105 protein-coding genes, 1 tRNA gene and 1 pseudogene (2 of these 107 running past the window's edge) are annotated in these 115,343 nt (G+C 65.2%); 36 read left to right on the top strand and 71 right to left on the bottom strand.

Translation table 11 applies throughout. The features are described from left to right. On the top strand, positions 1-44 hold the final stretch of the coding sequence (locus CCK87_RS01365) for an FAD-dependent oxidoreductase (RefSeq protein WP_086459725.1). The gene continues 1,111 nt to the left of window position 1, outside the view; the window shows 44 of its 1,155 coding nt (coding positions 1,112-1,155); its start codon lies beyond the left edge, outside the window; the stop codon is at positions 42-44. Positions 45-47: 3 nt separating this feature from the next. Here the strand turns inward: CCK87_RS01365 and CCK87_RS01360 are convergent, their stop codons facing one another. Then, on the bottom strand, positions 48-992 hold the full coding sequence (locus tag CCK87_RS01360) for an NADP-dependent oxidoreductase (RefSeq protein WP_086459724.1): 945 nt from the start codon (positions 990-992) through the stop codon (positions 48-50). A gap of 172 nt (positions 993-1,164) precedes the next feature. On the opposite strand from CCK87_RS01360, the gene CCK87_RS01355 reads away from it, so the two are divergent. The 5 genes from CCK87_RS01355 (at position 1,165) to CCK87_RS01335 (ending at position 7,705) form a co-directional block, all read left to right on the top strand. After that, the gene (locus CCK87_RS01355; RefSeq protein WP_086459723.1) at positions 1,165-2,154 is read left to right on the top strand and encodes an ABC transporter permease; all 990 of its coding nucleotides are present in this window, start codon (positions 1,165-1,167) and stop codon (positions 2,152-2,154) included. Continuing rightward, entirely contained in the window at positions 2,151-3,113 is a 963-nt protein-coding gene (locus CCK87_RS01350) for an ABC transporter permease (RefSeq protein WP_086459722.1), read from the top strand. The genes CCK87_RS01355 and CCK87_RS01350 overlap by 4 nt, the downstream gene beginning before the upstream one ends. Beyond that, the gene (locus CCK87_RS01345) at positions 3,110-4,876 is read left to right on the top strand and encodes an ABC transporter ATP-binding protein (RefSeq protein ID WP_086459721.1); all 1,767 of its coding nucleotides are present in this window, start codon (positions 3,110-3,112) and stop codon (positions 4,874-4,876) included. Before CCK87_RS01350 ends, CCK87_RS01345 begins: the two co-directional genes overlap by 4 nt. A 45-nt stretch (positions 4,877-4,921) precedes the next feature. After that, the gene (locus CCK87_RS01340; RefSeq protein ID WP_086460314.1) at positions 4,922-6,547 is read left to right on the top strand and encodes an ABC transporter substrate-binding protein; all 1,626 of its coding nucleotides are present in this window, start codon (positions 4,922-4,924) and stop codon (positions 6,545-6,547) included. A gap of 93 nt (positions 6,548-6,640) precedes the next feature. After that, entirely contained in the window at positions 6,641-7,705 is a 1,065-nt protein-coding gene (locus CCK87_RS01335; protein ID WP_086459720.1) for a GNAT family N-acetyltransferase, read from the top strand. 92 nt (positions 7,706-7,797) lie between these two features. Here CCK87_RS01335 and CCK87_RS01330 read toward each other — a convergent pair whose 3' ends face one another. The 5 genes and pseudogenes from CCK87_RS01330 to CCK87_RS01315 all read right to left on the bottom strand — a co-directional run bounded on the left by CCK87_RS01330 (position 7,798) and on the right by CCK87_RS01315 (position 12,505). Next, the gene (locus tag CCK87_RS01330) at positions 7,798-8,826 is read right to left on the bottom strand and encodes an ABC transporter substrate-binding protein (protein ID WP_086459719.1); all 1,029 of its coding nucleotides are present in this window, start codon (positions 8,824-8,826) and stop codon (positions 7,798-7,800) included. Positions 8,827-8,899: 73 nt separating this feature from the next. Continuing rightward, positions 8,900-9,733, bottom strand: a complete 834-nt coding sequence (locus tag CCK87_RS01325; RefSeq protein WP_086459718.1) for an amino acid ABC transporter ATP-binding protein — start codon at positions 9,731-9,733, stop codon at positions 8,900-8,902. Next, positions 9,730-10,692 carry an amino acid ABC transporter permease gene (locus CCK87_RS18490; protein ID WP_249273715.1) on the bottom strand — a complete coding sequence of 321 codons (963 nt, stop codon included), beginning with the start codon at positions 10,690-10,692 and terminating at the stop codon, positions 9,730-9,732. Before CCK87_RS18490 ends, CCK87_RS01325 begins: the two co-directional genes overlap by 4 nt. Before the next feature lie 231 nt (positions 10,693-10,923). Then, positions 10,924-11,292, bottom strand: a pseudogene (locus CCK87_RS18485) (GNAT family N-acetyltransferase); the annotation flags it as partial. 52 nt (positions 11,293-11,344) lie between these two features. Then, complete coding sequence (locus CCK87_RS01315; protein WP_086459716.1) at positions 11,345-12,505, bottom strand: LLM class flavin-dependent oxidoreductase; 1,161 nt, start codon at positions 12,503-12,505, stop codon at positions 11,345-11,347. A 164-nt stretch (positions 12,506-12,669) separates the two neighbouring features. Here CCK87_RS01315 and CCK87_RS01310 point away from each other — a divergent pair, with 164 nt between their 5' ends. Beyond that, entirely contained in the window at positions 12,670-14,766 is a 2,097-nt protein-coding gene (locus tag CCK87_RS01310) for an FAD/NAD(P)-binding protein (RefSeq protein ID WP_086459715.1), read from the top strand. Positions 14,767-14,869: 103 nt separating this feature from the next. Here the strand turns inward: CCK87_RS01310 and CCK87_RS01305 are convergent, their stop codons facing one another. Genes CCK87_RS01305 through CCK87_RS01295 form a run of 3 tightly spaced genes read right to left on the bottom strand, consistent with a single transcriptional unit; the run spans position 14,870 to position 17,464 of the window. Next, positions 14,870-15,529, bottom strand: coding sequence for a methionine ABC transporter permease (locus CCK87_RS01305; protein WP_085482752.1), 660 nt, complete (start codon positions 15,527-15,529; stop codon positions 14,870-14,872). Beyond that, complete coding sequence (locus CCK87_RS01300) at positions 15,522-16,559, bottom strand: methionine ABC transporter ATP-binding protein (RefSeq protein WP_170927103.1); 1,038 nt, start codon at positions 16,557-16,559, stop codon at positions 15,522-15,524. Before CCK87_RS01300 ends, CCK87_RS01305 begins: the two co-directional genes overlap by 8 nt. 8 nt (positions 16,560-16,567) lie before the next feature. Then, on the bottom strand, positions 16,568-17,464 hold the full coding sequence (locus tag CCK87_RS01295; protein ID WP_086459713.1) for a MetQ/NlpA family ABC transporter substrate-binding protein: 897 nt from the start codon (positions 17,462-17,464) through the stop codon (positions 16,568-16,570). 166 nt (positions 17,465-17,630) lie between these two features. Between CCK87_RS01295 and CCK87_RS01290 the strand changes: the two genes are divergently transcribed. Further along, positions 17,631-19,415, top strand: coding sequence for a M1 family metallopeptidase (locus CCK87_RS01290; protein WP_212638174.1), 1,785 nt, complete (start codon positions 17,631-17,633; stop codon positions 19,413-19,415). An 8-nt stretch (positions 19,416-19,423) separates the two neighbouring features. Here CCK87_RS01290 and CCK87_RS01285 read toward each other — a convergent pair whose 3' ends face one another. The 7 genes from CCK87_RS01285 to CCK87_RS01255 form a co-directional block, all read right to left on the bottom strand. After that, the gene (locus CCK87_RS01285; protein ID WP_086459711.1) at positions 19,424-19,969 is read right to left on the bottom strand and encodes a hypothetical protein; all 546 of its coding nucleotides are present in this window, start codon (positions 19,967-19,969) and stop codon (positions 19,424-19,426) included. Between the two features lie 160 nt (positions 19,970-20,129). Beyond that, positions 20,130-21,653, bottom strand: coding sequence for a serine hydrolase domain-containing protein (locus CCK87_RS01280; RefSeq protein WP_086459710.1), 1,524 nt, complete (start codon positions 21,651-21,653; stop codon positions 20,130-20,132). A gap of 51 nt (positions 21,654-21,704) precedes the next feature. After that, on the bottom strand, positions 21,705-22,361 hold the full coding sequence (locus CCK87_RS01275) for a histidine phosphatase family protein (RefSeq protein ID WP_086459709.1): 657 nt from the start codon (positions 22,359-22,361) through the stop codon (positions 21,705-21,707). Between the two features lie 159 nt (positions 22,362-22,520). Further along, positions 22,521-23,498, bottom strand: coding sequence for an NAD-dependent epimerase/dehydratase family protein (locus CCK87_RS01270; protein ID WP_086459708.1), 978 nt, complete (start codon positions 23,496-23,498; stop codon positions 22,521-22,523). Continuing rightward, positions 23,495-26,200 carry an alpha/beta fold hydrolase gene (locus CCK87_RS01265; protein ID WP_086459707.1) on the bottom strand — a complete coding sequence of 902 codons (2,706 nt, stop codon included), beginning with the start codon at positions 26,198-26,200 and terminating at the stop codon, positions 23,495-23,497. The genes CCK87_RS01270 and CCK87_RS01265 overlap by 4 nt, the downstream gene beginning before the upstream one ends. A gap of 77 nt (positions 26,201-26,277) precedes the next feature. After that, positions 26,278-27,300, bottom strand: a complete 1,023-nt coding sequence (locus CCK87_RS01260) for a 3-oxoacyl-ACP synthase III (protein WP_086459706.1) — start codon at positions 27,298-27,300, stop codon at positions 26,278-26,280. A 189-nt stretch (positions 27,301-27,489) separates the two neighbouring features. Then, positions 27,490-28,350 carry an SDR family oxidoreductase gene (locus tag CCK87_RS01255; protein ID WP_086459705.1) on the bottom strand — a complete coding sequence of 287 codons (861 nt, stop codon included), beginning with the start codon at positions 28,348-28,350 and terminating at the stop codon, positions 27,490-27,492. Positions 28,351-28,437: 87 nt separating this feature from the next. Here CCK87_RS01255 and CCK87_RS01250 point away from each other — a divergent pair, with 87 nt between their 5' ends. After that, positions 28,438-28,830 (top strand): helix-turn-helix domain-containing protein, encoded by a 393-nt coding sequence (locus tag CCK87_RS01250; protein WP_086459704.1) that lies wholly within the window; start codon positions 28,438-28,440, stop codon positions 28,828-28,830. A gap of 120 nt (positions 28,831-28,950) precedes the next feature. Here the strand turns inward: CCK87_RS01250 and CCK87_RS01245 are convergent, their stop codons facing one another. Continuing rightward, complete coding sequence (locus CCK87_RS01245; protein ID WP_249273651.1) at positions 28,951-30,438, bottom strand: MFS transporter; 1,488 nt, start codon at positions 30,436-30,438, stop codon at positions 28,951-28,953. 228 nt (positions 30,439-30,666) lie between these two features. Here CCK87_RS01245 and CCK87_RS01240 point away from each other — a divergent pair, with 228 nt between their 5' ends. Next, positions 30,667-32,079, top strand: a complete 1,413-nt coding sequence (locus CCK87_RS01240; RefSeq protein WP_086459702.1) for an NAD(P)/FAD-dependent oxidoreductase — start codon at positions 30,667-30,669, stop codon at positions 32,077-32,079. Positions 32,080-32,084: 5 nt separating this feature from the next. Here CCK87_RS01240 and CCK87_RS01235 read toward each other — a convergent pair whose 3' ends face one another. After that, a complete protein-coding gene (locus CCK87_RS01235) occupies positions 32,085-32,930 on the bottom strand; it encodes a LuxR C-terminal-related transcriptional regulator (RefSeq protein WP_086459701.1) in 846 nt (281 codons plus the stop codon). A gap of 102 nt (positions 32,931-33,032) precedes the next feature. Between CCK87_RS01235 and hxlB the strand changes: the two genes are divergently transcribed. Both hxlB and hxlA read left to right on the top strand, forming a co-directional pair. Next, positions 33,033-33,626: a 6-phospho-3-hexuloisomerase gene (gene hxlB, locus CCK87_RS01230; protein WP_086459700.1), complete on the top strand. Its 594-nt coding sequence runs from the start codon at positions 33,033-33,035 to the stop codon at positions 33,624-33,626. Positions 33,627-33,679: 53 nt separating this feature from the next. Continuing rightward, positions 33,680-34,303, top strand: coding sequence for a 3-hexulose-6-phosphate synthase (gene hxlA / locus CCK87_RS01225; protein WP_086459699.1), 624 nt, complete (start codon positions 33,680-33,682; stop codon positions 34,301-34,303). A gap of 96 nt (positions 34,304-34,399) precedes the next feature. Here the strand turns inward: hxlA and CCK87_RS01220 are convergent, their stop codons facing one another. The 18 genes from CCK87_RS01220 to CCK87_RS01135 form a co-directional block, all read right to left on the bottom strand. Then, positions 34,400-34,843, bottom strand: a complete 444-nt coding sequence (locus tag CCK87_RS01220; RefSeq protein WP_249273650.1) for an SRPBCC family protein — start codon at positions 34,841-34,843, stop codon at positions 34,400-34,402. A gap of 9 nt (positions 34,844-34,852) precedes the next feature. Then, the gene (nrdF, locus tag CCK87_RS01215) at positions 34,853-35,827 is read right to left on the bottom strand and encodes a class 1b ribonucleoside-diphosphate reductase subunit beta (protein ID WP_055776053.1); all 975 of its coding nucleotides are present in this window, start codon (positions 35,825-35,827) and stop codon (positions 34,853-34,855) included. 54 nt (positions 35,828-35,881) lie between these two features. Continuing rightward, entirely contained in the window at positions 35,882-37,987 is a 2,106-nt protein-coding gene (gene nrdE / locus CCK87_RS01210; RefSeq protein WP_086459698.1) for a class 1b ribonucleoside-diphosphate reductase subunit alpha, read from the bottom strand. A 35-nt stretch (positions 37,988-38,022) separates the two neighbouring features. Further along, positions 38,023-38,433: a class Ib ribonucleoside-diphosphate reductase assembly flavoprotein NrdI gene (gene nrdI, locus CCK87_RS01205; RefSeq protein ID WP_086460312.1), complete on the bottom strand. Its 411-nt coding sequence runs from the start codon at positions 38,431-38,433 to the stop codon at positions 38,023-38,025. A gap of 43 nt (positions 38,434-38,476) precedes the next feature. Continuing rightward, entirely contained in the window at positions 38,477-38,710 is a 234-nt protein-coding gene (gene nrdH, locus CCK87_RS01200) for a glutaredoxin-like protein NrdH (RefSeq protein WP_044441583.1), read from the bottom strand. Positions 38,711-39,007: 297 nt separating this feature from the next. Continuing rightward, a complete protein-coding gene (locus CCK87_RS01195) occupies positions 39,008-40,423 on the bottom strand; it encodes an APC family permease (protein ID WP_249273649.1) in 1,416 nt (471 codons plus the stop codon). Positions 40,424-40,493: 70 nt separating this feature from the next. Continuing rightward, positions 40,494-41,522: a methionine synthase gene (locus tag CCK87_RS01190; RefSeq protein WP_086459697.1), complete on the bottom strand. Its 1,029-nt coding sequence runs from the start codon at positions 41,520-41,522 to the stop codon at positions 40,494-40,496. After that, positions 41,519-42,529, bottom strand: coding sequence for a putative oxygenase MesX (locus tag CCK87_RS01185; RefSeq protein WP_086459696.1), 1,011 nt, complete (start codon positions 42,527-42,529; stop codon positions 41,519-41,521). Before CCK87_RS01185 ends, CCK87_RS01190 begins: the two co-directional genes overlap by 4 nt. A 240-nt stretch (positions 42,530-42,769) precedes the next feature. Continuing rightward, positions 42,770-44,725 carry a prolyl oligopeptidase family serine peptidase gene (locus CCK87_RS01180; RefSeq protein WP_086459695.1) on the bottom strand — a complete coding sequence of 652 codons (1,956 nt, stop codon included), beginning with the start codon at positions 44,723-44,725 and terminating at the stop codon, positions 42,770-42,772. A gap of 9 nt (positions 44,726-44,734) precedes the next feature. Beyond that, positions 44,735-45,415, bottom strand: coding sequence for a VTT domain-containing protein (locus tag CCK87_RS01175; RefSeq protein ID WP_086459694.1), 681 nt, complete (start codon positions 45,413-45,415; stop codon positions 44,735-44,737). 116 nt (positions 45,416-45,531) lie between these two features. After that, entirely contained in the window at positions 45,532-46,701 is a 1,170-nt protein-coding gene (locus tag CCK87_RS01170; RefSeq protein ID WP_086459693.1) for a N(5)-(carboxyethyl)ornithine synthase, read from the bottom strand. 39 nt (positions 46,702-46,740) lie between these two features. Next, the gene (locus tag CCK87_RS01165; protein WP_086459692.1) at positions 46,741-46,980 is read right to left on the bottom strand and encodes a hypothetical protein; all 240 of its coding nucleotides are present in this window, start codon (positions 46,978-46,980) and stop codon (positions 46,741-46,743) included. A gap of 51 nt (positions 46,981-47,031) precedes the next feature. After that, the gene (locus tag CCK87_RS01160; protein ID WP_086459691.1) at positions 47,032-48,189 is read right to left on the bottom strand and encodes a cystathionine gamma-synthase; all 1,158 of its coding nucleotides are present in this window, start codon (positions 48,187-48,189) and stop codon (positions 47,032-47,034) included. A gap of 44 nt (positions 48,190-48,233) precedes the next feature. Beyond that, positions 48,234-49,598, bottom strand: a complete 1,365-nt coding sequence (locus CCK87_RS01155) for a cystathionine beta-synthase (protein WP_086459690.1) — start codon at positions 49,596-49,598, stop codon at positions 48,234-48,236. Positions 49,599-49,649: 51 nt separating this feature from the next. Continuing rightward, the gene (locus CCK87_RS01150) at positions 49,650-51,557 is read right to left on the bottom strand and encodes an ABC transporter ATP-binding protein (protein WP_086459689.1); all 1,908 of its coding nucleotides are present in this window, start codon (positions 51,555-51,557) and stop codon (positions 49,650-49,652) included. A 134-nt stretch (positions 51,558-51,691) separates the two neighbouring features. After that, positions 51,692-52,654 carry a carbohydrate ABC transporter permease gene (locus CCK87_RS01145; RefSeq protein ID WP_086459688.1) on the bottom strand — a complete coding sequence of 321 codons (963 nt, stop codon included), beginning with the start codon at positions 52,652-52,654 and terminating at the stop codon, positions 51,692-51,694. Then, entirely contained in the window at positions 52,651-53,994 is a 1,344-nt protein-coding gene (locus CCK87_RS01140; RefSeq protein WP_086459687.1) for a sugar ABC transporter permease, read from the bottom strand. Before CCK87_RS01140 ends, CCK87_RS01145 begins: the two co-directional genes overlap by 4 nt. Positions 53,995-54,160: 166 nt before the next feature. Next, entirely contained in the window at positions 54,161-55,486 is a 1,326-nt protein-coding gene (locus tag CCK87_RS01135) for an extracellular solute-binding protein (RefSeq protein WP_086459686.1), read from the bottom strand. 305 nt (positions 55,487-55,791) lie between these two features. Between CCK87_RS01135 and CCK87_RS01130 the strand changes: the two genes are divergently transcribed. Further along, positions 55,792-56,820 (top strand): LacI family DNA-binding transcriptional regulator, encoded by a 1,029-nt coding sequence (locus CCK87_RS01130; RefSeq protein WP_086459685.1) that lies wholly within the window; start codon positions 55,792-55,794, stop codon positions 56,818-56,820. 74 nt (positions 56,821-56,894) lie between these two features. Here CCK87_RS01130 and CCK87_RS01125 read toward each other — a convergent pair whose 3' ends face one another. From CCK87_RS01125 to rplJ, 3 genes are all read right to left on the bottom strand, one after another. After that, positions 56,895-57,572, bottom strand: a complete 678-nt coding sequence (locus CCK87_RS01125; protein ID WP_086459684.1) for a hypothetical protein — start codon at positions 57,570-57,572, stop codon at positions 56,895-56,897. A 122-nt stretch (positions 57,573-57,694) separates the two neighbouring features. Further along, the gene (gene rplL, locus CCK87_RS01120) at positions 57,695-58,078 is read right to left on the bottom strand and encodes a 50S ribosomal protein L7/L12 (protein WP_086459683.1); all 384 of its coding nucleotides are present in this window, start codon (positions 58,076-58,078) and stop codon (positions 57,695-57,697) included. 90 nt (positions 58,079-58,168) lie between these two features. Continuing rightward, positions 58,169-58,681 carry a 50S ribosomal protein L10 gene (gene rplJ, locus CCK87_RS01115; RefSeq protein ID WP_086459682.1) on the bottom strand — a complete coding sequence of 171 codons (513 nt, stop codon included), beginning with the start codon at positions 58,679-58,681 and terminating at the stop codon, positions 58,169-58,171. 324 nt (positions 58,682-59,005) lie between these two features. Here rplJ and CCK87_RS01110 point away from each other — a divergent pair, with 324 nt between their 5' ends. Then, complete coding sequence (locus CCK87_RS01110; RefSeq protein WP_086459681.1) at positions 59,006-59,428, top strand: DUF4190 domain-containing protein; 423 nt, start codon at positions 59,006-59,008, stop codon at positions 59,426-59,428. Between the two features lie 7 nt (positions 59,429-59,435). On the opposite strand, the gene CCK87_RS01105 is transcribed toward CCK87_RS01110, so the two are convergent. Continuing rightward, on the bottom strand, positions 59,436-60,344 hold the full coding sequence (locus CCK87_RS01105) for a PD40 domain-containing protein (RefSeq protein WP_170927101.1): 909 nt from the start codon (positions 60,342-60,344) through the stop codon (positions 59,436-59,438). 13 nt (positions 60,345-60,357) lie between these two features. Continuing rightward, positions 60,358-61,197: an NAD(P)-dependent oxidoreductase gene (locus CCK87_RS01100; RefSeq protein WP_086459680.1), complete on the bottom strand. Its 840-nt coding sequence runs from the start codon at positions 61,195-61,197 to the stop codon at positions 60,358-60,360. A 111-nt stretch (positions 61,198-61,308) separates the two neighbouring features. Between CCK87_RS01100 and CCK87_RS01095 the strand changes: the two genes are divergently transcribed. Beyond that, positions 61,309-61,923, top strand: a complete 615-nt coding sequence (locus CCK87_RS01095) for a YqaJ viral recombinase family protein (RefSeq protein WP_086459679.1) — start codon at positions 61,309-61,311, stop codon at positions 61,921-61,923. Here CCK87_RS01095 and CCK87_RS01090 read toward each other — a convergent pair. Beyond that, the gene (locus CCK87_RS01090) at positions 61,904-62,605 is read right to left on the bottom strand and encodes a DUF998 domain-containing protein (RefSeq protein ID WP_170927100.1); all 702 of its coding nucleotides are present in this window, start codon (positions 62,603-62,605) and stop codon (positions 61,904-61,906) included. The genes CCK87_RS01095 and CCK87_RS01090 overlap by 20 nt on opposite strands. 261 nt (positions 62,606-62,866) lie before the next feature. Between CCK87_RS01090 and CCK87_RS01085 the strand changes: the two genes are divergently transcribed. Continuing rightward, positions 62,867-63,817 (top strand): NADP-dependent oxidoreductase, encoded by a 951-nt coding sequence (locus CCK87_RS01085; protein WP_086460309.1) that lies wholly within the window; start codon positions 62,867-62,869, stop codon positions 63,815-63,817. Between the two features lie 54 nt (positions 63,818-63,871). After that, positions 63,872-65,311, top strand: a complete 1,440-nt coding sequence (locus CCK87_RS01080; protein WP_086459677.1) for an RNB domain-containing ribonuclease — start codon at positions 63,872-63,874, stop codon at positions 65,309-65,311. On the opposite strand, the gene CCK87_RS01075 is transcribed toward CCK87_RS01080, so the two are convergent. Beyond that, positions 65,308-65,949: a TetR/AcrR family transcriptional regulator gene (locus CCK87_RS01075; protein WP_249273648.1), complete on the bottom strand. Its 642-nt coding sequence runs from the start codon at positions 65,947-65,949 to the stop codon at positions 65,308-65,310. The genes CCK87_RS01080 and CCK87_RS01075 overlap by 4 nt on opposite strands. A gap of 76 nt (positions 65,950-66,025) precedes the next feature. Here CCK87_RS01075 and CCK87_RS01070 point away from each other — a divergent pair, with 76 nt between their 5' ends. Next, on the top strand, positions 66,026-67,456 hold the full coding sequence (locus CCK87_RS01070; RefSeq protein ID WP_086459675.1) for a DHA2 family efflux MFS transporter permease subunit: 1,431 nt from the start codon (positions 66,026-66,028) through the stop codon (positions 67,454-67,456). 16 nt (positions 67,457-67,472) lie between these two features. Here CCK87_RS01070 and CCK87_RS01065 read toward each other — a convergent pair whose 3' ends face one another. The 7 genes from CCK87_RS01065 to CCK87_RS01035 all read right to left on the bottom strand — a co-directional run bounded on the left by CCK87_RS01065 (position 67,473) and on the right by CCK87_RS01035 (position 72,432). Next, on the bottom strand, positions 67,473-68,003 hold the full coding sequence (locus tag CCK87_RS01065; protein ID WP_086460308.1) for a GNAT family N-acetyltransferase: 531 nt from the start codon (positions 68,001-68,003) through the stop codon (positions 67,473-67,475). Between the two features lie 172 nt (positions 68,004-68,175). Continuing rightward, entirely contained in the window at positions 68,176-69,129 is a 954-nt protein-coding gene (locus CCK87_RS01060; RefSeq protein WP_086459674.1) for a hypothetical protein, read from the bottom strand. Between the two features lie 247 nt (positions 69,130-69,376). Continuing rightward, positions 69,377-70,066 carry a 50S ribosomal protein L1 gene (gene rplA, locus CCK87_RS01055; protein WP_085482817.1) on the bottom strand — a complete coding sequence of 230 codons (690 nt, stop codon included), beginning with the start codon at positions 70,064-70,066 and terminating at the stop codon, positions 69,377-69,379. Between the two features lie 138 nt (positions 70,067-70,204). Further along, entirely contained in the window at positions 70,205-70,636 is a 432-nt protein-coding gene (rplK, locus tag CCK87_RS01050) for a 50S ribosomal protein L11 (RefSeq protein ID WP_055776148.1), read from the bottom strand. A 231-nt stretch (positions 70,637-70,867) separates the two neighbouring features. Further along, entirely contained in the window at positions 70,868-71,863 is a 996-nt protein-coding gene (nusG, locus tag CCK87_RS01045; protein WP_086459673.1) for a transcription termination/antitermination protein NusG, read from the bottom strand. 133 nt (positions 71,864-71,996) lie between these two features. Continuing rightward, entirely contained in the window at positions 71,997-72,269 is a 273-nt protein-coding gene (secE, locus tag CCK87_RS01040) for a preprotein translocase subunit SecE (RefSeq protein WP_086459672.1), read from the bottom strand. Between the two features lie 90 nt (positions 72,270-72,359). Further along, positions 72,360-72,432 (bottom strand) — tRNA-Trp (locus CCK87_RS01035). Between the two features lie 159 nt (positions 72,433-72,591). On the opposite strand from CCK87_RS01035, the gene CCK87_RS01030 reads away from it, so the two are divergent. The 4 genes from CCK87_RS01030 to CCK87_RS01015 all read left to right on the top strand — a co-directional run bounded on the left by CCK87_RS01030 (position 72,592) and on the right by CCK87_RS01015 (position 75,787). Further along, positions 72,592-73,212: a MarC family protein gene (locus CCK87_RS01030; RefSeq protein WP_140162736.1), complete on the top strand. Its 621-nt coding sequence runs from the start codon at positions 72,592-72,594 to the stop codon at positions 73,210-73,212. Positions 73,213-73,274: 62 nt separating this feature from the next. Then, positions 73,275-74,273, top strand: coding sequence for a dTDP-glucose 4,6-dehydratase (rfbB, locus tag CCK87_RS01025; RefSeq protein ID WP_086459670.1), 999 nt, complete (start codon positions 73,275-73,277; stop codon positions 74,271-74,273). Further along, positions 74,274-74,981: an HAD-IA family hydrolase gene (locus CCK87_RS01020; RefSeq protein WP_249273647.1), complete on the top strand. Its 708-nt coding sequence runs from the start codon at positions 74,274-74,276 to the stop codon at positions 74,979-74,981. It abuts the gene before it with no gap. Between the two features lie 47 nt (positions 74,982-75,028). Then, complete coding sequence (locus CCK87_RS01015; protein WP_086459669.1) at positions 75,029-75,787, top strand: HAD-IIB family hydrolase; 759 nt, start codon at positions 75,029-75,031, stop codon at positions 75,785-75,787. 266 nt (positions 75,788-76,053) lie between these two features. Here CCK87_RS01015 and CCK87_RS01010 read toward each other — a convergent pair whose 3' ends face one another. After that, complete coding sequence (locus CCK87_RS01010) at positions 76,054-76,758, bottom strand: glycosyltransferase family 2 protein (RefSeq protein WP_349289982.1); 705 nt, start codon at positions 76,756-76,758, stop codon at positions 76,054-76,056. 14 nt (positions 76,759-76,772) lie between these two features. Continuing rightward, the gene (locus tag CCK87_RS01005; RefSeq protein WP_086459667.1) at positions 76,773-77,921 is read right to left on the bottom strand and encodes a diacylglycerol kinase family protein; all 1,149 of its coding nucleotides are present in this window, start codon (positions 77,919-77,921) and stop codon (positions 76,773-76,775) included. A 123-nt stretch (positions 77,922-78,044) separates the two neighbouring features. On the opposite strand from CCK87_RS01005, the gene CCK87_RS01000 reads away from it, so the two are divergent. Further along, positions 78,045-79,247, top strand: coding sequence for a pyridoxal phosphate-dependent aminotransferase (locus CCK87_RS01000; protein WP_086459666.1), 1,203 nt, complete (start codon positions 78,045-78,047; stop codon positions 79,245-79,247). A gap of 105 nt (positions 79,248-79,352) precedes the next feature. Here the strand turns inward: CCK87_RS01000 and CCK87_RS00995 are convergent, their stop codons facing one another. After that, positions 79,353-79,703: a DoxX family protein gene (locus CCK87_RS00995; protein ID WP_086459665.1), complete on the bottom strand. Its 351-nt coding sequence runs from the start codon at positions 79,701-79,703 to the stop codon at positions 79,353-79,355. An 89-nt stretch (positions 79,704-79,792) separates the two neighbouring features. Next, a complete protein-coding gene (locus CCK87_RS00990; protein WP_086459664.1) occupies positions 79,793-80,071 on the bottom strand; it encodes a hypothetical protein in 279 nt (92 codons plus the stop codon). A gap of 198 nt (positions 80,072-80,269) precedes the next feature. Here CCK87_RS00990 and CCK87_RS00985 point away from each other — a divergent pair, with 198 nt between their 5' ends. Beyond that, on the top strand, positions 80,270-80,851 hold the full coding sequence (locus CCK87_RS00985) for a histidine phosphatase family protein (protein WP_086459663.1): 582 nt from the start codon (positions 80,270-80,272) through the stop codon (positions 80,849-80,851). A gap of 72 nt (positions 80,852-80,923) precedes the next feature. Here the strand turns inward: CCK87_RS00985 and CCK87_RS00980 are convergent, their stop codons facing one another. The 5 genes from CCK87_RS00980 to CCK87_RS00960 all read right to left on the bottom strand — a co-directional run bounded on the left by CCK87_RS00980 (position 80,924) and on the right by CCK87_RS00960 (position 87,776). Further along, positions 80,924-82,363, bottom strand: a complete 1,440-nt coding sequence (locus CCK87_RS00980; RefSeq protein ID WP_086459662.1) for a sugar ABC transporter ATP-binding protein — start codon at positions 82,361-82,363, stop codon at positions 80,924-80,926. Between the two features lie 50 nt (positions 82,364-82,413). After that, on the bottom strand, positions 82,414-83,655 hold the full coding sequence (gene mmsB / locus CCK87_RS00975) for a multiple monosaccharide ABC transporter permease (protein ID WP_086459661.1): 1,242 nt from the start codon (positions 83,653-83,655) through the stop codon (positions 82,414-82,416). A gap of 33 nt (positions 83,656-83,688) precedes the next feature. Beyond that, positions 83,689-85,236: a multiple monosaccharide ABC transporter ATP-binding protein gene (gene mmsA / locus CCK87_RS00970; protein ID WP_086459660.1), complete on the bottom strand. Its 1,548-nt coding sequence runs from the start codon at positions 85,234-85,236 to the stop codon at positions 83,689-83,691. A 131-nt stretch (positions 85,237-85,367) separates the two neighbouring features. Then, on the bottom strand, positions 85,368-86,489 hold the full coding sequence (gene chvE / locus CCK87_RS00965; RefSeq protein ID WP_086459659.1) for a multiple monosaccharide ABC transporter substrate-binding protein: 1,122 nt from the start codon (positions 86,487-86,489) through the stop codon (positions 85,368-85,370). Between the two features lie 303 nt (positions 86,490-86,792). Next, positions 86,793-87,776 carry a LacI family DNA-binding transcriptional regulator gene (locus CCK87_RS00960; RefSeq protein ID WP_086460306.1) on the bottom strand — a complete coding sequence of 328 codons (984 nt, stop codon included), beginning with the start codon at positions 87,774-87,776 and terminating at the stop codon, positions 86,793-86,795. Between the two features lie 346 nt (positions 87,777-88,122). Between CCK87_RS00960 and CCK87_RS00955 the strand changes: the two genes are divergently transcribed. Continuing rightward, positions 88,123-89,034, top strand: coding sequence for a type IV toxin-antitoxin system AbiEi family antitoxin domain-containing protein (locus CCK87_RS00955; protein ID WP_086459658.1), 912 nt, complete (start codon positions 88,123-88,125; stop codon positions 89,032-89,034). A gap of 74 nt (positions 89,035-89,108) precedes the next feature. Here CCK87_RS00955 and CCK87_RS00950 read toward each other — a convergent pair whose 3' ends face one another. The 3 genes from CCK87_RS00950 to CCK87_RS00940 form a co-directional block, all read right to left on the bottom strand. Further along, positions 89,109-90,206: an acyl-CoA desaturase gene (locus tag CCK87_RS00950; protein WP_249273646.1), complete on the bottom strand. Its 1,098-nt coding sequence runs from the start codon at positions 90,204-90,206 to the stop codon at positions 89,109-89,111. 155 nt (positions 90,207-90,361) lie between these two features. Beyond that, complete coding sequence (locus CCK87_RS00945; protein ID WP_086459656.1) at positions 90,362-90,796, bottom strand: VanZ family protein; 435 nt, start codon at positions 90,794-90,796, stop codon at positions 90,362-90,364. A gap of 63 nt (positions 90,797-90,859) precedes the next feature. Next, positions 90,860-92,248, bottom strand: coding sequence for a bifunctional dTDP-4-dehydrorhamnose 3,5-epimerase family protein/NAD(P)-dependent oxidoreductase (locus CCK87_RS00940; RefSeq protein ID WP_086459655.1), 1,389 nt, complete (start codon positions 92,246-92,248; stop codon positions 90,860-90,862). A gap of 167 nt (positions 92,249-92,415) precedes the next feature. On the opposite strand from CCK87_RS00940, the gene CCK87_RS00935 reads away from it, so the two are divergent. From CCK87_RS00935 to CCK87_RS00915, 5 genes are all read left to right on the top strand, one after another. Next, the gene (locus CCK87_RS00935; RefSeq protein WP_086459654.1) at positions 92,416-93,555 is read left to right on the top strand and encodes an SDR family oxidoreductase; all 1,140 of its coding nucleotides are present in this window, start codon (positions 92,416-92,418) and stop codon (positions 93,553-93,555) included. A gap of 132 nt (positions 93,556-93,687) precedes the next feature. Continuing rightward, positions 93,688-95,085, top strand: coding sequence for a guanine deaminase (gene guaD / locus CCK87_RS00930; protein ID WP_086459653.1), 1,398 nt, complete (start codon positions 93,688-93,690; stop codon positions 95,083-95,085). A gap of 2 nt (positions 95,086-95,087) precedes the next feature. Continuing rightward, positions 95,088-95,789 (top strand): antibiotic biosynthesis monooxygenase, encoded by a 702-nt coding sequence (locus tag CCK87_RS00925; protein WP_170927097.1) that lies wholly within the window; start codon positions 95,088-95,090, stop codon positions 95,787-95,789. A 70-nt stretch (positions 95,790-95,859) separates the two neighbouring features. Beyond that, positions 95,860-96,159 (top strand): hypothetical protein, encoded by a 300-nt coding sequence (locus CCK87_RS00920; RefSeq protein WP_086459651.1) that lies wholly within the window; start codon positions 95,860-95,862, stop codon positions 96,157-96,159. A gap of 88 nt (positions 96,160-96,247) precedes the next feature. Continuing rightward, positions 96,248-97,564, top strand: coding sequence for a UDP-glucose/GDP-mannose dehydrogenase family protein (locus CCK87_RS00915; RefSeq protein ID WP_086459650.1), 1,317 nt, complete (start codon positions 96,248-96,250; stop codon positions 97,562-97,564). Between the two features lie 548 nt (positions 97,565-98,112). On the opposite strand, the gene CCK87_RS00910 is transcribed toward CCK87_RS00915, so the two are convergent. The 3 genes from CCK87_RS00910 to CCK87_RS00900 form a co-directional block, all read right to left on the bottom strand. Further along, positions 98,113-98,637 carry an LPXTG cell wall anchor domain-containing protein gene (locus tag CCK87_RS00910; protein ID WP_086459649.1) on the bottom strand — a complete coding sequence of 175 codons (525 nt, stop codon included), beginning with the start codon at positions 98,635-98,637 and terminating at the stop codon, positions 98,113-98,115. 76 nt (positions 98,638-98,713) lie between these two features. Continuing rightward, the gene (locus CCK87_RS00905) at positions 98,714-100,552 is read right to left on the bottom strand and encodes a DUF4012 domain-containing protein (protein ID WP_170927096.1); all 1,839 of its coding nucleotides are present in this window, start codon (positions 100,550-100,552) and stop codon (positions 98,714-98,716) included. Continuing rightward, a complete protein-coding gene (locus CCK87_RS00900; RefSeq protein ID WP_086459647.1) occupies positions 100,545-101,522 on the bottom strand; it encodes a glycosyltransferase family 2 protein in 978 nt (325 codons plus the stop codon). Before CCK87_RS00900 ends, CCK87_RS00905 begins: the two co-directional genes overlap by 8 nt. A gap of 110 nt (positions 101,523-101,632) precedes the next feature. On the opposite strand from CCK87_RS00900, the gene CCK87_RS00895 reads away from it, so the two are divergent. The 6 genes from CCK87_RS00895 to CCK87_RS00870 all read left to right on the top strand — a co-directional run bounded on the left by CCK87_RS00895 (position 101,633) and on the right by CCK87_RS00870 (position 108,810). After that, complete coding sequence (locus tag CCK87_RS00895; protein ID WP_140162735.1) at positions 101,633-103,033, top strand: hypothetical protein; 1,401 nt, start codon at positions 101,633-101,635, stop codon at positions 103,031-103,033. A gap of 314 nt (positions 103,034-103,347) precedes the next feature. Further along, positions 103,348-104,238, top strand: a complete 891-nt coding sequence (locus CCK87_RS00890) for a glycosyltransferase (protein ID WP_249273714.1) — start codon at positions 103,348-103,350, stop codon at positions 104,236-104,238. After that, the gene (locus tag CCK87_RS00885; protein WP_086459644.1) at positions 104,235-105,398 is read left to right on the top strand and encodes a glycosyltransferase; all 1,164 of its coding nucleotides are present in this window, start codon (positions 104,235-104,237) and stop codon (positions 105,396-105,398) included. The genes CCK87_RS00890 and CCK87_RS00885 overlap by 4 nt, the downstream gene beginning before the upstream one ends. Positions 105,399-105,462: 64 nt before the next feature. Next, the gene (locus tag CCK87_RS00880) at positions 105,463-106,524 is read left to right on the top strand and encodes a glycosyltransferase family 4 protein (RefSeq protein WP_086459643.1); all 1,062 of its coding nucleotides are present in this window, start codon (positions 105,463-105,465) and stop codon (positions 106,522-106,524) included. Position 106,525: 1 nt separating this feature from the next. After that, positions 106,526-107,566 carry a glycosyltransferase gene (locus tag CCK87_RS00875; protein ID WP_170927094.1) on the top strand — a complete coding sequence of 347 codons (1,041 nt, stop codon included), beginning with the start codon at positions 106,526-106,528 and terminating at the stop codon, positions 107,564-107,566. Next, complete coding sequence (locus CCK87_RS00870) at positions 107,563-108,810, top strand: oligosaccharide flippase family protein (protein WP_086459641.1); 1,248 nt, start codon at positions 107,563-107,565, stop codon at positions 108,808-108,810. Before CCK87_RS00875 ends, CCK87_RS00870 begins: the two co-directional genes overlap by 4 nt. A gap of 41 nt (positions 108,811-108,851) precedes the next feature. Here the strand turns inward: CCK87_RS00870 and CCK87_RS00865 are convergent, their stop codons facing one another. The 6 genes from CCK87_RS00865 to CCK87_RS00835 all read right to left on the bottom strand — a co-directional run. After that, complete coding sequence (locus tag CCK87_RS00865) at positions 108,852-109,820, bottom strand: GDP-mannose 4,6-dehydratase (RefSeq protein ID WP_086459640.1); 969 nt, start codon at positions 109,818-109,820, stop codon at positions 108,852-108,854. A gap of 4 nt (positions 109,821-109,824) precedes the next feature. Further along, a complete protein-coding gene (locus CCK87_RS00860) occupies positions 109,825-110,811 on the bottom strand; it encodes a GDP-mannose 4,6-dehydratase (RefSeq protein ID WP_086459639.1) in 987 nt (328 codons plus the stop codon). 235 nt (positions 110,812-111,046) lie between these two features. Further along, entirely contained in the window at positions 111,047-112,534 is a 1,488-nt protein-coding gene (locus tag CCK87_RS00855) for a sugar transferase (RefSeq protein WP_086459638.1), read from the bottom strand. Beyond that, a complete protein-coding gene (locus CCK87_RS00850) occupies positions 112,531-113,238 on the bottom strand; it encodes a hypothetical protein (protein WP_086459637.1) in 708 nt (235 codons plus the stop codon). Before CCK87_RS00850 ends, CCK87_RS00855 begins: the two co-directional genes overlap by 4 nt. 27 nt (positions 113,239-113,265) lie before the next feature. Further along, positions 113,266-114,666, bottom strand: coding sequence for a polysaccharide biosynthesis tyrosine autokinase (locus CCK87_RS00845; protein WP_086459636.1), 1,401 nt, complete (start codon positions 114,664-114,666; stop codon positions 113,266-113,268). 582 nt (positions 114,667-115,248) lie between these two features. Then, on the bottom strand, positions 115,249-115,343 hold the 3' portion of the coding sequence (locus CCK87_RS00835; RefSeq protein ID WP_086459634.1) for an acyltransferase. It continues 973 nt past the right edge of the window; only the last 95 of its 1,068 coding nucleotides appear in the window; its start codon lies beyond the right edge, outside the window; it ends in the stop codon at positions 115,249-115,251.

The raw sequence follows: 115,343 nt of genomic DNA, 5'->3' as shown, positions 1-115,343 counted from the left end.
AGGGCCGGGCGCCGGCGCTGTTCTCGCTCGCTGCGACCCGCTGACCGCTAGGGGATCAGGACGATCTTTCCTCTGGTGTGCCCCTCTTCGCTGAGGCGCTGGGCGTCAGCGGCCCGGGCCAGCGGAAAGCGCTCCGAGACCTCGACGTCGAACGTGCCCTGGGCGGCGAGCTCGATCGCGGCGGGAACGCCCTCGGCCCGCAGCCGCACCTCCTCGTCGGTGAGCGGCACAGGGCTTCCGCCCATCCACGCCCTGATGCCGAGCTCGGCGGCTCGGCCTCCCACGACGATCGTTCCGATGCGAGAGCGGTCCTCGACCAACTCGAAGGATGCCTGCAGGGCCTCCTCGGTTCCCGCCCCGTCGAGCACCACGTCGATGCCCTCCGGCGAGGCCTCGCGCACGCGCTCGACGAGTCCTTCTCCATAGCTCAACGGAACGGCGCCGAGTTCGATCAGTCGCTCGTGATTCGCGGGGCTCGCGGTGGCGAACACGCGGGCTCCCCACGCCACGGCGAACTGCACCGCCGCCTGTCCGACACCGCCCGTTCCTCCGTGGATCAGCAGCCGGGTTCCCTCGGTGACGCCGAGCGAGCTCAGCGCCTGATAAGCCGTCGAGACCGGGATGCCCACGGCCGCCGCCTGCGACCAGGTCCAGACAGAGGGCTTGCGTGTGAGGTTCGAGGGCGCGACCACGAGGTGGCTGGCGTACGCGCCGCTGGCGCCCTGGATGATGACCTCATCGCCCGAGGCCCAACCCTCGACCCCGGAACCGACCTCGAGAATGACGCCGGAGGCATCCGCACCGACGCCGCGCGGGCCATCGAGTGGAGTCGACGCACGAAGCCCGGAGCGTAGCTTCGAGTCGATGGGGTTCACCCCGATGGCCTGCACCTCGACGAGCACGTGACCGTCGGTGACGGAAGGCAGGGGAACCTCGACGACCTCGAGAACGTCGGGCCCGCCGACACGTGAGTACTGAACAATTGTCGCCATTTTCGGCCCCGTTCTGTTCACCGTATGCAGGTTTTTCACCGGCTCTGCGCGACGCTAGTTCGCCCGCGCGCGCATTGCAAGCCGCGGGCTCCACGTGTCGACATGTGTCACCGTGTTGAGCGGCGTTACAGGCCGGATATTCACAGCGCTCTCTCGGCCGCAGAGTGTGGGCATGACCCGCTACATCGCATTTCGCCTCCTGCAGGCCGTCGGCGTTCTCTGGGCCGCCTACACGGTCTCGTTCCTGGTGCTCTACGCCTTGCCGGGCGATCCGGCGAGCCTGCTCGCCGGCCCCGATGCCACCGATGTGAGCCCTGAACAGCTGGATGCCATCAGGGCGCAGTACGGACTCGACCGACCGTTGATCGTGCAGTATTTCGATCAGCTGCTGCACCTGCTGCGCGGCGATCTCGGAACCTCGATCTCGAGTGGGCGTCCCGTGACCGACATCATCGGAGAGGCGATCGGCCCGACAGCACAGATCGCTGCCACCGGACTCGCGCTCGCCCTCGTCTTCGGCGCTGGACTCGCGATCGCGGCCACGTACACGCGGCACCGAGCACTCGGACAGTTCCTACTCGCACTTCCCCCGCTGGGCGTCGCGATCCCCGCGTTCTGGTTTGCGCTCCTGCTCCTGCAGTGGTTCTCGTTCGCCATTCCGATCTTTCCGGCGATGGGAGATAAGGGGCCGACATCGATCGTCTTGCCGGCCCTAACGCTCGCGCTTCCGACGGGAGCCACCATCGCTCAGCTGCTGTCGAAGAGCCTCGTCACCACCCTGCGCGAACCGTATATCGACACCGCATGGGCAAAGGGGGCGGGCAGGGTTCGCATTCACTTCGCCCACGCGCTGCGCAATGCGGCATTGCCCGCCCTCACGATGGCCGGCCTGCTTATCGGCCAGCTGCTCGCCGGAACGGTCGTCACGGAGACCGTCTTCTCGCGCCCCGGCATCGGGCGGGTGACCGCGAGCGCCGTCGGTGCCCAGGACATCCCGGTCGTTCAGGGCGTGGTGGTGTTCGCGGCGGTGGTCTTTGTGCTGGCCAACCTGCTGGTCGATCTCATCTATCCGCTGCTCGACCCGCGCATCCGAGTGGGGCGTAGCCCCCTCACGCCTCGAGGAATCACTCCCAAAACCGAATTGACCGGAGCACGCCCATGACCGAAACAGCAGCCCTCGTAGCAGAGCGCCCGCCCCGTTCCGACGAAGACGAGACGTTCGCCTCGACCGCGTCGGACAGATTCGCGGATGCTTCGCGCAACCGGGCGAACCCGTCGCGCTCTGCCAGGGGCGGGCTGCGTCGGCTCCGCCGCATCGCGACCCGCCATCCGGGAGCCCTGCTCGCCGCGCTGTGGATTGCGCTGATCCTGCTCTCGGCGTTCGCCCCCGCGCTCTTCAGCGGACAGGATCCGCTCGATGGGGTGCCCGCCGACAAGATGCAGCCACCGAGCGCCGCGCACTGGTTCGGCACGGATCAGGTGGGCCGAGACCTCTTCACGCGGGTCGTGCACGGAAGCGCGCTGACCCTGCAAGCGGCGGTCATCGCGGTGGCCATCGGCCTCGTCGTGGGATCTCTTCTCGGACTGCTCGCCGGGTTCATCGGCTCGTGGGTCGACGACGTAATCATGCGCATCGCCGATGTCCTGCTCGCGATTCCGAGTCTGCTGCTCTCGCTCGCGCTCATCACGGCGTTGGGCTTCGGCACGATCAACGTGGCGATCGCCGTCGGCCTCTCGAGCGTCGCCGCCGTGGCCCGCATCATGCGCAGCGAGGTCATCCGGGTGCGCAGCGGTGTGTTCGTCGAAGCCGCCTTCGCCTCGGGAAACCGGTGGTCGCGCGTGCTGTTCAGGCACGTGCTGCCGAACTCGATCGGCCCGGTGCTGGTGCTCGCGGCTCTCGAATTCGGCACCGCGATCCTCGCGGTGTCGGCGCTGAGCTTCCTCGGCTACGGCGCGCAGCCCCCTGCTCCCGAGTGGGGATCGCTCGTGTCGACGGGCCGCGACTTCATGGCCACGGCCTGGTGGCTCACCGCTCTCCCCGGCGCCGTGATCGCCCTGACCGTGCTCAGCGCCAACCGACTCTCCCGAGCACTCGACAACGAAGGACGGCGAAGCCGATGAGCATCGACCTGGCCCACACCCCCGCGACCGCCGCACGCGCTGCCGAGCCGCTGCTCGACATCCGGCACCTCGCCGTGCGCTATCGCACGAACGACGGACACATCGACGCCGTGCGCGACGTCTCGCTCACCATCGGCCGCGGCGAGAAGGTGGCGATCGTCGGCGAATCCGGATCGGGCAAGTCCACCACTGCGCACGCGATCGTGCACCTGCTGCCGAATGCCGCCGAGACGCATGCGGACAGCATCCTGTTCGACGGCATCGACCTCGCCACCGCCAGCCGGGCACAGCTGCGCCGAGTGCGCGGGGCGCGCATCGGGCTCGTACCGCAGGACCCCATCGTGTCGCTCAACCCGGTCAAGAAGATCGGCGCGCAAGTCGCCGAGACCCTCATCGTGCACGGCCTCGCCGACCGTAAGTCGGCCGCATACAGAGCGGTGGATGCGCTCGAGAAGGCGGGGCTTCCGGAGCCGGAGCTGCGGGCTCAGCAGTACCCGCACGAACTGTCGGGCGGAATGCGGCAGCGAGTGCTCATCGCGATCGCGATCATCGCGAGCCCCGAGTTGATCATCGCGGACGAGCCGACAAGCGCCCTCGATGTCACCGTGCAGCGGCAGATCCTCGATCACATCGACCTGCTGGCCGCCGAGACCGGAACCAGCGTGCTGCTCATCACCCACGACCTCGGAGTCGCCGCAGACCGGGCCGACCGAATCGTGGTGATGAACCAGGGCGAGATCGTCGAGCAGGGCACGCCCGCCGAGGTGCTCGGCTCCCCCACACACGCCTACACCCGCGCACTGATCGCGGCAGCGCCCAGCCTCAATGCGGCAGGTCAGGTCGAGCGGGTGCTCGAGGTTCTCGATCCGGATGTCGCGGCACGCGTCTTCGGCGGACGCGCCGGCGAGCCGTTCGTGGCACGCTCGCGCTTGCCCGGGGCCGCGGATGCGACACTGGCCCCCGCCGTGCTCTCAGCGCGCAACCTCGTCAAGGATTTCGCGCTGCCTCGCGCATCCGGTGGAGGCACTCAGCGCGCCGTCGACGACGTGAGCTTCGACATTCCGCGAGGCCAGACCTTCGCGCTCGTCGGCGAGTCCGGCTCGGGCAAGTCCACGACGGCGCGACTCGTACTACGACTCGCAGAGGCCACGAGCGGCACCATCGAACTCGACGGACGCGACATCACCCGAGCATCGGGTGCCGAGCTACGGGGGCTGCGCCGACGCATCCAATTGGTGCACCAGAACCCCTACGCCTCGCTCAACCCGCGCCTGACCGTCGAGCAGATAGTGGCTGACCCTCTCGTGGCTTTCGGCCTCGGCTCGCGAGCCGACCGACGACGGCGGGCCGCCGAACTGGTGGATGTCGTGGCGCTGCCTCGCACAGCACTCGGCCGCAGGGCCTCGGAGCTCTCGGGCGGTCAGCGCCAACGCGTCGCCATCGCCCGAGCCCTGGCGTTGAATCCCGACCTGCTCGTGCTCGACGAACCGGTCTCGGCACTCGACGTGTCGATCCAGGCGCAGATCCTCGGTCTGCTGTCGAGCTTGCAATCGTCGCTGGGCCTCAGCTACCTCTTCATCTCGCACGACCTCGCTGTGGTTCGGCAGATCGCGCATCGCGTCGGCGTCATGCGGTTGGGCGAGCTGGTCGAGACCGGCGACGTCGAGCAGGTCTTCAGCGCGTCCGCCCATCCGTACACCCGTGCGCTGCTCGACGCGATCCCCGGGGCCCACGCCTCGGGCGCACCCGTGATCGGCCGCTGACCCACAGTTCGCACCTGCAATCGCACCACCGACAAGGAGTTCATGATGTCTTACAGAAATTACGGCCGCCGAAACGCGGCGCTCGGGGCGGCACTCGTCGTCGCGCTCTCTCTCAGCGCCTGCGCCGGCGCTCCGGCCTCCACGAAGGCCACGACCGCAGCGCCGGTCGACGGCGGCGACCTCACCTTCGCCATAGCCAACGACCCCATCTCGCTCAATCCGGCGGGCATCGGATCGGGCAACGACACACTCTATGTGACCCGGCAGCTCGTCGACTCCCTGCTCTATCAGAACCCCCAGACGGGCGAGCTGGAACCGTGGCTCGCCCAGAGTTACACGGCCAACGACGACGCCACAGCATCCACGTTCGTACTGCGCGACGACGTGACCTTCTCCGACGGCACGCCACTCACAGCAAACGACGTGAAAGCCACCTTCGACGACATCATCGCCGCCGGGGCACTCAGCCAGGCGGTCACGCTGTTCGTCGGCTACAGCGAGACGAAGGTCATCGACGAGCACACGGTCGAAGTCGACTTCTCGACGCCCAACGCGGCCTTCCCGAACTCCGTGTCGTCCGTCGCACTCGGCATCGTGGCACCCTCGACCCTCGCCGTGCCGTTCGCCGACCGCGCCACCGGAGCATCGGTCGTCGGCACCGGCCCGTTCACCCTCGACAGCTACACGAAAGACACCTCGACCGTGCTCGCGAAACGCGACGACTACGCCTGGAGTCCCGCATCACGCGAGAACCAGGGCGCAGCCCACCTCGACAGCGTCACCTTCCAGGTCGTTCCCGAGGCCAGCGTGCGCACCGGATCGCTCACCTCGGATCAGGTCGACGTGATCGGCGGCGTGCAGCCCATCGACGTCGACACCCTCACTGCCAGCGGTCTTCCGATCGTGTCGCGAGGCAACCCCGGGGTGAGCTTCGGGGTGTACTTCAACGTCGCACGACCGCTCGTCGCCGACATCGCCGTGCGCGAGGCCCTCTCGTACGCCACCGATGCCACCGAGATCCGCGACACCTCGCTCAACGACCTGTTCAACGTCGGCACGAGCATCCTCACCGAGACCACCCCGTCGTATAGCGACGAGAGTGCGAATTTCACCTTCGATGCCACGAAGGCCGCCTCGCTGCTCGATGCCGCGGGCTGGAAGAAGGGCTCCGACGGCATCCGCGAGAAAGGCGGTGAGCGCCTCTCGCTCGTGGTCGCGTGGATCTCGAATTTCGGACCCAACCAGACCTCGCTCGAGGTGCTGCAGCAGCAATACAAAGACGTCGGTGTCGAGCTGACGCTGGAGGGCGGAGACGTGCCCAAGTTCCTCGAACTGCAGAAGTCGGGCGCCTTCGACATCTCGTGGCAGAATCTTTCGCGCGCCGACGGTGATGTCCTCCGCACGACGTTCTCCACCGCGTCGAGCAACTACTTCCACCTCGACGACCCGACGCTCGAGGCTCTGCTGCAGAAGCAGCTTGCCACGGGAGACCCGGATGCACGAAGTGCTGTGCTCGCCGAGGCCCAGAAGCGTATCGCGAGCCAGTACTACCAGATTCCGGTTCACGAGTTGACGAGCGTGATCGGAACGCAAAACTCGGTCACGGGAGTGGAGCTCGGGGCCGACTCGCGCCTCGACTCTCTGGTCGACGCGGCGAAGGGCGCACAGTAGTCGCTTCTCTGCAGGAAGAACCGGCCCGTCGAGCGCGAACAGCGCCGATGCGGCCGGTTTTTCCTGGATACGGGCGCCGCGTACGCTCGATCTATGCTCGAACCGATCGACTCCCCCTCCGACACCGCGTCTGACCCGGCCGCGGCCCCCGCTTTCACGGTTCGCCTCGCGCGACCCGACGAGTACGACGCCGTGGGCGAGCTCACCGAGCTCGGCTTCGCCACCGGCCCCTACGCTCACCTGCCACGCAGCGCCGAGCGGGCGACGCTCGAGCGCGATGCCGGCGCCCGCGCCACCGACGGCGGACTGCTCGTCGCAGTCGACGGGGGCACGGAGAAACTCCTCGGCACCGCGACGGTCACCCGCACCGAGAACCCGATCTCGCGGCAGGCGCGCGACGGCGAAGCCGAGCTGCGCCTCGTTGCCGTCGACCCGGCCGCCCGGGGTCGCGGCGTCGCGCAGGCGCTCGTGCAGGCATCCATCGAGCTCGCCGCGAGCTGGGGCGCGCCTGCCCTCGTGCTCGACACGGGTCCGCTCAACCACACGGCGCAGCGCAACTACCTCCGCGCCGGCTTCGAGCGGGTCGTCGCTCGCGAACTCGGTACCGAGACCGGAATCGGCACTCCCCAGGTCTACCGCTACCCGCTCGAGAACGTCGCACCCGTGCGCATCCGGCTCGTGCGGGCCCACGAGCTCGAGGCTGTCGCCCGTCTCACGGTCGACGCCTACACGAACGACTACGACCTGTCCGAGAGCTACGTGCTGTCTCTCGCCGACGTGCACGGACGCGCCAAGTCGGACGAGGTGTGGGTCGCCGAGGATACGGCGTCCGGCGACATTCTCGGCACCGTCTGGACTCCGCGGCCTGGTGCGCGCATCTCGCCGGTCGCGCTCGGCGACGAGCTCGACTTCAGGCTGCTGGCCGTGGCCCCGGATGCTCGGGGGCGCGGAATCGGAGAAGCGCTCGTGTCGCACGTGGTCGGCCTGGCCCGCATCCGGAGCCTGAAGCGCGTCGTGTTGAACACGGGCAGCATCATGCTCGCCGCCCAGCGGTTGTACACGCGGCTCGGCTTCGTGCGCCTGCCTGAGCGCGAGGAGCGCGTCGAGGTGGAGCCGGGCAAGTTCGTCGACATCTACGCGTATGGGCTCGAGCTGTAGAGCTGTTACCGAACCGACTGTGCCCGAACACCTCCATTCGTTCCGCGGTACGGACGCGGAATGGAGGTATTCGGGCACAAACACCGAACGAGCTAGTCGGTCTTCGGCAGCCCCGGAGGGTTGATCTCGCTCGTCGGGATCGATTCGCTGTCGAGTCCCCAGCGGTCGAGCACCTCCTGGTACTGGCCACCCGCGATCGTGGCGTTGATCACGATTCCCACGGCGTCGATGAGGCCGTTGCCCTTCTTCGTCGCCGCAGCGATGTCGGCCGTCTGCGGCCATCCGCCACTCACGGTGCCCACCTGTTTGGTGTCGCCAGTCGAGGCGGCGGCGTAGGCGCCGCTCGCGTTCGGGTAGAAGTACGCGTCGGCTCGCCCCGACTGGATGGCGAGGTTCGCCGCGGCGTTGTCGTCGTAGTAGACGAGCTCGGCCGGCTTCTTGCCTGCCGCGGCGAGCTCCTCATTCCAGGAGAGCAGGATCTTCTCCTGGTTGGTTCCCGATCCCACGATGATCGTCAGCCCCGAGATGTCGTCGGCGCCCTTGATCGAGGCGATGTCACTGTCGGCCTTCACGTAGAAGCCGAGCAGATCGACGCGGTAGCTGGCGAAGTCGTAGAGCTCTTTGCGCTCTTCGGTGACGGTCACGTTGTTGAGGATGATGTCGTACTTGCCCGACTGAATGCCGAGCGGCCAGTCCGCCCAGTCGACCGAGACCGGGTTGTACTCGAGACCCAGGCCGTCTGCGACGAGAGCCGCGAAGTCGGCCTCGCTCCCGAGGGGCGTCGTGTTGTCATCGGATGCCGCGAAGACGAGAGGCGGGGCGCCGCTCTTCACGGTCTGGGCGACGGTGAGCTTGCCGGCTTCGATCGGCTGGAACCCGCTGGCCTTGAGGGATGCGACCGCGTCGGCGACGGGGTCGATGCTGGGCCGGTCGGCCGCGTTCTTGGTCGTGAGGTCGAACGAGGTGGCCGCCGCGACCTGCTGCTCGGTCGAGCCCGCGGGCGCGCCGTCGGCGGAGCTCGTGCCGTTCGCGTTGGCCGCGAGCGCGATTCCGCCTCCGGCCAGGGCGACGACGACGACTGCGCCGACGATCGCCCCGATCTGCTTCTTGTTGATTGCCATGATGGTGGTGCCTCTCTTGGATGCTGTTGTGGTGCGGTGGGAATGGCGCGGTGGTTCTGGGCGACGGTCGCGCTCAGAGCACCTTGCGGAGGAAGTCCTTCGTGCGCGCATGGCGCGGCTTCGACAGGACCTGGCTGGGGGGTCCCTCCTCGAGGATCTCGCCCTGCTCCAGGAAGACCACGCGGTCGGCGACCTCGCGAGCGAACCCGATCTCGTGCGTCACGATGATGAGCGTGGTGCCGCTCTTCGAGAGCTCCCGGATGACGTCGAGCACCTCTCCGACGAGCTCGGGGTCGAGCGCGCTGGTCGGCTCGTCGAACAGCAGCACCTTCGGGTTCAGCGCGAGCGCTCTCGCGATCGCCACGCGCTGCTGCTGACCGCCCGAGAGCTGCCGCGGGTAGTGGTGCTCTTTGTCTGCGAGCCCCACCCTGGCGAGCAGAGCCTTCGCCTGCTCACGGGCCTCTGCCTTGCTCGCTCGCTTCAGGGCGACGGGCGCCTCGACGACGTTCTCGAGAGCGGTCAGGTGCGGGAAGAGATTGAAGTTCTGGAAGACGATGCCGATCTGCGTGCGACGCTCGAGGACGTTCTTCTCCGGAAGCTCGTGCAGTCTGCCGGAGCGGAGCTCGTAGCCGATGTACTGCCCGTCGACCGTGACCGATCCGGCGTCGACCGTCTCGAGGTGGTTGATGGTGCGCAGCAGCGTGGATTTGCCCGATCCCGACGGACCGATCAGGGCGATGACCTCGCCGGGCTGCACCGTCAGCGACACGTCGCGCAGCACCCGCACGGCGCCGTAGCTCTTCGAGACGTCGGAGATCTCGACCAGGCCGACGGTGGCACGGACCGGCTTCACTGGGAGGGGAATCGCCTGCTCGTCGAACGAACGGATGAATGTCGGTGTGCTCATGATCCACTTCCCAGAACGGTGTCGTGTCGTCGGTTCTTCTCTGCTGCAAGGGGGTCGTCGCCTGTCTCGTCGCCGAGACGTGCCCACTGCTGCTTCACCCAGGCCGTCGCACGCTGCACGGGCGTCGGCGGAAGCTCGCGATGCGCTCCGCGGGCGTAGTGCCGCTCGACATAGAACTGGATGATCGAGAGCACCGTGGTGATGATCGCGTACCAGACCACGGCCACCAGCAGCATCGGGATGACCCGCTGGTTGCGGTTGTAGATCACCTGCACGGTGTAGAAGAGCTCGGGCAGCGCCACGACGAAGACCACGGAGGTGCCCTTCACGAGGCCGATGACCTCGTTGAAGAAGTTGGGCAGGATGGCGCGGGCGGCCTGCGGCAGGATGATGCGGAAGAAGCGCACCCGGCGCGGCAGGCCCAGGGCGGCGGACGCCTCGAGCTGGCCCTGATCGACAGACAGGATGCCGCCGCGAATGATCTCCGCGAAATAGGCGGCCTGGTGCAGGGTGAGCCCGATGGTGGCCGCGGCGAATGCCGTGATCAGCGTGGTGGTCGAGAACTCAACCAGCCAGAAGTCGGTCGTGAACGGGGTTCCGAGGCCCAATGTCGGGTAGAGGTAGCCGAGGTTGTACCAGACGAGGATCTGAACCAGCAGCGGCACCGAGCGGAAGAACCAGATGTAGACGTAGGCCGCCCCGCTCAACAGCGGAGACTTCGAGAGCCGGAAGTTCGCCAGCACCGCCCCCAGGACGAACCCGCCGATGACGGACACGACCGTGAGGCCGAGGGTCACACCGAGGCTGTTCAGCACCGACTGCGAGAAGAAGTACTCGGCGAAGACGTTCCACTCGTATTGCTTGTTCGTGACGAGTGACCACGCGAACTGCAGCACCACGAAGGCGACAAGCGCGCTGAGCACCCACCGCCACCAGTGCCGCGTGGGCACCACTTTCACACTGCTGCGCTGGTCGAGTAGGCCGCCCGCGGCCGTATCGAGACCATCGGATGTGGTCTCGATACGCGGTGCTCGTTCCTCGCGACCGCTACTCGACCGGCGCAGACCGAGACTGGCGTCATGCGCCGTCGTGATGCCGGCCACGTCGAGGGGCGCGTCATCCAGGCTCTTGGCGAACCCGTGCACGACGACCTCTTCGGGATCGAGTGCGGTGTCGAACAGGGGCGTGTAGCCGGTCTGGAAGTACAGGTGCTTCGCCTCGGGCTGACGCGGTCCGGTCGTGAGATATGCCCGCGTGTATCCGCGGCGCACGGCCTCGTCTTCGAGCTCCTTCACGACGCGTCGGGCGAGCCCCTGCCGCCGATGAGTCGACGAGGTCCAGATGCGCTTCAGCTCGGCCGTGTGCTCGTCGAATCTCTTATATGCTCCTCCGGCTATGGCGACGCCATCGCGCAGGAGCAGCACGAACGCGCCGCCCTCCTCGGTAGAGAACGCCGACGCGGGATAGCGGCGGATCTCGGCGGATGCCTTCTCTCCGAAGAACTCTCCGTAGCGCGCGTCGTACTCCTGCTCGAGTTCCCGCAGCAGCGGTTGGGCCACCGGGTCGTCGGCCGAGACGTACACGAACCTGTCGGTTCCTCTGGGCGTCTGATCAAGCAGCGTCACGGGATGCCTCCGCCCGGGTCGATGCTGACTGCGGCGCCGTCGATGACGCGGCTGCGGCGGCCGCGTCGCGTTTCGCGACCTCGTCGCGCACGAGCGGAATGACGTAACGGCCGAAGTCGATGGTGTCGTTCACGAAGTCGTAGCCGCGCGCCGAGATGATGTCGACTCCCAGATCGATGTAGTCGAGCAGGGCGGCAGCCACCGTCTCCGGCGTGCCGACGAGGGCGTTCGAGTTGCCCCGCCCGCCGGATGCCGCGGCCGGCCTCGTCCACAGAGCCCGGTCGAAGCGGTCGCCCTGGCTCGCGATCGACAGCAGCCTCTGCGAGCCGGCGTTCTCGGGGTTCTTCAGGTCTCCCACGAACGACGAGGGAGCTGCCTGCGCCTGCCGCGCCTCGATCTTTCCGAGGATCTCCTCGGCCTTCTTCCACGCCAGCTCCTCAGTGGCGCCGAGGATCGGGCGGAAGGCGACCTGGATGCGGGGGCGCTCTGCGCGTCCCGCAGCGTGCGCCTCCACAGTGATGCGCTCGATCTGCTCGGCGGTGTTCGCCAGCGGCTCGCCCCACAACGCGTAGATGTCGGCGTCGGCAGCACCGATCCGGTACGCCGCCTCGCTCGATCCGCCGAACGAGATCTGCGGACGAGGCTGCTGCGCGGGCCAGATGTCGCTGACGAAGTTCTCGAAGCGGTAGTGCGCACCGTCGAAGCTGAACGGCTCGCGGCTGGTCCACGCCTTCTTCACGATCTGGATGTATTCGCCGGTGCGGGCGTAGCGCTCGTCCTTGGTGAGGAAGTCGCCCTCCGCCGCCTGGTCTGCCGTCGAACCACCCGTGATGACGTGCACGTTGAGGCGCCCGTCGCTGATCTGGTCGAGGGTCGCGAAGACCTTCGCGGCATAGGTGGGGTACGACACGTTCGGCCGGTGCGCGAGCAGGATCTTGAGGTGGTCGAGCTTCGACGCGATGAAGGCCGCAGCTGTCGCCGGGTCGGGCGAGCCCGAGTGGTAGGCGAAGAGGATCCGATCCCAGCCGTTGTCTTCGTGGGCTCGTGCGAACCGCAGCGTGTAGTCCTTGTCGAAACTCGCACCCGAGCGGGCCTGGGTCTCGCCGCCGTCGTTGAGCCCGGCGATGCCGAGGAATTCGATGGGCATATCTGCCTCCTTACGTCTTGCGTCTCGACACGGGCCGTGTCGCGTTGGTGAGACGTTAGGTCGGGCCGTGCAAGCGGGCCAAGCAGATTCGTTCACAATTCGTCACGTCGTCACAGGGGGTCACAAACCTCGATTTCGATGGACGAAACGTCGACGGTTGTGTCATGTCGCACGCGCCCACCTCCCTCATCGACCCGCCCGAGTTCCGGATCGCCCTCATCGGCGGCGGCCCCCGCGGAGCCGGCGTTCTCGAACGGATTGCGGCGAATCTGCCCGAGCTGTGGCGATCCGACGCACGCATCCGCATCCACGTGATCGACCCCCATCCGGCGGGCCCCGGGCGCATCTGGCGCTTCGACCAGTCGCCCCTGCTGAAGCTCAACTCGATGGCGGCCGACGTGACGATGTTCACCGACGAGTCCTCGACCATCGACGGCCCCGTGCGCCCCGGACCGTCGCTCATCGAGTGGGCTCGACTCGTGAGCGCTGGCGAGATCGCGATCCCCCGGGTCGATGCTCGCCTGCGCCAGGAGATCGAGAACCTCGCGCCCGCCAGCTTTCCGACGAGACGCCTGCAGAGCCTCTACCTCAGCTGGTTCTTCGCGGATGCCGTGGGCCTCCTTCCCGAGACCGTCACGGTGGTCGTGCACCGGGCATCCGCGGTCGAGACCGTCGACGACGGGCCGACCCAGCGCATCCTGCTCGACGACGGCGTCTCGATCGCGGCCGACGTCGTGCTGTACTCGCTCGGTCACACCGGCGCGGAGGCCGAGCCCGAGCACGCCGACCTCATCGATTTCGCGCGCCGCCGCGAGCTGTTCTACCTGCCACCGGCATTCACGGCGGATGCCGACACCCGGCCGATCGTGCCCGGCCAACGGGTCATCGTGCGGGGCATGGGCCTGGCGGCGGTCGACCTCACGGTGCTGCTCACGGAGGGCCGGGGCGGGCGCTTCGACAGGGGCGACGACGGGGTGTTGCGGTACACCGCATCCGGCCTCGAGCCCCGGTTGTACGTCGGATCGCGCCGCGGAGTCCCCTATCACTCGAAGATCTCATCGACACTCGCGGGCGAGAAGCCCGAGGCACGGTACTTCACCCCGGCGATCGCGCGCTCGCTCGAAGAGACTCGGCCGTCACTCGACCTCAGCGTCGACGTGTGGCCGCTTATTGCGAAGGACATGCTCTGGGGCTACTACCGCGAGTTGTTCACGGGGCATCCCGACCGCGTCGAGTCCAGCTGGGACGCGTTCGCCTACGCCTTCGATCGGCTCGATCCGCGCGCGCTGCTGCTCGCGTCGCCGCACACCGACTTCGACGACAGCGCGCCTCGCGGCCACGCCGTTCCGACGCCAGACGAGCTCGCTGGAGACGATGACCTCGTCGCGCGCGACGCGCGGGCCTTCGTCGACCTCGTGGAGGGCAGCGTGGCCTACCCCGATGACAGGCTGTTTCTGCCCGAGCTCGATCGGCCTCTGGGTGGCGCTCTAGTCGCGGACCCGGGCGAGTTGCAAGAGCTCGTGCGCGACTACATCCGCACCGATCTCGCCCTGCGCACACGCCCCGAGCACAGCGCGACGCTCGGACTCTTCGTCGCCCTACTCACCAGCCTGTTCACCCTCTCCGACATCATCGACTCACCCAAATGGACCGCCCGATCACGGGTGCGCGACATTCACGGGTGGTGGCTCGGGTACTTCAGTTTCATCGCGAGCGGGCCTCCCGCCCACCGACTCGAGGAGCTCGTCGCTCTCTCGGAGGCCGGCATCGTGCAGTTCCTCGGGGCCGGCATCTGGGTCGAAGCCGACGAGGAGGAGGGAATCTTCCGCGCCGGCAGCGCGACGACGCCGGTCACCGTCACCGCGAGCGCCCTGGTGGATGCGCGGCTGCCCGCGACCGCGATCTCGCGCAGCGACAACGAGTTGCTGAGGTCGCTGGTCACGAGCGGCGCCGGACTCGAGGAGGTCGTCACCGACGGGGCCTTCTCGGCCAGCACGGGGAGGCTGTCGGTGCGGCAGCTCGACACCAGGATTCTCGGCGCGGGCGGCGAGCACTCCTCGCGCCAGTATGCGATCGGACCGTACACGAACTCTCCGTTCGTAGGGGCGTTCTCGCGCCCGCGCACGAACGCGATCTCGTTCCGAGAGAACGACAAGGTCGCTCGCGCCATCCTGAACCGCCTCACGGAGCTGGCGGAGGAGCGCGGTCTCGATACGCCCTTTCGTTCCTCGCGGGCTACGTACCCGGCGCTGATCGAGTAGCTCGCCCCGCGTTGACCTCTCGCGAATTGCCACTTTCCGCGCGACGGAGGCCGCATGTTGCCAGTTCGGGTGACCCGAACTGGCAACTCGCGCCTTTCCCGAATCAGCGGCGAAGCGCCTTGCGAGCGAGGTAGTTGCCCAGGAACTGCACCAGCTGCACGATCACGATGATCACGAGCACAGCGGCCCACGTGACCACGGGATGGAACTGCCGGTACCCGTACTGGATCGCGAACGTGCCGAGGCCGCCCCCTCCGACGTAGCCGGCCACCGCCGACATGTCGACGAGCGCCACCACGATGAACGTGTACCCGAGAATCAGCGGGCCGAGCGCTTCGGGAATCAGCAGTGTCAGCATGATGCGGCTGCGACTCGCTCCGACCGACCTCGCGGCCTCGATCACTCCGGGCTGCACGGTGAGCAGGTTCTGCTCGACGATTCGGCTGATGCCGAACGCCGCCGCCAGCGACAGGGTGAAGATGATCGCCGTGTTGCCGATTCCGGTGCCCGTGACGAAGCGCGCGAGGGGCTGAGCCGCCGCGAGGAAGATGATGAACGGAATCGGCCGGAACACGTTGACGAGCACATTGAGCACGCCGAAGACGGGTCGGTTCGAGAAGAGGCTGTTCGACCGGGTGGTGTACAGACCGAGGCCGAGGATGAGTCCGCCGAGGCCTCCGAAGATCAGACTGAGGCCCACGATGTAGAGCGTCTCGTAGCTCGCCTGCCAGAGCTTGGGCAGAAGGGGTATCAAGTCATTCATCCCTCGGAGCCTCCGTGACGTCTACCTTGTTCGCGATCGTGACGAGCGCGCGATCCACCGCGTCGTCGTGGCCCGTCAGCGCGAGGGTGAGATGACCGAAGACACGGCCCCGGATGTCGTTGATGCCGCCGTAGATCAGCTCGAACGCGACGCCGGCCTGGGCCAGATTGGAGAAGACAGCCCCCTGAGACGTGTTGCCGTCGCGGAACGACAGGGTCACGATGCGACCCGGATGCCGCTGCCGCAACGCGACGAGTTCGGCATCGGAGGGCACTCCGCGCACGACAGTCGAGACGAACCGCTGCGACGACGCCTCCGTCGGCTTCGAGAAGACGTCGAACACGTCGCCCTGTTCCACGATGCGCCCGCCATCCATGACCGCGACCTTCGTCGCCAGCGTCTGAATGACATCCATCTCGTGGGTGATGACCACGATCGTGACGCCGAACTCGGTGTTCACGCGCTTCAGCAGCTCGAGCACCTCGTGCGTGGTCTCGGGGTCGAGCGCGCTGGTCGCCTCGTCGGCGAGCAGGATGCGGGGGCTCGTCGCCAGGGCGCGGGCGATGCCGACTCGCTGCTTCTGCCCGCCCGACAGCTGCTCGGGGTAGTTGCGCGCCTTGTCGGAGAGGCCGACGAAGTCGAGCAGTTCAGCCACGCGCGGGGCGATGTCTGCGCGCGGGGTCTTCGCCACCTCGAGGGGGTACGCGACGTTGCCGGCGACGGTCTTGGAGTTGAAGAGGTTGAACTGCTGGAAGATCATGCCGATGCCCAGGCGTAGGCGGCGCAGTTCGCTCTCTTTCATGCGAGTCACCTCGTCGCCGTCGACCAGGATGCTGCCGCTGGTCGCGTGTTCCAGAGCGTTGATGAGCCGCACGAGCGTGCTCTTGCCCGCTCCGGAATAGCCGATGATGCCGTAGATGTCGCCCGCCTCGATGTCGAGGTCGAGGCCCTCCACGGCGTGCACGACGTCACCGCCGCGCCGGGACGGCGGATACGACTTGGTGACGTCGCGCAGACTGATGAGAGGCATCGAGCCGATCAGCCCTTGGCCTTGATGTCGGCCTCGACCTTGTCGAGCGACGACTGCAGGTCGGTGACCGGAGTCTTGACGAACACGGCCGTTCCGCCCGAGTTCTCCTGCACCGCGTCGGTGACGGTCTTGGTGTCCTGGTAGATCGACACGAGCTTCTTGAACGTCTCGTTGTCTTTGTCTTCCTCGCGGGCGGCGAAGATGTTCACATAGGGCAGCGCGTTGGCATCGGCGGGGTCGTCCTGGGCGATCGCGTCGTCGAAGGTGAGCCCGGCATCGGCGACGAAGTCGTTGTTGATAATCGCGGCGGCGACGTCGGGAAGCGATGTGGGGGTGAGCGAGGCCTCGAGCGTCGTGACCTTCACCGTCGACTTGTCGGTATCGACGTCGTCGACCGTCGAGAAGATGCTGCCGCCGTCTTTCAGCTCGACGAGGCCGGCGGACTGCAGCACGAGCAGGGCACGCGAGAGGTTGGACTCGTCGTTCGGAATGGCGACCGTGTCGCCTTTCTTGATGTCCTTCACCGAGTCGTACTTCGTCGAGTACAGGGCAAGCGGGTAGATGGCCGTGGCGCCGACGGGCACGAGGTTCTCGCCCGAGGCCTCGTTGTACTGGGCGAGGTAGACGATGTGCTGGAACTGGTTGAGGTCGATCTCACCTTCGGTAAGAGCCGGGTTGGGCTGCGGGTACTCGGTGAAGTCGACGATGTCGACCGAGATGCCCTCGTCTGCCGCCGCCTTCTTGTAGATCTCCCAGTAGGGATCGCTGGCGCCGACGACTCCGAGCTTCACGGGGTTGTCGGCGGTGCCCTTCTCGGCGTCGGCCGCGGATCCGGCACAGCCGGCGAGAACCGCGAGGAGGGGAAGAGCGGCTGCTGCGGCCAGGATCTTCTTGGTGAGGGACATGGTGCTTCCTTTCGTGGAGCAGGTGCTTTCGTGGAGCAGTTGCCCACGCTACGGACACCCCGAACGGGTCACGAAACGAAGATGTAACAAAGAGACTCGCGCCGCGTCTAGTGCTGATCGCCCGAATCCCGATACATTCTCGGGAGTTCGACGAGATGGGGATTGTGTGACACCGTGCGTTCTGGCCGCGACCGGGTTCGATTCGGGGCCGCTGCTCCTCGTGATCGCCATCGTTCTTCTCGCCGCGGGAAGCGCCGCCTGGCTGTTGCTCGGCCGGCGTAAGCGCGGCGCGAGCACCGCAGTGTTCGCGGCCGTTCCGCTTCTTGTGCTCGCCCTTGTCGCATCGGGTGGCGTCTCGGCCACTCCGGCCAGCGCCGCAGAACCCTGCCCACCTCCGGTGAGTTCACCCGTCACATCGCCGGCTCCGTCTGATCCGGCCACACCTATCGACTTCCAACCCGGTGCCGCGGGGATCGGCGACTCGTACTTTCCGCTCGACGGCAACGGCGGCTACGACGTGCAGCACTACGACCTCGACCTCACCTACGCGCCCGACACCGATGTGATCTCGGGCACGACCACGGTCACGGCGGTCGCGACTCAGAACCTCTCGGCTTTCAACCTCGACTTCGACACCCGTGACGTGAACGGCGACAACGCCATCACGATCTCGTCGATCACCGTCGACGGCAAGGCGGCCACGTGGAGCCTCGCCTCCACCCAGATCAGCAAGGTCACGGGCCAGCCGCAGGCCGAGGGCTCCACCGACGATGACGCCACGCCCCCGCGCACCGAGCTGACCGTCGTGCCGCCCGCGGGCATCCCGCTCGGCTCGACGATCACGACCGCCGTCACGTACAGCGGCGTGCCGATCGTCGTCGACGACGCTTACGGCCCCGCCGGAGTGTTTCCCACCCCGACGGGCGCGGTCGTCGTGGGCCAGCCTCGTGTTGCCGCCACCTGGTTTCCGTCGAACGATCACCCGAGCGACAAGGCCACCTTCTCGACGCACATGACCGTTCCTGACGGACTCGAGGTCATCGGAAACGGACGACTTGCCGGACGAGAGACCAGCGGCGAGACCGAGACGTTCGATTGGGAGATGGAGAAGCCCATGGCCACCTACCTCGCAACAGCGACGGTAGGCGACTTCGCGGTTGATACCCGCACTGTCGACGGCATCACCTATGTCGACGCTATCGATCGCAGTCTGCTGACGCGCGACGTCAGAAACGCACCCGGCGTGAAGGTGGGAGACATCGCGTCGCAGATCTTCGAGACCGAGCCCGAGGTGATCAACTTCCTCTCGGGCAGCTTCGGACCATACCCCTTCTCCGAGGCGGGTGGCATCGCCATCGGCTACATCGACGAGGGCGATCCCACAGCAGTGCCTCCCGTTCGACCGAGCGATCTGCCTTACGCCCTCGAGAACCAGACGCGCCCGATCTATCCCGCCTGGGCTTTCCCAGCCGATGTCGACGCAAGCGTCGTCGTGCACGAACTGGCCCACCAGTGGTACGGCGACAACCTCTCGATGAACCGCTGGTCGGACATCTGGCTCAACGAGGGCTTCGCGACCTATGCCGAGTGGCTATGGGAAGAGCACCAGGGTGGGCGCACCACTCAGGAAATCTTCAACGATGCGTACACGCATGACTACGCGGCCGACGATGACCCGGACTTCTGGCAGACAGTCGTCGCAGATCCGGGCGCGGCGGGCATCTTCAACAGCGGTGTCTACACACGCGGCGCCATGACGCTCCAGGCACTGCGCACCGAGGTCGGAGACGACGCGTTCTTCGCCATTCTCAAGGGATGGGCGACGGAGAACGCGGGCACATCGGTCTCGACGGCACAGTTCGTCGACTACGCCGAGAGTGTGTCGGGTAGAGACCTCACCGAGTTCTTCAACACCTGGATCTACACCCCCGGCCAGCCGCCGCTCGGCTGAGCGGCAGTCTAGGCGCGGGCTCTCCGGCGTGCGAGAACCAGCAGCACCAGAGCGCCGACCAAGAGGAGGAGTGCCAGCGCACCCGCTGCCAGAGCGCCGACGAGGGCGAAGATGGACACGACCGGTCCTACCGTGAAGAGTCCGTCCGGGACAGGGCCGTCGCAGGAGATCCGGAGCACGCCGGATGTGTCCGCGGCGAAACTCCCCTGAGCGTTCCACTGCTCCGGAAGGAGCACCCCCTGCTGCGTCATATCGGGCCTGAGCGCAATCTCCTCACCGTCGAGATCGCCGGTGCACGAGATGTCGCTCCACCGGTCGTTGGGCGTGACGTACACGGCGTGGTCTCCGCGTGACACCTCCACCGTCATCACCTCGCCGAACGGCACGGACGGTGCCAGGCGGAATCCGGCGCCGAATGCGATGAACGCTCCGCAGAGCAGCGCGGCCACTCCCAGCGCGCCGAGAATCAGACCCACGACGACTAACCCACGCGAGGGCCGGGCTCCGGGCTGGTTCGACGTTTCGTTGACTGCTGACTCACGCATACCCACCATGCCAAGGAGCCTACAAGTCGACGATCGGCCGGACGTCGCCGTTCAGCCTGCACCGCACAATGGTCTCGATACGCTTCGGCCGCGGGCGGCCTCTGCTACTCGACCCGCGCAGCGGCGCTGATCGAGTAGCCGCGCGAGGAACGAGCGCGGCGTATCGAGATCAGGCCACGGGGCGGTAGTGGCGCAGCACCGGCGAGAGCGTCGTCGTCGTGCGCACCGCCACGTCGAAGCGCTGCAGCATCGCGGGGGTGGTCGGCGTCAGCTCGATGCGGCACTCCAGCTCGCCCGTGCGACCGGGAATCGTCCAGGCGACGTGGGCGGGGGCGACCGACCAGGTGAGCCGTTCGTCGAGCGGCGGCGTGGCCGCGGCATCCACGACCCCGCCGACCTCGGCGACGGCCGCAGCGATGCGCGCGTCGCGCACCTCGGCCGGCACATCGCCGAGCAGATTCGAGCTGAACACGGTCGACGCATCGGCCGCGTCGAGGATGCGCCCGGAACCGCGAACGACGGCATCGACGGCGCGGGCCGCCTCCACGGTCGCCGGCCACAGCTCGATGCGTCGCGCAGGCTCGTCGACGGAGTCGAGGACGAGCCGCAGCATGTCTGCGGCAGCGACCGACAGCTTGAGTCCGTTCGTGTTGCCGAAGACCACGGCACCCAGGCCCGACTCGAGGTGCCAGCGCATGTTCGACGACCAGCCGGGCAAGCCGCCCGAGTGCTGAGCGAAGCGGCCGAAGCGCACGTCGTGCTCGACGTACAGGCCGAGCCCGTAGCCCTGTGCCTCGAGGGTGGGTGACGCTGTGCGGTCGGCCGCACCCGGTGCGACGGTGTGGATGCGCTGCATCTCGCGCCGCGACGCCCTGCTGAGAATGGCGTCGTCGGTATTGGCAGGGTCGAAGGCGCTCGAGAGCCAGCCGCTCCACCGGGCGATGTCGGGCGGGGTGCTGAACATGCTCGCGGCACACGCCCCGATGCCTCCACCGACGACGGGACGAGAGACCCAGCTCGCGCCCTTGTCATAGCTCGTGTAGCCGTGCGCGATTCCGTCGCCGGGCTCGCCGTCGTCCGCGAAGTCGGCGGGCTTGTATCCCGTGCTGGTCAGCCCGAGCGGCTCGAGGAACGTCTCGCGGGCGAACTGCTCGAAGCCCTGGCCCGCGAGGTCTTCGACGATCACACCGAGCAGCCAGAAGCCCACGTTGGAGTACTGGAAGCCCACGCCCGGCAGGCCCGCAAAGCCAAGCCCCGCGTCGACGACGGCCAAGAAGTCCTCGCGCGAGAGGGCGAGCTCGTGATCGGCCCAGCCGTTGTCCTCCGGCAGCCCCGAGGAGTTGCTCATGAGCATCCGCAACGTCACCGGCTGGGCCACGCCGGTGTCGTCTACCGGATCGAGGAATTGCGGCACGAGCTCGGAGACGCGGTCGTCGAGTGACAGCAGGCCTCGATCGCGCAGCACGAGAACGGCGGCGATGCAGAAGCTCTTCGACATCGAGGCGATGCGGTAGATCGTCTTCTCGCCCGGAGCGCGGCCGTCGAGCTGGAACTCGCCGACGCCGTGGTGGAACAACACACCGTTGCGGTCGAACACGGCGTAGCTGAGCGAGGGGCTCACCAACTCTGTGCCGTCGAACCAGCTGCTGAGGCGCGCGATGACGTCGGGGGAGAGTTCGGTTGCGGGGGCCACGGGTGCTCCGTTCGGGTCAGACGAGTAAGGGGCCGAGCAGGTCGTGAGGGGTCAGCGGGTTTCGGATGCCGGACCGGCGTGGGCGGCATCGTCGAGCGCCGGGCCTCCGATGGCCTGGCCCATCCAGGTGAGCGCGCGCCAGCCAGCTTCGGGAGTGCCCTCGAGCACCACGACTCCGGTGTTGCTCAGCGAGTGCTCGGCCGAGAAGTCGGCGCTCACGTTCTCGGCGCGGGCTCCGACCCAGGACCGGATGATGGCTCCGTGGGACACGATCGCCACGACGGGGAAGCCTGTGGCGGCGGCCTCTGCGATGACCTCGTCGTAGCGGGCGTAGACCTCGGCGCCCGACTCGGCCCCGGGCATCCGGCGGTCGACATCGCCGTCGGCCCACGCGATGACGGTCTCCATGTAGACGCGCACGGCCTCGTCGTCGTTGCGCATCTCGAGGTCTCCGGCATCCACCTCGCGAAGGCCCGACCGGATCGCCACTGTCAGACCGCGGGCCTCGGCGAGCGGGGCCGCAGTGAGCTGCGCGCGCAGCTGCGTCGACGCGAAGACCGCCCCGATCGGCTCGGCGACGAGTGCCTCGGGAACCGCGTCGGCCTGCTCGAGACCGAGGTCGGTGAGGCCCGGTCCGGGAATCGCGGTGTCGAGGGCCCCGATGACATTCGACGGAGTCTGGCCATGGCGGATCAGCAGTAAGCGCATCCCTCGAGATTACCGGCCCCGCCCGTCGAGCTCGTCCGGCCCGCGTTAGTCGAGTAGGTCGCTCAGCGACCGTATCGAGACCAGCGGGAGGAGATCTCGATACGTCGGCTCGTTCCTCGCGCGACTACTCGATCAGCGCGACCGTGCGCGACTACTCGATCAGCGCGACGGCGTTCCGTAGTGCGCGGCCAGCCGTCGCAGCCCCTCGTCGAGACTCACCGCGGGCTGCCACTGCAGCTCGGCGCGCATGCGGCGCTGATCGAACCAGTGCGCGGTCGACAGCTGCTCCGCCAGAAAGCGCGTCATCGGCGGCTCGTCCGCCCCCGGCTTGACGCGCCACACGGCCTCGATCACCGAGCCTGCCGCCCGTGCGACCCCGGCGGGAATGCTCCACGCGGGCGCAGCGACGCCTGCCGCGGCGCAGATGCCACCCAGCAAATCGGCGACGGGACGCGGCTCTCCGTTGGTGATCACATAGGCGTTGCCATGCACCGCGTCGACCCGCTCGAGGGCGGCCGCGATCGCGGAGGCCGCGTTGTCGATGTAGGTCGAGTCGATCAGGGCGGCGCCGCTGTCGAGCAGCGGAAGCCTGCCGGCGCGAGCGCGCTCCACGATGCGCTCGACGAGTTGCGTGTCTCCCGGACCCCACACGAGGTGTGGGCGCACCGCGACGACGCGCAGAGGCTCGGAGTCGGCGCCGAGCGCCAGCAACTCCGCGAGTGCCTTTGTGCGGGCGTATTCGCCGCGCGCGTGCTGCGGGTCGGCCGGTCGAGCGTCGTCGCCGGCGATGGATGCCCCCGCGTGCGCCACCGACGGCGACGACACGAACACGAGGCGGCCGACTCCGGCGTCGCGCATCGCGCCGAGAAGAGTGCGGGTTCCCTCGACGTTCACGGCCTCGAAGTCGGCCGGTTCGCCCGCCAACGAGACCTTGGCGGCCAGGTGCACCACGGCATCCATGCCCTCGACGGCGCGCGAAACGTCGGCGCGATTCGTCAGCGAGCCGAGAGAGTCGTCCACTCCCACGACGCCGGATGGCCGCCGCTGGAACGTGCGCACCTGGTGCCCGGCCCCCGCGATCTCGCGGGCGACGGCTCCTCCGAGAAAGCCGCTGGCCCCCGTGACGAGCACCCTCACGGCGCGGTCAACTTCTCACCGGAGAGCACACCCTCGGCCCAGCGCGAGAGAGCAGTGCGGTCGATCTTCGAGTTGTGCCGGATGTCGGTGGGCAGCACGGGCACCACCAGCACAGCCGCGATGTCGAGCCCCGCGGCGTGACGCACGGCGGCGCCCAGCTCGGGGTCGGCGAGTGCGGGTCGGCGGGCCGGAGGATCGGTCTCGAGCACGACGACGAGCTGCTGCGTTCCGCGAGGTCCGATGCCCGCGAGCGCGACTCTGCCGACGCCGAGCACCGACTCGATCTTCTGCTCGGGCCCGACGGGGGTGACGACTCCCCCGGCCGTGACGATGACGTGCGGAAGTCGACCTTCGACCCAGAGGCGACCCTGAGCGTCGAGATGGCCGACGTCTCCGGTGCGGTGCCATCGCTCGGCGGGAGCGTCGACGGACTCGGCCGAGACCGAGTCGGCATCGGCGATGCGGTTCGTGGCCCAGAGCCGGTCGTAGGACTGCTTCAGGTGAGGTGCAGAGAGAACGATCTCGCCTGTCACTCCCGACTGTTCGCTCGGCTCGGCGGCCGGCATGCCGTGCTCGTCGAGGCCCGCGATGCGCACGCGCACCGACCCGGCGGGTGCTCCGACGCAGACGCCGCCGGCGTGCTCTCCCTCGGGCAGCGCGGCGGCATCGTCTGCGGCGGCGCGAATGCCCTCGAGCGTGATGTCGGTCATGAGCAGACCCTCGGTCATGCCGTAGGGGGTGTGCGGGGTGGCGTTCGGCATGAGCCGACCGGCAGCGGCGAGAAGGGCCTCGGGCACGGGGGCGCCGGCCGAGAGGAAGGTCTTCACGACCGCGAGCGCCGCGGTGTCGGCGGCGCCGAGGGCATCGGAGGTGGCGACCACGTTCGCGAGCGCGGCCGGCGAGAGGAAGACGACCGTCGCATCCACCGCCGCCGCGGCCTCGGCCGTGGCCTTCGCGGTGAGGGTGCGCGGCGAGGTGACGTTCATGTCGGGCGTCACCGAGCGCGCGCCGAGTGCGGGTCCGAGCAGCGCGAAGGGGGCGAATCCGGCGACGAGGCCCGTGCCGACGCCGATGTCGTACTTCGATGCCAGTGCATCGCGAACCGCCTCGAGCTGGGCGTGCGTGTAGACGACGCCCTTGGCGGGTCCGGTCGATCCCGAAGTGAAGAGAACCGCGGCGACAGCGGATGCCGAGGGCGGCTCGGGCAGCGATTCGTCGGCGCCCAGCCGCGCGAGTTCGGGCAGGGAGTGCCGCACGCCGAGCGCGAGTGCTGTGGCACGGGGAAGAGTGGCGACCGAGATCTTCTGCCCGGGCCACGAGAACGCGCGGGCGACAGAGAGGCCCGGAAGCGCGCCGATCACGTGGTCGGGGCGCGCTCCGCGAACGGCGCGGGTCAGTCCGGGCACGCCGAGGCCGGCATCGGCGACGACGACGACGGCTCCGATGCGCAGGCAGGCATAGAGCACCGCGGTGAGGTCTGCGCTCGGCGGGATGAGGAGGGAGACGCGGTCACCGGGCTGCACGCCCGCACGAAGAAGACCTGCTGCGAGCTGGCGCACCCCGGTGGAGAGGAGCTTCCACGAGACATCTCGCCTCGGCTTCATGTCGACCAGGGCGAGGTCGGTGCTGTCGCGCAGCTCGTCGAGCACGCTCCAGAGGGGACCCTTGCGCTGGTCGAGTAGGCCGCCCGCGGCCGTATCGAAACCACCGCCGGCGCCATCCGGACTTCTGCGCTGGTCGAGTAGGCCGCCCGCGGCTAGTAGTTCTCCTGAGCCTGTCGAAGGGTCGAGACCACCCAGCCAGTCAAGCACCACGGGCGCGTAGTCCACGTCTTCGGCGATCATGTGCCCGGCGCCCTCGAACCTGTGGATGTCGGCCTGCGGCATCCGCTCGGCGAGATCGTCGAGATAGGTGTCGGAGAAGATCGGGTCTCGCGGGCCCCACAGCATGAGCGAGGGAACGCCGAGCTCGCGCACCCCGGCGGCGATGCGCTCGAGCTCGTTCCACGACCGGTGCCGTTCGTCGACGGGAATGTCGGCCACGAATGCGCCGATGCCGCCGCGTCGGTCTGCCGATCGATAAGGCGCGCGGTAGCCGTTCTTGACGTCTGACTCGAGCGACGGATGCGCGAGCGCCAGCGTCGTCTCGAGGAATGCGGGCGTGGCCACGGTCGCGCGCCCCAGCATGCCGCGCTGCAGCGTCAGACGCAGAGGCCACGGAATAGCGCGGTCCTCGGGCTGGTGGATCGCGGTGTTGAGCAGCACGACGCCGGCGAGCTCGTCGGGGTGATCGACCGCCCAGCCCATCGAGACCACTCCGCCCCAGTCATGGCCGACGGTGACGACCGGACCGGAGAGCTCGAGTGTCGCAGTGAGGGCAGAGAGGTCGGAGACTCGACGCTCAAGCCCCCGCTCGATGCCGGTGCGCTCGGAGAAGCCCATCTCAAGCTGATCGACGGCGATGACCCGCCACACGTCGCCCGAGCCGGTCTCAGCCGCAGTCGTGGCGGCATCCGTCGCGGCGCCGACGAGTTCGCGCCAGAGGTACGACCAGGTCGGATTGCCGTGAACGCACAGCATCGTTCCCACGGGCGTGACGCCGAGTTCGTCGAGCACGGCCCCGTTGTCGAGCAGGTGCCAGGTGACCGGGCGACCGGAGTCGCCGTCGGCGACCTCGACGAGACGCGAGAATCGCGCATCCATGCCCGGCAGCCCTGCCGGGGGAAGCGATGCGGGTGCGGTGCGACCCGCCGACCGGGGCAGGCGGGAGGAGCCGTGACTCACCAGGCGATCTCCATCATGGAGGTGTTGAGGCCCGAGCCGACGCCCATGAGCAGAACGCGGTTGCCGCGAGCGAGCTTCGAGGACTCCTGGGCGAGCGTGATCGGAATCGACGCGGGGCCGACGTTGCCGAGCAGGGGGAACGTGACGGGCACGCGGGTGGCGTCGAGGTTCGCCGCCTTGACGATGGCGTTGGTGTGCACCGACGAGACCTGATGCATGATGTAGCGGTCCATGTTCGACCAGCTCCACTGACGCTTGGCGTCCTTCCAGGCGCTGACCACGAGTTCCATGCCGCCCTTCAGCAGGGCCTTCGCGTCGGTGAACATGCCGTCGACACTGCCCACGCAGAGGTCGTTGAACTGGGTCGCGGCGCGGGTGATGCCGCCGAGCATGCGATGGCCCTCGGGGTGCAGATCGGCCCGACCGATGACGGCGGCCGCGGCGCCCGAGCCGAGCGTCAGGCTCGCGAACTCGCTCATGAAGTCTTTGCGCTTGATGCCCTCGCGGCCCAGGCGCTCGATGGTGTTGACCTGGATCTCGTCGGCGTCTTCGCCGTCGATGATCACGGCGTAGTCGATCTGGCCTGCGTCGATGAGCTGGCCCGCGAGCGCCATGCCGTTCACGAAGCCGAGGCAGGCGTTGGCGATGTCGAAGTTCGTGGCCGAGCTGGGCAGCCCCAGACCGTGGTGGATGCGCACGGCGACGGAGGGCTCGAGGTGCTTGCGGGTCACGGAGGTGTTGATGAGCAGGCCCACCTGGTCGGGGCGAATTCCCGCCTCGGCGAGCGCCTTCTTGCCTGCCTCGATGGCGGCGTCGTCGAAGGTCTGGCCCTCGCCCCAGTTGCGGCGCTCGTGCACGCCCGCGACGCGCTGCAGGAGTCCGGTCGGAAGCTTCAGGCGCTTGAGCGCGGGAGCGAGGCGACGATCGATCTCGGCTGATGTCGTGATTCGGGTCGCCATGGTGGTTGCGACCGACAGAAGTGCGACATTGCGGTGAGTCGTCGTAGCGTTTCCGTCCAACGGAGATTCCTATCGAGTTGTGTTCGTGGGGTGCGGCTCGCAAACTGAGCGATCGTCCACAGGAGAGTTTAGTTCCTCACAAGCTGGGGGTTGCCCTCCTTGACTCCTGCACCCCTGGCGCGGGTGTTCCCGCCGAGCGCGGCGACTGGGCCACGGCGCTCGGCGGGAACACCCGCGTTCGAGTCGGCCTTACTTGACGGCAGACGCGAGGGCTTCCGCGAGAGGGGTCGACTCGCGGCCAAGCAGGCGCTGCAGGTCGTCGGAGTCGGTGAACAGGTCGCCGCGCTTCGTTCCGACCTCGAGAGCGGTCACGAAGCCGGCCGTTCCCGCGTCGAGTCCGACGCTCTCGAGGATCGCCGTGTGCTCTTCGGGGGTCACATCGCGGTAGACGATGGTCGCACCCGTCGCCGCCGACAGGGCCGCCGCGAACTCGGTCATCGTGAAAGTGGGAGCGCCGCCCAGCTCATAGACCGCGTTCTCGTGGCCGGGCTGCACGAGGGCCGCTGCTGCTGCGGCTGCGAAGTCAGCGCGGGTCGCGGCCGAGATACGGCCGTCACCCGAGGCGCCGACGATCTCGCCCATGGCCTTGGACTGCTCGACCTGGCCGAGATAGTTCTCGATGTACCAGCCGTTGCGCAGAATGGTGAAGGCGACGCCGGATGCCCGCAGCGCCTCTTCGGTCGCCTTGTGCTCGGCGGCCAGAATCAGCTCGGAGGTGTCGGCGCGCAGCACGCTCGTGTAGACGATGCGCGAGACCCCGGCGGCCTTGGCCGCGTCGATGACGTTGCTGTGCTGTGCGACGCGCTGGCCCACCTCGCTGCCGGAAACCAGCAGCAGAGCGTCGACGCCCGCGAGCGCCTCGGGGAGAGTGTCGGGAGCCGAGTAGTCGGCCGTGCGAACCTGAACGCCCTGCTCGGCGAGGTCGGCGACCTTCGAGGGGGTGCGAACGAGGGCGACGATGTCGCTCGGGACGACTCCCGACTCGATGAGCGCGTCGATGGCGTGGCGGCCGAACGGTCCTGATGCTCCGGTGACGGCGTATGTGGTCATGATTTCTCCTTTGTCGCGGCTTTCATTCCTGTAGCACTAACTATTACACAGTACCCACGAATGCGCAGCACGCGCTACGATGAATACATGACAGATCAGGAAACTCCGAGCAACGAGCTCGTGACCTCTGTCTTCGCGCGCGCCTGCATGTCTCGCGCCGCCCTCGAAGACGTGTCGACGAAATGGTCGAGCCTCGCCCTCCTCGCGCTCGGCGAGGGCGACTTCCGCTTCAACGCGCTTCGACGCAAGGTCGAGGGAGTCAGCGAGAAGATGCTCTCTCAGACGCTCCAGACGCTCGAGCGCGACGGAATGGTCACGCGCGAGGTGCACTCCACTATTCCGCCCCGCGTGGAGTACTCCCTCACCGACCTCGGAGCCCTCGTCGCCGAGAACCTGCGCACCCTCGCCGACCTGCTCGAGACATCCGCGCTCGAGATCGGCACGTCCCGCGCCACCTACGACGAGGCCCGCTCCGCCTGATCTCCTCGCGCTCTGCGCTGGTCGAGTAGCGAGGAACGAGCGTATCGAGACCCCCCCCACGGGCGATCTCGATACGCGCTGCTCCTGCATCGCGAGCGCTACCCGCTCAGCGCGAGCGGGTCAGTGTCCCGTGTTGGTGCGGCGCGGAAGCGCGAAGACCAGCAGGAACGCGAGCACCGCGAAGCCGAGTGAGACGACCATCGCGGCGGCCGCAGCGTCCGTGAATCCGGTGGCCACCGCATCCGCTGTCTTGCCGCCGATCACCAGACTGCCGAAGAACACGCTGCCGATCACCGCGATGCCGACGGCGCTTCCGATGCGCTGCACGGCACCGATCACGCCGCTGGCGGCTCCGGCCTCGCGCGGGTCGACGGTCGCGACTATGAACTGCGCGTTCGGGGCGATGAAGAGTCCGTTGCCGAGTCCGGCGATCAGCAGCGGCGCGATGAGCAGCCAGTTGGTGAGGTCGGCGGCATTGGTGAGCAGCAGCACGAGCCACAGCCACGCCAGACCGACGACGACCAGCAGGGTGCCGATGATGAGCACGGTGCGACCCAGGCGCTGGGTCAGCCTGTTGCTCTGCGAGCTGCCCACGATGCTTCCGATCGCGAACGGAATGGACACGATGCCCGACTCGAGAGCCGTGTGGCCGAGGCCCGACTGCCAGAGGATCGAGATCGTGAAGAAGATGCTGGTGAAGGCCGCGAAGTAGACCAGGGCGAGGATGACTCCGCCAGTGAATGCCGGGTGCGAGAACAGCCGCGGCGGCACGAGCGGGCTGCGGCCTCGCTTCGAGTAGGCCACCTCCCACGCGCCGAACGCGACCATGAGCAGCACACCGGCGACGAGCGACAGGATCGTCCAGAGCGGCCAACCCGTGTCTTGCCCCTCGATCAGCGGAACGAGCAGGGCGATGAGGCTCGCCGAGACCAGTACGAGGCCGATCCAGTCGAGACCCGAGCGGTCGGCGTGGCTCGCCTCTTCGTCGCTCTGCTTGGGCAGCAGGATGGCCGCCGCTACGAGAGTCGCTATGCCGATGGGCAGGTTGACCCAGAACACGAGCCGCCATCCGTCGGTCTCGCCGAAGGCCTGGATGAGCAGGCCACCGATGATCGGACCGAGCGCGGAAGAGACTCCGATGACGGCGCCCATGATGGCGAACGCCTTGCCGCGCACGCGACCGGGGAAGAGGAGCTGGATGAACGCGGTGACCGCGGGCACGAACATACCGCCCGCGAGGCCCTGAACGACGCGCGCGATGACCAACTGCAGATCGTTCTGTGCGAGCCCGCAGAAGAGGCTGGCGATGGTGAAGAGGGCCAAGCCGGTGAAGAACACCCACTTGTGCCCGATGCGGTCACCCACGCGGCCGGCGGGGATCAGCGCGAGGCCGAATGCGAGCGCATAGCCGGAGATGATCCACGAGAGCGTGCCCTCGCTGGCGTCGAGCGTGGTGCGGATCGTGGGCAGGGCCACGTTGACGATTGTGGTGTCGAGCAGCGCCATGAACATGCCGGCGAGCAGAACGATGAGAGCCTGCCATGCCCGGCGCGAGACGACGGGAGCAGAGGAGGAGGTGGGGTTGTCGCCCCGGACAGTTTCAGCCACGAACGGGCCTTTCAGAATCAAAACCAGCCGCGCAGAGATCTCGCGCGAACGAAGCCCGGGTGCGGACGACTTCAGAATCATACGCTGGCCTTAGCCTCGCGGCGCCCCCATTGCGATTCTGTTCAGCCCTGGTTTGTCGGCGTCGCTATACGACGAGGTCAGCCCCCAGCTGCACCGTTTCGCGCGCAACCCCGCCGCGTTCGTGCTCGGCCGCGCTACTCTCCCACCATGACTGACTACAGGGATCACTACGACGTGGCCGTGATCGGCGCTGGCCCCGCCGGAACCGCCGCCGCCCTCCGTGCCGCCGAGCTCGGCGCGAGCGTCGTCGTTCTCGAGGCGGAGCGAGTCGGCGGCACGTGTGTGAACACGGGCTGCGTTCCCACGCGTGTGCTCGCCAAGACCGCCCGCCTGATCAGAGAGACCCGGAACGCCGATGTGTACGGCGTCGAGGTCGCAGCTCCCACGATCGACTGGACGACCACGGTGGCGCGCGTGCGCGAGCGCGTCGATCGGGTGCGCTCCATCAAACGCGAGGCCGAACGATTCGCCGAGGCGGGCATCCATCTCATTCACGAGGGGCGAGCCCGTTTCGCCGACGATTCGACCCTCGTGCTCGACAGCGGACGCCGCATCACCGCCTCGTCGATCCTCGTCTGCGTCGGCGGCCACTCGAGGCGGCTGCCGATCCCCGGCGCAGAGCTCGCCACCGTTCCCGAGCACGTCCTCGACCTGCCGGCCCTCCCCCGTCGCGTCGCCGTCATCGGAGCGGGCAACACAGGCGCCCAGCTGGTCACGGTGTTCAGCTCGTTCGGCTCCGAGGTCACCGTCCTCGACCTTGCTCCACGAGTACTCATGCCCTCCGATCCGTCGGTCTCCGAGGCCGTGTCTGCCGCCTTCGTCGCGCAGGGAATCGACGTGCGCACGGGCATCGACGGCGTCGACGGCCTCGCCCGGGCATCCGACGAAAGCATCACGCTGTCGTGGCGGCAGGACGGCGGCTCGTTGTCTGCCGATTTCGATGCTGTCATCATGGCGACCGGATGGCCGGCAGACGTCGAGGACCTGGGTCTCGAGAAGGCGGGCGTCGAGGTGGTGCGCTCGGCCATTCCCGCCGACGCGTACTTCCGCACGGTCGTGCCGCACATCTTCGCCGTCGGAGACGCGAACGGTCGCGACATGCTGGTGCAGGCCGCGCAGTTCGAGGGCGAGGCTGCGGCCGAGAACGCCGTGTTGGGCGCGAATCGACGCACCCCGCACCACCTGCTGCCGGCCGGCGGATTCACCGACCCTGACTACGCGGGAGTGGGACTTACCGAGGAACAGGCCCGAGGGCGCGACATCACGTGCGTGGTCGCGACGGTGCAGTTCTCGGCCGTCGACCGCGCGGTCATCGACGATCGGGAGACCGGCTTCCTGAAGCTCATCGCCGACCCTCGACGCGAACTCATCCTCGGAGCGCACGCGGTCGGCGAGAACGCGATCGAGGTCATCCAGTCGGTGACCACGGCGATGGCTGCGGGGGTCGACGTGTCGACGCTGGCCAACGTACGCTTCGCCTATCCCACCTATAGCGCGGTGATCGGCATGGCGGCGCGGGCGCTGCTGGCCGAGCCTCGACCCGACATCGCGGCGGACTGACCGCGTTACGGAGTCGTGCGGCTCAGCGCGACGAGCTCGCCGCGCGTGCGCACGCCGGCCTTGCGCAGCACGTTCGACACGTGGAACTTCACGGTGTTGGCGCTGACGCCCAGCTGTTCGGCGATCGCACGGTTCTGAGCTCCCGACGCCACCAGCTTCAGCACCTCCCGCTCCCGGGGTGAGAACGAGACGACGTCGGCGAGGGGCTCGGGCACGGCGGGGGGATCAAGCGGGAGCGTGATCTCGACCGAAGATCCCCATCCGGGCGTGGCCGTCACGTCGAGGCCGCCGTTCAGCGCGGTGACGCGTTCGGCGATGGGCCGCAGCGAGTCGTCGTGCGGGGTGAGCTCGCCTGCCCCGTCGTCGCGGATTCCGATGAGCAGGTTCAGGCCGTCGCAGTCCCACTGGATGCGAACTTTGCGACTCTCGCCGGCATCGACGAGGGCCAGCACGGCGCTGCGCACGATCGCGCGTGCCGCGTGTGCGACCTCGCCGGGAAGAGCCCGGCCGGTCGACGGCGGCTCGACGAATTGCACGTCGAGGTCACCGAAGCGCACGAGCGGCCTCAGATCGCTGCGCAGCCGGGCGAACGCTCCGACCACGGGCTCCAGTTGGGCGCTCCACCGCTCGTCGCTCGCGGTGCGCAGACCCACCAGAGCGGATGCCGCCACCTCGATCGCCATGGCGCGGGATGCGCGGTCGTCGAGCCGCGTCGACCTCAGCACGGCGAGTACCGATTCGAGTGCCACGGCATGCTGATCGGTCTGCTCGGAGGAGAGACGCGCCTGCTCGGCTCGCCACCGCCTGCTCGACGCAGAGGAGACATCGTCGGAGTGATCGAGATCAGTCATCCGGCCACCCTACCCGGGCCCCGCCGCACCTACCCATCGGTATAGGCAGAACCGGCCGCACGGGCGGGCGCAGCGTGATGCCGACCGGCCAAGACTGGAGTCATGAGTTCAGACGTGCCACGGTTCGACCACTCCCTGCTCCTGATCGCCAGCGAGCTCGGATCGGTCGTCGAGCGGCTCACCTCCAGCGACGACGCTCACGCCGACGTCTCCCCCGCCGATGCGCTGGTCGATGAGATCGCGAGGGCCCGCAGGGTCTTCGTGCACGGCGCCGGCCGCTCGGGTCTCGCCCTGCGCATGACCGCCATGCGGCTGATGCACCTCGGCCTCGACGTGCACGTCGTCGGAGAGACCACCACGCCGGCGATCACCGAGGGCGACGTGCTGCTCACCGCCAGCGGCTCGGGAACGACCGAGAGCATCGTGCGCGCGGCGCGCACCGCGGTCGAGGCGAAGGCCCGCGTCGCTCTCATCACGACCGCCACAGAGTCTCCCCTCGCAGAGCTCGCGTCCGCGACCCTCGTCGTGCCCGCCGCGGCCAAACTCGACAGGTCGATGACGGCATCCGCCCAGTACGCCGGCGGCCTCTTCGAGCAGACGGTGGTGCTGGTCGGCGACGCCCTCTTCCACACCCTGTGGCAGCGCTCGGGCCGCACCGCCGACGAGCTGTGGCCCCGGCACGCGAACCTCGAATGACCGCACGCCCCTTTTCAGACTTCCCCCTCCCATCCGCAACCCGAAGGAACACAATGAAGCTGCAGTTCGCCATGGACACCACCACCACCGAAGCCGCCCTCGAGCTGGCCGCCGCGGCCGCGCCGCACGTCGACATCCTCGAGCTCGGCACCCCGCTCATCAAGAGCGCCGGCCTCTCGGCCGTCACGGCCATCAAGGCCGCTCACCCCGACAAGATCGTCTTCGCCGACCTCAAGACGATGGATGCCGGAGAGCTCGAGGCCGACATCGCGTTCGCCGCGGGAGCCGACCTCGTGACCGTGCTGGGCACCGCCGGTGACAGCACCATCGTCGGCGCGGTCAAGGCTGCGAAGAAGCACGGCAAGGGCATCGTCGTCGACCTGATCGGCGTCGCGAATAAGCCCGAGCGCGCGAAGCAGGTCGTCGCCCTGGGCGCCGAGTTCGTCGAGATGCACGCGGGCCTCGACGAGCAGGCCGAGGAGGGCTTCACGTTCTCGACCCTGCTCGACGACGGCAAGGCATCCGGTGTGCCGTTCTCGGTCGCCGGCGGCATCAACGCCTCGACCATCGCCGCGGTTCAGGAGTCGGGCGCCCAGGTCGCCGTCGCCGGAAGCGCGATCTACAGCGCCTCGGACGTGGGAGCCGCAGCGGCAGACCTGCGCGCAGCCATCGTCTAGGCATCCTGCGCTAAAACGAACGCGGGTGTTCCCGCCTGCCGCGGTGGTGCAACCACTGCGCTGGGCGGGAACACCCGCGTTCGGCGCATTCGGCGCTCACGACGCGGCGAGAAACCTGCCGCGCTCTTCGATTAGGCGTCGCAGATATGGAGCGAGCGCCACCCTCTCGACAATGCGACCCAGAGGCCCGAACGGCGCCGCGAACTCGAGACGATCGATCATCACCGAGCCGCCTTCTGAAGGCTCGAAGCGGTGCTCGTGCCAAAAGCTCGCGAACGGGCCCTGGTTCTGCTCGTCGACGAAACGGTGGGGAGCATCGAATTCGGTCACGGTGCTCGTCAACCTGAAGACGATGCCGAAATGCCGTGCACTCCACGTGACGTCTTGCCCCAGACCGATGAGTCCGTCAGTCACCCCGGCCACGGCCCTCTCGCCTGAGGCGGCCTGTGACCGGGTGTGACTGTCGATGCTTCTCGCCAGATCGAACATCTCGCGCTCGGTCTTGGTCGAGCGCGTCACGCACTCGAACGAGACGACCACGCGTCGGACCTAGAAGTCCCAGTCCTCGTCTTCGGTGACAACGGCCTTGCCGATGACGTACGACGAGCCCGAGCCCGAGAAGAAGTCGTGGTTTTCGTCGGCGTTCGGCGAGAGGGCAGACAGGATCGCCGGGTTCACGTCGGTGACCGTCTTCGGGAACATGGCCTCGTAGCCGAGGTTCATGAGTGCCTTGTTGGCGTTGTAGTGCAGGAACTTCTTGACGTCTTCGGTGAGACCGACCTCGTCGTAGAGGTCTTGCGTGTACTGCACCTCGTTGTCGTAGAGCTCGTAGAGCAGCGAGAACGTGTAGTCCTTGATCTCGTCGCGACGCTCCTGGCTTACCGTCTCGAGTCCGCGCTGGAACTTGTAGCCGATGTAGTAACCGTGCACGGCCTCGTCGCGGATGATGAGGCGGATCATGTCTGCCGTGTTCGTGAGCTTGGCGCGGCTCGACCAGTACATGGGCAGGTAGAAGCCCGAGTAGAACAGGAACGACTCGAGCAGCGTCGAGGCGACCTTGCGCTTCAGGGGGTCGTCACCGGTGTAGTAGTCCATGACGATCGAGGCCTTCTTCTGAAGGTTCTCGTTCTCGGTCGACCAGCGGAACGCCTCGTCGATGTCTTTCGTGTTCGACAGGGTCGAGAAGATCGACGAGTAGCTCTTGGCGTGCACGCTCTCCATGAACGCGATGTTCGTGTAGACGGCCTCTTCATGCGGCGTGATCGCGTCGGGGATGAGGCTGACCGCACCCACCGTGCCCTGGATGGTGTCGAGCAGGGTGAGCCCGGTGAACACGCGCATGGTGAGCTGCTGCTCTGCGGGCGTCAACGTGTTCCACGACTGCACGTCGTTCGAGAGCGGGATCTTCTCGGGCAACCAGAAGTTGTTGACGAGTCGGTTCCACACCTCGACGTCTTTGTCGTCCTGGATCTTGTTCCAGTTGATCGCATTGACGTGCGACACGAGCTTGAGCTTCTCGACCATGACCTTATTTTCTTTCGTTGACTGAGCTTGTCGAAGCAGAGGATGCGCCCTGCGCTAGAGAGCGCAAGAGACACATCCCTCGATCTCGGTGCCCTCGAGGGCCATCTGGCGAAGACGGATGTAGTAGATCGTCTTGATGCCCTTGCGCCATGCGTAGATCTGCGCCTTGTTGATGTCGCGGGTGGTCGCCGTGTCTTTGAAGAACAGCGTGAGCGAGAGACCCTGGTCGACGTGCTGCGTTGCCGCTGCGTAGGTGTCGATGATCTTCTCGGCGCCGATCTCGTATGAGTCCTGGTAGTACTCCAGGTTGTCGTTCGTCATGAACGGAGCCGGGAAGTAGACGCGACCCAGCTTGCCCTCCTTGCGGATCTCGATCTTCGCCGCGATCGGGTGGATCGACGCGGTGGAGTTGTTGATGTACGAGATCGAGCCGGTAGGCGGCACGGCCTGCAGGTTCTGGTTGTAGATGCCGTGCTCCATGACGGATGCCTTCAGCTGGTCCCAGTCGGCCTGCGTCGGGATGTGCACCCCGGCGGTGTCGAAGAGCTCGCGGACGCGGTCGGTGGCGGGCACCCACTCGGCGTCGGTGTACTTGTCGAAGAACGCACCGGATGCGTAGGTCGAGTCCTCGAAGCCCTCGAACTTGACGCCGCGCTCGATCGCGATGGCGTTCGAGGCGCGCAGAGCGTGGAACAGCACCGTGTAGAAGTAGATGTTCGTGAAGTCGATGCCCTCTTCTGAGCCGTAGAAGATGCGCTCACGAGCGAGGTAGCCGTGCAGATTCATCTGGCCGAGGCCGATGGCATGCGACTTGTCGTTGCCGTCTTCGATGGAGCGCACCGACGTGATGTGGCTCATGTCGGAGACCGCGGAGAGCCCGCGGATCGCCGTCTCGACCGTGAGGCCGAAGTCGGGCGCATCCATGGCCAGCGCGATGTTCATCGAGCCGAGGTTGCACGAGATGTCTTTGCCGATCGTGTCGTACGACAGGTCTTCGTTGTACGTAGTCGGGGTGTTGACCTGCAGGATCTCGGAGCACAGGTTCGACATGTTGATGCGGCCCTTGATGGGGTTCGCCGCATTCACGGTGTCTTCGAACATGATGTACGGGTAGCCCGACTCGAACTGGATCTCGGCGATCGTCTGGAAGAAGTCGCGGGCCTTGATCTTGGTCTTCTTGATGCGCGAGTCGTCGACCATCTCGTGGTACTTCTCGCTCACCGAGATGTCGCCGAAGGGCACACCGTAGACACGCTCTACGTCGTAGGGAGAGAAGAGGTACATGTCTTCTCCCTTCTTGGCGAGCTCGAAGGTGATGTCGGGAACGACGACCCCGAGCGACAGCGTCTTGATGCGGATCTTCTCGTCGGCGTTCTCGCGCTTGGTGTCGAGGAAGCGCATGATGTCGGGGTGGTGGGCGTGCAGGTATACGGCACCGGCCCCCTGACGGGCTCCGAGCTGGTTGGCGTAGCTGAAGGAGTCTTCGAGCAGCTTCATCACGGGGATGATTCCCGAGGACTGGTTTTCGATCTGCTTGATCGGCGCACCAGACTCACGGATGTTCGACAGCAGCAGGGCGACGCCACCGCCGCGCTTGGAGAGCTGGAGGCTGGAGTTGATGGCGCGGGAGATGGACTCCATGTTGTCTTCGATGCGAAGAAGGAAGCAGGAGACGAGCTCGCCGCGCTGGGCCTTGCCCGTGTTGAGGAACGTGGGGGTGGCCGGCTGGAAGCGGCCGCCGAGGATCTCGTTGACGAGGTTGATCGCGAGCTGCTCGTTGCCACCGGCGAGGCCGAGGGCCGTCATCACGACGCGGTCTTCGAAGCGCTCGAGGTAGCGCTTTCCGTCGAACGTCTTCAGCGTGTACGAGGTGTAGTACTTGAACGCACCGAGGAAGGTGTCGAAGCGGAACTTCTTGGAGTAGGCGAGGTCGTTGAGCTTGGTGATGAACTCGAACGAGTACTGCTCGATGGTCGCGGCCTCGTAGTACTCCTTCTCGATGAGGTAGTCGAGGCGCTCGCGCAGCGAGTGGAAGAAGACCGTGTTCTGGTTGACGTGCTGCAGGAAGAACTCCCTGGCCGCCTCTTTGTCTTTGTCGAACTGGATCTCACCGTTCGGACCGTAGAGGTTCAGCATCGCGTTCAGCGAGTGGTAGTCCATCTGCACCTGACCCGGGGTCTCGATGCGGGTGTTCTCTAGTGATGCTGTGGGGACGTCCAAAACGCTTCCAATCCTTCGTGGACGGCAGTGACGTCGTCCGGGGTTCCGAATACTTCGAATTTGTAGAGGTGGGGAACTGCGCACTTGCGGGAGACGATGTCTCCCGCTTTGCAGAAGGCTTCACCGAAGTTGGTGTTGCCGGCGGAAATCACTCCGCGGATGAGGGATCTGTTGTTCTCGTCATTGAGAAACGAGATCACCTGCTTGGGAACCGCCCCGCCCTCGGTGCCCCCACCATAGGTGGGGAGCACGAGAACGTAGGGTTCCGTGGCCATCAGTCTGGGCTGCCATGCGTGAAGAGGGATGCGATCGGCCGGCATCCCGAGCTTCTCGATGAAACGGTGGGTGTTACCCGACACCGACGAGAAGTAGACCAGGTTCGACAGGGTGGGGATCGTGTCGACCACCTCGGCGAGTGGCACGGGCTGACTAGCCGGCGAGACGGGCCAGCTCATCGATCTTGTCGGGGCGGAATCCCGACCAGTGGTCGTTGTCGGTGATCACGACGGGAGCCTGAAGGTAGCCGAGCTCCTTCACGGCGGCGAGAGCCTTCTCGTCGACGGACACGTCGAAGATCTCGTACTCGAGGCCCTTGTTCTCGAGGGCACGGTAGGTGGCCGTGCACTGCACGCAGGAGGGCTTCGTGTAAACCGTGATTGCCATGAAAATGCGCCTTTCAGACGAAGGAGATGGGTGGAATGTTCTGTATTGGTTTTAGTGCTGGCGAGCTGACGATCGGCCCCGTGGGCCCCGTCACCGTGCCGGGAGTTCAATACTACATATAGGGATCGGTCTCTTCGAGTGCCACTAGATGAAGTGTTACACCCGTGTAATTCTCCACAACGAGTGCACATGGTTATCAACCGTTTGTCCACAAGAAAAATGCCTGAAATCCACGGTTGATCTCGGCCGTTGTGGATAACTCGTCGCCGAAAAAACTTTCCAAAAAAGATGCGGCGCTCAGCGCCCTCGGCGTGTCGCATCGGATGCCGTCGACCGCGACTTCACAAGGCGGCCGATAGCCCACAGAACGACTCCGACACCGAGGAGGACCCCCGCGATCTCGTACTGTTCGACCGGTCTTCCCGACGACCACGGCAGCACCAGATAGACGCACACGATCACTCCCAGCACGGGCAGCACGGTCGGGGTGGTGAAGTGATCGTGGTCGACTTTCTCGCGCCGCAGCACGAGCACGCTCACGTTGACGAGCGCGAAGACGGCGAGCAGAAGCAGCGAGGTCGTGCCGCCGAGAAGGATCACGAGAGGGTTCTTCGGGTCGATCGAGACGTAGGCGGTGAGCGCGAGCGCGATGCCCGTGGTGAAGAGGATCGCCGCGAACGGCGTCTGCCGCTTGGTGTGCACCTTCGACAGGAACGAGGGAAGCACACCCCTCTTACTCATGCCGTAGAGCAGCCTGCTCGCCATCATCATGTTGATCAGGGCGCTGTTGCCCACGGCGAAGAGCGAGATGAACGGAATCAGCGCCGAGATGGGAAAGTCGGGTGCCGCGGTCTGCACGACGGTGACCAGCGGGGTGTCGTTGCCGGCCAGCTCGCCGACGGGAACCACGGCGACGGCGATGATCGCCACGGTCACATAGACGATCGCCGTGATGGTCAGCCCCGACAGCAGGGCCCTCGGAAAGATGCGGCTCGGGTTCTTCACCTCTTCGACCATGTTGACCGAGTCTTCGAAGCCGACCATCGCGAAGAACGCCAGCGACGTCGCGGTGCTGATCGCCAGGAAGATGCCCTTGTCCTCCGGAGTGTCGAACGCGACCACCCGCGAGAAGTCGGCGTTGCCGCCGAAGATGGCGAAGCATCCGATGAGGATCACGAGCAGCAGACCCGACAGCTCGACCAGCGTCAGCACCACATTGAGCCCCACGCTCTCGGCCACGCCTCGCAGATTCACGGCCATGATCAGCAGCATGAAGAGCAGCGCGACGACCAGCAGGATGCCGGGGTTCGCGCTGTCGAGGCCGAAGCCGGTGGCGAAGTTGCTCGCGAACGCGCCCGATGCGGCAGAGGCCGAGGTGAGTCCCGAGCACATCACCGTGAAGCACACGATGAACGTCACGAAATGGATGCCGAAGGCCTTGTGCACGTAGAGCGCCGCTCCGGCGGCCTGCGGATACTTGCCCACAAGCTCGAGGTAGGAGCATGCCGTCAGCAGCGCCACCCCGAATGCGATGAGGAAGGGCAGCCAGGCCGCTCCCCCGACCTCGGCCGCCACCTGCCCGGTCAGGGCATAGATGCCGGTGCCGAGGATGTCTCCGACGATGAACAGAAGCAACAGCTTCGGCCCCATGACCCGCTTGAGCTCTGCAGGCTCCGACTGCGTGGAATCACTCGCCTTCTCGTCGATCGTCATCGATCCACCGCCCCTCTGCCCCCAGCCTGCACCCGAGACAGGTGTGCGGTCTAGCCCTGACGCCGCACGGCTACACCGAGAGCTCGCCCCGCAGCAGGGCCGCGCCCGCGCCGAGAGCCGCGAGCTTCGCGCGCGCGACGCTTCGAGGCAGGGGCGCCATGCCGCAGTTGGTCGAGGGGTAGAGCTTGTCGGCATCGACGAACTGAAGGGCCCGCTGCAGTGTCTGCGCGACCTCTTCGGGAGTCTCGATGGTGGCCGTCGCCACATCGATGGCCCCGACCATCACCTTCTTGCCCCGGATGAGCTCGATCAGGTCCATGGGCACGTGTGAGTTGTGACACTCGAGCGAGACGATGTCGATGTCGGAGGCCTGGAGCTTGGGGAAGATGCCTTCGTATTCACGCCACTCGGCCCCCAGGGTCTCCTTCCAGTCGGTGTTCGCCTTGATGCCGTAGCCGTAGCAGACGTGCACGGCGGTCTCGCAGGTGAGCCCCTCGATCGCCTTCTCGAGAACGGCCACGCCCCAGTCGTTCACCTCGTCGAAGAAGACGTTGAACGCGGGCTCGTCGAACTGGATGATGTCGACGCCCGCGGCCTGCAGCTCCCTGGCCTCCTGATTGAGGATGGTGGCGAACTCCCACGCCAGTTTTTCGCGACTCTTATAGTGAGCGTCGTAGAGCGTGTCGACCATGGTCATCGGACCGGGCAACGCCCACTTGATGGGCTGATCGGTGTGTTCTCGAAGGAACCGGGCGTCGTCGACGAAGACCGGCTTCTCTCGGCTCACCGCCCCGACCACCGTCGGCACGGATGCGTCATAACGGTCGCGGATCCTGACCGTCTCCCGCTTCTCGAAATCCACACCGCTGAGGTGCTCGATGAAGGTGGTGACGAAGTGCTGCCTCGTCTGCTCGCCGTCGCTCACGATGTCGATGCCCGCTTCTCGTTGGTCGTCGAGCGAGAGGCGGAGCGCGTCGTGCGTACCCTCCGTCAGCTCGTCGCCGCTCAGCTTCCACGGCGACCAGAGCTTCTCGGGTTGCGCAAGCCACGAGGGCTTGGGCAGGCTTCCAGCGGTCGTGGTCGGAAGAAGAGTGTTCACGACCGTCCTCCCTTCACCTCGACGTGCTGAACCGCGAACTCTGCCGACCATTCGTCGAGAGTGGCCTTATAGGGGTCCATGAAATGCTCCTGCGCGAACCTGCCCTGCTCGACCGCCAGACGGCTGCGCTCCTCGCGGTCGTAGACGATCGACGTCGTCGAGAAGCTGGGGTTCGAGAGACTCGGCTGATACGTCTGCCCGGCCGCGACGTGAGCGTTGTAGATCTCGGGTCGGTAGATCTTCTGGAACGTCTCCATCGTGCTGATCGTCGCGGCGAGCTCGAGGTCGGTGTAGTCGCCCTGCAGATCACCGAGGTGATAGAAGGCGAGAGGGGCGACACTGTCGGGCGGCATGAAGAAGCGCACCTGCAATCCCATCTTCTCGAAGTACGCGTCGGTCAGCGAGTACTCGCTCTGTCGGTACTCGACGCCCAGAATCGGATGCTGGTTGTCGGTGCGAGAGTACGTCTTGCTGCTCGAGACGCTCAGGCAGATGACGGGCGGCTTGGCGAAACGCTGCGCGTAGATCTCGGAGCGGAGAAAGCTCTTGAACAGATTGCCGTGCAATTCTCCGAATCCGGGCGGCAGACCCTGGGCCGACGAGTCTACGCTGTGCGCGGGCAGCACGATACTGAAGTCGTAGTCGCGCACATACGACGAGAAGTTGTTGCCCACGATGCCCTCGACGCGTTCACCGGTTCGGCGGTCGACGATGGTGGCCTGCAGTACCTCGATCAGCGGTACGGCGTCGCGAAGACCCTCGCCGTCGACGTCGACGCTCACAGAGATGATGTCGAGTTCGACCGAGTAGCGATGGCCGTCTTCGTCGACACCTGCCACGAGTCCGTTGAAGCGATCGTCGATCATCGTGAACGTGCTGCGCAGGTTCTGCAGGCGGTTCTCGCCTCGGGCGAGGTTGGCGAAGTTGGTGGTGATGCGGGTGGTGCCGAGGGGGTGGTAGTCCTCGTCGAAACGCGTGCGGTCAATCGAGAAGGCGAGATTCGTCATCGACAGGACTCCGCTCGGAAGAGAACGGCGTGTGCGCCCATGAGGCGAGCGTTCGTGATGGTGACCATGGCGGTGTGCTCCTCGAATAGGGAAGCCGCGATGGCGCGACTCCACGGATAGCGATGTCGCAGGCGTGTCCCTGACCGGGACGCGAGGCTTCGTTGTGCGCACTGCCCTAGCAGGCTACGACAGCGATGCACGATCGAGCGCCGGATGACCTCACGTTACGGCGGCTCGCTCTCAACCCCGCAACGGCAACACGGGAACGTCGACAGGAACGAAGCCCATGACCTGTCCGTAGAACGAGAGCTCGGCCTCGGTGGCCGAGATGATGGTGGATGCGCGCCGGAACCCGTGCGACTCACCCTCGTAGGCGAGATACGCGTGCCTCAGGCCCTTCGCCTCGAGCGCGTCTCTGAAGCGCTCGGCCTGCGAGGGCGGAACGATCTTGTCGTCGAGCCCCTGCAGCAGCAGCACCGGGCACGACAGCCCGTCGACGTTGTTCAGCGGCGCACGCTCTTCGTAGAGGGCGGCCGCCTCGGGCAGTGGCCCGACCAGACCGTCGAGGTAGCGCGACTCGAAGTCGTGCGTCTCAGCGGCGAACAGGGTGAGCTCGGCCACGCCGAAGTAGGAGGCGCCGCAGGCGAAGACGTCGGACTGCGTCAGCGAGGCCAGCACGGTCCATCCGCCTGCTGAACCGCCGCGGATCGCAAGCCGGTCGCCGTCGGCGATCCCGGCGTCGGCGAGCCCGCGCACGGCAGCGACCGTGTCGTCGACATCGACGATGCCCCACTGCCCGCGCAGACGGTCGCGATACGCGCGACCGTACCCCGTGGAGCCGCCGTAGTTGATGTCGACGACGCCGATGCCCCGAGACGTGAAGTAGGCGATCGTCGGGTTGACCGCGGGCACGGTGCGACTCGTCGGCCCCCCGTGCACGAAGGCCACGAACGGCGGCCGCTCGCCCGCCGGGGCCGCGAACTCGGGGTTCGCCGGCTCGTACACGAAGGTGTGCACAGGCCTCTCATCGGTTCCGAAGGTGCGAGCGACAGCCGTCGGCAGATAAGCCCGGTCGGGCAGCTCATCGACAGAGAGTCGGATATCTCGGAGCGCGCGAGTCTGCAGGTCGAGTTCTCGGAGCCCCGACGCCAGAACGGCGCTGCCGCCCGTGACCAGGATGCGCTGACCGCGACGGGCGCCGAACGAGATGGAGTCGATCTCGAGAGGCAGCTCGGTGAGCTCGCCCGTCGGCACATCGAGGATCGCGGCCCGATCTGTGCCGAAGGTGCGCACCGTCAGGAGTCTGTCGGCGTCGAGCACGGTGTACCAGGTCGTGCCCAGCATCCAGAGAGCGCCACCGAAGTCGAATGACGCCGCGTGCAGCGGGCGCAACTCTGCATCTGCGACCCCGACGAGGTAGAGGTTCCACCAGCCCGTGCGGTCGCTGATCACGAAGAGGTCGTCGTCGTCGCGCCACTCCGGCTGCAGAACCGACTCGGTGGTGCTGCCCAGGAGGGTGCGCCACTCGCTCACGCTGCCGGCCTCGCCGATGGCGCCGACCCTCAGCTCGGTGCCGTCCCACGGCATCTGCGGATGCTCCCAGGCGATCCAGGCCAGCTTCGTGCCGTCGGGCGAGATGCGCGGCGACGCGAGAAAGTGCGAGCCCGAGACGATCGAACGGATGCGCCCGGCGTCGTGCGCCGCGCTGCCGTCGAGCGGTATCGCGACGATGTCGCGGGAGAGGCCGGCCTCGCTGTGCGTCTCGCGGACCGCGATGATCTCGGCGCCGCGCTGCTGGAGCTCCGCGAAGCGCATGCCGAGCCCCTCCGGGGTCAGCGGGCTGGGCTCGGCGTCGACGGTGTCGACATCGAGCCGGTAGACCCGCTGATCGTCGAAGTTCGCGAAGACGAGAACCGCCGGGCCGTCGGCGAGGCCGGTCACGGTCCACGCTCCCCCGCCGTATTCGTGCACTCGGGTGCGGGCATTGAACGGAGCGGGCAGCACGTCGATCGGTTCACCGTCGGCACCGGCGCGCCGAATCGAGAGCCGTCCGCCCTCGGTGGGCCGCAGCTCTTGCCACCACACCTCGTCGCCGGCGTAGGCTCCGCCGCCGACCGGATGACCGGAACTCGCGAGGGATTCGGCGCTGATCGGCGATGTCCAGGTTCCGTACGGAGCGATGCGAGGTTCGGTCATGCGTCCACGCTACAACGGGGTGCTGACAGCGAAATCACCGGATGCTGCGGGCGGCAGACCGGCTACTTCGGGCGCTCGCGCATCCTGTTTCGTCGCCGCCCGCCGGGCCGCCCGAGCCATCACGCGGTCGACGAGGAGGCCGAGCAGGACCGCCGAGACGGCGGCGATCAACGCGGAGAGAAGAGGGTTGTCCTGGATCCACGTCGACGCGATGAGCGCGACCACGAACATGTAGAGCGACCAGGAGACGCCGGCGACGATGCTGAGCGGCACGAACGTCCGACGCGAGAGACCGACGCTCCCCGCAGTGAGGTTCACGGCGATGCGGCCCACCGGAATGTACCGGCCCGTGATGATGAGACTCGCCGGCCGCACCCGCAGCTGCGTCGATGCGCCCGTGATTGCAGCGCGCATCGGGCGGCTGCGCATCCACCGGTATCTCGTCGTGCCCACCCGGCGGCCGATCTCGAACACGATGTTGTCGCCGACGATCGCGCCCACCGCCGCGACCAGCACGAGCGGAACGAGCAGCGCCGGCGATCCCGCGACGGCCACGGCCACCGCGGCGACGAGAACGATGTCGCTCGGAACCGGGGGGAAGAACGCATCGAGCATGCAGACGGCGAAGACGACGAGAAGGACCCACGGCGACGAGACGGCACCCACGAGCAGATCGGTGAGCTGTTCCATGGCGCCTTTCGGGGTGACGAGCGGGATATGACTCCACCGTAGAAAGGGCGAGGGGAGGAGCACATCCACCCGGGGGACCACGCGCGTCGCACCCCGGTCTCATCGTCGACGCTAGGTTATGACTGCACCGCCGGATAGGGGTATTCGGTTGAACGTTTCTGGAACTCCAGGATCGCCTCGTTGCGCACGAGCCCACCCTCGATCTCGATGGCACGCCGGATCGTCTCCGACTCGGCCCACGACGACGAGCCCTCCATCACGGTGCGCAGGAAGGGCATCAGTGCCTCGCTGATCTCCCAGGTCGTCGAGTTCCACAGCAGCGACGGGCTGTGGTCGACCGCGTAGTAGTTGGTCGAGTCTCCGACCGTGAACATCGGGTCGGCGAACGTGGTGGCTTTCGCCCATTCGAAGCCCATGCCCTCGTCGACCGACACGTCGACGATGAGGCTGCCCCCGCGGAACATGCTCAGGTCTTCGGTGCGCATATAGGTGAGCGGCGCATTCGGATCCTGCAGCGTGCAGTTGACGACGATGTCGTTCTCGGCGAGAAATGGAGCAAGCAGCACCGGCCCATCTTCAGTATTGACCGTGCTCTCGAAGGGCGCGGAGTCGTTGTGCTCGAACTGGATGATGTCGACCGACGGGATCGGCGATCCGACAGCCGCGATCCCCCGATTGGTCAGCACCCGCACATCGTGGATGCCGTGGGCATTGAGCGCGGTGACCGCCCCGCGGGCGGTCGCGCCGAATCCGATCACCACCGCCGTCAGACGGCGACCGTAGTCACCCGTCGAGCCGCACAGCTGCAGCGAGTGGATGACCGAGCAGTAACCGGCGAGCTCGTTGTTCTTGTGGAACACGTGAAGCCCGAATCCCCCGTCGGACTGCCAGTGGTTCATGGCCTCCCACGCGATGAGCGTCAGCCGCTTGTCGATGGCGAGCTGGGTGATCTCCCGGTCTTGCACGCAGTGCGGCCATCCCCACAGAACCTGGCCGTCGCGCAGCTCTTCGAGGTCGGAGGCCTGAGGCTTGGGCAGCAGCACCACGTCGGCGCGCTCGATGATCTCGTCGCGCGTGGCCATCGAGCCGACCAGCGGCTCGAGCTCGGAGTCGTGAATGCCGAAACGCAGGCCGTAGCCACGCTCCAGGATCATGTTCGCCCGCAGATCGTCGTCGATACGCTCGAGGTGGGCGGGGTGAAGAGGAAGGCGCCGTTCGTCGGCCTTGCGTGACGTGGCCATCACGCCGAGGCGCAGCAGGCCGGGCGTGGATGTCGTTTCGCTCATACCTGACCCTAGGGCACGGGATGGCGCGCGACGATCATGTCATTCGTCCGCGAACTCGCCCGCCACGATCGCGTCGGCATACTTGCGGATGTCGGGACCGGGCTCGAAATCGATGAAGCGGTCTTTCAGCCGAGCGAACAACTGCTCGTACGCCTCGTTGGAGTCGTGCCCGGAGAGCGTCTTGCCGAGGTCGAGCACGGCCTCGCGCAACACCCTGTCACTGTCGTCGAGAATCTTGGCGCGGGCTTCGTCGTTCCAGGAGATGTCGGATGAGTTCATGCCCCCACGCTATGTCGCGCCGAAGACGCGCAAGCGGGGGTTGCCAGGTCGCTACTTCTTGGGCAGTGCCTGTTCGATGTCGGCAAGCAGGTCGTCTGCCCCCTCGATGCCGACCGACAGGCGAATGAGATTCTCGGGCACCTCGAGCGCCGTTCCCCTGACCGAGGCGTGTGTCATCTCGGTGGGGTATCCCACGAGCGACTCGACGCCGCCGAGCGACTCCGCGAGAGAGAAGAGCTTCGTCGACTCGGCGAACTTGCGGGCCGCTTTCGGGCCTGCCTTGAAGGCCAGTGAGAGCATCCCACCGGGGCGACGCATCTGCCGCTTGGCGAGCTCGAAGCCGGGGTGCGATTCGAGCCCGGGGTAGAACACGGTCTCGATGGCGGGGTGTCCCACGAGGTACTCCGCGATCTTCTGGGCATTGTCGCTGTGGCGCTCCATGCGCACGGCGAGAGTCTTGATTCCTCGAACGGTGAGCCAGGCATCCATCGGGCCCGACACGGCGCCAGCCGCGAACTGCTGAAAGCGCACCTTCTCGTGCAGCTCGTCGTCGTCGAGTGCGAGCCCGCCACCCAGCACGTCGGAGTGCCCTCCCAAATACTTGGTGGTCGAGTGAACGACGACATCGGCGCCGAGGGCCAGGGGCTGCTGCAGGTAGGGCGACGCGAACGTGTTGTCGACCACGACGAGGGCTCCGGCTGCGTGGCCGATCTCGGCCAGCTCGGCGACATCGCTGACCTTCATCAGCGGGTTCGACGGGGTCTCGAGCCAGAGGATCTTGGTCTTGCCCGGGATGACCGCCTTGGCGACCGCCTGCAGGTTCATCATCTCGACGGTGTCGTTGTCGACGCCCCAGCGGCCGAAGACGCGGTTGATCAGACGGTGCGTGCCGCCATAGACGTCGTTGCCCAGCACCACGTGGTCACCGGGCTCGAGTACGGATCGCAGCAGCGCGTCTTCGGCGGCGAGGCCAGACGAGAACGACAGCCCGTGCTTCGCACCCTCGAGCGCGGCGAGCAAGGTCTCAAGCGACGAGCGAGTGGGGTTGCCGCCGCGCGCGTACTCGTAGCCGCCGCGGAAACCGCCGATGCCGTCTTGTACGAAGGTCGACGTCTGGTAGATCGGAGGAATGATCGCGCCGGTCGTCGGGTCGAACTCCTGTCCGGCGTGAACGGCGACGGTCTCGAACTGCTGCTTTTTCTGGGGCATGTCTACTGTCAAGTCTCTTCGGGTGAGTTTTATTCGCCAGCGAACTATTCGCTGAGGAAGGTGAGGAGGTCGTGCCGGGTGATCACGGCCACCGGCTTGCCATCGTCTGTCACGAGCAGGGCGCCCGCCTTGCCGAGAAAGCGTCGCGCAGAAGCCACAGACTCGTGGATGCCGATGAGCGGCAGAGGGTCGCTGGCGAAGGCCCCGACATGGTCGGTCATCTCGGCCCGGCCCGAGAAGACCTCTTCGAGCAGGCTCTGCTCGTTGAGCGAACCGGTGACCTCGCCCATGACGACCGGCGGCTCCGCCGACAGCACGGGCACCTGCGATACGCCGTAGCTCGTCATGATCTGGATGGCGTCGCGCACGGTGTCGCTCGGGTGCGCGTGCACGAGAGCGGGAAGCCCGCCGGTCTTCGCCTTCAGGATGTCGCCGACCGTGGCCTCGTCGGTGGCGTCTGCGAAACCGTAGCTGCGCATCCACTTGTCGTTGAAGATCTTGCCCAGGTAGCCGCGACCACCGTCGGGAAGCAGCACGACGACGACGTCGTCAGGCCCGAGCTTGGCGGCAGCCTTGAGCGCTGCGGCCACGGCGAGCCCGGACGACCCGCCGACGAGCAGGCCCTCCTCGCGCGCCAACCGGCGGGTCAGAGCGAACGACTCGGCGTCGCTCGCCGCGATGATCTCGTCGACCACGCTGGCGTCGTAGGCCTCGGGCCAGAAGTCTTCTCCGACGCCCTCGACCAGGTAGGGGCGGCCGGTGCCGCCGGAGTAGACGGACCCCTCGGGGTCGGCGCCGATGATCGTGACGTCACCGCCAGAGACCTCCTTGAGGTAGCGCCCGACACCCGAGATGGTGCCGCCGGTGCCGACGCCCGCGACGAAGTGCGTGATCTTGCCCTCGGTATCGGCCCAGATCTCGGGGCCGGTCGTCTCGTAGTGACTGAGTGGCCCGTTCGGGTTGGAGTACTGGTTCGGCTTGAACGCGCCGGGAATCTCGCGTGCGAGACGATCGGACACCGAGTAGTAGGAGTTGGGGTCTTCGGGTGCGACGGAGGTGGGAGTCACCACGATCTCGGCGCCGTAGGCCGTGAGCACGTTGCGCTTGTCTTCGCCGACCTTGTCTGGCAGCACGAACACGCAACGGTATCCGCGCTGCTGCGCCACGAGAGCGAGGCCGACGCCGGTGTTGCCCGAGGTCGGTTCGACGATCGTGCCGCCGGGCTTCAGCTTTCCCTCGCGCTCGGCCGCGTCGATGATGCGCGTCGCGATGCGGTCTTTCGACGAACCACCGGGGTTCAGATACTCGATCTTCGCGAGCACCGTGGCCTGGATGCCCTCGGTGACGCTGTTGAGCTTGACGAGGGGCGTGTTGCCGACCAGATCGATGACCGTATTCGCGTATTTCACCTCACGAAACTATCACCGACGCCCGAGGGCCAGACCCGGGAGCGAGCGAATCTACGTCGTTTCGTGCTGCTGCGAGTAGAGCGTCGAGTAGACCCCATCGGCGTCGATGAGTTCGGCGTGCGTTCCGCGTTCGACAACCTCACCGTTGTCGATCACGAAGATCACGTCGGCAGAGAGCACGGTCGAGAGCCGGTGCGCGATCGCGATGGTCGTGCGGCCTCGGGATGCCGTGTCGAGCGCCGCTTGCACGACCCGTTCAGAGATGGTGTCGAGGGCGCTGGTGGCCTCGTCGAGAATGAGCACGGCGGGGTCTTTCAGCAGCACCCTCGCGATGGCGATGCGCTGCTTCTCGCCGCCAGAGAGCCGGTAGCCGCGCTCCCCCACGACGGTGTCGTATCCGGCGGGAAAGCTCATGACGCGGTCGTGGATGTTCGCCTGGCGTGCGGCCTCCTCGATCTCGGCCTGCGTGGCATCCGGCTTGGCGTAACGCAGGTTGTCGCCGATCGTGGCGTGAAAGAGATACGTCTCCTGGCTCACGATTCCGAGGTTCGCCACGAGCGATTCCTGGCTGAGCTTGCGCACGTCGGTGCCGGCGAAGCGGACCGTGCCGTCGGTCGCCTCGTAGAAGCGCGGCACGAGGTACGACACCGTCGTCTTGCCCGCCCCAGAGGGGCCGACGAAGGCCGCGAACTGCCCGGGCTCGATGACGAACGACACCCCGTTGAGCGTCGGGCGAGAGTCGTCCTCGGCATCCGGATAGCGGAAGACGACGTCGTCGAACTCGACCCGGCCGAGGTGAGCCGTGTCGACCGAGCGCGCATCGGGCGCGTCGGCGATGGCAGGCTTCAGATCGAGGTACTCGAAGATGCGAGCGAACAGAGCGCTCGAGGTCTGCAGGTCGAGGGCCACGCGCATGAGCCCGAGAAGAGGGAACAGAAGCCGTGCCTGCACGGTCGTGAACGCCACGATGGTACCCGCCGTGATGTCGGGCGCCCCGCCGACCAGCAACCACCCGGCCACGAGGTAAACGATGGCTGGAATGGCCGACAAGAAGATGTTGACCATGGCGAAGAACCACTGGCCACTCATCTGCTGGCTCACCTGCAGGCGCACCTGGGTGGCGTTCTCGTCGGCGTAGCGGCCGATCTCGGTCTGCTGCCGGTTGAAGCTCTTCGAGAGCAGAATGCCCGACACGCTCAGCGTCTCCTGCGTGATCGCCGTCATGTCCGAGAGCGATTCCTGAGTCTTGGTGGCGATGCGGGCCCGCACCTGGCCGACTCGACGCTGGGCAAGAACCAGGATGGGCATGAGCACGAGGGCCACGATCGTCAGCTGCCAGTTCAGCAGCACCATGGCCACGACCGCCGCGATCAGCGTGACCGTGTTGCCGAGAATCGACGAGATGGTGTTGGTCAGCACGCTGGCCACGCCGCCCACGTCGTTCTGGAGTCGCGACTGGATGACACCCGTCTTGGTCTTCGTGAAGAAGCTGAGTTCCATCGCCTCGAGGTGCGTGAAGAGTCGCACCCGGAGCGCGCCCATGACACTGTTGCCGACCTTCGCGGTGAGGTAGGTCTGCCAGACGCTCAGCAGGCTCGACACGATGTAGATCACGATCATGAGAACGACGATCTCGATCAGCACCGGCAGGTTGGGGCCCTGGATGAGCGATCCCGCATCGCCCGTATTGCCGCCGGCGCCCGTCGACGGATCGGCCGAAGGGAAGAGCCCATCGTCGAAGGCGCGCTGCGTGAGAAGAGGCGGAATCACGGTGAGGCCCGCGCCGATCAGCACGAGCACGATCGTGCCGATGATGGGAGTGCGGTACGGGGAGAAGAGCGAGAGGATGCGACTCAGAAGGTGGTCGATCTTCGGCGCACTCTTGTTCAGTTCTTTCTGCAGACCGACGTCACCGGCGCTCACGCCGCCTCGGCGCCCGCCGCCCCCTCGCATACTCATCTGTTCAACCTACCTGCGCTTTAGACAGAAGGGTCCCGCTGGTCGAGTAGCGAGGCACGAGCGTATCGAGACCATGTTTCGGACCTCGATACGGCCGCGGCCGGCCTACTCGACCAGCGGGACCACTGTGATGGCTAGCCCTTCGTCGCTCCGGCGAGCAGGCCTCGAACGAAGAAGCGCTGCAGCGAGAAGAACACGACGAGCGGCACGATGATCGAGATGAACGCACCGGCCGACTGCAGGAACCACTGGTTGCCCCAGGTGCCCGACAGCGAGTTGAGCGTCTGGGTGAGCGGCAGTGATGTCGACGGCGCGAAAATCGTCGCCACGAGCAGGTCGTTCCAGACCCAGAGGAACTGGAAGATGGCGAACGATGCGATCGCGGGCGTGGCCAAGGGCAGGACGATACGGAAGAAGATCTGTCCGTGTCCGGCTCCGTCGACACGCGCGGCCTCGATCACCTCACCCGGAATCTCCGAGATGAAGTTGTGCAGCATGAAGATGGCCAGCGGCAAGGCGAAGATCGCGTGGGCGATCCAGACCGTTGCGAAGCTGTGCTCTGCGTCACGCAGCTCGAAGCCCGGGAAGATACCCACGCCGTTCACGGTGAGGCCCTTCGAGAAGAGGCTCAGCAGCGGAACGAGCGCCATCTGGATGGGCACGATCTGCAGCGCGAAGACGCCGACGAACACGATGTTCTTGAACTTGAAATCGATCCACGCGAAGGCGTATGCCGCCAGCGAGGCGATGACGAGAGGGAACACCGTGGCCGGAATCGTGATGCCGAGCGAGTTGATGAACGACTGGCCCAGAGTCAGAGCCGTGCCGCCCGAGTTCAGCGCCTGCGAGTAGTTGTCGAGCGTGAACGACGGGTTCACGAACACGGTCCACCAACCGGTCGACTGCGTGTCTGAACCGGGACGGAACGAGGTGACGAACAGACCGAAGGTGGGGATGGTCCAGATGACGGCGATGATGATCGCCGCGATCGTGGCGCCTCGCGAGGTGAGGCGCTTCTGCGCCATCTTCTCGCTCTTCTGGGTGGCCCGGGCGACCTGACGCTTCGACCGGTTGTCGACGAGAGTGTCGGTGGTCATCGGATCTCCCTCTGCTTGCGCATTTGGTTGGCGTTGTAGATGATCAGCGGCAGCACGAACAGGAACAGCACGACGGCGAGGGCCGCCGAGTGTCCGTAGCTCTGGAAGCGCTGCTGCTGGTTGACCATCTCGAAGCCGAGCACAGTCGTGTTGGCGCGGCCACCGGTCATGACGGCGACGATGTCGTACACCTTGAGGGAGCCGATGGCGATGGTCGTCAGAACGACGATCAGCGACGACCGGATGCCCGGCACGGTCACATTGCGGAACCGCTGCCAGGCGTTGGTGCCGTCGAGCTCAGCGGCCTCCATCTGCTCGGTCGGCACGCCCTTGATGGCTGCAGACAGGATCACCATGGCGAATCCGGTCTGGGTCCAGATGAAGACGACCAGAAGCAGCAGGGTGTTGATGAGGGGCTGAGCGTCGAGCCATGACACGGGCTGGCCGCCGAACGCAGTGACAATCGCGTTGAGCAGACCGACCTGCTCGCCCTGACGGTTGTCGTAGATGAACTTCCAGATGATGCCGGCACCGACGAACGAGATGGCCATAGGCATGAACACCAGCGACTTGAGGTACTTCTCGCCGCGGGCCTTGTCGATGAACACCGCGTACGCAAGCCCGATGATGGTCGAGAAGACCGGAGCGACGAGCACCCAGATGAGAGTGTTGACGACCGACCAGAAACCCTCGGGGTTCGTGAAGACCCAGAAGTAGTTGTCGAGACCCACGAACGTGGTCGTGGTCTTGTCGAAGAACGACTGGTAGATGGTGGCGATCGTCGGGTAGATGAGGCCGAGCGCGAGCAGAAGAACCGCGGGCGCCATGAAGGTGACGAGCTGGAAGAGGTAGCCCGCGCCCTGACGCGACCGATAGTCGGCGAAGAAGAGCAGAGCACCGACGATGAGGGCGATGACGAGAACCCAGATCAGCGCGTTCTGGTACGGGCGCAGGAGCATCAGGGCCAGCACGGGAATCACGAAACAGGCGGCGAGACGCAACCAGAAGTAGAAGTTGCCCGAGCGCGGCGCGTACTCGATGAGAACGAGGATGAGCGCGATCACGAGACCGAAGATCACGATGATGATCGGAATCTGAACCAGAGGGTTCAGGTTGCCCATCCACCGGAAGAGGCTGTTCAGTGAGAACCCGAGAGAAACGGGCTTGGCCTCGTCGTTCGGTGGGCTCGTGATCAGCAGGACGAAGACGACGGCCAGAACGACCGCGGCTCCCGCGACGACCAACTTGGTCGTGCGCGCCGAGGGCTGCGGCCTCGGCGATTCGTGTGGCTCCGGTGGTGGTGCTGACACCGGAGGCGTCGTCGTTCGTGTGTCGGACATGAATACCCTTTCGAGTACAACGGTGGACTCTTGGATTGGCCAACAGTAGCGCTTAACGAATGCGCTCATCGACCTTTCGATCGGTAGGGCCGAGAGTGGGGGCCGCCCCGTTGTACGAGCGGCCCCCACGGGCGCCGGGCAGATCTGCCCGACAGGTGGTTATGCGTTAGTTCTCGTAACCGGCCTGGATGTCACTGAGCACCGTGTCGGTGTCCTTGCCATCGATCCAGCTGACCATGCCCTTCCAGAACGAACCGGCACCGACGGTCGAGGGCATCAGGTCTGAGCCATCGAAACGAACGGTCGTGTTCGGGTCCTGGAGGAGCTTCATGGCGTCCTGCAGAAGCGGGCTGGATGCCTTGGAGGGGTCGGCGTTCAGGTTGGCCGAGATGACTCCACCGAGGCTGACGCGAGCGTCCGCGAACTCAGGGGTGGCCATGTAGGCGGTGACCTTCTTGACGGCCTCGGAGTCGGTGAACGGCGTGACGAACTCGCCGCCGACCTCGATGTTGGCCGAGCCTGCCTCGATGCCCGGGAGCACGAAGCCGTAGACGTCTCCGTCGGGAGCGACGGTCGGCGTCGTGCCTGCAGCGGTCTTGACGTCGAGGAAGTTGCTCGAGAGGAACGACGCCTGGTGGGTCAGCGCACAGCTGCCGTCGGCGACCTTGGCCGCGACGTCACCGAATGCGGTGGAGTTGATGCTCTTGACATCGCCGTAGCCCGCGTTCACGTAGGCCGGGTTCAGCAGGATCTCTCCGACGGAGTCGAAGGCCTTCTTGATGTCGGGGTCGGTGAACTTGGTGTCTCCAGCAACCCAGCTGTCGTAGACATCGGGGCCGGACTGGCGAAGCACGAGGTCCTCGATCCAGTCGGTTCCGGGCCAACCCGAAGCGGCGTCAGATGCGAAGCCGGCACACCAGGGAGCCTTCTGCGTCTTCTCCTGGATGGTCTTGGTCAGCGCGAGCGTCTCGTCCCAGGTGGTGGGAACGGTGACGCCCCACTCCTTGAACTGCGCCGGCGAATACCAGACGTAGCCCTTGATGCTGGCGAGCATCGGGGCGGCGTAGAACTTGCCGTCGAACGTGCCGTACTTCTTCCAGTCGGGCGACCAGTTCTTGTCGACGTTGGCGCTCGTCTCTTCTGCGGCCTCTTTGACCTCACCGGTCTCGACGAGGGTCTTCAGCAGACCGGGCTGGGGAACGATGGCGATGTCGGGGGCGGAGCCACCGGTGACCTTCGTGACGATGTTGCCCTCGAAGCTCTTGTCACCCGTGTACTCGACCTTGATGCCGGTGTCTTTGGTGAACGCGTCGAAGCTCTTGTTGAGGGCGTCGGCCTCGGTGCCGGTGATTCCACCGGAGATCTTGACGGTCTGGCCCTCGGTCGAGCCAGAGTCGGTGCCACTCTCTTCGGCGCAGCCGACAAGGGCAAGTCCGACGATCGTGGCGATGGCGATAGGTGCTGCGATACGGCGATGCAGGGAAACCCGCATTTCTCCTCCTCATTGAGTCGAGAACAGATCGTCAGGACGGCCGATCTGCCTGCCGGTTGAGTGACCGGACTAGGACGGCCCAACCGCGCGAACAGGCCGCGGGGAGGGCAGGTAGGAAAACCTTTCCATGAGTCCCATGGAAGCACAACCCCGAGATCGACAGAACAAAATTCCGTAACGATTCGATACCGAGAGCGCTCTCAGAGTTCAGCCCCAACTGGGTCCCGGCGCTATGGTTGGGCTCGGGAATGTGACAAGGAGGTTACAATTCTGGAACCGATTGCAGACGAGGGGGTCAGCCAGGAATGTCGGGCATCGAAGACGTCGCGCTCCGAGCTGGAGTGTCGAAAGCCACGGTTTCGCGCGCGCTGAGCGGCCGGGGCTATGTCTCGTCGATAACGCGGCACAAGGTCGAGAACGCCGCCAGTGAACTGGGCTACGTGGTCTCGTCGAACGCCTCGAGTCTTGTCACGGGTCGAACGAACAACGTCGGGGTCATCATTCCCGTGATCAATCAGTGGTTCTTCGGCAGCATCATCGAGGGCGTCGAACGCGCGCTCATCGATCGCGGCTACGACCTCATGCTCTACAACCTCACGAAAGACATCGATGCCCGCAGCCGGGTCTTCGAGTACTTCCTGGTGCGCAAGCGGGTCGACGCGATCATCGCCGTGACCCTCGAGATCTCACCCGACGAGGCTTCGTCTCTTGTCGCCCTCGGCAAGCCCATCGCCGGCATCGGCGGGCCGCTCGCCGGCATCCCGACCCTCAGCATCGACGACATCGCGGCGGCGCGTCTCGCGACAGAACACCTCATCGCCCTCGGCCACACGAACATCATGCACGTGGGCGGAGACGCGGCCGAGTTGATGGACTTCCACGTGCACTCGAAGCGCCTGCAGGGATTCATGGATGCCCTCTCGGCAGCCGGCCTGCCGTTCAGCGACGAGTCCTACGTCGCGACCCACTTCGACATCCCGGGCGGATACGCCGCCGGCAAGCAGATTCTCGGCGACCCTCGGCGCCGCCCCACCGCCATCTTCGCCGCGGCCGACGAGGTGGCGATCGGCGTCATCCTCGCCGCGCGAGAGCTCGGCATCTCTGTTCCCGACGACCTGTCGGTGATCGGCATCGACAACCATCCCCTCGCCGACCTCTTCGGGCTCACGTCTATCGCCCAGAACCCGGCGAAGCAGGGCGAACAGGCCGTCGACCTGGTGATCCGACAACTCGAGACCGCCGGATGGACGCCCCCGAGCATCCACACGACCGTGCCCGCGCAACTCGTGATGCGCTCGAGCACGTCGGCCCCGCGCGCCGGCGCCCAGCGCTGACCGCGGGCGCTCTCGCCCAACGCGGTGGCTGAACCCTCGCGGAACGCGAGAACACCCGCGCTCGGCGACGAGCTTCAGTCGCGGTCGCCGCGGAACGCTCGGCCGCTCGACGCGAGGAACTCGTCGAAAGACGCGCGAGCACGACGGCGACGATCGCCACGTTCGTGTGCTGCGGCACGCACCCTGGGCTCGGGCTTCTTCGTGCGCAGGCGTTCGGGGCGCCAGCGATCCGGCCACCAGGTGTGGGCCAGCGAGAAGGCGAACAGCAGCCACCCCGGCACGAGCAGCCAGCCGTTGGGCGCTCCCCCGCCACCGAGAACCGCCGACGCGACCAGCAGGCCGACACCGATGGCCGCGCCGACGAAGGCGAGCTCACCATGGCGGATCCACCAGAGCCTGGCTCGGCGGCTGATGCGCAGTGGCAGCCCGACGATGACGACGAAGACGGTGGAGATCGCCGAGACGACGACGGCCGCGAGCAGACAGAGGAGAAGCGCACCCACGCCATCCGAGGCGTAGCCCGCGGTCAGCAGCAGGATCGTGGCCGACGCCGAGAGGATCGCCCCGGTTGCGATCAGGTGGGCGGTCAGAAGCCCGAGCTGAGCGGCGCCGCGGGCCACGGGCGGGGCGGCGGCCTTCACCGTCCCGACGACACGGGCACCGGATGCGCGAAAGCTCGGCCTCTCCGTGCGATCGCTGGCGGGCGGAGCGTCGTGCACGCGAGGGGGAACGTCATCGTAGACCGTGGCCATGACGACTCCTTCCCTCGTTGGCCTTCCAGGTTACACACCAGACCTGAGTACACAGAAGGCCCCCGCACTTTCAGTGCGAGGGCCTTCTGAATCAGTAGTGTGCTCCGAAGCCGGAGCGCAGACTACTTGAGGGTGACGGTTGCGCCAGCCTCTTCGAGCTGAGCCTTGGCCTTCTCGGCGGTCTCCTTGTTGACGCCCTCGAGGACGGCCTTGGGAGCGCCGTCAACGACTGCCTTCGCCTCTCCGAGACCGAGGCTCGTGAGGGCGCGCACCTCCTTGATGACCTGGATCTTCTTCTCGCCAGCAGCCTCGAGGACGACGTCGAAGGAATCCTTCTCCTCGACCTCTTCGACGGCGGCGGCTCCGCCACCGGCCGCGGCGACCGCGACGGGGGCAGCAGCGGTGACCTCGAAGGTCTCCTCGAACGCCTTGACGAACTCGCTCAGCTCAATGAGCGTGAGCTCCTTGAACGCGTCGAGCAGCTCTGCAGTTGACAGCTTTGCCATGATTTTCTCCTTGTTTCCCCTTCGACAAGCTCAGGGAACGGTTTGGTGTTACCTGCGCACAACGCTCAGGGAACGGTTTGTTGAAGGGTGTTAGTTACTTGACTGCTTCTCGCGCAGCGCATCGACCGTGCGAACGGCCTTCGACAGCGGTGCGTTGAAGAGGTATGCGGCACCGAACAGCGAGGCCTTGAAGGCGCCTGCGAGCTTCGCAAGCAGCACCTCCCTGGATTCGAGGTCGGCGAGCTTCGAGACCTCTTCGGCGGTCAGGGGGTTACCGTCGAAGTAACCGCCCTTCACAACGAGAAGAGGGTTTGCCTTGGCAAAGTCGCGCAGGGACTTCGCGACGGCGACAGGGTCACCGTGAACGAATGCGATGGCGGACGGGCCGGCGAGTTCGTCGTCGAACGACGAGATGCCGGCGTTGTTGGCCGCAATCTTGGTCAGCGTGTTCTTTACCACGGCGTAGCTTGCGTGCTCACGGAGGTTGCCGCGCAGCGTCTTAAGCTGGGCGACCGTGAGACCGCGGTACTCGGTCAGCAGAACGGCGGTCGAGCTCTGGAAAAGTTCCGTGAGTTCGGCAACCGAGGCTTCCTTGTTCGCCATGGCGCTCCTTGTGGTTTCAATGCCGGTAGCCCCGGGCTCACCCCACAAAAAAAGCTCCGGCGCAGGAGGCCGGAGCGAATGCACACGAGTGTGCGTTTACTGTCGTATTCCTGCGCAGGTCTTCACGGACGTGAACCTTCGATCACAGCGACTGCGTTCGAACGAGTCGAATGCGGGCACGGCGATAACCGGCGGTCTTTGGCTTCGTTCACCATACGTCATGCGCGGGAGCCATGCAAGTGCGCTACGGAATCATGCCGTGGTACTACCAGAACACGTCCCCGGTCCGACGACCGAATCGCAGCCGGTTCGTAGCGTTGAAGCATGACAACTTCGACACTCACCCCAGACACCCCGAACGTTCCCGACACCGACACGAACGAGAACACCACGGCGCAGCTGCCCACGACTCAGCTGCCGACCACCCAGCTGCCCCCGGCCCAGCCCGCCTCGGGTCAGCCCGCCTCCCCCGCATCCCCTCACTACTCCTACCCTCCCGTTCGTCCCACGAACGTCTTGGGCATCGTCACCCTGGTTCTCGGTGTGCTCGGGTTCGCGATCGTTCCCGTGATCACCGGCCACATCGCCCTCGCGCAGATCAAGCGCACAGGCGACGACGGCCGCGGCATCACGATCGCGGGGCTCGTGCTCGGCTACATCGCCCTCGCCGGCTACGTCTTCGCCGCGCTGCTCTTCTTCGGCACACTGTTCCTCGGCTTCATCGGAGCCGTGAGCTCCTACCGATGATCGACGGTCACGGCCGCACCGCCGCCTGCGTCGTCGGATAGGCGACGTAGGCGACGCGGCGGCCATCCGGAGACCAACCCGGCACGTTCGTCGTGCCCTGCCCACCCAGAAATGAATCGATCACCCTCTCGTCTCCCGACGAGAGGTCGATCAGTCTCAGCTCGACGTCGAGATTCGGCGGATGGCCCGTCGTTCCCGCGGGATAGCTGAGGTAGAGCGCGTGCTGCCCGTCGGGCGACGGATGCGGAAACCAGTTGACCCGGTCGTCGTGCGTGACGCGATGCAGCCCGGTGCCGTCGATGCCCATGCGGAACAGCTGGGCATGGCCCGGGTACTCCCCCGCCCGCTCCGAGTTGAACCAGATGGTCTCGCCGTCGGCCGAGAAGTCACACCCGTCGTCGGCGAAGGCGTCGTCGGTGAGCTGCGTGTCCGGCCCGCCTGACGCGGGCAGTGTGTACACGTTGGTCACCCAGTCGCCGGATGCGTCGAGCCCGCCCCCGATGGCGGCCAGCGTCTGGCCGTCGGGCGAGACGCCGTGCAGGTAGTACTTGAAGCGCAGCGCCGGGTCGCGCGGCTCCGTGATGCGGCTCGCGACCCCTCCTCTCCACGGGATCCGATAGAGCTGACCGTCCCTCGCCGAGACCAGCAGCTGCTCCCCATCGGGCGAGATGACGTGGTCGTTGTTCAGCACGAGCAGATCGGGCACCGCGATGGATTCCAGGTGCGACGATCCGTCAGCACGCAGCCGAACGAGACCGCCCTCGACGTTGAGCACGAGCCACTCTCCGTCGGGATGCCAGTTCGGCGCCTCGACGAAGCGCTCCGTCGAGCTGAACACGACGGTCACCTCGCCCGTGTCGACGTCGAAGACGCGCACCTCGGCGCGCTGGTCTGCCTGCAGAGTCAGGAAGGTCATGCCGGGGCACAGCTCAGTCGCGCCAGCTGTGCTTCGGGTCGTAGCCGAGCAGGCGTCGGGCCTTGTCGATCGACAGCAGCGTGTTGTTGTTGTCGAGGTCTCCGCGAGTCTCGACTCCGGGGAAGACCTCGGCGACGAGCTCGGAGTTCGGGCGGCTCATGACCGTGTCGGGCGACGCGATGATGAAGCGCTCGAAGCCCGTGTGCTGCCACTCGAGCGCCTTGAGAACGGCCTGTGCTCCGTCGCGGGCGTCGATGTAGCCCCAGAGGTTCCATTTCCGGAGCAGCGCATCGGCGTCGAACGACGGGAACTCGGCGTAGTCGGACTCGTGCATCACGTTCGAGAAGCGCAGCGCCACGATCTTCAGCTCGGGGTTCCAGCGCGTGAGCTCGATCGCCATCGTCTCCTCGAGGTGCTTCACGAGCGAGTAGGTGCTCTCGGGCCGCGCCGCATACTCCTCGTCGACGGGGATGTAAGGCGGCGGCACGTCGAACGGCAGCCCCAGCACGGTCTCGCTCGAGGCGTAGACGATGTTCGTGATTCCGGCCCGCTCGGCCGCCTTGAACACGTGGTACGTGCCGAGCATGTTGTTCTCGAACGTCACCACGTCGCTCCGGATGCCTGGGGCCGGGATCGCGGCGAGGTGCACGATGGCGTCGAAGCCGTCGGGTCCGTCGTCGACGCTGTGGAAGGCATCCACGACATCGCCGTAGTTGGCCAGGTCGAGACGCACGAAGCCGGGGCCGCGTTCGCCGACGACATCGAAGTTGGTCACGGTGTGGCCCTGCTCGCGCAGGTACGGCAGCACAACGCTGCCGAGCTTTCCAGAACCGCCGGTCAGTGCAATACGCATTCAAAACTCCCGTGTTGTGAGGCGAGCGCTCGGCATCGATGATCGAAACGAGCGCGTCACTCCAGTCTGTCACCGGTCGTGAGCGAGAATAGGCAGGTGACTCCGCAGCCTATGCTCTCGTTCCCCTGGGAAGAGGAGCAGAAGCCGGCCCGGCCCGCCCATCTCGACCGCCTCGTCGCCGACGGCACGAACCGCGTCGAATGGCTTCGCGCACGCAGCCGAGGCGTCACCGCCACCGACGTCGCCCGCCTCACCGGCCCGCAGAATCTCGAGTCGGTGGCCTACGACAAGATCAACGGCACGGGCTTCGGCGGCAACATCTTCACCGATCACGGCAAAGACCGCGAGCCGCACATCGCGCGCTACGTGCGCGCCATGTTCGGGGTGCTTCCCAGCTCATCGCTGTTTCACGCGGAGGGCGAGAAACGACACCTGGCGACACCCGACGGCGTGGCCGTCACCAAGAACGGAACGATCGAGCTGGCAGAAATCAAGACCACCAACAAGGCGTGGCGCTCGATTCCCCGGCACTACCTTCGGCAGGTCTGGTGGCAGCAGTACGTGCTGGGGGCCGAGCGCACCATCGTGGTGTGGGAGCAGCACGAGAACTTCATGCCCGTCGACCCCGAGCCGCAGAGCCGCTGGGTCGATAGAGACGAGAACGAGATCGCGCGTCTCGTGAATCTGGCCGACAAGCTGCTCGCGCTCATCCAACCCGCCCGCTGACCGGGCTCGCGTATCCGGTCGGCACGGCCGCCCGGTTCGGCACAGCGGCGAGCAGCGCGACCGCGAGAATCGCCAGCCAGAGCAGGGCGACCGTGGTCGCGGCGAACTCGAGCAGACCGCCCAGGTGCTGCATGAATCGGGCGAGAGACAGGATGCCGCCGGCCCCGGCGACCACGGCCACCACGACGGCCGACACCATCGAGAGTCGGGCGAGCTTCGGGTGATCGCGCGCCGTCGCCACCTGCAGCATGGCGATGCACGCGGCGGCGAAGCCGATCACGGCGATGACGGTGTGCGTGAAGTCCTGCCACGTGAACGAGTCGCCCACCGGCAGGGGGCAGCCGCTGGTGCACGTGATCTGCGACGCGAGCGCGAACGCAGAACCCGCGATGAGCAGAGAGACAGACGGTGTGGCGAGCGCGAGGATGCGCATCCGCGAGCGCAGGGGCGTCGCTTCTGCGGCCACAGTCAGCGCGGCGACGGCCACGAGAAGGAGAGCCCAGCGGAAGGCCCAGGCGGTCGGCTCGCCGTCTGCCCCCAGCTCGCTCACGTAGACGAAGCGGTTCGCCGCGATGCGAGCGCCCCACAACAACGCGAGACCGACGAGCACGGCCGCGGCGGCTGCAGCGAGCAGAGCCCGAGCCACCCGGGGCGACGCTGCACGAGAGAGGCGGAAAGTCACGATCTACGAATGCTAGCGGCGGCGAAGTTTGTTTGCCTCCAAGGAACACCGCCGTAACACCGGTGAATCATTCGACCGATTGACTGGAGCCTGCGGGAAGCCCGAACGACCCACACGCTCGACAGGCCGCATATTCCCTGTTGAGAATCCCTCACGGGACGCCCAGAACCCGCCGATGAAAGGCCAGCGATGACGCCGCACGAGACCAATTCGATCACCCCGCACATCGTCAGCGCTCCCCCCTCATCGGCACCGGCTCTGATGAAAGCGGTCGTGTTCGACACACCGGGAGATCCATCGGTTCTGCGGCTGACCGATGTGGCCACGCCCGCGAGGGTCGGCTCGGAGGTTCTCGTGAAGGTCTCGGCGGCTGGCATCAACCCGATCGACGCGAAGACCCGTTCGGGCGCCGGAGTGTCCATCGCCATCCCGTTCTACCCCACCGTCATTGGTCGCGACTTCTGCGGAATCGTCGTCGAGAGTCCCTATGACGGACATCCGCTCAAACCGGGCGACGAGGTCTACGGCGTCAGCGCGGCGCCTCGCACCTTCGGCTCGTACGCCCAGTACGTCGCTGTTCCGAGCCTTCAGGTCGCCCGCAAACCGCGTCGGCTCACTCCCGTGGAGGCTGCCGCCGTGCCGACAGCGGCACTCACGGCATGGGGAGTCGTCGTAGACCTGGCGAAGGCGCATGAGGGGCAGCGCATGCTCATCCACGCGGGCGCTGGCGGCGTCGGTCATCTGGCCGTGCAACTGGCCGTGTATTTCGGTGCGCGTGTGATCGCTACGACCTCGGGTAACAATGTGAGCTGGCTGCGCGGGCTGGGCGCCGAGGAGGTCATCGACTACACGACCACGCGCTTCGAAGAGCGGGTGTCGGATGTCGACGTGGTGATCGATCTCGTCGGAAACGTTCACGACCACACGGGAACACGCTCACTGTCCGTGCTCCGTCACGGAGGACTCATCATCTCGGTTCCGACCGGCGGCTGGCCCGGACTCGCGGCGGAGGCCGAGGACGCCGGGGTTCGGTGGAGCGGGTACTCGGTCTCACCCGACGCAGCCTGCCTCGCGATCATCTCGAGACTCATCGACTCCGGCGATCTGCACGTGCACGTCGCTGAGATCTTTCCGCTCGATGAGGCCGCCGAGGCCCACGCTCTCCTCGAGCGCGGGCACGCCCGCGGAAAGATCGTTCTCGAGGTTCCGTAACCCCGGCCCGCGCCGCTCGGCCGCAGTTCACGAGCGCCGCGTACGCTGGGGCGCGTGACTCGATCTCCGCTCAGGCTGACGACCTCTACCGATGACCGTCTCGCCGCGGCGATCGCGGCAATCCGCACCGACCTCGAGTTGCCCACCGCCTTTCCTGCGGCCGTCGACTCGGAAGCTCGGCGCGTGGTGGAGACGAAGCCTCTGCCGACCGCCGATCTCAGCGACGTTCCGTTCATCACGATCGACCCCGAGGGCTCGACCGATCTCGACCAGGCCGTGCAGATAGAGCGCCTGGGCGATGGGTACCTTCTGCGCTACGCGATCGCCGACGTGCCCGCGTTCGTCGAGCCGCTCGGTGAGATCGATACCGAGGCGAGGCGCCGCGGGCAGACGTTCTATGCACCCGACGGCCGCATCCCGCTGCACCCCGCGAGCATCAGTGAGGGCGCTGCATCGCTGCTGCCGAATCAGGTGCGGGGAGCGTTCGTGTGGCGGTTTTCGCTCGGGGCCGACGGCGCGGTGCTGTCGACCGAGCTGTCGCGCGCGCGCATCCGGAGCATTCGCCAGCTCTCGTACGTCGAGGCACAGCGCGAGATCGACTCCGGCAGTGGCCCCGACCGCTCGACCGCCGACGTCACGCTGATGCTGCTCGCCGAGGTCGGGCCGGCCCGCCGCGTTCTCGAGCGGCTGCGCGGCGGCGCGAGCCTCTCGCGACCCGAGCAGATCGTCTCCTCGAGCGACGGCCACTACACGCTGGAGCGGCGCTCATCGCTGCCCGTCGAAGAGTGGAACGCGCAGATCTCGCTCCTCACCGGAATGGAGGCCGCGCGCATCATGATCGCCGGTCGAGTCGGCATTCTCAGAACCATGCCCGCCCCCGACGACGAGACGGTCGAGCGGTTCAGGCTCCGCACGGAGGCGCTGGGCCATCCGTGGCCCGAGTCCATGCCCTATGGGGAATATCTCGCGTCGCTCGACTCGAACGACCCCCTTCAGCTCGCGATCACCCACGCCGCGGGGTCCCTTTTCCGCGGCGCCGGCTACACGGCCTTCGACGGCGCTGTACCCGAGCAGGTCATCCAGGCCGCCGTCGCCGCGCCCTACGCGCACACGACTGCTCCGTTGCGGCGACTCGTCGATCGGTTCACGCTTGTCGTCTGCGAGGCGCTGTGCGCGGGTGAGGCGCCACCGCAGTGGGCCCGCGATGCCCTCGCCTCCCTGCCGAAGATCATGGCGGCATCCGATTCGCGCGCCTCGCAACTCGACAACCGGTCGATCGCGGCGGTCGAGGCGGCGCTGCTCTCCGACCGCGTCGGAGAGCTCTTCGACGCCTCGGTGATCTCAGCGAAAGAGAGCCGCGGTGTCGTTCAGCTCATCGACCCGGCCGTCGACGCGGAATGCACAGGGAGCCTGACCGCCGGCGACCGAGTGCGGGTCAGGCTTGTCGAGGCAGATATCGAGTCGGGCCGAGTCCTGTTCGAACTCGTCGCTTAGGCCTGCCGGCTCGACTGCTCGCTCGCGACGCACAGTACGGCGTCGAGTTTCGCTCCGAACGAGAGATTCATCAGCTCGGTGGCGGCCTCGTCGCCCTCGAAGTTGTCGGGCATGCCGATAGCGAGGAGGGTGTTGATCAACATTCCATCGGCGAGGAAGCTCCGAACGTCGTCGGCGGGAATCCCCGCCTCGTCGCGCAGCAGCCGGTAGATCTCGAGGAATCCGGCACGCGCGCGGCGGCCGATCACATCGTCGTGACCCTGGATGAACCCCTGCATCAGAGACATCAGAATGCCTCGGTCCTCGATCAGGTCGACGTAGGCCTGGCCCAGTCGCGCGCCGAGTTCGCCGGCCGGGATCTCCCCCGAATCGCGCAGACGGATGACCTCGCGAAAGGCGACGATGAGCTTGCCGAGGGCGCGCTCCATCACCTCGACGAACAGCTTCTCTTTTGTGCCGAACATGCGCACGACGTAGGGCTGACTGATGCCGGCGGCCTGCGCGATCTGCTCGGTGGTGGTGCCCGGGTACCCCCGGCGACCGAAGACCTCGCTGGCGTGCCCGAGGATCAACTCGCGTCGCTCGGCAGCGGGCATCCGCTCGCGAGTCGGATGGTCAGGAGCAGTGTCGTTGGTCACGCTTGACATGATATCAGCCGATAACTTACGCTCGAGTAATTGATTGATTACTAATGTCGTTTCCTGGGGAGAATTCATGTCCGTCACCCGTCGCATCCCGGTGTGGCTTGCACTCGTCGCCGCTTCGGTGCCGGTCTTCATGGCGACCCTCGACAACCTCGTCGTGACCAGCGCCCTCCCTGTCATCCACCAAGATCTCGGAGCCGGCGTCACGGAGCTCCAGTGGATCACCAACGCCTACACGCTGACCTTCGCCGCCCTGATGCTCCTCTTCGTAAGCCTGGGCGACCGCTTCGGGCGCCGCCACTTCTTCGTCGGCGGCATCGTGCTCTTCACGCTCTCGAGTGCCGCAGCCGCGCTCAGCACAGAGCCTTGGATGCTGGTGCTCGCCCGAGCCGTGCAGGGTGCCGGATCCGCCGCCATCATGCCCCTGTCGCTCACCCTGCTCGTCGGCTCCGTCTCCACTCGGATGCGGCCCCTCGCGATCGGCATCTGGGGAGGCATCTCCGGACTCGGCGTCGCTCTCGGTCCGCTCATCGGCGGCGCGGTCGTCGAGGGGTGGAACTGGCAGGCTATCTTCTGGCTCAATGTGCCCCTGGGCATCCTCTCTGTTCCGCTGGTCATCGCCGCGCTGCCCAACTCCTTCGGCGCCCGCGTGCGCGCCGACATCTGGGGAGTGGTGCTCGCCGGCGTCGGCATTCTCGGCATCGTCTATGGGATCGTGCGGGGTAACGACGCGGGCTGGGCGAGCGCAGAGGTGCTCGTCGCCCTCATCGGCGGCGGCGTTCTGATGGCCCTCTTCCTCGTGCGAGAGTCCCGGGTGTCCGCGCCGCTCCTCCCACTCCGCCTCTTTCGCGACCGGAGCTTCTCGATCGCAAACGCCGTGGGTCTCATCTTCAGCTTCGGTGCGTTCGGCGCGGTGTTCATCCTGATCCAGTTCTTGCAGATCGTGCAGGGCTACTCGCCCCTCGAAGCGGGCGCGCTCACCATGCCCTGGACCATGGCGCCCATGGTCGTGGCGCCGCTCGCCGGGCTGATCGCGCCGCGGGTCGGCACGCGCATCCTGATCGTCGCCGGTCTCGCGTCGCTCGCCATCGGCATCGGCTGGCTGGCCGCCACGATGGCCCCGGATGCGACGTACCCGGCGATGCTGCCCGGCTTCATCTTCGCGGGCCTCGGCATGGGACTCGTCTTCGCGCCGAGCTCCACGGCCGTGCTCGTGAACATGACGCCGGCCGACCACGCCAAGGCCTCGGGAACCAACTCGACGCTGCGCGAGATCGGCGTCGCACTAGGCATCGCGGTGCTCACAGCCGTCTTCACCGGCGCGGGCGGTCAGCTCACGCCCACGGGCTACGTGGATGCCGCGGTTCCGGCCGTGTTCGTCGGTGCCGCTGCGTTGGCCCTCGCCGCCGTGATCGCGATGTTCTTGCCGGCGGGGCGCAGCTCAGACGTTCGTGGCGAGGCCCCTGTTGTGCGTGAGGCCACGCTGGAGCCGGTGGCCTGAGGCTGCCGAGGGGCGGCTAGAGCACGCGCTCCCGCACGAAGTCGTCTTCGTACCTCTCCCCCACGAGGAACCGCTTCGTGCCGACCTTGGCGAAGCCGTTCTTCTCGTAGAAGCGATTCGCTCGAGCGTTCTCCTCGTTCACTCCGAGCCACACGGCGGCGGCGCCACGCTTCTGCGCGACCGCGATCGTCTCGGTCATGAGCGCGGATGCGATTCCCTGGCCGTGGTGCCCCGCGAGCACGTAGAACTTGCTGAGCTCGATCGACGGCGTCACGGTCAGCGCCGACGCCACATCCGGATCGGACGGCTCAGCGAACACGAGCATCGTGTAGCCCACCGCCTCGCCCTCGATCTCGGCGAGCAGGATGTCGCGGGCCGGGTCGGCGAGGTACGTGTCGAAGTTCGCCTGGCTGAGGTGGGTCGCGATGAACGCGGCCTTCGCCTCGTCGGTGGTGTGCGGAGGACACGCGAGCGGAAAAGTGGCTGCGGCCACCGCGGCGAGCGCACCACTGTCGGAGGCGACGGCACGTCGCACAGAAAGAACCATCCGGTCAGAATACCGCCGCCCGCCCGAGTGCCCGCCGCCGCCCTCGTCGGCGCCATGCCCGTTCGGAGCGTTCGCGAGGTGCGAGTTGCCACTTCCGTGCACTCGAGAGGCTCGACGTGCCACTTCCGTTGACCTCAACTGTCATATCGCAGGCGCAAACCCCACCGCAGCGTCAACTCAGTCGATAGCGGAGCCGTCCCGTCCAGCCCTGTCGGTCGAGTTCGCCCTGCACTTCGTCGAGGAATTCGTACACTCCGGGTGGCTCCAGGTCATCGGCGACCACGCGAAGGCCGACGATCTCAGCGCCCGCGAGCTGCCGGAACCGCCGCACGTCGCGCATCCACTGTCTGCGTTGCGTGCGGTGATGGTCGCCTTCGTAGTCGAGCGTGATTCTGAAGCCGCGAATGCGCAAGTCGGGTTGCACGATCACTCGACCCCACTGATCGAGGAAGGGTTCGTTCACGATGAGTTCCGGGCATCCTGCTCGGAGCAGGAGAAGACGGAGTTCGGTCTCCTTCGGTGAGTCCACTCGCTCCCGGATCCCGTCGAGCGCGCGCGCTATGCGGCCGGCGCCTCGGCGATCTATCGAACGTTCGGCTGCCGTTCGCAGCTGATCGAGAGTAGCTAGCGGTCGGTATGCACGACGGGTCTCCCTCGGCCTCACCAGATAATCGCCCACGATGATGGCGTCGTCGAGAGTGAAGGATGAACCCGTGAGCTCCAGCCACGCGCGGCACGCGGTGCTGTGCGCGAACCCCACCGAGCGCATCCATTCGTCGCCGAGCACGCTACGACGGTGACCGACGACGTAACGGCGGCGTGGCGCTCGGTACGGCGCGGGCACCGTGACGTGGATGCTGCGCGCGTCTCCTCGGCGAACGGGAAAGTCGAAGAGGCGCGCGGCTGACTCGTGACTGATGAACGACCCGGGCGGGAGTACCGCCATCAGCGCTCGGCAACGCTGCACGAAAGTCGGCTGCCGATCGGAGACGAGGTTGACCCCGCGAAACGGATGAGCGATATCGCGAGCCCGCAACCTCGACGGACCGACGCCGCTGGACAACGCCTCTCGAGTGGTGAAGATCTTCGATTCGAGCGCATCGGGAAGGGGCGACGGAGTGGCCATGTCACGACGGTGGCACGTTTCGCGAGCGTCCGCCGGGCGGAGGAGCACCTGTGCAGAGCAGCGCATCGGAGACGGTTGTGCCGGAGTGCTACGAGTTGCCAGTTGCGTTGACGCCAACTGTCACCTCGGCCGGCAGACCCCGCCCGAACTGCCACCTCGGCGCAGCGAGCCTCGCGACAGAACGCGCAGCACGCAGAAAGGGCCGCCCTCGCGATGCGAGAGCGGCCCTTTCGGAGAAAAGCTAAGCCTAGATGGCGTTGACGTCGAGCGGGATGCCCGGGCCGAACGTCGTGGAGACCGTGCCCTTGTTGATGTAGCGGCCCTTGGAGGAGGACGGCTTCAAACGGACGACCTCTTCGAGGGCGGCCTTGACGTTCTCGGTGAGCTGCTCCTCGGTGAAGGATGCCTTGCCGGCGACGAAGTGCACGTTGGAGTGCTTGTCGACGCGGAACTCGATCTTTCCACCCTTGATCTCGTTGACGGCCTTGGCGACGTCGGGCGTCACCGTTCCGGTCTTCGGGTTGGGCATGAGGCCACGGGGACCGAGCACCTTACCGAGGCGTCCGACCTTACCCATGAGCTCGGGGGTCGAGACAGCCGAGTCGAAGTTCGTGTAGCCAGCGGCCACCTTCTCGATCAGCTCGTCGCCACCGACCTCGTCGGCGCCGGCCGCGATGGCGGCTTCGGCGGCGGGACCGGTCGCGAAGACGATGACGCGGGCGGTCTTACCGGTGCCGTGAGGAAGAATCACGGTGCCGCGGACCATCTGGTCTGCCTTGCGGGGGTCGACGCCGAGCTTGAGTGCGACCTCGACGGTGCTGTCGAACTTGGCGGAGCCGGTCTCGCGGGCGAGAGCCATTGCTTCGGTGGGCGTGTAGACCTTGCCCTCTTCGATCTTTGCTGCCGCGGCCTTGTAGGCCTTGGAGTTCTTTGCCATAACTGATTCTCCTGAATCTTGGAGTGTGGTTTACGTGAGCCTGGCTGGCTCTCCCACGTCGTGCTGAGTGATGCTGATCTCGCGGCGTTCCCCGAGCGTGTCGGAGGGCCTACTCGATCAACGAGGTGCGGTGAGGAGTTACGCCTCGACCGTGATGCCCATGGAGCGGGCGGTTCCGGCGATGATCTTCGACGCGGCGGCGATGTCGTTCGCGTTGAGGTCGGCCATCTTGGTCTCGGCGATCTCGCGAACCTGTGCCTGGGTGAGCTTCGCGACCTTGACGGTGTGAGGCGTTCCCGAACCCTTGGCGACTCCGGCGGCCTTCTTGATGAGCTCTGCTGCCGGGGGCGTCTTCAGGATGAATGTGAACGAACGGTCTTCGTACACGGTGATCTCGACGGGGATGACGTTTCCACGCTGAGCTTCGGTTGCTGCGTTGTACTGCTTGCAGAACTCCATGATGTTGACGCCGTGCTGTCCCAGCGCAGGCCCGATGGGGGGTGCGGGGTTGGCGGCGCCGGCCTTGATCTGAAGCTTGATCAGACCGGTAACCTTCTTCTTCGGTGCCATTTTTCTCTTCCTTATCTGTGTCGAGTGCGCCCTGATTGGCGAACTCTCCCGCCGTTCGGTGAACGCGGTTTGTGGCCGACTTCGTCAGCACGCCAGAAGGCGCGCCGGTATGAGGACAACCCTCCAAGCATACGCGATAGCGCGCGTTAACGCCATCGAGCCCACCGAATCAACGGTGGGCTCGACGTGGTTTCGTTACGCCGCGAGCGGCTACTCGACCAACGCGGTGCGTTAGAGCTTGGTGACCTGGTCGAAGCTGAGCTCGACCGGAGTCTCGCGCTCGAACAGCGAGACGAGAACCGTGAGTTTGCCGCTCTCGGGCTTGATCTCGCTGATCGAACCGGGCAGACCCGCGAACGAGCCTTCCTTGATGGTGATGGTCTCGCCGATCTCGAAGTCGACCTCGGCCGGAATCGAGCGGGAGACGGCCTTGCCGCCCTTGCCGCCCGCAGCCTTGGCGACGGGAACATCGGCGACGACGACGAGCGACTGCAGCATCGAGAACGCCTCTTCGAAACGCAGCGGCGTGGGGTTGTGCGAGTTGCCCACGAAGCCGGTGACGCCGGGCGTGTGACGCACGACAGACCAGCTGTCTTCGTTGAGGAACATACGAACGAGCACGTAGCCGGGAATGCGAACGCGAGTGACGAGCTTGCGCTGGCCGTTCTTGATCTCGACGACGTCTTCCATCGGAACCTCGACCTGGAAGACGAAGTCCTCCATGCCCATCGATGTCTTGCGGCTCTCGATGTTCTGCTTCACGCGCTTCTCGAAGCCGGCGTAGGAGTGGATGACGTACCACTTGCCCGGTAGAGTGCGGAGTTCTTTGCGGAACGCCTCGTAGGGGTCGACGTCGGCGGGCTCGGCCTCGTCGGCCTGCTCGCCGTCGGCGGTCTCGGCGTCGGATGCGTCGGCCTGCTCGGCCGCATCGATCACGTCGGCTTCGGCCTCGGCTTCGGCGACTGCGGTGGCGATGTCGTCGCCGTCTTCGTCGAGCACCGTAGCGGCATCGGGGTCATCGAGCACGTCGATAGCCGCGGCGGCCTCGTCTGCGTCGCTGATGTCGAGGGCGTCATCGACGATGGCGTCGGCCTCGGGGTCTGGATTCGCGTCGATCGCCTCGAGGAGAGCGTCGAGGTCGGCGGGCGTTTCGCGCGCCGCCGTGGTCTCGGCTGACTTCTCTTCGGCTGCGACGTTCTCGACGTCGTCGCGCTGTGACTCTGCCACGTAAATCCGTTCCAATTCGTTGATTATTGCGCTTGGCGCAGGATGCCTTCGGTCACCGCTCTGCGGAACCCAGCCGCACTACAACTCAGGCCGCACATGTTCTGACAGAACCTGTGTACCCGCGTCGATTCAGTTAGACGGGATTTCCGAAGACGATCAGTGCAAGCCAGGCGAACACTGCGTCGAGACCCGACACCAGCGCCATCATGATGATGACGAAGACAAGAACGACTGCGGTGTAGCTCAGCAGCTCTTTGCGCGTCGGAGTGACGACCTTCTTGAGCTCTTGGAAGACCTGCTTGACGAAGAGCACGATACGGGCGAACGGATTGCGGCGAGCAGCCCGTTCTTTTTTGGCGCTCTCGACGACTTCTTCACTCGGTTCGTCGATTACTTTGCGTGCCACGTAAGTAGTTACCCTTCACAATTCGGCCATCCGGCCCAATCTCCTCTGCTCACCCTCACAGACTCTGCGAGAACGACCGGATTCGATCAGCAGGGCGGACAGGACTCGAACCTGCAACCTGCGGTTTTGGAGACCGCTGCTCTACCAATTGAGCCACCACCCTTCGGGCTGAAAAGCCCGGGAATCGTCACCCGCCAAACCCTTCACAACCCAAAAAGGGCATAAAAAAGCTTGGCAGACTTCAACTACCTCGACCAAGTGTAGGCGAGAGCAGAACGAGAGTAAAGCCAGCGCGGTGACACGCCATCAGTACAGTGTGACCATGAGCCACACGATCGAAGGGCCCACCCTCGTGACCAGCGCCATCGCGCTCCTCACGATCACGAATCCCATCGGCAGCCTTCCCATCTTCTTAGGCCTCACGAAAGACTTCGACGAGAAGCGCCAGAAGCGCATCGCCCTGCTCGTCGGGGCGGCGGTCGTGGCCGTGCTCGTGCTCTCGCTCGTCGTCGGCCGCTACATCCTCGAGGCGTTCGGAATCGACATCACCTCGTTCCGCATCGCGGGCAACCTTCTTGTGGCCTCCATCGGCTGGGGCATGCTGACCGCGAAGAAAAACGTGCTGACCGCCGACCCCACGGAGTCCCCTGTGGTCGTCCCCCTCGCCATTCCGCTTATCGCGGGGCCGGGCGCGATCAGCCTGGTGATCACGTTCGCAAACGGCTACACGGATGTGATCGATTACGTCGCGGGGGCCGCGATCGTCGTCGTCGTGGGCGTCGTCGTCGCCACCGCCCTCTTCTTCGCCCCCTACCTGGCCAAGGCGATCAGACCGACGGGCATGAGCATCCTGACCCGTATCTTCGGGCTGTTGCTGCTCTCGATCGCCCTGCAATCCATCCTCGCGGCACTGGGCGTGGCCTTCCCGTCACTCATGCACTGAGGGCGCGCGGGCGCCCCCGGTTACTATGGGGGAAATCTTTTCGTCGACTTCAGGAGATCTCAGTGCGCAAGCTTCTCGTTACCGGTGGGGCCGGTTTCATCGGTTCGAACTTCGTGCATTACGTGCTCGAGAACACCGATGACCACGTCACGGTGCTCGACAAGCTCACCTATGCCGGCAACCTCGCGTCGCTCGACGGGCTCGACCCCGAGCGCTTCACCTTCGTCAAGGGCGACATCGCCGACGCCGCCCTCGTCGACAGCCTCGTCGAGAACGCCGATGTCGTGGTGCACTACGCGGCCGAGAGCCACAACGACAACTCGCTGCACGACCCCCGCCCGTTCCTCGACACCAACATCATCGGCACATTCACGCTGATCGAGGCGGCACGCAAGCACGACGTCCGCTTCCACCACATCTCGACCGACGAGGTCTACGGAGACCTCGAGCTCGACGACCCGGAGCGGTTCACCGAGCAGACCCCGTACAACCCGTCGAGCCCGTACTCCTCGACCAAGGCCGGCAGCGACCTGCTGGTGCGCGCCTGGGTTCGCTCATTCGGACTGCGCGCCACGATCTCGAACTGCTCGAACAACTACGGCCCCTACCAGCACGTCGAGAAGTTCATTCCGCGCCAGATCACGAACGTGCTCACGGGCGAGCGTCCCAAGCTCTATGGTGCGGGCGAGAACGTGCGCGACTGGATCCACGCGAACGACCACTCCTCCGCCGTGCTCACGATCATCGACAAGGGCGAGATCGGCGAGACCTACCTCATCGGCGCCGACGGCGAGAAGAACAACAAGCAGGTCGTCGAGCTGATCCTCGAGACCCTCGGCCAGCCCGCCGACGCTTACGACCACGTGATCGACCGCCCCGGGCACGACCTCCGCTACGCCATCGACTCCACCAAGCTGCGCACGCAGCTCGGCTGGGTTCCGCAGTACTCCGACTTCGAGTCGGGCCTCGCCTCGACCGTGGCCTGGTACCGCGACAATGAGAACTGGTGGAAGCCGCAGAAGGCCGAGACCGAGGCGAAGTACCAGCTCCAGGGCCAGTAGGTGACGACGGTCGCCACGACCGGCACACCCGGCACGACGAACCTCGTCGCCCGGGCCGTGCTGTTCGACATGGACGGCACTCTCGTCGACTCCACCGCGGTGGTCGAGCAGGTCTGGACCGCCTTCGCGGCCGAGAACGGCATGGATGCGCAGGCGATCATCGCCACCGGCCACGGCGTGCGGGCCGAAGACACGATGCTGCGGCACGGCCCCGATGGCTTCGACGTGGCGACGGGCGCCGATCGACTCTTCGAGCTCGAGCTCGCCGCGGTCGACGGCATCGTGCCCGTTCCGGGTGCTCGCGCCTTCGTCGAGAGCCTGCCCACGGCATCCATCGCTCTCGTCACCTCGGCGAGGCGGGCGCTCGCCCTTCGCCGGCTCGAGATCGCCGACGTGCCGACACCGGGCGTTGTCGTGACGGCCGCCGACGTCGAGCGAGGCAAGCCCGCGCCCGACTGCTACCTCCTGGCCGCTCAGCTGCTCGGCGTCGATCCGGCAGACGCGATCGTCTTCGAGGATGCCGAGGCCGGCATCGCAGCGGGTCTCGCGGCGGGCATGCGCACGGTCGTGGTCGGGTCGCACGAGAGCGAGACCACGCGCGGCCTGCCGCGCATCCGGGACTATCGCGACGCCACGGTGACCGTGCACGAGCCCGCAGCCGATGGCCCCGACTCGAGGCCCAGTATCACCATCGCTCTGCCCCTCTAGAATCGACGCGCCCCGCGACTTCCGCGATCGGTGCAGAACGGACAGCCATGACCTCGACTCCCCGTCTCGTCGCCTTCGACCTCGACGACACTCTCGCGCCCTCGAAGACGGCTATCGATCCGCGTATGGCGGAGCTTCTCGTGACCCTGCTCGACCGGGTCGAGGTGTGCATCATCTCGGGCGGCCAGTACGGGCAGTTCACCGCCCAGGTCATCGACAATCTCACGGCCGCGAGCCCCGAGGCGCTCACGAGACTGCACCTGATGCCCACGTGCGGCACGCAGTACTACCGCTTCGAGGGCGGGGCATGGAACCAGGTCTACGCGCAGAACCTCACCGACGACGAGAAGCACCGCGCGCTGGCCGCCGTCGAGGGCGAGGCCCGGCGCCTCGGCTACTGGGAGTCGGAGACCTGGGGACCGATTCTCGAGGACCGCGGATCGCAGATCACGTTCTCGGCGCTGGGCCAGGGCGCGCCCGTCCCGGCGAAGGCAGCGTGGGATCCCGACGGCGTCAAGAAGAACACGCTCCGTGAGGCCGCCCAGGCGCTGCTGCCCGATCTCGAGGTGCGCAGCGGCGGATCGACCTCGGTCGACATCACGCGGCAGGGAATCGACAAGGCCTACGGCATGACGCGGCTGGCCGAACTCACGGGCATCCCGCTCGATGACATGCTCTTCGTGGGAGACCGCCTCGACCCCGACGGCAACGACTACCCGGTGAAGGCGCTCGGCGTCGAATGCCACGCGGTCGAGGGCTGGCACGACACCGCCGCGCTCCTCGACGAGCTCATCCCGACCCTGTAGTCGTCGGATCTCGATACGGCCGTGGGCGGCCTACTCGACCACCGCAGGTTGTGCGCTGGTCGAGTAGCCGCGCGACGGAGGAGCCGGCGTATCGAGACCTTCACCGTCGCAGCCGGCGCGCCCACCGCAGGTTGTGCGCTGGTCGAGTAGCCGCGCGACGGAGGAGCCGGCGTATCGAGACCATCACCGACGCAGCCGGCGCGCCCACCGCAGGTTGTGCGCCGGTCGAGTAGCCCCGCGACGAAGGAGCCGGCGTATCGAGACCATCACCGCCGCAGTCGCCGCGCCCAGCGCAGCCACGGAAACTCGTGCGGCCAGTGGATCGTCAGCGAGTGGAATCCCCGCCTGATGCGCGTCGCGAAGCCGCTCGCATCGAACAGCGGCCGCATCGAGATTCCCATGCCGAGTCCCCTGACATAGCGGATGCGCCGCTCGGGCCCGAGGTGCAGCGAGAGGTCCATGTCGTCGTGCACGAACGCGTCGCCGCGATGCACAGCACCGCTGACCGACTCCCAGGCATCGCGGCGCAGGGCGAAGTTCGAGCCGAACAACGGTATGTGGGCGAGCGCCAGGTACACCGTGCCGAAGTACGCTCCGAGGTAGAACGCCGCCAGCGGCTGGCGCAGCCGCTTCGGCCCGTCGATGAAGTGCGCTCCGCCGGTCACCGCCACGGCATCCGGATGCGCCGCGAACGCCGCCGCTACCCGCTCGAGCCAGGCGGGACCGGGCAGGCAATCGGCATCCAACCGCGCGATGACGTCGTAGCTCGCGGCGTCGTAACCGGCCGCGCTCGCAGCCGGAATTCCGCCGCCGTCGACGAACACGACGCGGGCACCGGCATCCCGCGCGACCTGCGCACTGTGATCGCTCGACCCGTTGTCGACGACCACGATCTCGTCGGGCCGGCGCCGCTGCTGGGCGAGCGCACCGAGGCAGCGCCTCAGCAGCTCGCCGTCGTCTTTGACGGGAATGACGACCGAGATGCTCAGTTCGATGGCGACTCTCCACCCGATGCGACGCTGGCGTCGTCACCCGACTCCGCGAAGAGATCCGACTCGGCGTCGGCGCCGTCGTCGATGCGCTCGCCGGGAAGCCTGGTCTCTTCGGGCTCGTCTTCGGGCTGCGGCTCTTCGAGAGTGACCTCGGCGGGGATGCGCACCCGCAGCGCCCCGGCATCGACCCAGGTGCGGAACGCGATCGCCGTTCCGAAGCCGTCGCCGTCGAGCTCGATGTCGTGGGCGCGGTCGAGCTTCACGACGAGCTCCTTGCCCTTCACGTAGTTGAGCGCGCGCACCTCTTTAGAGAGGCCCGCGAGGCGGCGACCCACGGCGGTTCTGCGCAGCACTCCGTTCTCCCACACGATCTTCACGATGATCTGCACCCAGCCCACGAAGCCCTTGGGCCGCAGCATCACGATGTCGAAGAGTCCGTCGTCGACGGCGGCCTCCGGCAGAAGCAAAATGTTGGCTGGCAGCGATCCGCAGTTGCCGATGATGATCGTGTGCGCGCGAACCGAGTGGTTGCCCTGCCTGTCGAGGTTGTACCGCATGCGCAGTTCGTTCTTGTCACGCAGTGCCTTAGCGATGGCGCTCACGTAGGCGAGCCATCCGACCCGCTTCTTGAGGTCGTCGTCGGTGTTCGCGATCATGGTGGCGTCGATGCCGAGGCCCGCCATCACGACGAAGGCGAACTTCTCGACCGAGCTGTCTTCTCGGCGCACCTGGATGAGTCCCACGTCGATGGGGCGATCGTCTCCCGAGAACGCCGTCTCGACCGCGTGATCGAGGTCGTTGAGCGTCAGGTCGAGGTTGCGGGCGAGCAGGTTTCCCGTTCCGCTCGGAAGCAGAGCGAGGGATGCCTTGCTGCCGTGCACCGCCTCGGCGACCGACCGCACCGTTCCGTCACCGCCGGCCGCGAGAACCATCGTGGCGCCGGCATCCAGCGCCTCTTTCGTCACGCGCTGGCCGGGGTCTTCGATACTCGTCTCGAACCAGAGCGTCTCGCCCCACCCGTTGGGGCCCTCGTGCCGTTCGACAGAGGCGCGAAGGGCCTCGACATCGACCTTGATCGGGTTGTAGACGACCGCGGCGACGGGCTTCTGGCTATCGGATGCGGCGGGCTGGTTTTCGCTCATACCGTCAAGGGTATGGGCGGCATTCGGATACGGTCCATCTGTGGCCGACCGGATGCGCAAACCGTCGCCGAAGCCCTAAACTCTCCGTTCGATTCGCACGCCCTCCCGCTAGGCTTGGCTCTTGTGACCGAACCCACCCGCATCTCGCACCGCATCGCATCCATCGCCGAATCGGCGACTCTGAAGGTCGACAGCAAGGCGAAGGCGCTGCAGGCCCAGGGCCGCCCCGTCATCAGCTATGCGGCGGGCGAACCTGACTTCGCGACGCCCGCCCACATCGTCGAGGCGGCATCGCGCGCGGTGCTCGATCCCAAGAACTACCGGTACACGCCGGCGGTCGGCCTGCCCGATCTGCGCGAAGCGATCGCGGCCAAGACGTTGCGCGACTCCGGCTTGTCGGTCTCTGCGTCGCAGGTCATCGTCACCAACGGCGGCAAGCAGGCCGTCTACCAGAGCTTCGCCACCCTGCTCGATCCGGGCGACGAGGTGCTGCTGCCCACGCCCTACTGGACCACCTACCCCGAGGCCATCCGGCTCGCGGGTGGCGTTCCCGTCGACGTCTTCGCGGGCAGCGAGCAGAACTACCTGGTCACCGTCGAGCAGCTCGAGGCCGCGCGCACCGAGCGCACCAAGGTGCTGCTGTTCGTGTCGCCGTCGAACCCGACCGGCGCCGTGTACTCAGAGGAGCAGACCCGGGCCATCGGCGAGTGGGCCGAGGCCAACGGACTGTGGGTCATCACCGACGAGATCTACCAGAACCTCACCTACGACGGCGTGCGCGCCGTCTCGATCGTCGAGGCCGTGCCTGCGCTCGCCGACCGCGCGATCCTCGTCAACGGCGTCGCCAAGACCTATGCCATGACCGGATGGCGGGTCGGGTGGATGGTCGGCCCCGCCGACGCCATCAAGGGCGCGGCGAACCTGCAGTCGCACCTGTCGAGCAACGTGTCGAACATCTCGCAGCGGGCGGCCATCGAGGCGCTCAACGGGCCGCAGGACGCGGTCGAAGAAATGCGTCTGGCGTTCGATCGCAGACGCAAGGCCATCGTCGCGGGCCTCAACGCCATCGACGGCGTCGTCTGCCCCACGCCCGAGGGTGCGTTCTACGTCTACCCCGACGTCACGGGTCTGCTCGGCCGCACCTGGGGAGGCGTCACGCCGACGACCTCGCTCGAGCTCGCCGACCTCATTCTCGATCAGGCCGAGGTGGCCGCTGTTCCCGGTGAGGCCTTCGGCCCGAGTGGGTTCCTGCGTCTGTCGTATGCACTGGGCGACGAGCCTCTCGCCGAGGGCATCGAGCGACTGCAGAAGCTGTTCACGGCGTAACCGCGGCCGGTCGCGGCCTCGGTCTCGATACGCTCGTTCCTCGCTACTCGACCAGCGCACCTCTTGGCGCTGGTCGAGTAGGTCGCCCAGCGACCGTATCGAGACCTAGACGCTCAGCAGCCGCAAGACGAGAGACGCGACACCCGCCAGCAGCAGAACCGCGGGCGCTCCGAGACCCTGGGTGTCCGACACCCGCAGGTGCGCAACCACCGCGCCCATGAAGTAGACGATCACTCCGATCGCCGCGGCGACGCCGATGGGCCACCAGAAGATGCCGGCCACCAGCCCGAGCGCGGCCGCGATCTCGACGACCCCGAGCATCCAGACCCTGTCGCGAGAAACCCGCACGACGTCCATGGCTTTCATGACGGTCTCGTGCTTGATGAGCTTGTTGAAGCCCGAGCCACCCACGGCGAAGGCGAGCAGTGCAGACACGACGATGGATGCGACGAGCACGGTTTTCTCCTCAGTTCGCCGTTAAGAGTACGCGGCTCGCGCGCAGCACTCTGACGATCAGAAACGAGGCGGTTCTGTGCCGGTGCGGGCTACTTGTCCTTCTTCTCGCTCTTCGACATGGTGGCGCGCTCGGCTTCGAGAGTCGCGCGCAGATCGTCGTCGATCCGGTCGTCGACGACGCCGAGGAACGGGTTCGCCATGCGCTTCTTCGCGGGCAAAGCCGACAGGTACGCCGTGGCCGCTTTCTGAACACGAACGGTCGCCCGCTCGGTCTTCGAGACCGACGCGTCGGGGGTCGCAGCGATCTCCGCGTGCTTGCCCAACGCCTTGATGAGTTCGGCCAGCGCCGTGGTGATCTTCTTCGTCATGAGTGCATTGTCCCAGGCGAAAGTAAACACGCAAGTCGCTCTCTCCCACGGGCCAAAACCGCGCCTCATCACCGCGAACAGATGTGCAGAATCACGCGCCCCGCACCGGTGCCTCGGGCGGCGTTCTACCATTGAGCCTGGGGCATCGACCTGTCTTCGAAAGCGCCCCTCCACTCTCTCGACGAAAGCCCTTCCTCCATGCGCATCGAACTCATCCGCCACGGTCAGACCGACTGGAACCGCGACGGCCGTCTCCAGGGCTCCAGCGACATCCCCTTGAACGACACCGGCCGCGCGCAGGCCGTCGAGACCGCAGCTGTGCTCGCCGATCAGGGTCTGTCGGCCATCGTCTCGTCCCCCCTCATGCGCGCCAGAGAGACCGCCCGCATCATCGCCGAGATCCTCGACATCGATCTGGGCGCGAGCTACGACGACCTCATCGAGCGCGACTACGCCAGCCTCGAGGGCGCCGTGCCGACCGAGCAGATTCCCGACGAGCCCGACGCCGCCTTCCCCGACATCGAGCCGCGCGAGGCGGTCACCGCCCGCGGCATGCGCGCCATCGCCGAGATCCGCGACACGCGGATGCCGCTCGACGGACCGGATGCGACGGTCGCCGCGGTCTGCCACGGCACGATCATCCGCTTCGTGCTCTCCGAGATTCTCGGCGAGGAGATTCCGCACATCCACAACGCAGCGATCAACGAGATCGAGTGGGTAGACGGCGCCTGGCGGGTGCTCAGCGTGAACGGCAGCCCCACCGCCGAGGTTCGCGCGTAGCGGCGCGCCACAACTCAGGCAGAACAGCCCAGCCGCGCACGAAAACGCCGGCTTCGGCCCGCATCTCCTGAATTAGAGCGGCGCCACCAGGGTCAGCAGCTCGAGCGCTGACGCTCCGTGCTCCACGTCTCCCACGACGCGCCCTCCGGCCATCGCCACGACGCGGTCACTGATCGTCAGCAACTCGTCGAGGTCGGCCGATGCCACGACGACGACCTTGCCCGCGTCGGCGCTCGCCCGCAACAGTCGCCACACTTCGGCGCGCTTCTCGTCGTCGAGTTCGCGCGTGGGCTCCACGAGCAGCAGCACCCGGTGCTGCGACTCCGGGAACAACTCGAGCAGGCTGCGGATGCGCACCCACTCGTCGTCGCGTCCACGCATCCGCACGGCGTCGAGGGCCCGGGTGCCGGGCGTCCTCCTCGTCTCGTCGTCGCGCGTCACCACTCCGGCCTTCACGAGCGCGGGCAGCATCGACGGCGTCGCCGGAGCCGAGATGCCACCGACGATGCGCACCCGATACTTGGGCTGCACCGTGACGATAGCGAAGATGCCGTTCTCGATCGCGGCCATGGTTGTACTCGTGTCGACGGGCAGCCCGTCGATCAGAACGGCACCCGACGGCGGAGTTCCTGCGGTTCGCCCGAACACACTCAACAGCAGCTCGTTGCGGCCAGAGCCCTCGAGTCCGGCGAGCCCGACGATCTCGCCCTCCGCGGCGCTCAGCGATGCGCCCATCACCACCGGTGTCTCGCGGTCGAACTCGTCGTTGGTGCTCCAGTCGACGATGTCGAAGACGGCCCCGGATGGCGACTCCGCCGCCCGGTCGCGCACCACGGGGCCCGCCGCGCTGGCCGCGTCGGCCGCGAGACTGTCCACGTTGGCAACGAAGGCCGCGCCGGCCGCATCGACCGTGACGCTGTCCACGCCGGCCGCGTCAGCCTCCACGCCAGCCACGCCGCTGCCGGCCATAGCCTCGAGCAGCCGGCCACGGGCATCCGACCCGCTGTCGCCTGGCACGAGCACCGGCGCCACGGACCCACCCGACAGCACCGACACCGTGTCGCCGATCTCGAGGGCGAAGCTCGGCCGTTGGGATGCGACGACCACCGCAATGCCCTCGTCGGCGAGACGACGCAACACCCGAACGACGCGCTCTGCTCCGGCCTCGGTCAGCCCCGCTGTGGGCTCCGCGAAAGCGAGGACCCTCGCACCGTGTGCGAGCGCCCTGGCCGCTTCGACCAGAACGCGCGACGCGTCGTCCAACTGCGACGCGAGCGTGGGAAGCGGCGAGTAGACATCGACCTTGCGCAGCAGCGCGGTGGCCTGGGTGCGCATCGCGGCGCGGTCGACGATGCCTGGCAGCCCGAAGAACCGGCGACGCGGCTCGATGCCGAGAAAGACGTTGTCGGCCAGGTCGAGGGTGGCGGTGAGCGACGACATCCGGCGCACGTGCGCGAACGGAACCGCCCCCGCGACCCGCGCCAGAACGGCGTCGAGCCCGGGCGAGTCCACGCCGAGAACGACGTGGATCTCGCCCGGGCTCGGGCTGATCTCTTCGGAGATCAGCGGCCTCCGGAGCGACGCTTGTTGTAGACGTCGAAGGCAACGGCGAACAGCAGCACGAGGCCCTTGACGGCCTGCTGCCACTCGATGCCGATACCCATGATCGACATACCGTTGTTCAGAACACCGATGATGAGACCACCGATGATGGCGCCACCGATCGTTCCGACACCACCCTGAACCGCGGCTCCACCGATGAAGGCTGCGGAGATGGCCTCGAGCTCGAAGCCGTCACCCGCCTTCGGGCCGGCGAGGTTGAGTCGCGCGGTGAAGATGAGGCCGGCGAGGGCGGCGAGGAAGCCCATGTTGACGAACAACCAGAAGGTGACGTTGCGGGTCTTGATACCCGAGAGCTCTGCGGCGTGCAGGTTTCCACCGATGGCGTAGATGTGGCGACCGAAGACCGAGCGGTTCATCACGATTCCGTAGACCAGAACCAGCACGGCGAGAACGATCAGGGTGATCGGGATGCCCTTGTAGGTCGCCAGCGCGTAAGCGAAGAGGCCGATGGCGACGGTGATGAGAACGAGCTTGGCGATGAACCAGACGATCGGCTCGACGGCCTGGCCGTAGCTCGCGCGGCCCTTGCGGGTGCGGAACTGCTGCACGAACAGCGCGATGACGGCGATGACCGCGACGCCCAGTGTGAGCGGGTCGAGGTCGAGCTCACCGAAGACGTTGCTGATGAATCCGTTTCCGAGGGCGCGGTACTCGGTGGGGAACGAACCGATGTTGGCGTTGCCGAGCACAACCAGCGCGAGGCCTCGGAAGATGAGCATGCCCGCTAGCGTCACGATGAACGCGGGTATGCCTACGAAGGCGATCCAGAATCCCTGCCAGACACCCACGAGGGCACCGACGAGCAGCGACAGGATGATCGACAGCCACCAGGGAAGTCCCCATTGAACGGCGAACACGCCCGAGACCGCGCCGACGAATGCGGCGACCGATCCGACAGAGAGGTCGATGTGGCCGGCGATGATGACCATCACCATTCCGATCGCGAGAACGAGGATGTAGCCGTTCTGAACGATCAGGTTCGAGATGTTCTGCGGACGCAGCAGGATGCCGTTGGTGAGGACGCTGAACAGCACCACCACCAGGATCAGGGCAATGAAGATGCCGTTCTTGCCCAGGTCGGCGAGGATGTGGCTGAACCTGTTGGTGAACCTGTTCTCCACGGGATTCACCTGGCTGCCGGCCGCGACGCCGTCGGCGGGCTTGGTCTCGAGGTTAGACATGTCGTTGTGCTCCTATATCCACCAGCGCGAGCGCTAGCGGGCCTTTTCCATGGTCATGAGTTTGAGCAGAGCCTCGGGGCTCGCTTCTTCGATCGGCAGTTCGCCAGTGATGCGGCCCTCGGAGAGGGCGTAGATGCGGTCGCAGATTCCGAGCAGCTCTGGAAGCTCGCTCGAGATCACGATCACGCCCTTGCCCTCGGCCGCCAGCCTGTTGATGATGCTGTAGATCTCGTACTTCGCGCCCACGTCGATTCCGCGGGTGGGCTCGTCGAGGATGAGCACGTCGGGGTCGGAGTAGATCCACTTCGACAGAACGACCTTCTGCTGGTTTCCGCCCGACAGCTTGCCGGTCTTCGCGAGCACGGTCGGCGACTTGATGTTCATGCTCTTGCGGTACTCGTTCGCGACGGTCCACTCCTGGCCGTCGTTCACGAGGCCGAGCTTCTCGAGCTTCTTCAGTGCCGCCATCGAGATGTTGCGCTTGATGTCGTCGATGAGGTTGAGGCCGTAGGTCTTGCGGTCTTCGGTGGCGTAGGCCAGTCCGTTCGCGATGGCCTCGGACACTGTGCGGGTCTTGATCTCGACGCCGTTCTTGAAGACGCGGCCCGAGATCTTCGAACCGTAGCTGCGACCGAAGAGGCTCATGGCGAACTCGGTGCGCCCTGCGCCCATGAGTCCGGCGATGCCGACGATCTCGCCGCGACGCACGTTGATGTTGACGTTGTCGACGACCACGCGGCTCACGTCTTGAGGGTGGTGGGCTGTCCAGTCCTCGACCCGCAGGATCTCGTCGCCGATGTGCGGCGTGTGATCGGGGTAGCGGTTCTCGAGGTCGCGGCCGACCATGTCTTTGATGATGCGCTCTTCGGTGACGTCGTTCTTGCTGATCGTCTCGATCGTCTTGCCATCGCGGATCACCGTGACGGAGTCGGCGACCTTCTTGATCTCGTTCAGCTTGTGGCTGATGATGATGGCCGTGATGCCCTGCTCCTTGAGGTGCAGGATCAGATTCAGCAGGTGATCGCTGTCTTCGTCGTTGAGAGCCGCGGTCGGCTCGTCGAGGATGAGGAGCTTCACTCGCTTCGAAAGGGCCTTGGCGATCTCGACGAGCTGCTGCTTGCCGACACCGATGTCCATGATCTTGGTGGTCGGGTTCTCGCGCAGACCGACGCGGGCGAGCAGCTTTGCGGCCTCTGCGTTGGTCTTGTTCCAGTCGATCAGCCCGAGGCCGCCGCGCTGTTCGTTGTTGAGAAAGATGTTCTCCGCGATCGACAGGTACGGGCTGAGCGCCAGCTCCTGGTGGATGATCACGATGCCTTCGGCCTCGGAATCGCGGATGTCTTTGAACTCGACGATCTTGTTCTCGAAGACGATGTCGCCCTCGTAGGTGCCGAACGGGTAGACACCCGAGAGCACCTTCATCAGCGTCGACTTGCCGGCGCCGTTCTCACCGCAGATGGCGTGAACCTGGCCACGGCCGACCTCGATAGTCACATCTTGCAGCGCCTTGACGCCGGGGAACGTCTTGGTGATTCCCCTCATCTCGAGGATGTTGAGCGGAGCGTCGACCTTGTCCGTCATCGCGATTCTGCTTCCTTGCTGGTTGTTCGTGGGGTGATTTTCGTCGCGCTAGGCAGCGACGAGAGACTGGATGCGCCGGGCGCGCGACCCGTCAAGGTCACGCGCCCGGAGCATCCGGGATCTTCTAGGTGTTAGCCCTTGATCTCGTCTTCGGTCCAGTAACCGGAGTCGACCAGGACCTCCTTGATGTTGTCCTTGACAACGATCTGCGAGTCGAGCAGGAAGGAGGGGACCTTCTTCTTGCCGTTGTCGTAGTCCTCGGTGTTGTTGACCTCGGGCTTGTCACCCTTGAGGATGGCGGTCGCCATGTCGACGGCAACCGTGGCCAGCTTGCGCGTGTCCTTGAAGATGGTCGCGTACTGCTCGCCCGAGTTGATCGCCTTGACGCTGTCGAGCTCGGCATCCTGGCCGGAGATGATGGGCCACTCAGCGCCCACGGTGTAGCCGGCGTCGGTCAGAGCCGAGATGATTCCACGCGAGATGCCGTCGTAGGGCGACAGAACGCCGTTGACCTTCTTGGATCCGTCGGAGTACGTGGAGGTCAGGATGTCCTCCATGCGGCTCTGTGCTGCCTCACCGTCCCAGCGGAGGGTTGCAACCTGCTGGAAGTCGGTCTGGCCACTGCCGACGACGAGGGTCTTCTTGTCGATGTAGGGCTGGAGAACGTCCATCGCACCATTGAAGAAGAACGTCGCGTTGTTGTCGTCGGGCGAACCGGCGAAGAGCTCGACGTTGAAGGGACCGGCGGGGGCGTCGGACTTGGCGGTGCCGTCGAGCTCGGTCAGACCGAGGCCGTTCAGCATCGACCATGCCTGCTGCTGGCCGACCTTGAAGTTGTCGAACGACGCGTAGTAGTCGACGTTCTCGGTGTCGCGGATCAGGCGGTCGTAGGCGATGACGGGGATGTCGGCGTCTTTGGCGTCCTGCAGAACGCTGGTGAGCGTGGTGCCGTCGATCGACGCGACGATCAGGGCCTTGGCGCCCTTGGTGATCATGTTCTCGATCTGCGAGACCTGAGTGGGGATGTCGTCTTCTGCGTACTGCAGGTCGACGGTGTAGCCGGCGTCTTCGAGCTGCGACTTCACAGCGTTGCCGTCCTGGATCCAGCGCTCGCTCGACTTGGTGGGCATCGCGACGCCGATGAGGCCGCCGTCTCCGCCGTCTCCGCCGGACCCGCCGGAGGAGGAGCAGGCCGAGAGGCCGATGATCATCGCACCGGCGGCGACGCCGGCGAGGAGGGTTTTGATTTTCACTGTGTGAATTCCTTTCGAATGTGCAGTGGACGTCGTTGTCTGCAGTGGTGCGCGAACCGGCATCGTCCCGAATACCGTTTCGTTCGCCGTGCAGGGCAGGGAGCCTTGCGCGGCATAGGGGTGCGAACTAGAGAGAGGGCGGATGAGCTGCGCTGCGAATGCTGCTGGCCATGTCGACGACTCCCTTGTCTGCTCTGGTGCGAGGTTGGGATCACAATCCTTGTGAACGTTCACAACGCGTGTTCATACTAGACCCGTACGGGATCACCCTGTCAACCTGCTTTCCTCGGCGTGTCACGATCGTTACCGAGTCGAAGGCGCGGCCGATGAACCGCGCGCGATGAGCGTCGGAAGAATGCTTCCCGAGTACTCCTCACCCGATTCGAGGCCGCCCAGCAGCAGCGCCATGCAGCGCCTCCCGAGTTCGGCGAAGTCCTGCCGCACCGTGGTGAGCGGCGGCCAGAAGTGTGCTGCGTCGGGTATGTCGTCGAAGCCGACGATGCTGACGTCGCCCGGAACCTCGAGTCCCCCGTCGCGAATAGCGTGCATAAGACCCAAAGCCATCTGGTCGTTCGCCGCGAAGATGGCCGTGAAGTCACGCATCCTCAACAGCTCGCGCCCCGCGAAGTAGCCGAACTCGGCGGTCCAGTCGCCGAGGATGGGTGCCGTCGTCGGCATATCTTGCGCACTCATCTCGTCGAGGAACCCGGTCATGCGCGCCTCGGCCTCGATCCAGTCCTGCGGACCGGCGAGGTGGTAGATCGAGCGATGACCCAACTCGATGAGATGACGGGTCGCGAGTCGAGCACCCAGGATCTGGTCGACCGACAGAGACATGTCGTCGTCGGCCGCAGTGGACTGAAGAGTCACGATCGGCAGGCGCAACGACATGCCCGCGAGTGTGTCGAACACCCGCCGCTGGGGTGCGATCACGACGAGGCCCTCGATGGCCTGGTCGAGCAACCGGTCGATGGCGCGCACGATGGCGGTGGACTCGTAGCCACTGATACTGGCCGTCGTCACCGAGTAGCTGGCGGCGTTCGCCGCGTCTTCGATCGCCTGAATACTGGCGGCGGGTCCGTAGTTGGTGCGCGACGCGGTGAGGATGCCGATGGTGCGGGAGCGAGACGTGACCAGCGCGCGCGCCGCCCGGTTAGGCCGGTACTGCAGCTGCTCCATCGAGTCGAGAACGCGCTGCTTCGTCTCTTCGCGGATGTTCGGAAGATCGTTGATCACGCGAGAGACGGTCTGATGCGAGACCCCGGCGAGGCGCGCCACATCGTGCATGCTCGGTGCCCGTGACTTCTTCGCCACCGGGTCGGGTTCCTGTGCCACGCGTCTCAAACCTCATCGTTGTTCACGTTCACAAACGGTGAGCGCCTACTTATTATGCACACCCGCAGGCCCCTCTTCGTGCGCGAACCAGAACAGGGGGTGCTGCGCCCGTCCGCCACCCGCGCGGCCCTAATTCAGGAGAATCGGCGCGAATACGGGGTTTTCGCGCGCGGAGGGTCGGTTCTTCCTGCAGTAGAGGGCCACCTCCACTCCGCCACCGTCCTGCGATACGCCGCTTCCTCCACAGAAGTGCCTCCGCGCGGCCCAGACCCTCCAGCCAACAGCGACGCTCGTGCCCATGAACACACCTCGCGGCCACATCGTCTCTCGACGAGCGCTCCTCGTCTTCGGCATGACACGTCACTCGATCGCGCGTGCCGTCGCCCGCGGAGAACTGCTGCGTCTGCGACGTGGGTGGTACGCGACGCCCTCTGCCGATCCCAGTGCGACGCGTGCTGTGACTGTGGGTGGCGTGGCCACGTCACTCTCGGCGACGGAGTTGCTGGGGCTGTGGACACCACCGGATTCGACTCTGCATGTCGTTGTTCCGAGCAACGCCAGCAGGTTGCGCGGCACGACCGCTGGGCGATTCGGCGTCGCCAAATCCACCTGCCTACACTGGCGCAACCACGACAACCCGGCCCGAGACGGCGTTGCGTCGGTCATCGATGCGCTGATCGATACAGTGCAGTGCCAGCCAGAGGATTACGCCGTGGTTGTGATCGATTCCGCGTTGAACAAGGGCCTCGCCACCCTTCGCCAGCTCGAGGCCGAATTCGCGCGACTCCCCCGGCGCTACGCTCGAGCTCTCAGCCGGGCCGACGGTCGAAGCCAGTCGGGCACCGAGACCCTTGTTCGACTCCGCCTGCGCGCTCTGGGCATTCGGGTGTCGTTGCAGGTGCGCATCTCGGGTGTCGGATGCGTGGACCTCATCGTCGGCGATCGTTTCGTTCTCGAGTGCGACAGCCGTGAATTTCACACAGGCCAGGAGCGGTATCACGGGGATCGGCTCCGTGATCGAAAGCTCATCAAACTCGGCTACCTGCCGATGCGGCTCACCTACGAGATGATCATGTTCGACTGGCCAGAGACCCTGGAAACGATCCTCTCGCGAGTTCGGAGGAGGGAGCATCTGTGGCCGCGGCGCTCTAAATCAGGAAAAACCGCCGCTCGCCGTGCGAAAACGCACGATGAGGACGGTTCTTCCTGAATTGCGGCGGCAGCACAGCGGCCGAAGCAGCGGCGCCGTAGCGTCAGCCGAAGCCGAAACCGCGGCGGCGGCGCCTAGCGGCCGAACGCCTGAGCTGCGGGGCAGTCGAACGGGTCGCCACCGGCAGAGAGCCCCACCCTGTTGAGGTAGCGGATCACGATGCCGTACGACTGTCGCAGACCGGTCTCGGTGTAGAGGATGTTGTGCTTCTCGCAGTACTCCTTGGCGATGGCCTGTGCCTTCTTGAGGTTGGGCCGCGCCATGTTCGGAAAGAGGTGGTGCTCGACCTGGTAGTTGAGTCCGCCCATGAACGTGTCCATGACGAAGCCACCGCGGATGTTGCGTGAGGTCAGCACCTGGCGACGCAGGAAGTCGACCTTGCTGTCGTGCGGCAGCGTGGGCATTCCCTTGTGGTTCGGGGCGAACGAAGCGCCCATGTAGACACCGAAGACGGCGAGCTGAACACCGATGAAGGCGAACGCCATTCCGGGCTCGAGCAGCAAGAAGATGACCGTCACATAGGCGGCGATACGCGTGGTGAGCATAACGATCTCGAGCCAGCGCTTGTCGACCTTGCCCTTGCCGAAGACCGTGCGGAACCCGTGGATGTGCAGGTTGAGACCCTCGAGCATGAGGATCGGAAAGAAGAAGTAGCCCTGGCGCTTGGTTGCCCAGGCGTAGAGGCCGCGCGACTTGGCCGCGTCTTCGGGCGTGAACGACACGAAGTCGCGCTCGATGTCGGGGTCTTTGCCGAGCACGTTCGGGTTGGCGTGGTGACGAGAGTGCTTCGTCATCCACCACGAGTAGCTGATGCCCACGAAGAGGTTGGCGAGCGTGCGGCCCGCGATGTCGTTGGCCTTGCCCGAGGTGAACACCTGGCGGTGCGACGCCTCGTGGGCGAGGAAGGCGAACTGCGTGAAGATGATGCCCAGTGCGGCGGCCATCAGCAGCTGCAGCCAGGAGTCGCCGAGAAGGACGACGCCGACGCCCACGCCGCCGAGTGCTGCGACGAGCACACCGAACATGGCGTAGTAGAAACCCTTGCGGCGGCGAAGAAGGCCGGCATCGCGAACGGTGTTGAGAAGCGCTGAATACTCGCTTGTCGGGCTGGTACGTGCACCGCCGGGCTTCGTTTTGGTGAACGTAACGCGCGGTTTGACTGTGTCGGTCACAAGGCCCCTCTCGGCCATCGGGCCCTCGCAGGGCAGCAAGACAACCAGGTTCTAGGGGTGACTTGATCTCACTCTAGGGGGCGGGGCGCGAGTTCCACGGATCGAGCCACGGATGCACGGACTACCGGCAGAGGATTGCCAGCCCAGGGCATTGCTTAACGCCGTTGCCTTCCGGACTGTACATAACGCAATGTGCATATAGCCGCGCCTCCGAGCAAGGCACCCGTGGTGTTGGCCGCGATATCGCCCGCCGAGGCGAATCGCATCGGCAAGAAGAGCGACTGGGTGAGTTCGATCGTGAGCGATGCGACGAGTCCGAGCAGACCAGATACCCACCACAGCGAAGGCCATGCCAACAGAGCGATAAGAACGCCGACGGGCACGAAGAGGGCGATGTTCGCCGAGAACTCGACGACCGAGTACGTGATCCAGTGCGGCATGCCGTGTCTATGCAGCGTCGCGATCAGTCGGCCGAGCGCAAGGTGAAAAGGCTTGTCGACAGGAGTGGGCCAAAAAGTGATCAGCACGACGCCGACGACGATGGCGCCCAGAGCACGCCACGCCCAGATTCGCGTGCGAGGGCTGCTCATTGCTCGAGGTTAGCCGACGAGTGTTTCGCCGCTGTTACCCGCGGCGACACCATCGGACGCCTGCTAGACGCCGAGATACTGCTTCAGAGCTTCGTCGCCGTCGCGAGGAACGAACCCGGTGGCCGCGAGCTTGCCCAACGGCAGAACGCTGCCGAGCGGCCGTGGCGCAACAGACTTGCCGGCGAAGTACTCCTCCGTCGACACCCCGGTGACATCCGAGGCGGCGTGCCCCGTGAGCTCGTACACGCGCGCCGCGATGGCCGCCCACGACAGGGGCTCGCCCTCGTTCGTGAGGTTGTACGTTCCAAATGAAGCACCCGAAGACAGCAGGTGCCGGATGCCTGCGGCCAGGTCGGTCGTGAAGGTGAGGCGCCCGATCTGGTCGTTCACGACGCTCGGCGTGATGCCACGCGACGCGAGCGACGCCATGGTGCGCACGAAGTTGTTGCCCTCGCCGATGACCCAGCTGGTGCGCACGATGTAGTGCCGGGGGACAGTGGACACCAGCGCATCGGCGGCGGCCTTGGTCTGCCCGTATACGCCCAGCGGCGAGAACGCCTCGTCCTCGGGGTGCTCTGCTGCGGTTCCGTCGAAGACGTAGTCGCTCGAGACGTGCACGAGGGTGAGGCGGTTCGCGGTGGCGACCGATGCGAGCAACGCGACGGCCGAGACGTTCGCGGCCCACGCATCCCGGCGGCCCGTGGCCGTCTCTGCCTCGTCGACCTTGGTGTAGGCGGCGGCGTTGATGATCGTGTCGTAGTCGCCCCAGTGCCGCGAGGTGTAGCTGGCGGGGTCGGCCACATCGAAGTCGGCGCGCGAGACGAACTCGGCGTCGGGGAACTCTGCACGCAGGGCGAGTCCGAGCTGGCCGCCGGCGCCCAGCACCAGGGTGCGCGCGCCCTTCATGGGCACCACATCGCCGAGGCGCGGGTGGGCCTGGTCTTTCGCGCTGATCTCGACGTCGTCGAGCGCGATGGGCCACTGGATGTTCGCGGTCTCGTCGGCGAGGTTGAGGAACGTGTACGAGGCGGCCGGGCTCCAGTGGTCGTTGACCAGGTAGGTGTAGGCCGTGTCTTCTTCGAGCGTCTGGTACGAGTTGCCCACGCCGCGCGGCACGTAGACGGCCCGCCCTGCGTCGAGCTCTACGGTGACGACGGCGCCGAAAGTGTCGCCCTCGCGCAGGTCGACCCACGCTCCGAAGATGCGGCCGGTGGCGACGGATACGTACTTGTCCCAGGGTTCCGCGTGGATGCCGCGGGTCGTGCCGGTCTTGCCGTTGAACGAGATGTTGTTCTGCACCGGTCCGAAGTCGGGCAGGCCGAGGGCCAACATCTTCTCGCGCTGCCAGTTCTCTTTGAACCAGCCGCGGTTGTCGCCGTGCACCGGCAGATCGAGAATGACGAGCCCCGGAATCGCGGTCTCTGTCAGACGCAGTTCTGTTGCTTCAGCCATCCGTCATACCTGTACTTTCTCTCGCCGCACGCGTTCGGTCGCGCGCAGCGAGCCTATCGGCTACGGGCGCTCGGTTCACCCCGGAGAGGGGGTCAGCGCCCGATGTTCACAGCGCTGAGGCAACGAATGTCGGAATATCGCCGTGGGTGGGCCGGTTCCCGTCAGCAATGACTTCCTCCAGCAACACCTCCTCCCCCGCTCCCTTCTCCCCCGCCCAGACCGATGGCGCCGCGCCCGCGCCCGAGCGGGTCGCGCTCGTCGTGGGCGCATCCGGCATTACCGGCTCGGCCCTGGTCGACCAGTTGGCGGGTGATGGATGGCGGGTGCTCGCGTTGGCCCGTCGCGAGGGCCGCCCGGTCGCCGGGGTGCAATGGATCTCGGCCGACTTGCGGTCGCCGGAGAGCCTGCGCTCGGTGCTCGACGGCCAGGGCATCAGTCACGTGTTCTTCTCTGCGTGGGCACGACAGAACACCGAGGAGGAGAACATCGCGGTGAACGGCGGCATGGTGCGCGACCTTCTGGCCGCCCTGGGCTCGTCGCCCGTGGTGCACGCGTCGCTGGTGACCGGACTGAAGCACTACCTCGGCCCGTTCGACGCCTACGCCCAGGGAGAGATGCCCGATACGCCGTTCCACGAAGAGGAGCCGCGCCTCGACACTCCCAACTTCTACTACGCGCAAGAAGACGAGCTGTTCGCCGCCGCCGAGCGACAAGGGTTCACCTGGTCGGTGCACCGCTCGCACACGGTGATCGGCCACGCGGTGGGCAACCTGATGAACATGGGGCTCACTCTCGCCACCTACGCCTCCATCTGCAAACACCTCGACATCCCCTTCGTCTTTCCGGGCAGCGAAACCCAGTGGAACGGCCTCACCGACATGACCGATTCCACCGTGCTCGCCGAGCAGATGGTCTGGGCCGCCACGACACCCGCCGGGGCGAACGAGGCCTTCAACGTCGTCAACGGCGACGTCTTTCGCTGGCGCTGGATGTGGCCCCAGCTCGCGGCATACTTCGGCGTGGAGCCCGTCGGATTCGAGACCGCGCCCCGCCCGCTCGAGCAGCAGATGGCCGGCATGGGTGAGGTGTGGGCGCAGATCGCGGCGAAACACTCACTGGTCGAGCCAGACCTCGACCGCCTTGCCTCGTGGTGGCACACCGATGCCGACCTCGGTCGCGACATCGAGGTGGTGACCGACATCAGCAAGAGTCGCCTGGCGGGGTTCCACACCCACCACCGCACGGTCGATTCGTTCACCGCCCTCTTCGATCGCTATCGGCGCGACGGTCTGATTCCCGCGGAGTAACGCATCGCCGCTGCTTAACGCGACAGAACGTAGTTTCGCAAGCCGTGTTTGTGGCACGATGTGGCTGAACAGTCTGGTGGCCGGGGGTCTGCATAACTCGTGCCTTTGTCGACGCTCGAAAGGCACGATCGCATGGCAATCACAGGTATCCGGGGCACCTTCTTCGACTTCGTCGACGATCCGTGGAAGCACGTGGGCAGCGAGCACGAGGCCGCGCGCTTCACTCTCGACGGTCTGCTCGTGATCGACGACGGCATCATCGTGGCATTCGGTGACGCCGACGACGTGGCCGGCTCGTATCCGGGCCTCGACCCGACCGTGATCTCCGACCGCATCATCATGCCCGGGTTCGTCGACGGACATATCCACGTGCCCCAGACGCGCGTGCTCGGCGCCTTCGGCCAGCAGCTGTTGCCGTGGCTGAACGACACCGTCTTTCCCGAAGAGGCCAAGTACGCCGATCGCGAGTACGCCCGCGAGGGCTCGGAGCGCTTCTTCGAGAACGTGCTCGCCGGCGGAACGACGACCGTGCAGGCCTTCACGACCACTTCGCCCGTCGCGACCGAGGAGTTCTTCGAGGCCGCGTCGCGGCGCAACATGCTCGTGATCGGCGGGGTCACGGGCATCGACCAGTTCGCCCCCGAGGGCACAACGAGCACGCCCGAGCAGTTCTACGCCGACAGCACCGCCATGATCGAGAAGTATCACGGCACCGGCCGCAACCTCTATGCCATCACGCCGCGCTTCGCTCTGGGGGCGACCGAGCAGCTGCTCGAGGCGTGTCAGAAGCTGAAGCAGGAGCATCCGGATCTGTGGGTCAACACCCACATCTCTGAGAACCCGGCCGAGATCGCGGGCGTGCTGCGGGCCCACCCCGACTGCACCGACTACCTGGGCGTCTACGAGAAGTACGGGCTCGTCGGCCCCAAGTTCTCGGGCGGCCACGGGATCTGGCTGTCTGACAACGAATTCGCGCGCATGAGCGACAGCGGTGCCGCCGTGGTGTTCTGCCCCTGCTCCAACCTGTTTCTCGGCAGCGGCGTCTTTCGCCTCGGCAAGGCGACAGACCCCGACAGGCGGGTGCGGATGTCGTTCGGCACCGACATGGGCGGAGGCAACCGTTTCAGCATGGTCGACGTTCTCGACGAGGCCTACAAGGTGGGCATGCTCGGCAACACGATGCTCGATGGAAGCACCAACCGCGTCACGCAGGATCTGGCGCAGTCGGAGCGCAGCAAGCTCTCGCCCTATCGCGCGTTCTGGTCTGTGACCCTGGGCGGCGCAGAGGGTCTCTACCTCGACGACCGGATCGGCAACTTCGAGGTGGGCAAGGAGGCCGATTTCGTGGCCCTCGACTACACGGCTGGACCACCCGCGATGGCCTGGCACCAGGAGTTGTTCTTCGACAGCTCCGGCCCCAGCACGATGGAGGAGGCTGCGCACGCCCTCTTCAGCATCATGATGGTCGGCGACGAACGCAACGTCGACGAGACCTGGGTCTCGGGTGTGCGCCTCTACAAGAAGGCGTGACGGTGAAGAACGAGCCTGTCGCCGTCTACCGGGAGGAGGCAGTCGTCGGCAGCGGCGGTTTTTCGGCGATCCTCACCGCAGCCGTGCCGCCCGGCCTGGATGACGAGTACGTCGCCTGGCAGAAGAAGATCTCCGACGCCGAGGCGTCGTTCGACGGGTTTCTCGGTCATCGTGTTCAACGCCCGGTCGCGGGAGAGCGACACGAATGGGTCGTCGTCGTGAGCTTCGACACCGAGGCGCACCTGTCGGCGTGGCTCGACTCGAGCGAACGTCGAGCGCTGCTCGCCGAGGGCGAGAGATTCAACCGCCAGCTCGAGGTCACGAAGACGAGCCTCGGTTTCGACTTCTGGGCGCAGCGACCGGATGCCGTGGGCACGGCCGCCAGGGCGCCCGTCGGCAAACAGAATCTGCTGGTTCTGATGGCCCTCTATCCGATCGTCTTTCTCTGGGGGTACTTCGTCAGCACGCCGCTCTTCGACGGACCGGGCGAGATCCCGTTCTGGCTGTCCCTGTTCGTGGGCAACCTGGTGAGCACACAGCTTCTCGGGTGGTGGGTCATGCCCTGGGTCTTCAGGCGCTTCGACTGGTGGCTGAAGCCTCGACGAGGAGCGCTCACGCATGTGGCGGGCTTCGCGATTCTCGTTGTTATCTACGCGTCGTCGATGGCGCTCTACGCCTGGCTGCTGTCGCTCGCCGCCGGGTAACTCAAAGTCAAGGCCCCCACGCGGGCCCACAGGTGCGCCAAGCTCGGTGTGCGTCGAACAAGGGGGAACTGTGAAACGCATACATTGCCAGGGCAAGCACTTCGTCACGACAGACGATCTCGCCCGAGCCGTTGTGAACTTCTCGCAGGCCGCTCAGAAGCGCGGTCGGGTCGTCAAAGTCGCTGTGCCTGCCATCGCCGACAATCACGAGTACGTCGTCGAACTCGTGCTCTCACCGGGAGAACCACTCGAGGTTCTCGATTCCGACGAGCAGCCGGTCGAGCTCGATACGGCTCCCTTCATACGCTCATTGTCTGAGCGCAGGCTTGCGTGGCGACGTCACACTGCCGCCGACCACGAGACGACGTAACGTCTCTCTTTCTTATCTCTGGTAATAATTGGAGAAAAGGAACGGCACAACGGAGTGCGTCGCCTTGCCACGAGGGGAAAGGCAGAAGATGAAGCTCTCTGTAATCGGCTGCGGCTATTTGGGCGCGGTTCACGCGGCCTCGATGGCCGAACTGGGCCACGATGTGATCGGCATCGACATCGACCAGACCAAAATCGACGCGCTGGCCGCCGGCAAGGCGCCCTTCTTCGAGCCGGGGCTTCCCGAGATCCTCACCTCAGCCACCGCCACGGGCCGACTGCGGTTCTCGACCGACCTCGCCGACGCCGCCGGCAGCCAGGTGCATTTCATCGCGGTAGGAACGCCCCAGAAGAAGGGCAGCTACGCGGCTGACCTCACCTATGTGAATGCGGCGCTCGAGGGACTCCTCCCCTACCTGTCGGAGGGCGACCTCGTGGTGGGCAAGTCGACCGTGCCTGTGGGAACTGCCGCGGCTCTCGCCGCGAAGGTCTCGGCAAGCGGCACCGGCGCCATGCTCGCCTGGAACCCCGAGTTCCTGCGCGAGGGCTTCGCCGTGCAAGACACGATCTCTCCCGACCGTCTCGTCTACGGGCTGCCGCCCGAATCGGGCCAGGCCGAGGCATCCAAGGCTTTGCTCGACGGCGTCTACGAGTCGGCGCTCAGCAAAGACACGCCCCTGGTGGTCACCGACTATGCGACCGCCGAGCTCGTGAAGGTGTCGGCCAACGCGTTTCTCGCCACGAAGATCTCGTTCATCAACGCGATGGCCGAGATCGCCGAGGTCACCGGCGCCGACGTCACGCAGCTGTCGACGGCGATCGGGCTCGACGACCGCATCGGCTGGAAGTTCTTGAAGGCCGGCGTGGGCTTCGGCGGCGGATGTCTGCCGAAGGACATTCGGGCGTTCACTGCTCGCGCCGAGGAGCTCGGCCGCGGCGAAAGCGTGGCGTTCCTCAAGGAGGTCGACGCCATCAACCTGCGTCGGCGCCAGCGCGTCGTCGACCTCGCCGTCGAGGCCCTCGGCGGCCAGGTCAACGGCAAGAAGATCGCCGTTCTGGGCCTGGCGTTCAAGCCGCACTCCGACGACATTCGCGACAGCCCGGCACTCGACGTGGCGGTGCAGCTGAAGGGCCGCGGAGCCAACGTGGTGGCGACCGATCCCGAGGCGATCCACACGGCCAGCCGTGTGCATCCACAGCTCACGTACGAGGCCGACCCGGCCGCTGCACTGCAGGATGCCGACCTGGTCGTGTTGGTCACGGAGTGGGATGAGTTCCGCTATATGGACCCAGCCTGGGCTCTGCCTCTGGTGAAGACCCCGACGATCATCGACGGTCGCAATACGCTGGATGCCGCGGCCTGGCGGGCAGCTGGCTGGACCTACACGGGCCTCGGTCGCCCGTAAGCTCGCTCCCTGAGCCTGCCGAATCGCCGGCCGCTCCCTGAGCCCGTCGAAGGGGCCAGCGGCGCCGCTCCCTGAGCCTGTCGAAGGGGCCGGAAACAGCGACTTCGACGGTGGCGACCTAAGCGGAGCTTTCTCACCATCGCTACGCCGCCGACTGCACATGGAGCGGCCCCGCCAGCCCGGACCCGAGCCGTGATTATCCCTGCAGGGACACGACAGTTCATAGTTAACGAGAATCACTCGATTTACCCAGATTTGCCCCTTAGGCTCCCCCTCATGGAACTTTCCGCCGTCGCGGCCTCGGTCGCTATCGTCTTTGCAGCGTGGACCTCGTTGGCTCTTGGCGTGGGTCTTGCGTTTGGAGCAGTCGTGCGCCGTCGCGATTCTGAACCCGCGCTGTCTGAAGCCACCCCACTTCGCTAGTTCGCGCTTCTCTGGACGCCAAAGAAGCGCGCTGCACGTTGCAACGCAAAAGGCCCCGAGCTTTCGCTCGGGGCCTTCCGACGTAAATCCCGTGAGGGACGGGCAACGTTAGTTGCGACGTATGACTAGGCTGCGCTCTTGTTGCGGCGAACGACGCTCAGCACGAAAACGAGTGCGATACCCAGAACGAGTGCGCCGCCGGCGCCCCAGACGATGAGCATCGGGGTCTCGAAGCCGGTGTTCGGCAGCGATCCGTTTGAGCCAGAACCGGTACCAGAGCCGGCCGCGTCAGTCGGCACGACCGTGAGTGTTCCGGTGGCGACGTTGGTGGCGCTTGAGACGGTGATCGTGTAGCTACCCGGCTGCGTTGCAGATGCGGTGTAGCTGACGGTTCCGTTGGGGCCTGCCGGCTTGCTGGCGGTGACGACAACCTTGAGCGCGCTCAGGGTGACCGCATCAGGAGCTGAGGCAACGGTCTGCTCTCCAGGCTGGAACCCGCCGAAGGAGAACGTGACAGGCGCGCCAGGGGTCACAACGACCGTCGCGCCGTTGTCACCGCCGTCGCCGTAGGCGGCAGCGTTGGCTGCAGTCGGAACCGAGAAGATGGCGAGAACGGCGAGAGCGCCGATCGCAAGAGCTTTTTTGAACATGAGAACTTCCCCCAATAGTTTGTGCTGAGCGCAACTCGAACGCCCGTACACCAGTCATGCCTCAATTGAGACTCTCCTACTGTAAGGCATTTTCACAGTCGACTTCGAGGGCCTTTGTTTCTAACCCGTAAACAAAAGGGGTGTGTTGCACTGAAACGGCCTTGCTTTGCGGCTTATCGCCCAGGAACTGGAAGTCAAGGACCGTGCTATCTCCCGGCGCGAGTTCTATCTCCACCTTGGACACACCGTAGCCCAATTCTGTCGACGGCTGGTACGCGACTGCTGCACCGTCTCGGCTCACGCCCAAGTTGTAGAGCCCCTCCGCCCCGTACGCAGCTATGTTCGTGCGTATATTGCCCGGTGGGATGCCGAACAAGCCACCGCCCGTAACGTATGCCGGAAGCGACGTGGCCGCGTCTGCTGGGGCCGTGTTGGTCAGCGTGACCCGCACCGAGTTGAGCGGTAGTCGGTCATTTCGACATACAGCTTGACCCGCCTCGATGTTCACCTGCAGATAAGGATCCATCTTGGCGGTGGTGCTGTCATTGAAGTACACGCCGAAACGTTGCTCTGTCTCCGAGCTCTGAGGCAGCCCTCCGGCCAGGGTCGTGCCCGCCAGAATCTGCTGGTCGTCATCATGGGCGCTCCACACGAGCACGCGGTTCTCATCGCTGGCCTGCCCCAGTGCGGCGACCAGAGCGGTGGGGTTGACGTCGCCGCTGGCGATTTTCTCGAAGACGGCCGCGGCAGCCGATGCGAAGAAGGCATCCTGCTCGGGCGGCTGCTCGTACTTGGCATAAACGTCTTGTAGCAGCAGCTTCACCGCATTCTCGCTCGTGAGCTGATCACCGCTGGGCAGAGCGATAGGCCCAGTGGCCTTCAACAGGTACGACAGGGCGACCGGATCGAGTGAAATTACTCCGTCGACCTGCAACCCATACTTTCTGTTCCACATTTCCCTAGCGATCTGGCCCGAGAGAGCGAAGTTAGGAGTGAAGTTGACGTCTTGCATGAACTCGGCTGTGTGGTCTCCGTAGAGCGACTTGGTGTCTAGCGGAAGCTCGATCACGGGTTCGGAGAACTGCCTGAAGCTACTGCCGGACGTCTGTTGGGTCAGCTTGATGGAGCCTGCATCTGTATTGATGAGGGCGAGCGCACCTGGAATGCCTCCGGTAGAGCGCAGTTCAGCGTTGTTCTGGAAAAGAAGCAGGTAGTTGCGCGGCCCGTCGGCACCGAGCATGGCCGGCAGCAACACCGATGCTTTACTCAGGATCGTCAATTCACCTGACGCCTCCGTGAGCTTGTCGAGAAGCTGTTGCCGCGCATTCGCCAATGGCTCGATGACCCCGCTGTCGTCGAGCTCATCGACTCGGGCCACGGCGCTTCCCACCGCGGCAGACGAGTTCGCCAGCACCCCCTGCGCATCGACCAAGGGCTGCAAGTCCACGCGCCCGTCGACGGGCTTGAAGTCGGTGAGACCGATGGAGCCGGCGAGGCTCGTCAGCGGCTCGATACCATCGCGCGAGACGTCGTTCACCGTAGATGAGAGTTCGCGCATAACAGCGAGATTGCCGCCGACCAACGGAACGACCTCGGCCGACCGCCAGACCGGATCGCTTGTTAGTTCGGCTGCGGACTGGGCATGCTTCCTCAGCTTCGTCATCGAGTCTGTGGCACCGGCAAGGTCTCCCGATGTGACCTGGGTTTTGAGCTGCGTCACCAGAGGGATCGCGGCCTCAAGCTCGCCTTTGGCGAGGTAGCCGCGCACACCAATCCACGCGACTGCAGCGATTAGACCCACAGCAAGCACCCCGACGATGAGCGCTACACGTTTCTTGCGCGGCTTCTTTCGTCGAGATCGACGATCGCCCCTACGGGTCGGCGGATTGACCGGCTTCTCCTCGGGCTCACTCATTCGAGGCATCCTCATAGCGAGTCGATCGGTTGCGCGAGGCCGCGCGGAGTCCTGAGATGACCCCGCCGAACGTGCCGCCTAGCTTCGAGAGAACTGCCTTTTCTCCTCGTGCGATTTTGATGATCGCAACGGTGAGTCCGCAGCACTTCTGGTCGCCCACGAGAAGGGCTCGCAGAACATACGACGCAGTCTGCGATCGTGACGAGTAGAGAGATAACGCGAGCGCCTCGTTGTGGCGCTGAACGATGATGCGCTCCCTCGTGTAGCTGGTGCGTTCGTCGCCGGTCGCCCGCTTTGCCGGAAAGTGATCCACCTGAAGGCCTGGATCGTATGCGGCGCCATATCCCTGGCTCGTCACGCCGAGGCTCAGAACGAACTCGTTTCGAGACTGTGCTCCTGTGCCCGCGACGAGGCGGCCGAGCGGCACTCTTCTGGCCGGCGCGACCCTCATGCTCATGTTCGCGCCCTTGACGTGTTCTGCAACGCGGAAGGCACCCTTGCCCAAATGATGGTTGCCGGCGATCTTGCCTCTCGTCAGACGCCCGACCGGAAGATCGGCGTGTCCCGAGATGCGGTCGCCATCCACGTTGTCACGGCCACCGAAGAGTCCGAGATTCGGGTCGGCCCCGTAAGCCTGCCGGATGCGACCGACCCAGTCAGGCAGAGCTCGCGCGTCGTCGTCAACGAACGCGATGACGTCGGTCGACGTCGAGCGGATTGCGGTCTGAAGTGCGAGGGCGAGGCCCGGTTCTGTGACGATCACCGTGCTCAGACCGGCAGCCGTAGCCACGGCCTGGGTTGGCGCATCCGAGCTTTGAGCGACGACAACGATCTCATCAGGGGTGTCGGTTTGCAGTCTCAATGCCGCAATGCATGCTTCAAGGTCGTCTGGTCGACCGACGCTGGCGATCGCCACTGTGACGCTCGGAGCCGAAGGTGTAGCCACTAGTCCCCTCCCCCAGGGCCGCATGCTTTATGACACCGCGAACAACCGCCACGAGCATCTTTTCCACTCGACGGTACCGCACGTCATTCCAGAAATTTGACGGTCCCCTGTAAGTTGACGCTATGGGGAAGAGCGTGACGCGCACCGTCGTAGCGCTGTGCGCTCTGATTGCACTGGGGGCTGTGGCCGGCGTAGCTGCGTCGCGACTAGACGTGCAGATCACCCTCTCGGTCCTGATCGTTCTGAGTGCGCTGTGCATGTACAACGTTCGTCGCGTGCTTATTTTCGCCGTCGTGCTCGTGCCCTTGATCTCTTTGGTGCGGAGACTGGTCAGCGGTGGCCGTGTCGATTCAGATCCCCTGGTGCTCGTTCCGCTCATCCTCGTGATGTCGGTTCTTCTGGTTCGCTTTTTCCACGAACACGAAAAGCAAACTCGTGCCAACTGGGTGAATCGACTCGTCATCGCCTTCGCAGTAGCCGTGGCATTCACGCTTGTCCTGCGCACTGTCACCGCAATCGCGCCCCTCTACGCCGCGGGCGCCATCGTCGTTCCCCTCATACTCATCCCCTTAGTCGTCGACGGCAGGGTGCCGGATGTTTGGCTCACCGCCGATCGGGTGATTCCAGTCCTCGGAATTCTGGTCGGGCTCTACGGGGTGTATCAGTTCTTCTTCCTGCCCGAATGGGACAAATCATGGATGATCGCGTCGGACCTCAACAGCATCGGAGCCCCCAACCCACTTGAGGTGCGTGTGTTCGGCGCCTCGGAGTCGCCGGGGCCTTACGCGCTCTTCGTGGGACTTGCGAGCGTAGTCGCCCTCGCGAAGGCGACCATCACACCGAAGCTGGTTGCGAGGGTTCTCTGGTTCGCGTGCGCTGCAAGCTTGACCGTTCCGCTGATTCTCTCGGGTGTGAGAACGGCCCTCCTAGCCGTAGCGATTTGCGCGGTCGTGTTGGCACTCATTCGAGGCAAGGGGTTCGGACGCTTCTTACCTATCATTCTTGTGGTTCTGGTGGCGCTCGTCCTGGTTCGAATCCTGAACGCTCTCGACGGCAGCTCGTCCATCTTGTCGGCGGACCGTTACACCGAGTTCGATTCCGACACCGACGGCTCATTCCAGGCCCGCCTCGGGATCCTGCAGTACTTCTTCAGCCCTCTCAAATACTTGGTGGGAAATCCGTCGGAAAATCGAGCCGACAGTCTGGTTGGCGACACGATCGTGCAGTACGGCTACATCGCCGGCATTCTTATCACCGTTCTGTGCCTACTCATTCTGTTGATCTCGCTAAGAAACATGGGAGCGCGCCGGGCAGAGACGGCGTCGTTGAGTTCTATCTTCATCGTGGTTTCAAGCGTTTCAGGCAATGTATTTCTCTCGACATTTGGCATCGTTATCGGCTTGGCATTCGCCGCGACGGCCAAAGCGTATTTCGCGTCCAGACAGACGCGAACGCCAATACCCGCCAACGAAGACCACCCTGACAAAAGACAACCGGACCGTTCGGGCAAATACCGTAAGCTGAGCGTCAATTAGCCGAGGGGCCGACGTCCCGAGGTCTCCATGGATGCAGCGCCGCATGCTCAAAGGTCGTGGTTCACAACGTCCTGCGAAGGGGAGCAGAGCTACATTCGGGGGGAATGGTTTTGACTGGTGTGATTGTGCACGAATGGCTCGAGCCTCACGGGGGCGCCGAGAAAGTCGTCGAAGAGCTCGCGGCGATCTTTCCTGATGCGCCCATCAAAGCGCTGTGGAATGCCGCGCCTGAGCGATTCACGTCAGACAGGGTTTCGGAAACGTGGATGTCGCGGACACCGCTTCGAAATCACAAGGGAATTGCCGTGCCCTTGATGCCCGCCACCTGGCGCCATCTGGGCAACAGCGACGCCGAGTGGATTCTGTGCAGCTCACACCTGTTCGCGCACCACGCCCGCTTCTCAGGTCCTGCTCGAGCGGCAGCCAAATATGTCTACGCCTATACGCCGGCGAGATACATCTGGAACCCCGAGCTGGACAAGCGAGGATCGTCTTTGCCAGCCCGGGCCGTGTCGGTGCCCCTCAAGAGGATCGATCGCAAGCGAGCCCAGGAGCCGCACGCAATTGCGGCCATCAGCAATTTCGTTCGCGACAGAATCAAAGAGAATTGGGGCCGCGACAGCACGGTCATCTATCCGCCCGTCGACGTCGAGGGATTCATCTCGGAGAGCGACGAGTTGAGTGAGCGTGAACAGAAGCTCCTCGCCACGCTGCCCGACACCTTTGTTCTCGGCGCATCCCGCTTCATTCCGTATAAGCGGCTCGATCTCGTGATCGACATGGGTATAGCGGCCGATCTCGATGTTGTCATTGCCGGCGACGGTCCCTTACTCGGCGAGCTGCAATACAAGGCGCTCGAACACCCCCGGCGAGTGACATTTGTGAGACGGCCCTCCCATGCGCTTCTCAGGGCCCTCTACATTCGTTCTCTCTTCTATATGTTCCCCCCTGTCGAAGACTTCGGAATCATGCCCGTCGAGGCGATGGCGACAGGAACGCCGGTAGTCGCAAGCGCCATCGGAGGCGCCTCGGAGACGGTGCAACATGGCAAGACCGGGGTGCTTCTCGAGAACTTCAGCGCGGACGAGCTGCGAGAGGCGGCGAAGACGGTGACAACAATGAAACCGGCGGACTGCGTCAGCCGCGCCTGGGCCTTCGACCGTTCGTCATTCGCGAAAGAGATCAGCGGGTGGGTCGGATCATGAGCCGCGGAGGCCCCCAGCTGCGGGTTCTGCACCTCGACCACACCCAGGCGCGCGGCGGTGCGGAATACGCACTGCTGAGGGTGCTGAAGAAAGCGTCGTGGGCGGCGACGCTGGGTCTGCCCGCAGCTGAGTCCGGGTCTTTCAACGTCTACGGCGCCCTGTCCGGTCTGCCAAACGTGACGGTCGAGACAATCGGACCTCGGCAACGGTTCGGCGCAAGCAGCAGCCGCTCGATCCTTGGCATTGCTCGATTCGCTGCGGCCGCGCTCGGCCAGGCCGTCAGCATCCGGCGCAGCAGAGCCTTCGCTCGCGCCGACCTCATCCACACCAATACATCGAGGGCAGCCGTCTACGCCGCCATCGCGAGCGTGGGTAGTGGCACGCCGCTTGTCGTGCACCTTCGCGATCTGGTCGACAAGCCAAGCCTGGGCTCCGTCGGATATGCCCTGTTCACCCGCATCGCGCTCGCGCGAGCTGCCGGTGTGATCGCGAACTCGCAGTCGACCCTCGCGTCTGCCACCCCTTTTCTTTCGAACAAGACGAAACACGTCATCATTCCGAGCGCCGCAGGCATCGAGTCCACCGGGCGCAGTTCACCATCGAAGGACGTTCTCACCCGAGTCGGCATGGTCGCGCGGCTCGACCCCTGGAAGGGTCAGGATCTGCTTATACGAGCGTTCGCCGGGGTCTTTCGCGGGGGCGAGGTACAGCTTCTTCTTGCGGGAGATGCGGCCTTCGGACACGAAGGATTTCTGGTCGAACTGGAGGGCCTCGCGCGGGAACTCGGCATCGAGGATCAGGTTCAGTTTCTGGGGCACATCGACGATGTGCCGGAGTTCATCGACAGCCTCGACGTGTGTGTGCAGGCGTCGACGAGGCCTGAGCCACTCGGGCAGAACATTCTGCAGTATCTCAGCGCCGGCAAGGCGATCATTGCCACTTCGGTGGGTGGTCCTAGCGAATGGATCCGACACGAGAAGTCGGGCCTTCTCTTCGAGATGGGCGACGAGGAGTCCCTGATGACAAACCTTCGCCGCGTGAGCCATGTATCGATCAGGCGCACTCTCGAAGACGGGGCTCGGCGCGCACCGGGTCTCCTCTCCGACGCTGAGGTCGCAGATCTGCACCAGGCATTTTTCAAGGAAGTGGCACGACCGTGACAATTGACAGGGTCCTGGTGCGGCACACAATGACGAGGGTTGAGAACGAGCAGTGAAAATTCATATGACTGGCTCCGAGTGGTTCTCGAGCCGTCAAGGCGGTCTTAATCGATACTTCGAAGGCCTCTACCTCGCGATGACGGCGAAGCCGGGGATACAAGTTTCTGGGGCGGCGTTCGGTGATCCCGCACCGGGAGGAACCTCATGGGGCCCCACTGGCGGCAGCACCGTGTCTCGCGTCCTGGCATCCCGCCGCGCACCCGACGCAGCCGGGATCGACATCATTGACAAGCATTTCTCGCTCTACGGGTCGCCCCGGCCCCCCAAGACAAGCCCGGATGCCGGCATGGTGGTTCATTTTCAGGGCCCCTGGGCGGCAGAAAGCGCGGTCGCCGGAGCCAACAAGCTCGTGACACGCGCTAAAACCGCTGTGGAGCGAAGTGCGTACAAGCACGCGGACGCCTTCATCGTTCTCTCTCGGCCCTTCAAAGAGATTCTTGCCAACAACTATGGCATGAGCGCCGACAAGATCCACATCATCCCGCCCGGCGTCAACATTGATGACTTCGAATTCAGCGATGAGACGTCGAAGCGAGGTGGCGCTCCCCAGGTTCTCTGCGTGCGGCGACTGGAGAAGCGCATGGGCATCGACGTGCTCATCAAAGCGTGGGAGGACGTGGATAAGCACTTTCCTGGTGCAGAGTTGCGCGTCGTCGGCACCGGCACTTTCGAACAGGAGTTGCGGTCGCTGGCGGCTGCTAGCTCGGCGAAAATCACTTTTCTCGGTCGCCTCGATGACGAGACACTGCGGCAGGAGTACAAGTCAGCGTCGATCACGGCGGTTCCCAGCCTCGCTCTCGAGGGTTTTGGACTTATCGCCCTTGAATCGTTAGCTACGGGCCGCGCGCCTATTGTCACCGATTGCGGCGGACTTCCTGATGCGGTGAGGGGCTTGGACGAGTCGCTCATCGTGCCGCGCGGATCGGTGGAGGCGCTGGCTGACCGCATCATTCAGGCCCTCTCCGGCCATGTGCCGTCGGCGCAGGAGTGTCGAGCTCATGCCGAGACCTTCGCATGGGACGTCATCGCACAGAGACATCTGGCGCTGTACGAAGGGGTTCGCTGACATGGTGAAGGTCGTCTTGATCAGCCTCGAGTGGCCCCATGCCGGGCATGTTGGCGGCGTCGGCCGCTATGCATTCAGGATCGCGGAGGAACTGCGCACGAAGGTCGATCTCACCGTCGTAACGCTGTCCGGAGGCACTCCGCTCGAAGGTGCCACCATGGTTTATGTTCCTCGCGTATCAGGTCGCCTCGCCCGGTATTATCTGACTCCGCTGCGGCTTCGTCGGCTGGTCGCCTCCATTGAAGCAGACGTAATTCATGCGTTCGGCGACGACTGGGCGTTGGCCAAGAATGGCGCCCCGATAGTGAGAACCTTTCTTGGCTCGTCGTTGGCCGAGGCACGTGCATCGCGTGGCCTTCGCAGCCTGAACCACTACGTTCTCGCTCTGACCGAGGCATGGTCTCGAGCGCGAGCCAAGTACAGGATCGCAATCGGCCCCGATTCCTTCGACACTTTCCGCTGTGACATTCTCATGCCGCCAGTGACGAAGGTGCCGCAAGTCAGCGGCGTCGACAAGTCGGAAGCGCCTTCAGTCGTCTTCATCGGCTCGTTTCACGGCCGTAAGAGAGGATGGCTCGTCGCCCGGGCCGTGCGGGAGGCTCAATCCAAGTCGGGCCTGCCGATCACCCTCTCGGTCATCGGCCCCGCCAACGACCGAGAGAATTGGTCGACCGACACCATTCATATGTCGGGCGCCTCCGACGAAGCTGTCAGGGAGACCGTTGCTTCGTCATGGGTATTGATGGCGCCGTCGGAGTACGAGGGTTTCGGCATCCCTCTTTATGAGGCAATGGCTCTGGGTACCTACGCCATCGTGACCGACAACCCTGGCAGCTCATACATCTACAACGCCGTCCAGCCGACGCCTCCGATCAGCCTCGTGCCTGAGCGCGAACTACGGAGTGAGCTCGAAAAACGGATTCAAGGAACCGGCACCCTCTCTACGCCAGAACAACAGGCCGCCTCTGCAGCCGTGGACTATCTGACATCCGAGGCATCCGGCGATCGGCTAGTGGACATCTACCGGCGACTATCTCGATGATCAAACTCTTGCGGTCGTTCTTCGATGGGAGCCGCCCTTCATTTGCACGCTTCTTTCAAACAGCGTTCGTTACATACGCGGGGATGGGTCTCAGCCTCGTCTCCGCTCCGATTTTGGCAAGGACGCTGGGACCCGACGGAAGAGGGGTATTAGCCGCAGCGTTTGTCGCTACTCAGGTCCTCTCCTGGGTAGCGTTCCTCGGGTTACCGCGTGGACTTTCAGTCCAGGAACACAGACGGTCATCCGTGTCTGGGTGGGGTGTCGTCGTTATTGGCGTCTTAGGGCCAGCAAGTGCCGCCCTAGCCCTTGCAGGATCTGAGACCCTGTCGAACGGGGACGAACGGATAGCGTTGGGCATTCGTATCGGAGCCACGGTTTTGATTTTGACGGGACTAAGCCAGCTGGGGCTGGAATACGTGTTGATCAAAGGGCAGATGTGGCGATTTAACCTGGCGCGGATAGCTAATGTTGTGCTGCCTTCGGTGGGCTATATCGTCGCTTTCGTCCTTGGCCACCTAACGCTTGAGGTTGCCTTCAGCATCACCTTCCTCGCGAGTGTCGTTGCCACTTTGCTTGGATGCATCTACGCCATCCCGGCCCTACGACGAGCCCGCCGGGTTCCAATTCCATGGAACTTTAGTCTGCGATATTGGACAACGTCAGCCTTTGATAGCGTGGGCGGTCGCCTTGATCAACTTATTCTCACCTCGTTGAGCCCCGCGTCAGTGCTCGGGGTCTACACGGTGGCAGTGACGTGCGCCAGCGCGTCAGGCGGGCTGACTCAGGCGTTGAATCACGTGACTTACTCGAAGTTTGCCGGGGCAAACGCCTCCTTGCACGCGAACACATCCGTTTTACGACGGCGCACTCTCATCGGCGGCGCAATGTCGATTGCGGTGGCGGTTCCGGTACTTCTTATCGTCATCTTTTACGGAACATCGCTGTTTGGCCCTGGGTACGAAGGCTTGCCCCTCGTCACAGCGATCCTCATCGTTTCGCAGTTCTTGAACGATCAATGGCAGCTGCGCATTTACTTGGACTCAGCGAGCGAAGACGCCCGTTCACTGACACTGTCGTCAGGCATGGGGTTGGTGGCACTTGCATCAGCTGCTGCGCTCTTCAACGCTGCCGGCACACTCACCGGCGCGCACATGGCCATTTGCGTCGTATTATTCGGCGCGGTTCGACTCGGATCTCGCACAATACTCCGCCGGTATCGCCCAGCGAACTCGAAGCGTCTTTAGACTCACATCAGTTTCCCCAGCTGCGCCGAACGCCAAATGGACTACTGCTGTCGAAGGATTCTGAGGTCCTCATCGACCATTGCTTCAACAATTCCGCGGAATGAAACAGTGGGCGCCCACCCTAGTACCCGGCGAGCCTTGCTTGCGTCCCCTACCTGTTCCGCTGGGTCAACGGGACGGGAGAATTCGGAATTAATCGACACCACACTGCGCCAATCATCAATACCCACTCTGGCGAAGGCGCATTCGACGAAGTCGGCAACAGAGTGAGACTCACCGGTAGCGATAATGAAGTCATCGGGGCGATCGACGGTCAGGGCCAGACGGATTGCGTTTGCGAAGTCTGGCGCCCACCCCCAATCACGACGCGACTCAAGGCTACCGAGCTCGAGTTTGTCTTGAAGCCCGCTTGCGATTCTCGCTGCACTTGAGGTGATTTTCCTCGTCACAAATGACTCTGGACGCCTAGGCGATTCGTGATTGTAGAAGATGCAGCTGGATGCAAACATGCCACGCTGCCGGTAGACACCGACGATATGGTGCGCGTAGGCCTTCGCGGCCCCGTATGGGGAGGAGGGATTGATAGGAGTCAACTCAGTCTGCGGCGACTCACTTGCTCTTCCAAAGATCTCAGCGCTGGATGCCTGTGCGAATCGGACCGCTTTCCCAGTTCGCTCCTGAATCCTCCAAGCGGACTCGAGCAGCTGAGCGACGGAAATGGCATTCACCTCAGCAGTCAAAACAGGATCTTGCCATGAGCGGTAAACGGAGCTCAAAGCTGCGAGGTTGAAGATTTCGTCCGGGGCGACAGATCGTACGACGTCATCTATATCGCCGGGCGAGGCAACGTCCAATTCATGAAGCTGTACCGACTCCATAGGTACTGACGGCAAATCGGCTGCAGTCGATGAACGAACGATTCCGTGGACCTCGTACCCCGAGGCGATAAGTAGCTCCGACAGATAGAACCCGTCCTGTCCCGATATCCCGGTAATAAGAGCTGTAGGCATCTGATCAGATCCTCGCCAGGCGCTTCTGTTCTGCGACGTCGTTCTCCACCATCATGCTCACGAGGGAAGGGAAGTCCACTTTGGGTTCCCATCCGAGCACAGATCTCGCCTTTGTTGAGTCGCCGATCAGCAGATCGACCTCGGCGGGGCGCATGAAGCGGGGATCCTGCTTGACGTACGGCACCCAATCATCGATGTTTACCGCCCTGAAGGCTAGATCCAGCAACTCGCGGATCTCGTGAGTCTCGTTGGTCGAAATGACGTAGTCATCGGCCTCATCCTGCTGCAGCATTCGCCACATTGCGTCGACGTAATCGCCGGCGAATCCCCAGTCACGTCGCGCATCCAGGTTTCCCAGGGTGATGTCCTGCTGCAGTCCCAGTGAAATGCGGGCAACCGCCTGAGTCACCTTGCGCGTGACAAATTCCGGTCCGCGGCGAGGGGACTCATGGTTGAAGAGGATTCCGGACGACGCGTGCATACCGTAGGACTCACGGTAGTTGATGGTCATGTAGTGGCCGTAGACCTTTGCGACACCGTAGGGCGACCTCGGCCACAGTAACGTGTCTTCGTTTTGGGGAACTGTCTGAACCTTGCCGAACATCTCCGAACTCGATGCCTGGTAAAACCGCACCTTCTTCGGGTCGTCGTGCGAGTAGAGCCTCACCGCCTCAAGAGCATTCAACACACCCATTCCCGTCACCTCTGAGGTCAGGTGTGCGTTCTCCCATGAGTAGGCGACGAAAGAGATGGCTCCCAGATTGTAAAACTCGTCGGGCTGCGACGACTCCAGTGCTCGGAGGAGACTGGATAGATCGGTGAGATCCCCAGTAAGTATCTTCACGCCGGGGACTGTCGTCTCTACTAGTTCTCGCTTGGGGTTGTTTTGACCTCGCATGAGGCCGAAGACCTCGTACCCCTTATCCAGGAGCAGTTCTGCAAGATAGAGGCCATCTTGGCCGGTGATTCCTGAAATGAGGGCGCGAGGCATGGGATTCCTTATCGATGATTGGTCGTGCGACGGTTGTTCGTTTAGGCGGAGACTGGGCGAGGTGTCGAGTGGCCCGTCTGACAACCGGTCGTCGTGCGGTCGGCATGCTTCATAGATAACAAATCCCCCCAGAGTGTTGTCGCCATCGTAGCGACTTCAAATAACGTCCGTGTTGCAAGCTCATTGCATCTCTCGACATCGGTGACGGTCCTGGTCGCATCGGTCAACCCGGGTCTCAATAGGCGCCGTCGCGCGCGATGACAGCCTTCGCCGTGCGCCACAAGATATGAATGTCTCCCGTGATGGACCAGTTCTCCACGTAGTAGAGATCCAGTCGCACAGTGTCCTCCCATGAGAGGTTCGATCGACCGCTGACCTGCCACAGACCGGTGATGCCTGGTTTCACAAGGAAGCGACGGTGCACGTGCGGATCATACTGATCGACCTCACGTTCGAGCGGCGGGCGAGGGCCCACGAGTGACATGCTTCCCCTAAGAACGTTGAAAAGCTGGGGCAGCTCGTCTAAGGAGAATCTGCGGAGTGTCCGTCCGATCGGCGTTACTCGAGGGTCGTTCTCCATCTTGAACAGAATCGAATTGCCCTTGTCACGATGCTGCGCACGAAGCTGCTCGAGCATCTCTTCGGCATTGGTCACCATGGATCTGAATTTGAGCATGAGGAACCGGGAACCGTTGATGCCGATACGTTCCTGACGGAAGAAGATCGGCCCGGATGAACTCAGCCTGATACTCACGACAATTATCGCCAGCAGCGGTGACAAAACGAGAATGAGAAGCAGAGCGGCGACGATGTCGAATGCTCGCTTCGTGAATTGCTTAGAGCCCGTGTAGCGAGGGGTCTCGACGTGGATCAGGGGCAACCCGGCTACAGGCCGCGTGTGAATACGTGGCCCCCCAATGTCTGTCAGGCTCGGCGCAACGACAAGGTGTTGTCGCCCCGGTTCCAGGCCCCAACTGATCTCACGAATCTTCTCGGCAGAGAGACTCTCGCTGCTCGCAATCACCACGGTGTCAGCCCCAGTGCTGGCCATCGCCTCAGCGAGACGGTCAATGCTGACGAACACAGGTATGGATGTGTCTTGTAGATATCCGGCTACGGACCCATCCGGAACGCATGCACCCACGACAAAATATCCCGCCGATGGCGAGCGCGCCAGCTCCTTCGCCAGGTACGTCGTCGATGCCTCGGATCCTACGAGAAGAACGCGGGACGAGTACTCTCCGCGGGCTCGCTTCACACTTAGCCACTGTCGCCACATCCACCGGGAAAACAGCAGCACCAAAACGCCCAAGGGGAAGGCAATCAGAATGTAGCCGCGCGCGAAGTCGATTTTGAAGAGAAACGCAACAATCGCTACCAGTCCGAAAAGACGAATGCTCGCATCAGCGATGAGCCGATATTCCTGGGTGCCGGTACCGAGAACGCGGTAGCTGCGCGTACCAAAAATGCCGAGCAGCAACATCCATGCAACAACGATGAGTACCGACATTGTCGAGTAGGTCAACGCAAACCCACTAAAACGCCCGCTGACCTCGACATCGGAACTGGTCAGCCCGAACCATGCGATCTGCGTTCCAAAGATAACCCAGACGAGAACGAGTAAATCTGTGACGACAAGGCCGTAGGCATAGCGTCTGCGCCAATCCCTGGTAGCTCCTGACGTGCCAGCGGCGAAGAGCCGGTGGGCCTTTTGTCCAATCATTGTTCTCCCGCTTGAGCTGAGCGGAAAGGCGCTGGCCCAGTTGCGAGATTACCACTACGCAACGCATCGTTGTGATTTCGCTCGGGGGCCAAGCTTGTTGCCGCCCGAAGACTCTGGCTTACAGCGGTGACTGCGGCAAGAATGAATTGGCCCGCTTCATCGTAGGTCTCAAGTGATCGACGATAGGGATCAACGATGTCGTCGTCGACTGGTCGTGTGACGATGCGAGAGAGCCCCCTCATGGACGAGACCTCGGCGATGAAACCACCCAGTCCCTCTCGGTTGCGCTTCCCAGGATCAGCATCTGCCCTCGGCATGCGCTCGGCATGCGTCTCGAGCAAACGCTGAAACTCACGCAGCGTAAACGTCTTGCGAGACGCTCTGGGCACCAGCGAGACGACAGCTGAACGGTGTTCGCGCGCAGCAACGAGGACGAGGTCAGCTCGTTTGACTCCGGCCGCGGATAAGTCCCTCGCCGCGTGACCAGAAGGGTCACCGCCGAGAGCCTGTGACAAGGCGGCAGCCTCAGGTGTCATGGGCCTACCTGTAAGCGCATGCGTTCCCGCGCTGCGCGTGCTGATGAGGTCAGACAACGAGCGCGTCTGAGAGCGAAACAATTGCTCGGCCAAGGGCGAACGACAGATGTTGCCCGTGCACACGAATAGCACGTCGAAGAAGTCACCTTGGGCATCCGACTCGATCATGACGGCACTCCTGTTGACGTTGCTCGCTTACTTTGAGGCGATCTCGCCCGGCAATAGGGCGTCACCGTATGTATACCCATACCCGTACCGACCATGACCGTATGCGTCGGGACCTTTCGTCGGGAGCATCGTCAGAACCACTCCCGAGACAGGCGCATCCACATTCGCGAGAGCAGTAAATGCACCCCTCAGTTGATTCTTGTGAGTCCGCCCGGCAGCACACACCACGATTGTTCCCCCTACAGTGCGAGCCAAAATTGCTGCGTCAGTGACGGGCAGAAGCGGAGCTGAATCGAACAGAACAACGTCGAAGGCTCGGTTGAATTCGCTGACCAATTTCAGAAGCGCATCCGACCCGAGTAGCTCGCTTGGGTTCGGCGGGATGGTTCCAGCCGGAAGCACGAATAGATCACGCTGACCCCACGGCTGGATGACGTCTTCCGGCTCCGCGCGCCCAATGAGCAGATCGGTGAGTCCGACTGCCCCCTCCAGCCCCAGATACTCGTGGATCTTGGGGCGGCGCAGGTCCGCGTCGACTAAGAGAACTCGTGAACCAGCATCAGCCAGAGCGATCGCGAGATTGACTGCAGACGTACTCTTGCCCTCGCTCTGAATAGAAGAGGTGATGACAAAGGAGCGGCTTTCACGCCCGACATCCAGGTACTGCAGATTCGTTCGCAGCGTACGGAACGACTCGGCCCGAGGACTGCGAGGATCGTCGTGAACGATGAGGGGGCGTTCCGCTGCCTTCGAGTCGAAGACGATTCCACCCAGGATTGGGGCATCGGTGATTGCCTCGACGTCGCGTTCACTGCGAATCCGATTGTCGGATGCCTCGCGCAGAACGGCGATAGCGATTCCTAGAACGAGACCGACCAGGCCACCTAGCGCGATGTTCAATGGGATATTTGGGCTGACGGGAACTTGAGGAACTTCGGCATGCTGTACCAGCGTGAGCTTGACCGGCGACGTGGTCGATCCTGTGTCGGCAGGCGTCTCGATCTTTTCCACAACCTTGGTGAGGCTCTCCGAGACGGCCGTGGCAATCTGGGAGGCAAGAGCCGGATCGACATTGGTCACTCCGATCTCGATCAGCGTCGTATTCAGCGGAGCCGTGGCCGTCACCATTGCGGCCAAGTCCGCGCTACTCAGGTCGAGGCCAAGCTCGGCAATAACTGGTAGCAAGACAATAGGGGTGGTGGCGAGATCAGCGTACGTCTTCACCCTCTGCTGCGAGAACGTGTTGCCCTGCTGCAGATCCGAGACGGACGATCCGCCTGACGTCGAGACAAAAACCTTGGCAGACGAACTGTACTTCGGTGTCTGCAAGATCGAGAAGCCAGCAGCTGCACCAATACCGACGAACAGGAGTACTGCGATCAGAACCCAACTCTTCTGCAGGATGCGTGCGTAGTCGCGAAGTTCCACTTCAGCGGCCTTCCCCTCGAGGTCGATTCAGCATGGGGGTCAAAATTCCCCCTCCGTCATGGTGCCACAGTTATCGAATGGTTCTTTCTTTGTCTCGTTACGTCGACGTAACGCCACTCCTACTATCAGTTTGCCTCTCCGCTACCTCGTCTCGCGCTTCGCTTGGCCACCGACGACCAGTCAACTCGTTCCACGGCTCGCTTCAAGTCGAGGATCGACACTGTATGTGAGGTGAAACGCCACTTGACCTCGGCCGACGTTCGGCCCTGTCGGAGAAGTTCATCGATGACCGGCCATGTAGCTACGGGAGAGCCGGGGGCCTGCGCCCACCCGGACGATGCGGCGTACACGCGAACGACTTTGGGCCGGGCCTTGTCGTTGCCGAAAAGCCGTGTGATGCGAGGTGGAATCTCGTCTTTCATGAAGCCGTCTCCGTCACGATTGTCGTGGTGTGGAGCACGCTCAAAGGCCGATCACTCTCGTCCGCTATACAGGCATCGCGACTGAGCTCGATCGACGACGCTGCCCCCATGAGTGATGCTAGTCCTCTCGCCCGAACGACAACAGTGATGCACGTCCCAGTTATGCGGAAGTCTGCATCAGAGACTTCTCGCGAGCACCCGCGCATCGATTGCGCACTAAGGGCTTCTCCACAAGAAGCCAGCTGAGCCAAGCAA

The organism is Agreia sp. VKM Ac-1783 (assembly GCF_900177765.1).
Classification (GTDB): Bacteria; Actinomycetota; Actinomycetes; order Actinomycetales; family Microbacteriaceae; genus Agreia.
This window is presented reverse-complemented; position numbering and strand designations above follow the sequence as displayed.

Bases quoted from the DNA above. Each gene is read 5' to 3' on its own strand.
- CCK87_RS01360 (WP_086459724.1), bottom strand. From the start codon at position 992: ATGGCGACAATTGTTCAGTACTCACGTGTCGGCGGGCCCGACGTTCTC.
- CCK87_RS01355 (WP_086459723.1), top strand. From the start codon at position 1,165: ATGACCCGCTACATCGCATTTCGCCTCCTGCAGGCCGTCGGCGTTCTC.
- CCK87_RS01350 (WP_086459722.1), top strand. From the start codon at position 2,151: ATGACCGAAACAGCAGCCCTCGTAGCAGAGCGCCCGCCCCGTTCCGAC.
- CCK87_RS01345 (WP_086459721.1), top strand. From the start codon at position 3,110: ATGAGCATCGACCTGGCCCACACCCCCGCGACCGCCGCACGCGCTGCC.
- CCK87_RS01340 (WP_086460314.1), top strand. From the start codon at position 4,922: ATGTCTTACAGAAATTACGGCCGCCGAAACGCGGCGCTCGGGGCGGCA.
- CCK87_RS01335 (WP_086459720.1), top strand. From the start codon at position 6,641: ATGCTCGAACCGATCGACTCCCCCTCCGACACCGCGTCTGACCCGGCC.
- CCK87_RS01330 (WP_086459719.1), bottom strand. From the start codon at position 8,826: ATGGCAATCAACAAGAAGCAGATCGGGGCGATCGTCGGCGCAGTCGTC.
- CCK87_RS01325 (WP_086459718.1), bottom strand. From the start codon at position 9,733: ATGAGCACACCGACATTCATCCGTTCGTTCGACGAGCAGGCGATTCCC.
- CCK87_RS01315 (WP_086459716.1), bottom strand. From the start codon at position 12,505: ATGCCCATCGAATTCCTCGGCATCGCCGGGCTCAACGACGGCGGCGAG.
- CCK87_RS01310 (WP_086459715.1), top strand. From the start codon at position 12,670: ATGTCGCACGCGCCCACCTCCCTCATCGACCCGCCCGAGTTCCGGATC.
- CCK87_RS01305 (WP_085482752.1), bottom strand. From the start codon at position 15,529: ATGAATGACTTGATACCCCTTCTGCCCAAGCTCTGGCAGGCGAGCTAC.
- CCK87_RS01300 (WP_170927103.1), bottom strand. From the start codon at position 16,559: ATGCCTCTCATCAGTCTGCGCGACGTCACCAAGTCGTATCCGCCGTCC.
- CCK87_RS01295 (WP_086459713.1), bottom strand. From the start codon at position 17,464: ATGTCCCTCACCAAGAAGATCCTGGCCGCAGCAGCCGCTCTTCCCCTC.
- CCK87_RS01285 (WP_086459711.1), bottom strand. From the start codon at position 19,969: ATGGTGGGTATGCGTGAGTCAGCAGTCAACGAAACGTCGAACCAGCCC.
- CCK87_RS01275 (WP_086459709.1), bottom strand. From the start codon at position 22,361: ATGCGCTTACTGCTGATCCGCCATGGCCAGACTCCGTCGAATGTCATC.
- CCK87_RS01265 (WP_086459707.1), bottom strand. From the start codon at position 26,200: ATGGATGCGCGATTCTCGCGTCTCGTCGAGGTCGCCGACGGCGACTCC.
- CCK87_RS01255 (WP_086459705.1), bottom strand. From the start codon at position 28,350: ATGACCACATACGCCGTCACCGGAGCATCAGGACCGTTCGGCCGCCAC.
- CCK87_RS01250 (WP_086459704.1), top strand. From the start codon at position 28,438: ATGACAGATCAGGAAACTCCGAGCAACGAGCTCGTGACCTCTGTCTTC.
- CCK87_RS01240 (WP_086459702.1), top strand. From the start codon at position 30,667: ATGACTGACTACAGGGATCACTACGACGTGGCCGTGATCGGCGCTGGC.
- CCK87_RS01235 (WP_086459701.1), bottom strand. From the start codon at position 32,930: ATGACTGATCTCGATCACTCCGACGATGTCTCCTCTGCGTCGAGCAGG.
- hxlB (WP_086459700.1), top strand. From the start codon at position 33,033: ATGAGTTCAGACGTGCCACGGTTCGACCACTCCCTGCTCCTGATCGCC.
- hxlA (WP_086459699.1), top strand. From the start codon at position 33,680: ATGAAGCTGCAGTTCGCCATGGACACCACCACCACCGAAGCCGCCCTC.
- nrdF (WP_055776053.1), bottom strand. From the start codon at position 35,827: ATGGTCGAGAAGCTCAAGCTCGTGTCGCACGTCAATGCGATCAACTGG.
- nrdE (WP_086459698.1), bottom strand. From the start codon at position 37,987: ATGGACTACCACTCGCTGAACGCGATGCTGAACCTCTACGGTCCGAAC.
- nrdH (WP_044441583.1), bottom strand. From the start codon at position 38,710: ATGGCAATCACGGTTTACACGAAGCCCTCCTGCGTGCAGTGCACGGCC.
- CCK87_RS01195 (WP_249273649.1), bottom strand. From the start codon at position 40,423: ATGACGATCGACGAGAAGGCGAGTGATTCCACGCAGTCGGAGCCTGCA.
- CCK87_RS01185 (WP_086459696.1), bottom strand. From the start codon at position 42,529: ATGACGAATCTCGCCTTCTCGATTGACCGCACGCGTTTCGACGAGGAC.
- CCK87_RS01180 (WP_086459695.1), bottom strand. From the start codon at position 44,725: ATGACCGAACCTCGCATCGCTCCGTACGGAACCTGGACATCGCCGATC.
- CCK87_RS01175 (WP_086459694.1), bottom strand. From the start codon at position 45,415: ATGGAACAGCTCACCGATCTGCTCGTGGGTGCCGTCTCGTCGCCGTGG.
- CCK87_RS01170 (WP_086459693.1), bottom strand. From the start codon at position 46,701: ATGAGCGAAACGACATCCACGCCCGGCCTGCTGCGCCTCGGCGTGATG.
- CCK87_RS01165 (WP_086459692.1), bottom strand. From the start codon at position 46,980: ATGAACTCATCCGACATCTCCTGGAACGACGAAGCCCGCGCCAAGATT.
- CCK87_RS01160 (WP_086459691.1), bottom strand. From the start codon at position 48,189: ATGCCCCAGAAAAAGCAGCAGTTCGAGACCGTCGCCGTTCACGCCGGA.
- CCK87_RS01150 (WP_086459689.1), bottom strand. From the start codon at position 51,557: ATGAGTATGCGAGGGGGCGGCGGGCGCCGAGGCGGCGTGAGCGCCGGT.
- CCK87_RS01145 (WP_086459688.1), bottom strand. From the start codon at position 52,654: ATGACCACCGACACTCTCGTCGACAACCGGTCGAAGCGTCAGGTCGCC.
- CCK87_RS01140 (WP_086459687.1), bottom strand. From the start codon at position 53,994: ATGTCCGACACACGAACGACGACGCCTCCGGTGTCAGCACCACCACCG.
- CCK87_RS01135 (WP_086459686.1), bottom strand. From the start codon at position 55,486: ATGCGGGTTTCCCTGCATCGCCGTATCGCAGCACCTATCGCCATCGCC.
- CCK87_RS01130 (WP_086459685.1), top strand. From the start codon at position 55,792: ATGTCGGGCATCGAAGACGTCGCGCTCCGAGCTGGAGTGTCGAAAGCC.
- CCK87_RS01125 (WP_086459684.1), bottom strand. From the start codon at position 57,572: ATGGCCACGGTCTACGATGACGTTCCCCCTCGCGTGCACGACGCTCCG.
- rplL (WP_086459683.1), bottom strand. From the start codon at position 58,078: ATGGCAAAGCTGTCAACTGCAGAGCTGCTCGACGCGTTCAAGGAGCTC.
- rplJ (WP_086459682.1), bottom strand. From the start codon at position 58,681: ATGGCGAACAAGGAAGCCTCGGTTGCCGAACTCACGGAACTTTTCCAG.
- CCK87_RS01110 (WP_086459681.1), top strand. From the start codon at position 59,006: ATGACAACTTCGACACTCACCCCAGACACCCCGAACGTTCCCGACACC.
- CCK87_RS01105 (WP_170927101.1), bottom strand. From the start codon at position 60,344: ATGACCTTCCTGACTCTGCAGGCAGACCAGCGCGCCGAGGTGCGCGTC.
- CCK87_RS01100 (WP_086459680.1), bottom strand. From the start codon at position 61,197: ATGCGTATTGCACTGACCGGCGGTTCTGGAAAGCTCGGCAGCGTTGTG.
- CCK87_RS01095 (WP_086459679.1), top strand. From the start codon at position 61,309: ATGCTCTCGTTCCCCTGGGAAGAGGAGCAGAAGCCGGCCCGGCCCGCC.
- CCK87_RS01085 (WP_086460309.1), top strand. From the start codon at position 62,867: ATGAAAGCGGTCGTGTTCGACACACCGGGAGATCCATCGGTTCTGCGG.
- CCK87_RS01070 (WP_086459675.1), top strand. From the start codon at position 66,026: ATGTCCGTCACCCGTCGCATCCCGGTGTGGCTTGCACTCGTCGCCGCT.
- CCK87_RS01065 (WP_086460308.1), bottom strand. From the start codon at position 68,003: ATGGTTCTTTCTGTGCGACGTGCCGTCGCCTCCGACAGTGGTGCGCTC.
- CCK87_RS01060 (WP_086459674.1), bottom strand. From the start codon at position 69,129: ATGGCCACTCCGTCGCCCCTTCCCGATGCGCTCGAATCGAAGATCTTC.
- rplA (WP_085482817.1), bottom strand. From the start codon at position 70,066: ATGGCAAAGAACTCCAAGGCCTACAAGGCCGCGGCAGCAAAGATCGAA.
- rplK (WP_055776148.1), bottom strand. From the start codon at position 70,636: ATGGCACCGAAGAAGAAGGTTACCGGTCTGATCAAGCTTCAGATCAAG.
- CCK87_RS01030 (WP_140162736.1), top strand. From the start codon at position 72,592: ATGAGCCACACGATCGAAGGGCCCACCCTCGTGACCAGCGCCATCGCG.
- CCK87_RS01015 (WP_086459669.1), top strand. From the start codon at position 75,029: ATGACCTCGACTCCCCGTCTCGTCGCCTTCGACCTCGACGACACTCTC.
- CCK87_RS01005 (WP_086459667.1), bottom strand. From the start codon at position 77,921: ATGAGCGAAAACCAGCCCGCCGCATCCGATAGCCAGAAGCCCGTCGCC.
- CCK87_RS00990 (WP_086459664.1), bottom strand. From the start codon at position 80,071: ATGACGAAGAAGATCACCACGGCGCTGGCCGAACTCATCAAGGCGTTG.
- CCK87_RS00985 (WP_086459663.1), top strand. From the start codon at position 80,270: ATGCGCATCGAACTCATCCGCCACGGTCAGACCGACTGGAACCGCGAC.
- mmsB (WP_086459661.1), bottom strand. From the start codon at position 83,655: ATGTCTAACCTCGAGACCAAGCCCGCCGACGGCGTCGCGGCCGGCAGC.
- mmsA (WP_086459660.1), bottom strand. From the start codon at position 85,236: ATGACGGACAAGGTCGACGCTCCGCTCAACATCCTCGAGATGAGGGGA.
- CCK87_RS00960 (WP_086460306.1), bottom strand. From the start codon at position 87,776: ATGCACGATGTGGCGCGCCTCGCCGGGGTCTCGCATCAGACCGTCTCT.
- CCK87_RS00955 (WP_086459658.1), top strand. From the start codon at position 88,123: ATGAACACACCTCGCGGCCACATCGTCTCTCGACGAGCGCTCCTCGTC.
- CCK87_RS00945 (WP_086459656.1), bottom strand. From the start codon at position 90,796: ATGAGCAGCCCTCGCACGCGAATCTGGGCGTGGCGTGCTCTGGGCGCC.
- CCK87_RS00940 (WP_086459655.1), bottom strand. From the start codon at position 92,248: ATGGCTGAAGCAACAGAACTGCGTCTGACAGAGACCGCGATTCCGGGG.
- CCK87_RS00935 (WP_086459654.1), top strand. From the start codon at position 92,416: ATGACTTCCTCCAGCAACACCTCCTCCCCCGCTCCCTTCTCCCCCGCC.
- guaD (WP_086459653.1), top strand. From the start codon at position 93,688: ATGGCAATCACAGGTATCCGGGGCACCTTCTTCGACTTCGTCGACGAT.
- CCK87_RS00915 (WP_086459650.1), top strand. From the start codon at position 96,248: ATGAAGCTCTCTGTAATCGGCTGCGGCTATTTGGGCGCGGTTCACGCG.
- CCK87_RS00910 (WP_086459649.1), bottom strand. From the start codon at position 98,637: ATGTTCAAAAAAGCTCTTGCGATCGGCGCTCTCGCCGTTCTCGCCATC.
- CCK87_RS00905 (WP_170927096.1), bottom strand. From the start codon at position 100,552: ATGAGTGAGCCCGAGGAGAAGCCGGTCAATCCGCCGACCCGTAGGGGC.
- CCK87_RS00900 (WP_086459647.1), bottom strand. From the start codon at position 101,522: ATGCGGCCCTGGGGGAGGGGACTAGTGGCTACACCTTCGGCTCCGAGC.
- CCK87_RS00890 (WP_249273714.1), top strand. From the start codon at position 103,348: ATGCCCGCCACCTGGCGCCATCTGGGCAACAGCGACGCCGAGTGGATT.
- CCK87_RS00885 (WP_086459644.1), top strand. From the start codon at position 104,235: ATGAGCCGCGGAGGCCCCCAGCTGCGGGTTCTGCACCTCGACCACACC.
- CCK87_RS00880 (WP_086459643.1), top strand. From the start codon at position 105,463: ATGACTGGCTCCGAGTGGTTCTCGAGCCGTCAAGGCGGTCTTAATCGA.
- CCK87_RS00875 (WP_170927094.1), top strand. From the start codon at position 106,526: ATGGTGAAGGTCGTCTTGATCAGCCTCGAGTGGCCCCATGCCGGGCAT.
- CCK87_RS00870 (WP_086459641.1), top strand. From the start codon at position 107,563: ATGATCAAACTCTTGCGGTCGTTCTTCGATGGGAGCCGCCCTTCATTT.
- CCK87_RS00865 (WP_086459640.1), bottom strand. From the start codon at position 109,820: ATGCCTACAGCTCTTATTACCGGGATATCGGGACAGGACGGGTTCTAT.
- CCK87_RS00860 (WP_086459639.1), bottom strand. From the start codon at position 110,811: ATGCCTCGCGCCCTCATTTCAGGAATCACCGGCCAAGATGGCCTCTAT.
- CCK87_RS00855 (WP_086459638.1), bottom strand. From the start codon at position 112,534: ATGATTGGACAAAAGGCCCACCGGCTCTTCGCCGCTGGCACGTCAGGA.
- CCK87_RS00850 (WP_086459637.1), bottom strand. From the start codon at position 113,238: ATGATCGAGTCGGATGCCCAAGGTGACTTCTTCGACGTGCTATTCGTG.